Origin of the sequence: Streptomyces ruber (genome assembly GCF_014648075.1) — a bacterium.
In the GTDB taxonomy this organism is placed as follows: domain Bacteria; phylum Actinomycetota; class Actinomycetes; order Streptomycetales; family Streptomycetaceae; genus Streptomyces; species Streptomyces ruber.
Window position 1 is genome coordinate 506,776 of record NZ_BMQK01000001.1, and the last position, 112,234, is coordinate 619,009.

Consider the following 112,234-nt stretch of genomic DNA (forward strand, 5'->3'; position numbering starts at 1 on the left):
CGGCGCCCGGCGGCGGCACTTCCCGGCAGGCCGCGACCCAGGGACGGGCCGCTTGTCCCACCCCGGTGGCCACAGGGGCGTGAGCCGGTGTCCGTGGCAGTCCGACGGGATATGCCGTGGGGGCTTGTCGGCTGTCGTGATCTCGCGTGCTTGACATTCGCGAAAGTGACACCGCGCCCGCCCCGCGCGCAGCACCATGTGTTGGAGGTGTGTGCGGGGTGAGGAGCAAATGTGTTGAGGCGCAACTCGTTCCGGCTTCCCAGGCATCCGGCGTCCGTCGGACTGGCCCGGCGCCGGGTGCAGGACCATCTCGCCGAGTGGGGGCTGGGCACCGAGGACCAGGCGTTGGAGGACGCCGTGCTCCTCGTCTCCGAACTGGCGACCAACGTCGTCCGTCACGGGCCCCTGCTGGAGCGGGAGTTCGAGATAGCGGTGACGGCGCTGGCCGACGGCTCGTGCTTCATCGAGGTCTCGGACGAGGGTACGACGGAACCCCGGCTGCGGGAGGCCGGCGAGTGGGAGGAGACCGGGCGCGGACTGCGCCTGGTGGAGAACATCGCGGCGGCCTGGGGGGTGTGGAGCCGCGGCCGGCACGGCAAGACGGTGTGGGCGCTGGTGGCCACGGTGCCGTGAGGATGCCGCCGACGGTCGGGGTGGCGTCGGCGCCGGTGTCCTGGAGGTGAGTCCTGGGGAGAGGGGACGGCCGGGCGGGGAGGGGCGTTCGGCGGCGCGGCGCAGGCGCGCGCCGTACTGATCATCCGGCCCGCCCGTCGCCCTTCGGCCTGGGCAGCGCCTTGGTCATTCCCGGCAGGAAGTCCCTGAACAGCTCGTGCACCTCGCGCACCAGCGGCCGCAGCACCTTGAAGCGGGCCAGGGACACGCCCCGCGCGGTCAGCCGGGCGCCACGTTCCGCGAGCCGGTAGCTGCGCTCGCGTCCCTCGGTCCGGTCGAAGATCCAGTACAGGACGAGCCCCATCTGCGAGAGCCACATCAGCTCGGGCAGTACGTCCCGGAGCTCGTCCGGCACCTTGGCCTTCGCCCCGGCCAGCACCTCCCGGTGGACGCTGATGGCCTCCACGCGCGCGTGCTCCGACTCCGGGGAGAAGGGGCTGAGCGGGCTGTCCGGGTCGGCGGCGTTCTTGAAGAACTGCACCGCGAACTCGTGGTACGGCGTGGCGATGTCCAGCCAGGTCCGCAGCACGCCCGCGAGCCGCGCCTCCAGCTCCGTCTCCCGGTCCAGGACCTCCCGGACCGCCACCTGGTGCTCGGCGGCGATCCGGTCGTAGAAGCCCTGGATCAGGTGTTCCTTGCCGGCGAAGTAGTAGTACGCGTTGCCGACGGAGACCCCGGCCTCCTTGGCGATGGCCCGCATCGTCGTCCGGTCGTAGCCCCGCTCCTGGAACAGCCGCATCGCCGTCTCCAGGATGAGCGCGCGGGTCGCTTCCGACTTGGCGGTCCTGGCGGGCGCGCCGCCCTCGTCCGGACTCGCGGGGGTCGTACGGCCGTCTTGGGACCTGTCGTTCTTGGCGGGCACGGAGGAGAGCCTAACCAGTGGGGGCGGTGGGACAGGCGCCGCCGGCGCAGGACGGCGGACTGTACGTCCAGCCGTACTGGGGGTCGTACGCCCATCCGTCGCCGGTCCAGTAGGCCCGCCCGCCCCACGCGGCCCCGCTGTGGCCCTCCCGCCACTTGGCCGCGGCGAGGACGACCCCGCGGGCGACCCGGGCCCCGGCCGGGGTGCTCAGCCGGTGGGCGAGCGGCCGGTGCTCGCGCAGCGCCCACAGGCAGACGATCCAGGCGGCCGAGGAGCGGTACACCTGCCCCGCGTCCCCGACGACGGTGATCTCGTCCAGTGTGGCCGAGTGGTCCAGCGCCGGGAACCGCCGCCGGGCCTCCTCCGACCCCGCCGCGACGAAGTCCAGCGGCACCAGTTGCCGCTGCCGCTCCAGCCACCCCCGCAGGAACCGGCAGAGCGAGCACTGCGCGTCGTACAGCACGGTGAGCCCGCGCACCGGGACGCGGGCGGCGCCCCGGTCGCGTACGGCTGTGGTGGCCATCGGCGGGATCACGCCCCGGCCGACGGGGCGACCCAGTCCTGCGGCGCGACGGGCGGCAGCTGCTCCCGCTCCATGACCCCGCGCCGGCGCATCCTGTTCAGCACGAAGACGTTCCCGAGGTGCAGCGCGCCCAGCACGAGCAGCACGACGCCGAGCTTCGTGCTCACGGCCTCGAACACACCGCGCGCGTCGGTGACACCGTCGTCCTGGTTCAGGTACAGCGCCACGAACCCGAGGTTGACGAGGTAGAAGCCGACCACGAGCAGGTGGTTGACGGCGTCGGCGAGCTTCTCGTTCCCGTCCAGCACATCGCTGAGGAAGAGCCGCCCGTTCCGGCTCAGCGTCCGCGCGACCCAGACCGTCAGGCTCACGCTGACCAGCAGATAGATGACGTACGCGACGACCGTGAGGTCCATGTCCCCACCCTTCTTGAACACGTTCAAAACGTTGTGACAGGACCGTACTCCCGTTTTTGAACATGTTCAAGGTGGCGTGTTCGGGGTGGGGTCGGGGCGCGGGACCGCCGGTCGGCCGCCTTCACCCGAAGAGCTGACTCCCTCGCCGTCGACCCTCGGTACGCTGGGGAATCAGGCGAGACTCCGTCCCATGGGAGCAGGCGCCGGACCACCTCGACGTCATGCGCGAGATGACGGTGAGGCCGGATCCGAGGAACAGGCCCGAGCCGGACGTGCTGGTCTTCCCCGTGGACGCCAACGCAGGTCCCGCGCAGACCTGGTACGAGCCCGAGGGCATCCTCCTCGCGGTGGAGGTCGTATCCCCCGACTCCCGGGAACGCGACCGCGAGGTCAAGCCCGCAAGTACGCGGCGGCCGGGGTGCGGCACTTCTGGCGGGTCGAGCAGGACGGCGAACAAGGGCCTCCCCGTCGGCTACGTCCACGAGCTCGACCCGGCCACCAAGTCGTACGCCCTGACCGGCGTCTTCCGCGACCGGTTGAAGGTCTCGGTTCCGTACGACATCGACATCGACATCGACCTGACCGCGATCGGCCGGCGCCCCGGAGCCTGACGGGACGGATGGAACGAGGGCGGAGTGAGGCCGACCGCGCCCAGCGCGGTCGGCCTCACTGCTGCCCTGGGCGGCGACCCGTCTTTTCATACGAGCCGACCGCCACCCTTCCTACGGAACTACTGTCGGCTCAGCATCACTACCGCATTAAATAATCATCCACGAAGTCGTTCACCCATTTGCCGCGCATCCGGGGGAGTGGGGCGACGTTAATTCAGATATGACCAAGGAAAATGGGGAAGGGTTTTCCGGCCCGCTTCCGGGCCAGGAGCACGGGAGCACCCCCGTAGGGCGTCCGGTCACACTTGGGCCTTACACCTACACTCCCGGCCGGGAACACTGCTCATCGCCCACCAATGGCACGCTCACCAAATGCGGGCTCCCCGTGACGCTCCAGGTGACCGAGCCCGTCTTGCAGCGCTTCCTGGGCGTCATGACCGAACTGGAAACCAATCTCGCCCGGCGCTGGATCAGGCCGCAAGGCACTTACAAGAATACGCAAGCGAAGTAAACAGACTTCGGTATGCATCAGGAACAGGGCTCCTATTATCCGCCCTATTACGAGGGGTCGTACAACGAGGCGGGCACCGGCCGGCACCGAGCTCCGGCCGACGCCTTCTCGGAAACTCTGATCCCGCCGCCATCCGGTTGGGACCCGGCTGAAGAGCTGGCGTTCATGCTCCAGGAATCCATGGAGCAGCAGGTCCCCGGCGTGTACGAGGCCGACCTCGGGACTTACGTCGAGACCGAGACCAGGACCAGGACCGACTACGGAACGGCCACCGAGTACGGCACCGCGACCGAGTACGGCACCGCCACCGAATACGGCACCGCCACCGGAATCACCACCGACAACGAGACCGACGACTCGGTCATCTCCCCGGCCCCGGGAACTCCCCTGGGGAACGTCCAGGAGATCACGGCGAAGCTGCCGCCGCTGCGGAGATCTCCCCGGAAGCACAAGCTCCGCAAGGATCTGGGCTTTCTGCGCGTCGCCAGTCTGCTCATCGCCGCCCTGGCCGCGGTCATCGCGTCCTCCGTGAGCCTCTTCGGCGGGATGGCGGCCTACGAGCCGCTGCGCCTCGCGGCCGTGTCACGCACCGAGGGCGGCATCGTGTCCTGGTGGCCCCTGCTGGTCTACGGCCCGTGGCTGGTGGCGTCGCTGTCCGTGCTGCGGGCCGCGCTGCACCGCCGCCGCGCGGTCCACTCCTGGGGGGTGGTCCTCCTCTTCTCGTCCATCGCGATGCTGCTGTGCATCGTCCAGGCGCCCAGGACGGTCAGCGACACGGCGGCGGCCGCCCTGCCGGCGCTGGCGTCCCTGGTCTGCTTCCAGCAGATCGTCCGCCAGATCACGCTCACCCGTCCGCCCCAGCGGACGTCGGCTCGCCACCGCATGCGCCCCTCACCCGCGCAGGCCCCGGCCGGCGACGGCGCCCCCGACGCACCGAAGAAGGACACCTCCCCGCCACCGGGCGGCCGCCGCCCCCGGACGGCGGACGCACCACGCCGACCCGACTCCCCCACCCCCGCCCCCGCCGCCAAGCGCAGGGTCACGACCCCATCGGCCACCCGGACCGCCTCGGACACCCAGGGCTTCCGGCGGCCGATGCGTGGAGGGGGCGGCTGAGCCCCCGGTCAGCCGGCCGTCCGCTGCCCGGCCTCGATGACCTGCCGCACATCGAGGGTGACCTCGGCGCCGATCGAGCCGGGCAGGGTGACGAACTCGCCGGGGGCGTGCACGCGGTGGGTCGCGTACGTGTCCCCGTCCGGCTCGGTGAGGACGTGCAGGCGCTGGTGCTTGCGGTCGACGACGACGTAGACCGGGATGCGGGCCTCGGCGTAGGCGGCGACCTTGGTCTTCAGGTCGTTCTTCCAGTTGGAGGAGGTGACCTCCAGGACGAGACGGAAGCAGACGGGGTCGTAGGCGTTGTTCTCGACCAGGTGGTCGTCGATGTCGGCGTCCACCACCGCGAGGTCGGGGATGGCGTAGTCCTCGAGGTCGGTGGGCAGCCAGAGCCCGACGTTCTGAAGGACCTCGGTCTCTCCGTCGTCCAGACCTCCCGCGATGAAGGTGCGCATGAGGGTGGTCAGGGCGCACGCGTGAAGTGCGTCGGGGAGGGGGGTCACGAGCAGGGCGCCTGCGATGATCTCGGCGCGGTAGCCCGGATGGCGCTCCATGATCTCGTCGGCGATGGACGTGAGTGAGGCTGTTCCGCGGCCGTGGTCGTGAAGGGCCTGCTCGACGGATGCAGCGGACGACATCGCGTGCCTCCTGTGGGCTGGTGTCGAGGGCATCATCGTAGGCAGGTGAGGACCCGAACGCCCGGTGCACGCGCGATCACCCGATAGTGTTCCCCGGCCCGTCGCTCGCCCCCGCCTTCGGCCCTCCTTGACCCTCACACCGTGTCAGGCGGTCGACTCGGAGACACCATGTTCACCATCGGAGACTTCGCCCGGCACGGCCGCGTGTCGGTCCGGATGCTGCGTCACTACGACGCGACCGGACTGTTGCGCCCGGCCCACGTCGACCCGGCCACCGGATACCGCCACTACACGGCAGGACAGCTCGCCCGCCTCAACCGCATCATCGCGCTCAAGGACCTCGGCTTCACCCTCCAGCAGGTCCGGGAGATCCTGGACGAGAAGGTCACCACCGAGGAACTGCGTGCCATGCTCCGGCTGCGGCAGGCCGAGTTGGAGGCGGCCATGGCCGCCGCGGCGGCGCGGCTGGTGCAGGTCGAGGCGAGGCTCCGCTCGATCGAGAGCGAGGGGCGCATGCCCACGAACGATGTCGTACTGAAGCACGTGCCGTCCGTCCGGGTGGCCGAACTGACCGGTGTCACCCCGGACTTCGACCACATCGGTCCGGTCATCGGGCCGCTCTACGAGGAGCTGGGGCGGCGCCTCGACGCGGCCGGCATCACCCCGGGCGACACCGGAGTCTCGTACTACGAGGACGCCCCGGACGGCGGCATCCTCGTCCACGCGGGCATCGAGGTCTCGGTAACGCCGCGCGACGACGGCCTGCGCGTCCTGGACCTCCCGCCCGTCGAGCTGGCGGCCACCATCGTCCACCGCGGCTCGATGGAGACGCTGCTGACCTCGATCCAGGCCCTGGCCCACTGGATCGAGGCCAACGGCTACCGCTCGGCCGGCTACCCCAGGGAGGTCAACCTGGAGTGCCCGCCGAACCGGGACGAGTGGGTGACCGAACTCCAGGAGCCGGTGGTCAGGGCCTGACGGCTGCGGGAGATGTCAGGAACGCGCGCCGGGGCCGGCTATGCCCCGGCGCGTGGCTGTGAGGAGGGAGGTGAGGGCGGGGGGTTCGAGGGTGAGGGTGACTGCGGGGGTGTCGGACTCGCGGAGGTGGAGGGTTCCGTCGGGGGCCGTGGCCAACTCCAGGCAGTTGTTCCCCTCGCTGCTGTACGACGACTTCTGCCAGCGGAGGGTGGGCACTTCGGGGCCTTTCACAGGTCGTTGACGATCTCGCGGATCACGTCTCTGGAGGCGGGCTCCGCGAGCGCGACCGCCTCGAAGCGGGTCATGAACGTGCGGTACTTGTGCAGTTGAGCGTCCGCGTGGAGGAACACGGACCCATGTTCGGCGTCGAGCTGGACGGTGTCCAGGCGGGGGACGGGACCGTCCGCGTACAGCACGGTCTGTCCGGCGCCGGGGAAGATGCCGGCCTCGTAAGGAATCACCCGGACCGTCACGTGGGACAGTTCGCTCATCTCCACGACGTGCTCCAGCTGTTCCCGTGTCACGTGACGGCCGCCGAACCGCATGCGCAGGGCGGCCTCGTGGATGATCGCCGTGTACGGCGTCGGGTCGGCCGCGAAGAGGATGCCCTGCCGCTTGATCCGGTGGGTGACGCGGTACTCCACCTCCGGTGGGGACAGCTTCGGGATGGACTGCCGGAAGATCAGGCGCGCGTAATCGACCGTTTGGAACAGTCCGGGGACATGGGCCACCTGGGCCGTGCGGATCGCGCTCGCGTGGTGTTCCAGCTCGGCCAGGTCGAGCAGGCCCGAGGGCAGCATCTCGCGGTACTCGTCCCACCAGTGGCGCGTCCGGCCCACGGTCATGTCGGTCAGGGCCTTGATGTACGGCTCGTCGGAGCAGCCGTAGCTGTGGGCGAACATGCGGACCCGGTCCGCGCTCACTCCGAAACGCCCGGCCTCGATCGAGCTGATGCGTGCCGCGTTGACGTTCAGCAGCTCACCCGCCTCACGGGACGTCAACCCCGCTAGTTCCCTCAGTTTGCGCAGTTCAGCGCCGAGGCGTTGCTGTCGCACGGTTGCTGCCGGCCTAGGGGGCACGTCGCCGTCCTTTCACTCACAGGGGTAGTGGTTTGACGGTGAAGGTAGTAACCCTACCCCGCACCCGCTACCTACAGTATTGCGCCCATCGCTCAGCGTGGCGCCCGGTTTCCGGAAGTGCACCGCCCTGCCCGGGCGGCAGAGCCACCGTTCCCGGTTCACCTCACCCAACTTCCGTACCTCGGCAAGGAGTCACGGTCATGAGCGAACTCTGGGAGTACGTCCTGCGCATCCCCCACTCCTCCTTCGGCCCCGGCATCGTCCGTGCCCACGTACGCGCCGTGCTCTCCCGCTACCGAGCCGATCCCACCGTCCTCGACAACGCCCAGCTCGTCGCCTCCGAGTTGGTCACCAACTCCCTTGCCGCGAGCCCGGCCGGACCTGTCGGCGTACGGCTCGTACAGGATGAGGGGCGGTTGTGGCTCGGCGTCCGGGACGGCAGTCCGTGTCCGCCCCTGCGGGGTGCGGCCGGGCCCGACTCGGAGAGCGGTCGCGGGCTCTGGCTGCTGCAGGCATGCGCCGACGGCTGGGGGCACCACGTCGCCGGGGAGGGCAAAGAAGTATGGGTGGAGTGGAGGAGCCGGACCGTACGGTGAAAGCGGCGGGCCCCGTTCCGCGAAGGAACGGGGCCCGCACACGTACTCACCGAGAGGATCAGAAGCGGCGCGTGATCAGCGCCCGCTTCACCTCCTGGATCGCCTTCGTGACCTCGATACCGCGAGGGCAGGCGTCCGTGCAGTTGAACGTGGTGCGGCAGCGCCACACGCCGTCCTTGTCGTTGAGGATCTCCAGGCGCTGCTCGCCCGCCTCGTCACGGCTGTCGAAGATGAAGCGGTGCGCGTTCACGATCGCGGCCGGGCCGAAGTACTGGCCGTCGTTCCAGAAGACCGGGCAGGACGAGGTGCACGCGGCGCAGAGGATGCACTTCGTGGTGTCGTCGAAGCGCTCGCGGTCCTCGGCCGACTGCAGGCGCTCGCGCGTCGGCTCGTTGGTGTCCTTCGTGATGAGGAAGGGCATCACGTCGCGGTACGCCTGGAAGAACGGCTCCATGTCGACCACGAGGTCCTTCAGGACCGTGAGGCCCTTGATGGGCTCCACCGTGATCGGCTTCTCGGGGTTGATGTCCTTGATCAGGGTCTTGCACGCGAGGCGGTTCTTGCCGTTGATCCGCATCGCGTCGGAGCCGCAGATGCCGTGGGCGCAGGAACGGCGGAAGGTCAGGCTGCCGTCGTGGTCCCACTTGATCTTGTGCAGCCCGTCGAGGACACGTTCCTTCGGGTCGATCTCCAGCTGGAAGTCTTCCCAGACCACGTCCGCCGAGACCTCGGGGTTGAAGCGGCGGATGCGGAAGGTGACCGTGATGTAGGGGGACGCGGAGTCCGACGCGCTCGCCTCGGGCTTGTCCAGAACAGGTGTTGCCATCAGTACTTACGCTCCATCGGCTGGTAGCGGGTCTGGACGACCGGCTTGTAGTCGAGACGGATGGACTCGGTGCCGTCGGCGCCGACCTCGCGGTACGCCATGGTGTGGCGCATGAAGTTGACGTCGTCGCGGTTCGGGTAGTCCTCGCGGTAGTGACCGCCGCGCGACTCCTTGCGGGCGAGGGCGGAGACGGCCATGACCTCGGCGAGGTCGAGCAGGTTGCCCAGCTCGACGGCTTCGAGGAGGTCGGTGTTGAACCGCCGGCCCTTGTCCTGGATCGCCACGTTCTTGTAGCGCTCGCGCAGCTCGGCGATCTTCTCGACGGCCGTCTTGATCGTCTGCTCGGTGCGGAACACCATGACGTTGGCGTCCATGGTCTCCTGCAGCTCGCGCCGCAGCTCCGCCACCCGCTCGGTGCCCGTGGAGGCGCGCAGCCGCTCGATCTGCTCGACGACCAGGGACTCCGGGTTCTCCGGAAGGTCCACGAAGTCGGCCTTCTGCGCGTACTCCGCGGCGGCGATGCCCGCGCGGCGGCCGAAGACGTTGATGTCCAGCAGCGAGTTGGTGCCCAGGCGGTTGGCGCCGTGGACGGAGACGCAGGCGACCTCGCCGGCCGCGTACAGGCCCGGGACGACCGTCGTGTTGTCGGCGAGGACCTCGCCCTCGACGTTCGTCGGGATGCCGCCCATGGCGTAGTGCGCGGTGGGCTGGATCGGGATCGGGTCGGTGTACGGCTCGATGCCCAGGTAGGTGCGGGCGAACTCCGTGATGTCGGGCAGCTTGGCGTCGAGCTGCTCCGGCGGGAGGTGGGTGAGGTCCAGGTACACGTGGTCGCCCTCGGGACCGCAGCCGCGGCCCTCGCGGATCTCCGTGTAGATGGAGCGGGACACGACGTCACGGGACGCCAGGTCCTTCATGACCGGCGCGTACTTCTCCATGAAGCGCTCGCCGTCCTTGTTGCGGAGGATGCCGCCCTCACCGCGGGCGCCCTCCGTCAGCAGGATGCCCATGCGCCAGATGCCGGTCGGGTGGAACTGGAAGAACTCCATGTCCTCCAGGGGCAGACCGCGGCGGTAGACCGCGGCCTGGCCGTCGCCCGTCAGCGTGTGGGCGTTCGACGTCACCTTGAAGAACTTGCCGGTGCCGCCGGACGCGTAGATCACGGACTTCGCCCGGAAGACGTGGATCTCGCCGGTGGCCAGCTCGTACGCCACGACACCGGCCGACTTCTTGACGCCGTCGACCTCGGTGATGAGCTGGTCCAGGACGTAGAACTCGTTGAAGAACTCCACGCCCTCCTTCACGCAGTTCTGGTACAGCGTCTGGAGGATCATGTGGCCGGTGCGGTCCGCCGCGTAGCAGGACCGGCGGACCGGGGCCTCGCCGTGGTTGCGGCTGTGACCGCCGAAGCGGCGCTGGTCGATGGTGCCGTCCGGGGTGCGGTTGAACGGCAGGCCCATCTTCTCCAGGTCGAGGACGGAGTCGATGGCCTCCTTCGCCAGGATCTCGGCGGCGTCCTGGTCGACCAGGTAGTCACCGCCCTTGACCGTGTCGAAGGTGTGCCACTCCCAGTTGTCCTCCTCCACGTTGGCCAGCGCGGCGGCCATACCGCCCTGCGCGGCGCCCGTGTGGGAGCGGGTGGGGTAGAGCTTGGTGAGCACCGCGGTGCGGCTGCGCTTCGTCGCCTCGATGGCGGCGCGCATACCGGCGCCGCCGGCGCCGACGATGACGGTGTCGTACTTGTGGATCTTCATCAGGATTTACCTCTGTCCCTCGTGACCCGGGGCCTAGCGGATGTTCGGGTCGAAGGTGAAGATCACCAGCGTGCCCAGCAGGATGGTGAACACCGTGGCGGTGTACAGCAGGCCCTTCAGCCACAGGCGGGTGTTCGGGCGCTCCGCGTAGTCGTTGATGACGGTGCGCAGGCCGTTGGCGCCGTGCAGCATCGCCAGCCACAGCATCAGCAGGTCCCAGACCTGCCAGAACGGGGACGCCCAGCGGCCGGCCACGAAGGCGAAGCCGATCTTGGAGACGCCGCCGTCCAGGACGAGCTGGATCAGCAGGTGTCCGATGACGAGGACGACGAGGACGACTCCGGACAGACGCATGAACAGCCATGCGGCCATCTCGAAGTTGCCACGGGTCGACTTCGGGGTCTTCTTGGTGCGCTTGCGCGGCGGCTCGATGACGGGTGCCGGGTTGTCGGGGCTGTAGCCCGACAGTTCACCCGAACCCTCGACGGGGCCGACTCCGGATGCGGTGGTCTCAGCGGTGGACATCAGCCTCAGCTCCCGAAGACTTCACGAGCGGCGTGGCCGAGTACGGGGTACAGCGCCCCGATCATCAGCACGAGCCAGATGCCGACGACGGTCCAGAGCATCTGCTTCTGGTAGCGCGGTCCCTGGGACCAGAAGTCGACGGCGATGACGCGCAGGCCGTTCAGCGCGTGGAAGAGGATGGCGGCCACGAGGCCGTACTCCAGCAGCGCGACGACGGGCGTCTTGTACGTGGCCACGACCGTGTCGTAGGCCTCGGGGGAGACACGGACGAGAGCGGTGTCCAGCACGTGTACGAACAGGAAGAAGAAGATGAGGACGCCGGTGACTCGGTGAGCCACCCAGGACCACATGCCTTCCCGGCCGCGGTACAGCGTTCCAGCCGGCACGGAAAAACCCTCCGGGAGCGGGGATCAGGGCCGGCCGGCTTCGGTGTCGGACGAGCCCGGCCGGGTACGGTCCACCGGCCCCCGACATCGTAGCGACGAGTTGTCGGAACGTTTAAGGCGGGCCTACCGATGTGATCAAACAGGCACGGACGGACTACGCGGCGCGAATGCCCGGGCGGGCGGGTGCGACGGGCCGGGCACGGTGCCCGCGGTGAGGCCGGCCGGACCCGTCGGCGAGCGGTCCGACGAGGCCGTCAGCCGGTACGCCGGGCCGCCGGCGGGAGAGGGAGCTGCCCCGCCAGGTGCCGCAGCCTGCCCCGCGCCAGGCGGCGCAGCTCGTCCGCCGTGAGGAGCAGCTCCTCCTCGGGATCGTTCGCCAACCGTGACCGGATGCCCGTCAGCACCCGGTCGAGGACTTCCCCGGACGGCACGTCGTCCAGGCAGATGACGAACACGTGTCCGAACCGACTCTCGTACGCGGCGTGTGCGGCGCTCAGCGCGGTGTGCGCGACCGAGTACGCGTCGTCCGGGAGCGGCGCGAGCGACTCGCCGGCCAGCGCCTCGGCGAGGTCGGCGGGCGTGAGGTCGTACGCCGCCTCGTCGGCCGCGGCGAGCAGGGACTCCAGGTCCGGGTAGGGCCGGTGGGCGGCGACGCGGTGGGCCCAGCGCAGGCTGCGGCAGCAGGTGAGGAGGGCGCGTTCGACGGCCGGGGCGGGCGCGGCGTTGAACCGCTGGAGGGCGGCGGTGTCCGGTCCGGTGTGCGCCTGCTCCGGTAGGGCGACCCGGCCGGCGAGGGGGTGGAGACGGTGCGTGGGCAGCGTGGGTCCTCGGCGGTACGTAGGGACGGCGCGATACGTCAGGGAGGGCTGGGGAGGTGCGGGCGGCGGGGAAGGCGCGGACGGCTGGGGAGGCTGAGAGAAATGTGCCGTCACGGTATCGAGGGTGGTCACGGGCTGTCCGATCGGTGCCCGGAATTCACCCGGACGGCAGAGTTCGGGGGCCGCCCGTGGACGGACGGACCGCAGGGACGTCGTAGGTTCGAGAGGGAGGTGGCTGTCATGCGTCGTATATCGAGTGGGGGAGCGTCATGAGCCCGGGCAGGCGCCGGGCGCCCCGCAGGAAGACGTCCGGGGCGCCGAGGGGGTTGCTTCTCGGCGCGGGTGTCGTCGTGGCGGGCGGCGCGGTCGCGGTGGCCGTGACCGTGTGGCCGGGCGGCGGCGCGGGCACGACGAACGGGGCCGGGCCCTCGCGCCCGGCGGCGCCGAGCAGCGCCGCGCCGTCGGTCTCCCCGTCGCCGTCCCGGTCGTACCCGCTGTCCGAGGAGCCCCGCACGATCCCGGCCGTCCGTGAGCACACGCCCGCGCGCGGCCCCGGCTGGCGCCCCGCCGACGGCGCCCGCGTGGTGACGGACGACGAGGAGCTGGCCGACGAGGGCCGGCTGACCGCGCAGGAACTGGGCCTGACGTACGCCGGGGACGCCGAGCCGCGCGACGGCGACGTCGAGCTGACCATCGGCGGCCGGGGCGGCTCCGGCTCGGAGGAGTACACCCTGACCGTGGCGGACGGGCGGGTGAGCATATCCGCGCCCGCGGAGGCGGGCGCCTTCTACGGCACGCGGACCCTCAAGCAGATGGTGCACGACGGCGGCACGGCCCCCGAGGGCGTCGTCAGGGACCGGCCCGCCAAGGCCCAGCGCGGGTTCATGCTCGACATCGCGCGCAAGCACTTCACGGCCGACTGGATCGAGGACCGGATACGGGAGCTGGGCGACCTCAAGTACAACCAGCTCGGCCTGCACTTCTCCGACGACCAGGCGTTCCGCATCGAGTCCGACTCGCATCCCGAGGTGGTCGCGGAGCAGCACCTGACCAAGGCGGAGGTACGGCGCATCGTCGACCTCGCCACCGAGCGCCACATCACGGTCGTCCCCGAGATCGACTCGCCCGGCCACCTCGGCGCCGTCATCGCCGCCCACCCGGACCTGCAACTGCGCAACGCCCAGGGCAAGGCGCTCTCCGGCGCCGTCGACATCGCGCAGCCCGCGGCGGCCGGCATCGTCGACGACCTGCTGGACGAGTACGCGGACCTGTTCCCCGGGGGCTACTGGCACGTGGGCGCGGACGAGTACCAGGCGCTGACGGTCAAGGACCCGGAGGCGTCGTACCCGGGGCTGGCGCAGGCCGCGCGGGAACGGTTCGGCTCCGGGGCGACCGTGGCCGACCTGGCGACGGAGTGGCTCAACGACCGGGCGAAGGTGGTGCGCGGGCACGACCGGACACCGCGCGCGTGGAACGACGGCTTCCTCCGGGACAGCGACGTGCAGGCGGACGGTGACATCCAGGTCGCCTACTGGACCGGCAAGGAGATCGGCGCCCGGCAGCCGGACGAGTACCTGAGCGACGGACGCCAAGTGATCAACTACAACGACGAGTTCCTGTACTACGTCCTCGGCGAGCCGAACGACTTCACCTACCCGACCGGCCGGCGCATCTACGAGCAGTGGACCCCGCGCGTGCTGCGCGGCACGGACGCGGTGCCCGAGCGCTACGACGGCCAGATCCTCGGCGGGGTCTTCGCGGTCTGGTGCGACCTCTCCGGCGCCCAGACCCAGGCACAGGTGGCGGACGGCGTCCGGATGCCACTGCGCGCACTGGTGCAGAAGCTCTGGAATCCCGGCGAACCGGACATGTCCTACGCGGAGTTCGAGAAGCTGGCGGACCGGGTGGAGTGAGAACGGTGCGAACGGGGAGGCGTCGGCAACTCGATGGACCTGCGGGGACATCGGCACATATGTTCCGCACATGCTCTGCATACGATGCCGGCACTTCGAGGCGGTACCCGACGGCACCCACTGTGCCCCCTGCACCGCCGCCCTGCCCGTCACCACGCCCCACGGCGACGCCTGGCTGCGGTCGCCGGTGGGGCTGGGGCGGGCCACCGCCGTACTGCTCGGCGTGGTCGTCGCCGCGGACCTGTTCGCGGTCGGCTCGGACGTTCTGTCGTACGGCGTGTGGGACACGATCGCGGACGGCGGGGACGTGCCGGACCGGGCGGCGTGGGTGGACTCGCTCTGGGTCGCGGGCGGTGTCCTCCAGTCGTTCTCCATGCTCGCCGCCGGCATCGTCTTCCTCGTGTGGTTCCACCGGGTGCGGGTCAACGCCGAGGTGTTCGCCCCGGCCGGCCATCGCAAGAAGCGGGGCTGGGCGGTCGGCGGCTGGTTCGTGCCGGTCGTGAACCTCTGGTTCCCGCGCCGGATCGCGCTGGACACCTGGGACGCGAGCGGCTCCTGGAACGCCCCGCGGCCGCACGGACTCGTCGACGCCTGGTGGGCCCTGTGGCTGGTGACCCTGGTCTACGGCCCGTTCGCCTACTCCGCGTACGAGGAGGCCGAGACGGCCCCCGAGATACGCCGGGCCGTGGCGCAGGTACTGGTCGCGGACCTCGTCGACGCGGCGGCCGCCGTGCTCGCCGCCGTCTTCGTGCTCACGCTGACGCGGATGCAGGACGTGAAGGCGCGCAGCGGTCCCGGCGTGCCGCCGATGGCCGCACCCGCCGTCGGCTGACCGCGTCCGCCGCACCCGCCGTCGGCTGACCGCGTCCGCCGCACCCGCCGTCGGCTGACCGCGTCCGTCGTGCCGTCCGTCGGCTGAGCGCGTCCGTCGTGCCGTCCGTCGGCTGAGCGCGTCCGTCGTGCCGTCCGTCGGCTGAGCGCGTCCGTCGTGCCGTCCGTCGGCTGACCGCGTCCGTCGTGCCGTCCGCCGGCCGGTCGCGTCCGCCGTGCCGTCCGCCGGCCGGTTGAGTCCGCCGTGCCGTCCGTCGGCCGGGTCGCGTCCGTCGGCCGGTCGTGGCCGCCGCGCCTGTTCGGCCCCGGACCGTCGCGCACCGGGCGGAATGCCCGATTCCGGGAGCGAACAGGCGTACGCCTGTGGTGTATTCGCCCCGGACGCGCAGACACGCAGGGGAGAGCGGATGGGTTACTGGGGGTACTACGTCGTCGGGAGGAGCGAGCGCCCGCTCGGCGAACTCGACGCGCTGGCCGGGGCCGAGGGCATGCAACTGCTCAGCGCGGCGGACGACGGCTGGCAGGTGTGGGAGTACCCGGACCGCCCAGTCCCGCCGGACCGGGCGGACGCGGCCGGCGCCGGTGACATCGGGAACATGAACGCGCTCGCCCGGGAGACCGGGGCGCCCGCGCTCTTCGGATACGTCATGGACAGCGACTGCGTGGTCGTGGAGGCCGCCGCGCCCGAGAGCGGCGGCTGGACCACGTGTCTCGCGCGCGGGGCCATGGCCGGGCACCTGGGCACCGAGGACGGGCTCACCGTCGAGGACTACTTCCTGGAACCGGACGACGCCGCCCGGCGCGCCGTCGCCTGGGCCGCGGAGGCGGGACGCAGCGCGGCGCCCGAGAAGGTGCGCGAGGTGCTGGCCACGGAGCCCGACCCGGCCGCCCCCCTGGCCGAGAACCTGCTCTTCCGGCTGCTCGACCGGCTGGGTGTGGTGCCCCTGTGAGGTCGCGTGCGTGTCTGTCGGACGAGCCCGAGGGAGGCGAGGGAGGCGTGATGAGCCTGGTGGAGCTGCTCGCACAGGCCGACGAGCGGGGGCTGACCGCTGCCGGACTGGCGTGCCTGGATCGCTGCGTACCACTGCTCGGAGGTGGCGACGAGGTCCTCAGACCGCTGTGGGTGAGCCTCGTGGAGGACGGCGCGGAATGGGGCGAACGGATCGACTGGTTACGGGAGTCACTCGGCGCCGGGGGTCCCGACGACCCACCCGGCGGCGCCCCCGGCTCCGTCGACGGCGCGGACCCGGCGACCGGCGAGGCCGCCGCGCTCGCGCGCCGGATGCTCGCCGCCGTGCCCGCCGAGTGGTCCGCGGACGCGCTGCGGGAGTGGGCCGGCATCTGCTCCGCCGCGGCCCTGCGGATCCACCGGCTGCTCGACTCCGCGGACGGTCCCGCGGACGGTCCCGCGGGCGGCCCCGCGGACGGCACGGGCGGGAACCGGACGGGCGATGACCGGACCGGGGAGGACCGGACGGGAGAGGCGTCCCCGCTCGTCGCGGCCGAGCTGAGGCGTCAGGAGACCGTCCTGGTGCTGCTCGCCGGACACGGCGCCGCCGGGGTGCGACAGGCTCTCGACGTGTCGACCGAGGGGCGGCGCGTGCTGCGGGCCGTGGTGTCCCGGCGCGCCCGGGCCCGGGTGTGAACTGTTTTTGATGTTCCTGTGCCGGTGTCGCGCAACCTCGGGATCTCCCTGTCCCCACGTACCCGGAGCACGCTTCCCTGAAGTGTGAACGCACAGCAGACGGCCACGTACGACGGCACACGACAGCACACGGCGGTCATGCCCTGGAGGTGGGCGGCGGACGCGGTCGCGGCCCTGCGTGAGGGGGCGCGGATCCGCCTCGACTACTCGGCGCACAGCCTCCGGCGCGTCGACCGGGTGATCGAGGACATACGGCGGGACGGCGCGCCGTACGAGGCCGTCGGGACCGTGCTGCGCGGGTTCGGCGCGTACGCGGGCGAGGTGCTCGCCCGCGAGACGGGCGGCGAGTGGCTGCTGTCGGTGGACGGCGGCCTCTGGGTGCGCACCCCGGACGGCCGGCTGTGGGACCCGCTGGAGGAGGCGCGGCGGGCCTACGCGGGCCACGGCTCGCTGTGGCGGCTGAGCCGGGACGCCGTCACCGCGGGCTGACGGCGCGTACGGCGGGGGCCGGCGTGCTCGCGAGACCCCCGTGCTCGCGAGGCGCCCGGCCGGCCCCGCCGATGGCAACGGCCGGGGCCGCCACCCCCCACAGGAGAGGCCCCGACCGTCGCGCGGTACGGGCCGCGCGGCGGCCCGTACTCTCTACAGCGCCGCGGGTGCGTTTCGTGTCACACCCTCTGGATGTTTTCTTCCGATCACCCTCGATCACCTTCGATCACGAGTTAGTTGCATGTTCCACAAACGGGGGCAGAGGAGCATGGACGCGAAGGGTTTCAGGTCGTAACGTGCCTTTCGCGCCGTACCGCGGCAGGCGAACCGCCACCGCAACGACCCGCGGCCCGGGGGCCGCGGCCATCCACGGAGACGACGACGGCGAGGACCCGGTCCGCGAGAGCGGCGCCGGCTTGGGCGCAAAAGGGGCGCGCGGTGCTGGGGGAGGACGCGGAGCTGACCGCCGCGGTGCATGCGGCGCAGGACGGGGACGAAACCGCTTTCCGGACCCTGTACCGCGCGGTGCACCCACGGCTGCTCGCATACGTACGGACGCTGGTCGGCGACCCGGACGCGGAGGACGTCACCTCCGAGGCGTGGCTGCAGATAGCCCGGGACCTGGAGCGCTTCAGCGGCGGCGCGGACCGGTTCCGGGGCTGGGCCGCCACCATCGCCCGCAACCGCGCCCTCGACCACGTACGGATGCGCGGACGGCGCCCCGCGATCGGCGGCGACGAGACCGAACTGACCGGGAGGGCCGCCGAGTCGGACACCGCGGGCGAGGCCATGGAGGCGCTCGCCACCGACCGGACCCTGGCGCTGATCGCCCGGCTTCCGCAGGACCAGGCCGAGGCCGTCGTGCTGCGCGTGGTCGTGGGCCTGGACGCCAAGACCGCCGCGCGTACGCTGGGCAAGCGGCCGGGCGCCGTGCGCACCGCAGCCCACCGCGGACTGAAGCGCCTCGCGGAGCTGCTCGACGCGGATGGTCCGGAGGGCGGCGGCGCCCTTGAGGTCCTGCCTCCGCAGCGAGGGCCGCGTGCACGCGCGGTGACGTCCGCGGGTGTGACGCATATGCGTCCGCGGACGCAGAAGGACATGTGATGGCCGACGAGCAGTACAGGTGGCTGGACCGGAACGCGGCGGAGCGTCTGCTGCGCGGTGAGCCGCCGGAAGCCGTCGACGCCGCCGGACCGGACGCCCGCGACTCGGCCGGCCGGCTGGCGGAGGCCATGGCCGCGCTGACGCCGCAGGCCGCGCGGCCCGGTGACGAACTCCCCGGTGAAGAGGCCGCGTTGACCGCCTTCCGCGCGGCGCGTGCGGCGCGCGGCTCGTCCCCCTCCGGCGAGATCCGCCCCGTGGGGCCGGAGCCGTCCGGGCCGGAGCCGTCCGGGCCGGAGCCGTCGGGGCGGGAGCCGTCCGGGCCGGAGCCGTCGGGGCGGGCCCGGATCCGGGCCCGCTGGGGCCGTCCGTTGCGGCTCGGGCTGGTGGCGGGAGTGGTCGCCGGGATGCTCGGCGGGGTCGCCGTGGCGGTCGGGTCGGGGGCGCTGCCGACTCCGTTCCAGGACGACCGGCCGGGGCCCGCCGCGTCGGTGACGGCCGCGCAGCCGCGGGAACGGCCGCTGGTCTCACCGTCACCCGAGGGGGACGGAGGCGCTTCGGACGACGACGGAACAGGGGCCGGGCCCGGGGCCGGTGACGGGTCTTCCGGCGGACAGCCCGGTGGGGGCGGCCGGGACGGCGACGGGTCCGGCGGCGATGCCGCCACCGGGCGGCCGGACCTCCGGGGCCCCGGTGAGCGGGGGCACTCCCGCGAGTGGTGGAACGCGGTGTTCACCGCCTGCCGCGCCGTGGACGAGGGCAGGGCGCTCGACTCGCGCCGCCGGCGCAGCCTGGAGAGCGCGGCGGGAGGCACCGGCCCGGGCCGGCTGAGGCACTACTGCGACCGTGTGCTGAGTGGCTTCGGCGCCCCTGAAGGGACCGACGACGCGTCCCGGGGGAACGACGCGCGCTCCGGCCGGGACGAGGGCGGCGCGCATACGGGCAAGGGCGGCGGGGACGACCGGGGCGGGAACGGCGGATCCGGTGGATTCGGTGAATCCGGTGGATCCGGTGCATTCGGTGGGTCCGCCGGGAACACCGTGAAGGACGACGCGGGCCGGGACAGGGGCGGCCGGGGCGGCGACGAGGGCCCCGGTGCCCCGGGTGGCGGCAAGGACCGTCCCGGCGACGGCGGCCGTCCCGGCGACGGCGGCCGTCCCGGCAACGGTCACCAGAGCAAGGACGGCCATGGCCACGGCGGCCGGGGCGACGGCGGCCGGGGCGACGGCGACCTGCTGATCTCCCCGCCCACGCCCCGGGAGGCCAAAAGGGGCGTGGCCGACGGGGGTGTGACGTTTTCCGCCGCCGGTACGCAGTAATGAGTGAGCCGACTGGTCATCGGCCGTCGCACGAGCCGGGGTTCCCCCCGTACCCACGGCTCGGTGCACCTGCGCGGGCGGGACACGTTCCCCCGGTCCCGCCCGCGCCTGTCCCGTTCCCGTCCCGCGCGGCGCTCACCAGTACACGACGACCTTGTCCCCGGCCCGCACCTGCGCGAACAGCTCCGCGATCCGTTCCTCGTCGCGCACGTTGACGCAGCCGTGGGAGGCCCCGTAGTAGCCACGGGCCGCGAAGTCCGAGGAGTAGTGGACCGCCTGGCCGCCGCTGAAGAACATCGCGTACGGCATGGGGGTGTCGTACAGCGTGGACACATGGTGGCGGGACTTGAAGGAGACCTCGAAGACTCCCTCCCGCGTCGGTGTGAGCTCCGAGCCGAACCGCACCGCGACCGTCATCACCGTCCTGCCGTCGACCATCCAGCGCAGCGTCCGGCTGGTCTTGCTGATGCACATCACCCGGCCGGTCATGCACCGCGCGTCGGGCGCCGCGGCCGGCTGGCCGCCGAACGCGTACAGCTCCCACTTGGTCGGCTCCCGCGTCATCCCCCGCAGCCGCGCCCAGGTCACGCTGTCGGTGACACCGGTCCGCGGCAGCCCGCGCTTGCCCTGGAAGCCCCGTACGGCCTCGGCGGTCGGTGCGTCGTACTCACCGGTCGGCCCCTCGAAGAGCCAGGCGATCTGCCGCAGCCGGGACTGGAGCTCGCGTACGTCGCGGCCCTCGTCGCCGTGGGACCAGAGGACTCGGGGAGGGGCGGAGGGAGCGGGAGGGGGAGCGGGGATGGGGGTGCGAGTCGGAGTGGGAGTGGGAGTGCGTGTGGGGGTGCGAGTGGGAGTGGGCGTACGAGGGGGCTTCGGCCCGCTCGCGCCCTTCCCGTCGCCGTCCCCGTCGTCCGGGGTGGCGGGGACGTCGATGCGCACCGGCCCGCGTGACGCGCCGGTCCCGTCCGCCGGCTGGACCGTGCACCCGCCGGCCGCCACCACCGCCACGAGCGCCGCCGGCGCGGCCACTGCTCTTCGCATGCTCTTGGTACGCATCCAGACCCCCCTCGTCTCACCACGTCACCCGAGATGCTCCCCGGACATGGCCGCCGCCGAACCCGATGCTCGCTGACCTGGGCGGTTGCCTTGTATGGGTGAGCGAAGGCGGCAGTGCCGCGCCCCCGGTCACGCTCATGGGGGTGAGCCCCTGAAAAGAAGGACGCCGTGGCTGTACTGCAACACGAGCTGACGTTGGGTGAAGCCGCCGACCTGCTCTCCCGTGCACTGCCTGGGCACCGCGTGGAGATTCTCCAGGGGAGGCTCACTGCGACACCGCCGCCGGACGGCCCGCATGCGCTGTCGTTGACTTGGCTGGTCGAGGCGTTCTACGACGCGGAGGTCCAGAACATGGGACTGAGAAGCGTCCAGGGCGTCGGCCTCTGGCTGCCGACCGTGGCCGACGACTACGCGGTCCCCGACTTCTCGGTCGTCGACGAGGACTTTTGTGATGCCCTCGTCCAGCGGAACTGCTACGCCCCGAACGTCTTCCGGACGGTCGTCGAGGTGACGTCCTCGAACTGGTCCGACGACCTCGGCCCCAAGGTGGAGTGCTACGCCGAGGCCGGCGTCCCGGTCCACGTCGTGGTCGACCGCAAGCACGGCGAGGTGCTGCTGCACGAGGATCCCGTCGGCGGGAGGTACGGCGCGCCCCGGCGCTTCCGGCGCGGCGAGAGCGTACCTGTCCCGCAGTCCGTCGGCGTCACCCTCGACCTGCCCGTCGACACCCTCCTCGACGGCGACGCCCGACCGGTCCGTCCCGTCCCCCGAAAGCCGGAACCGGAGTGTCGTACCCCCGTGCGACACTCCTGCCATGTTCGGCGTCATCGATCTCCCCACCTACCTGGCAGGCGTCGCCCTGATCGTCCTGCTGCCCGGTCCCAACTCCCTGTACGTCCTCTCCGTCGCCGCCCGGCGCGGCGTACGGGCCGGGTACACGGCCGCCGCCGGCGTGTTCTGCGGGGACACCGTGCTGATGACGCTCTCGGCGGCCGGGGTCGCCTCCCTGCTGCAGGCCAACGCCGTGCTCTTCGGCATCGTCAAGTACGTCGGCGCCGGCTATCTGACCTGGCTGGCGATCGGGATGCTGCGCGCCGCGTGGGGGATGTGGCGGACGCGCGGGGAGCGGGCCGCCGACGAGGCCGGGGTCCGGGCCGCCGCCGCCCCCGACGAGCGGCCCTTCCGCCGCGCCCTGGTCGTGAGCCTGCTCAACCCGAAGGCGATCCTGTTCTTCATCGCCTTCTTCGTGCAGTTCGTCGACCCGGGGTACGCCTATCCCGCCCTCTCCTTCGCCGTGCTGGGTGCCTTCGCGCAGGCGGCCAGCTTCCTCTACCTCAGTGCCCTGATATTCAGCGGCACCAGGCTGGCCGAGGCCTTCCGCCGCCGGAAGCGGCTGTCGGCGGGGGCGACCTCGGCGGCGGGTGCGCTGTTCCTCGGGTTCGCGGTGAAACTGACGCTGGCGAGCGCGTAGGCGACCGGCGGCAGGGGAGGGGCGGCCGGGAAGGGGCGTCAGCCCTTCCGCCGTACCGTCTGGCGCAGTGCCCGCACGCGCCGCACCACCCGGCGCGCGGTGGCGTTGTGCGGCAGGAACGACAGCCGGTCCGGGATGCCGCCGGGCAGGGCCAGTGAGGTGAGCCGCTTGCGCTTGAAGTAGCGGAGGGTGCGGGGACCGAGGCGGCTGCGCAGGTACTCCTCCGCCGGTGGGCGGAGCCGGGAGTGGATCTGCGGCTGCATCGCGAAGCTCACCGCGGTGACCAGCCCGGTCAGCGTGTCGGCCGGGACGGGCTCCTCCCCCTCCCCGGCCTCCAGGTCGGGCAGCACGGCGTCCGCCAGCACGGCCGGCACCCGGTTGCTGTTCTGGTAGGGGGCGAGCCGGTCCAGGAGCGAGGCGGTGTCGACGCGGGCGGCCGGCAGGCCGTAGAAGGCGGAGGCGGTGAACAGCGCGGTCGAGAAGCAGCCGACGACCAGACCGGGCCGGGCCTTGTCGAACAGCACCTCGGCGGGGACCGGCGCGTCCAGCACGGTGAGGTCGACGCCGAGCTTCTCCGCCTCGGCCTCCAGGGCGCGGCCGTAGCGGGCCGGCGCCGTGGGGTGCGGCTTGAAGACGACGGACCGGTGCCCGCGCCCGACCGCCCCGCGCATCATCCGCACGTGCAGTGCCTCTTCCTCCTCGGGGGAGAGGACGTCCAGCGCGGACAGGTACTGGCCGAGCAGCAGCGCCGCGTCGTCCGGCAGGGCGGGCAGCGCGGGGAGCGCCTCCGCGATCTCGCCCATCACCTTCAGGAACGCGGGCGTGGGCACCTGTCGCGCCGGTACGCCGAACTCGGACAGCAGCATCGGCGTGAGCCCCGGCACCAGGTCCAGGTGGAGCAGGCGCCGCACCCGCGTGCCGATCAGCGGGTGCAGCTTGTTGCGGGTGGGGCCGTAGCTCATCAGACCGTCGGCGTAGACGTCGATCGGGGCGCCGGTGAACAGTTCGGCCACGGTGAGGGCGGGGGCGACCTGGAGCGACTCCAGGACCAGTTCGACCCGGTCGTCGTCCAGGTCCCACAGCTTCCGCAGGTACCGCTCCAGGAGGGGGACGTCCTGGGCGCGCGGTGTCCAGGCCCCGGGGTGGAAGGGGCGGATGACCTCGTTCCAGGACAGGACCTCGTCGAAGTGGCCGCGCAGCGGCCCGAAGCCGGGCAGCGTGTCGAGGGAGGGGGAGGTCTCCGGGACGCCGGCGTTGTTGAAGACCAGCAGCAGCCGCCGGTCCGGCTCCGTGAACAGGTCGGACTCGATGGCGGCCGCCAGGGTGGCGGCCCCGTACAGCGTCGAGGCGCAGAAGATCTGGGTGGTCCGGGGCATCAGACGGCCGCCTTCGCTGTCGAGGTCCGGCGCAGCCGCCGCAGCTTGGAGGAGCGGCGCAGGTCCATGGTGTCCAGTACGTCGGCGAGGATGTCCTGCGGCAGGCGCTGTATCGCGGCCGCGCTCATCGCCCGCATCCGCCTGGCCACGGACGGTTCGAACTTGCCGTCGTTCAACAGGTGGTGGGCGATGATCGCGCAGTAGGTGCGCACCGCCTTGGGCAGCAGCCGGTCGGCGTCCCGGTCCGCGGCCGTCTCCTGGACGACCTGGTCGAAGGCGCGGATGAAGTCCAGCTGGCGCACGTCGCCGATCTGGGTCAGGGAGGAGGCGACGCCGCGCCGGTAGAACACGCCGAGGAGGCTCACCGCGGCGAACGACTCCGCCTCACGGTGCAGCTTCCAGATCCACGGCCGGTCCTCGGCGGTGCGCAGCCCGTCCGTGAAGTGCAGCAGGCCCTTCTCGAGCAGCCGGCGGTGGTAGACGCCGGCCCAGGCGTACGCGTAGTCGACGGACGTGGTGCGGTCGGCGGGCAGGATCGCGTCCCGCGGGTTCGTGACGACGCCCCGCAGGCCGTGCGGCACCCGGTGGAGCGTGCGGCCCCGCGCCTTGCACTGCACGTGGTCGGTGCGCAGGAAGTCGCAGCCCAACTCCTCGATGGCGGCGACGAGTTGCCCGTAGTACCCCGGGGCCACCCAGTCGTCGCCGTCGAGGAAGGCCAGGTACTCGCCGCGGGCGGCGTCGATCCCGGTGTTGCGTGCCGTCGCCAGGCCGCCGTTCTGACCGTGACGGATCAGTACCGAGCCCGGGAGTTCGCGTTCCGCGCGGGCGAGCACCTGCGGCGTTCCGTCCGTCGAACAGTCGTCGACGAGTATGAACTCGAAGTCCTCGCGCGCGTTGGCGCGCAGGCTCCTCAAGGTGTCGGGCGCGTACTGCTGCACGTTGTAGAACGGCACGATGACGGAGAGCTTGGGCACACCCGAACGTTATGCGGTGGCCCGGCACTCCGTCTGGCCGATGGGGGGATACAGGATGAACCAAAGGTGTCGGAACGGTGAATCACGTCTACTTCGAGACTGATCTGTGGCCGGTTCTTTTCCCGTCGGTGTTCTGTTAACCAATTGTTGTGTTCAGGTTGACCCAAGATGCGCAATCGCTTCTTAGCGTCTAGGGGTGCCAGCAAGTACCAGGAAGCCCTTGCGGATCGCCGTCCTCGCGGATTCGGACACCCGGTGGAAGTGGGGTGCGCTCACCGCGCACCGTATCGCTCCGGATGACTCGGACATCCGTCTGGACGGCTATCTCCTGCGCGGTCGTGCCACCCCCACGGCCCGCCAGCTCGACGAGGTCGGCATCCGCGCGGACACGCTCCGCGAGGTCACCGGCGTGGAGTTCCTGCGGACGATGACGAGAGCCACCGGCGACGCGGCGGAGGGGACCGGCGCCGACGAGCCGTACGACATCGTTGTACTCGCCCTCGTCGGCGGCGGCGTCCAGGCCATGCTGCACGGCCTCAGGAGCGCCTGGGGCAGCCGGACCGACCGGCCCGTCGTCGTCACCGGCTACGTCGGCGTCGTCTACGAGAAGCTCGCCGACGGACTGCTGCTGCGGCACGGCGCGGACCTCGTCCTCGCCAACTCCCGGCAGGACGCGGAGCGTTTCCGGGCCGTGTACGAGGGGGTCGGCGCCGACGCGTCCTCGGTGACGGAGGTGGCGCTGCCGTTCCTGGGCGGCGCGGACTACACCGGTGAGCACGACCCGTACACGGTCGTCTTCGCGGCCCAGCCCTCCGTGCCGGAGAACCGCAGGGACCGTACGTACCTGCTGAACCGGCTGATCCAGCACGCCCGGCTGCACCCCGAGCGCGAGGTGCTGCTGAAGCTGCGCTCCAAGCCGGGCGAGCACACCACCCACATCGAGGAACTGCCGTACCAGAAGCTGGCGCAGAAGACCGATCTGCCGGCCAACTTCCGCCTGGTCTACGGCAACATGGGCGAGGTCCTCGACCGCACCGACCTGCTCGTCACGGTCAGCTCCACGGCCGCCCTGGAGTCCCTGCACCGCCGTATCCCCACGGTCGTCCTCACCGACCTGGGCATCCGCGAGGCCCTCGGCAACCACCACTTCGTGGGCTCCGGCTGTCTCGCCTCCTGGAACCAGCTCGACGAGGGGCACCAACCGACGCCCGACCCCGAGTGGGTCGCCCGGCAGGGCGTCGCTGCCGATGGGGCGTACGAGACGGCCTTCGACGCGGCGCGCGAGCGCATCACGAAGCTCCTCGGAGCCGAGGCGCTCCCCCCGCTCGCCCCGTACTACACGCCCGTCACCGCGCCCGGCTACCTGCCCGGCATCCTCGCCCGTCACCACCTCGGCCCGGACGGCGCCCCGCTGCCCGGAGCACCCGCCGCCGACAAGGAGCCCAGCCCCGTGCGCCAGATCGTGCGCCGGGCGGCGCGCGGCGCCTACCGGCACGGCGTGCAGCGGGTGGCACCCGTCATCCGGCGGATGGGGGAGCTGTGAGCACGGCCGGCCCACGATCCGGTGCACGGGCCGGACAGGCCCTCGTCCCTTCGCAAGGAGTACAGTCCATGTCCCACCCCGAGGCGGGCAGCCCGGCGCCGGTGCGCCGCGTACTCGCCGTGATTCCCGCGCGCGGCGGCTCCAAGGGCGTCCCCGCGAAGAACCTCGCCCCGGTCGGCGGCGTCCCGCTCGTGGTCCGCGCGGTCAACGAGTGCCGGGCCGCCCGCCTGGTGACGGACGTGGTGGTCTCCACCGACGACCACACCATCGCCGCCGCCGCCCGCGAGGCCGGGGCCGAGGTGGTGCTGCGCCCGGCCGCCATCGCCGGTGACACCGCCACCTCCGAGGCCGCCGTGCTGCACGCCATGGACGCCCACGAGGCGCTCCACGGCACCCCGGTGGACGTGGTGCTGCTCGTCCAGTGCACCAGCCCGTTCATCGTCCGCGAGGACATCGACGGGGTGGTCGCCGCCATCGTGGAGCGGGGCGCCGACACGGCGCTCACCGTCGCGCCCTTCCACGGCTTCATCTGGCGCGACGCGGCCGACGACCCCGCGGTCGCCGAGCCGGCCCGCACCGAGGCAGTCGGCGGCGGCACCGCGGTCGCCGAGACCACCGGCACGCACAGCGGGTACGGCGTCAACCACGACAAGTCGTTCCGCCCGCGCCGCCAGGACCGCCCCCAGGACCTCCTGGAGACGGGCGCCGCGTACGCCATGGACGCGGCCGGGCTGCGCGAGCACAAGCACCGCTTCTTCGGCCGTACGGAACCGGTGCGCACCGACCCGGCCCGCGTGCTGGAGATCGACGACCCGCACGACCTGGCCCGCGCCCGGGCCCTGGCGCCGCTGTTCGACAACGAAAGGGCGGGCGCCACCACCCTCCCGACCGCCGCCGACATCGACGCGGTCGTCCTCGACTTCGACGGCACCCAGACCGATGACCGGGTGCTCGTCGACTCCGACGGACGGGAGTTCGTCTCCGTGCACCGCGGGGACGGACTCGGCATCGCGGCCCTCCGCAGGAGCGGCCTGAAGATGCTGATCCTGTCCACGGAACAGAACCCGGTCGTCGCCGCCCGCGCACGGAAGCTCGAGCTCCCCGTGCTGCACGGCATCGACCGGAAGGACCTCGCACTGAAGCAGTGGTGCGAGGAGCAGGGCATCGCGCCGGAGCGCGTGCTCTACGTCGGCAACGACGTGAACGACCTCCCGTGCTTCGCCCTCGTGGGCTGGCCCGTGGCGGTCGCGAGCGCCCACGACGTCGTACGCGGCGCCGCCCGCGCGGTCACCACCGTCCCCGGTGGCGACGGCGCGATCCGAGAGATCGCCAGCTGGATCCTCGGCCCTTCTCTCGACTCCCTCGACAGGTAAGGAACTTCTCCGCCATGACCACCAACAACCGTCTGCGCAAGTTCGGTTCCAAGACCGCCGGCCCCGGCCAGCCCGTCTACGTCACCGGCGAGATCGGCATCAACCACAACGGCGACCTCGAGAACGCGTTCAAGCTGATCGACGTGGCCGCGGAAGCCGGCTGCGACGCGGTCAAGTTCCAGAAGCGCACCCCGGAGATCTGCACCCCGCGCGACCAGTGGGACATCGAGCGCGACACCCCCTGGGGCCGGATGACCTACATCGACTACCGTCACCGCGTGGAGTTCGACGAGGACGACTACCGCAAGATCGACGAGTACTGCAAGGAGAAGGGGATCGACTGGTTCGCCTCCCCGTGGGACACCGAGGCCGTCGCCTTCCTGGAGAAGTTCGACGTCCCGGCCCACAAGGTGGCGTCCGCGTCCCTGACCGACGACGAGCTGCTGCGCGCCCTGCGCGCCACCGGCCGTACGGTCATCCTCTCCACCGGCATGTCGACCCCGAAGCAGATCCGCCACGCGGTCGAGGTCCTGGGCAGCGACAACATCCTGCTCTGCCACGCCACGTCGACGTACCCGGCGAAGGCCGAGGAGCTCAACCTCCGCGTGATCAACACCCTCCAGCAGGAGTACCCGAACGTCCCGATCGGCTACTCCGGTCACGAGACGGGCCTGCAGACCACGCTCGCCGCGGTCGCCCTCGGCGCCACCTTCGTCGAGCGCCACATCACCCTGGACCGCGCGATGTGGGGCTCCGACCAGGCCGCCTCGGTCGAGCCGCAGGGTTTGGCGCGCCTCGTCCGTGACATCCGCATCATCGAGGCCTCGCTCGGCGACGGTGTGAAGAAGGTCTACGACTCCGAGCTCGGCCCGATGAAGAAGCTGCGCCGAGTCCAGGGCGTCGTCGCCGAGGCGGAGATCGCCGACGCGGCGGGCGAGCCGGTCTCGGTCTGACCCCCGCCCCCACGGACGAGACGGCCCCATGACGATGAGACCCCGCGCCGGAAACCCCGGTTCCCGCTCCCGCACTCTCGCCTTCGTCGAGAGCCCGGTCCAGCTGCTGAACGTCCTGGAGTGGGCGCACGCCCATGCCTCCGGTGCGACCGGGGACGGGGCCGCGGGCCCCGGGGAAGGCCCCGGCGCGGGGTCCTCCGGGGAGCCCGGGACCGCCGGCACGGGGATCACCCTCGTCGTCCTCTCGCCGAACGACCCCATGACCCGCGGCCAGCTCCGCCGCATGACGGAGCTGGCCCGGGAAGAGGGGCACGAGGTGCGGTGGGAGGAGGCACGGGGCGGCGCCACGGCCCCGTTCCGCACGATCGCCGGCCTCGCCCCCCTGCTGCGCGCCGCGCACCGGGTCGTCATGGGCGACCCGTTCTCCCGCTACGTGCAGCTCCTGCTGACCATCACCCACGCCGGGCAGCTCGTGGTCGTGGACGACGGCACGGCGACCATGGAGTTCGTCTCCCAGCTCGCCAACGGTGAGCGCCTGGTGCGCTGGCACCGCAAGGGCGGCCGGTCCGGCCCCCGCGACCTCGTCTTCGCCCCGGTGGCGTCCGCCGCCCGCAACCGGCTCACCCCCGGCCCGCACCGGCAGGTGGGGATCTTCTCCTCCATGCCGATCGAGCGGGTCCCCGAGGGCGTGACGGTCCGGGCGAACGACTTCGCCTGGACCCGCGCCCGCTTCGGCCCGCCGCGCGTCACCAGGAGCGCCGACCTCGTGGGCACCTCCCTGGTGGAGACGGGCGTGGTGGACGGCGACCGCTACCTGGAGGCGGTCCGGACGCTCGCCCGCACCCACGGCGCGGCCCGCTACTTCGCCCACCGCCGGGAGAGCAACGAGAAGCTCCGCCGCCTGGCCTCGGAGACGGGCCTGGAAGTGGTCCGTCCCGAGCTCCCCCTGGAACTGGTCGCCCGCCGCGGACCCATCGGCCGCACCGTGCTCAGCTTCCCGTCCACGGTCGTCCACACCCTGCCGCTGGCGCTCGCGGGCACGGACGTCAAGGTCGCCGTCTGCGACATAGACCCGGCCTGGCTCACCCGGCACGCCTCACCCGGCGCCCAGGGCTTCCTGGCCGGCGTCACGGGGAAGGCCCGTGACGTGCACCGGCTGTCGGCGGTGAGCACGGCCTGACCGCGGGACGGGCGCCTGCGGGACGAGCGCCGTAAAAAATCTTTTTCCGCGCGGCGGCAACCTCCCCGCCGTCGGTGACCACTTGAGGGCACAGCACGGTTCACCCCCCTCGAGAACCGTCACCGACGCACGAAGAGGCAGAGCACGTTGACCACGACGCACAGCAGCACGACCCGGCGCCCGAAGTCCCACAGGAAGACGAAGCTGCGGCTCCACGCGGCGCTGGCCACGCTGGCCGTCGCGGCCGGAACCGGTGTGTACCTGTCGGTGCCCGGGGAGGCGTCGGCGGCGGTGACCGGAAGCGCCACCGGGTACGCGACCCAGAACGGCGGCACCACCGGCGGCGCGGGCGGCAAGACGGTCCGCGCCACCACGGGCACCCAGATCCACGAGGCCCTGTGCGGCCGTGCCGCGGACGACACCCCGATCACCATCGAGGTCGAGGGCACCATCAACCACGGCAACACCGGCAAGGTGTCCGGGAGCAGCTGCAACACGGCCGCCGGTGTGATCGAGCTCAAGCAGGTCAGCAACGTCTCGATCGTCGGCGTCGGCAAGGGCGCCACGTTCGACCAGCTCGGCATCCACATCCGCGAGGCCAGCAACATCATCGTCCAGAACGTGACCGTCAGGAACGTCAAGAAGTCGGGCTCGCCCCTCTCCAACGGCGGTGACGCCATCAGCATGGAGAACGGCGTCCGCAACGTCTGGGTGGACCACGTCACGCTGGAGGCCTCGGGCGGCGAGTCGGAGGGCTACGACGGCCTCTTCGACATGAAGGACGACACCAAGTACGTGACGCTGTCCTACAGCGTCCTGCGCAACTCCGGCCGCGGCGGCCTCATCGGCTCCAGCGAGAGCGACCGCTCCAACAGCTTCATCACGTTCCACCACAACAAGTACGAGAACATCGACTCCCGGGCGCCCCTGCTGCGCGGCGGCACGGCCCACATGTACAACAACCACTACGTGAGCCTGAACAGCTCCGGCATCAACTCCCGCGCCGGCGCCAAGGCCAAGGTGGAGAACAACTACTTCGAGGACTCCAAGGACGTCCTCGGCACCTTCTACACCTCCGAGGCCGGCTACTGGCAGGTCGGCGGCAACACCTTCGACAACGTGACCTGGTCGAAGGCGAGCGGTGACAACAAGCCCGCCGGACCGGACCCGAAGTCCAACACCACCGTCACCGTCCCCTACACCGCCGAGCTCGACGCGGCGAGCTGTGTGCCGGCCATCGTGAGCGAGACGGCGGGTGCCGACAAGGGCCTGAAGGTGTCGGACGGCGAGTGCTCCACGCAGGCGCCGGCCCCGTCGGACCCGACCACCCCGGCCGACCCCGAGCCCGAGCCCACCGAGGCCGAGCCGGAGCCCACCGAGGCCGGGCCCACGCAGCCGGGCGGCACCAACCTCAGCATCGGGGCCGGCTCCGACGGCTCCGGCAGGGCCTCCGGCACGAGCTACGGGAACGTCCGCGACGGTGACCTGAACACCTACTGGTCGCCGAACGGCACCACCGGGTCCGTCTCGATCAAGTGGAGCTCCGCCACCGAGGTCTCCTCGATCGCCGTCCGCGAGGCGTCGGGCTCCGAGGGCACCATCGGGTCGTACCGGGTGCTCGACGGCGACACCGGCGCCGTCCTGGCCGCCGGCAGCGGTGCGGGCACGGTCTCCTTCGCCGGCACCTCGCTGCGCAAGATCACCTTTGAGATCACCGGCGCGGACGGCACGCCGAAGGTCGCCGAGTTCGAGACCTACGCCTAGCGGCGGCGCGCACGGAACGGGGGCCGCCGGACTCCGTCCGGCGGCCCCCGGCCGCGCTACTTGCCGCTGCCCTCCGCCAGCGTGTGCGCCACCAGGGCGTTCGCGTGCCCGTGGCCCAGGCCGTGCTCGCTCTTGAGCCAGGTCACGAGCTCCATGTGCCGGGTGAGCGGGGAGGAGCGGATCAGCTCCTTCCACTCCGCGACCGGGCGCCCGTACTTCTTCTCGATCGAGGGGAAGTAGCCGGCGGGGCCCTTCGCGGCGGACGTCGTCATCGTGTGCTCCTCGTGGGTCCGTACGGTGCTCGGCACGTGTTCTGTGCCGGATACGACCGCACGGGCCTACGGGACTCACCGCTTCCGATGTGACCGGTGAGGTGATGTGGATCACGCACGAGGGGGCCGTACCGCCGGCGGGACTTCCCGGTTCCGCTGGTCCGATCGGGACGATTCGTCCGCCACCCGTCCGTCGGCGGCGTCACCCGGCTGGCCCTCCGGCACGGGGGTCGCCGTGCGTGGCGGCACGCGATGCGTGGTGTTGCTGCAGGTCGGGGAGGCTGGGGAACCGCATGCGCGCCCCGGAGTGACGGCCCGGGCGCCGCGCCGGAAGGCCCTACGTGCCTGTTTCCGAACCGTCGTCCGGTAGTGGCCGTTCCCGGACGGGGCCGCACGGCGGCCGTGATATCCGTGGAGGACGGAGAACGCCGGGCACCCCCGGCCCATCCCAGCAGTGGACTGCGCGGTCATCCCGGCGGGCTGCGTGTGAGCGACCTCACAGTGGGCACACGCCCCAGTGGTCGACAAGATCCATTCGTCCGGTGAGCCGGGCGAGTTTACCCATCCCGATCGGTACCCATGCACCGCGCGGCCAGAATTATCTTCCCCTGACGGGCTGAAGTTTTGTTGATCGTGGGTTAGTTGGCCGCCCGATCGCCCTACTCTTCAAAGGGTGAACCAGCTGATGTCCCCAGAGTCCGAGGCCGAACACCCCGGGGGTGCCGTGCTCCCCGGCGCGCTGCCGGAAGCGCTGCGCGCCGAACTCGTCGCGTTCCGCCGCGACTTGCACATGCACCCGGAACTCGGCAACCAGGAGTTCCGTACGACCGCCGCGATCAAGGCCCGCCTGGAGCTGGCCGGGCTCGTACCCCGTGTGCTCGACGGCGGAACCGGTCTCGTCTGCGACATCGGCGAGGTGGACGCCGGGCGGCCCGTGGTCGCCTTCCGGGCCGACATCGACGCCCTGCCCATCCCCGACACCAAGACCGAGTGCGCCTACCGTTCCACGGTGCCCGACCGGGCGCACGCCTGCGGGCACGACGTGCACACCACCGTCGTCCTCGGCACCGGCCTGGTCCTGGCCGAGCTGCACCGGCAGGGCCGCCTGCCGCATCCCGTACGGCTGATCTTCCAGCCCGCCGAGGAGGTGCTGCCCGGCGGTGCCGCGGAGGCGATCAAGTCCGGCGTGCTCGACGGGGTGGGACGGATCGTCGCCGTGCACTGCGACCCCAGGGTCGAGGCCGGCCGCGTCGGACTCCGCGTCGGCCCGATCACCTCGGCCTGCGACCGGCTGGAGATCGCCCTCGACGGTCCCGGCGGGCACACCGCGCGCCCGCACCTGACCACCGACCTCGTCACCGCCGTGGCCCGGGTCGCCACCGACGTGCCCGCGATCGTCGCCCGGCGCGTCGACGCCCGCAGCGGGCTCTCCCTGACCTGGGGCCGCATCGAGTCCGGGCACGCCCCCAACGTGATCCCGCAGCACGCCGAGCTCTCCGGCACCGTGCGCTGCCTCGACCTCGCCGCCTGGCGCGAGGCGCCCGACGTGGTGCACGCCGCCATCGACGAGATCGCCAACCTGCACCGCGCCAAGTCCGAGATCACCTACGTCCGGGGCGTGCCGCCGGTCGTCAACGACCCGGACGTCACCGAGCTGCTGCGGAACGCCATGATCTCGCGGCGCGGCGCACAGTCCGTCGAGGGCACCGAGCAGAGCCTGGGCGGCGAGGACTTCTCCTGGTACCTGGAGCACGTCCCGGGCGCCATGGCCCGGCTCGGCGTCCGCAGGCCCGGCGACCGCCTCGTCCGCGACCTGCACCAGGGCGACTTCGACGCCGACGAGCACGCGATCACGGTGGGCGTCGAGCTGTTCACGGCGGCCGCGCTGCTGGACGCGGGCGACCGCCGCCCGTAGCCGGCCGCACCGGGCGCGAGGGGGCACCGGCAGGCCCGTTACGCCGTGTACCACCCCTTTCACGAGGGTGGTTCACCGGGGCGTAACGGGCCACCGGCACGAATGGATAACGGCACGGGAGAAGACCGTTCCCCGGAGTTTCTACGCGCGTTAATGTGCGCCGAACTCAGGCACCCAGAATGGGGAACTTCACGATGCGTCGGATATCCAGACTGACTCGCGCGGCGGTGGGGGCCGCGTCGCTCGCGCTCGCCGCCACGGCCTGCGGCGGCACGAGCAGCGAGGCCGGGAACGGCGGCGAGAGCGAGGGCGACAGGGGTCTCGCCATCGCGTACGACATCGGCGGCCGGGGCGACCAGTCCTTCAACGACGCCGCGTACGCGGGCCTGGAGCGGGCGAAGAAGGAGTTCGGCTACGAGACCGCCGACATCGAGCCCACCGAAGGTGAGATCGACGCGGACAAGGTGCAGCGCCTGACGTCGCTGGCCCGGCAGGGCTACAACCCCGTCATCGGGGTCGGCTACGCCTACGGCCCCGCGATGGAGCAGGTCGCCGCGGAGTACCCGGACACCACCTTCGGCATCGTGGACTCGGTCGTCGAGGGCGAGAACGTGGCCTCCCTGGTCTTCGCCGAGAACGAGGCCTCGTACCTCGCCGGTGTCGCCGCCGCCAAGGCCACCAGGACGAACACGGTGGGCTTCGTGGGCGGTGTGGACGTTCCGCTGATCCACAAGTTCGAGGCGGGCTTCACGCAGGGCGTCGAGGACACCGATCCCGAGGTCGAGGTCGAGTCGCAGTACCTGACCCAGACCGCGGAGGAGGGCGGCTTCGCCAGCCCCGACAAGGGCAAGGCCGCCGCCGAGGCGCAACTGGAGAAGGGCGCCGACGTCATCTACCAGGCCGCCGGTCTCTCCGGCCAGGGCGTGATCGAGGCCGCCGCCACCCGGAAGAAGTGGGCGATCGGAGTCGACTCGGACCAGTACGGGCAGGAGGCCCTCGCCGCGTACAAGGAGTACATCCTGACCTCGGCGCTCAAGGACGTCGGCGGTTCGGTGTACGCGCTCGCCAAGTCGGTGGAGGACGGCAAGCCGCTGACCGGCACGCAGACCTTCGACCTGGAGGCCGACGGCGTGGGCCTGGCCGAGAGCAACCCGGAGTTCGGAAAGGTCCCCGGCCTGAAGGACGCCGTGACCAAGGCCAAGGAGGCGATCATCGCCGGCACGATCGAGGTCCGTACGGAGCGGTAGGGGTGGGACCTGGGACCGGGCGCCGCGCACTCACGGGCGCCCGGTCCCAGGCGCACGCCGGGACCCGCAACCGGGCCGACGCCGGACGCCTCCGTACGGGGACGCGCCGGGCCGTGCCCGCTCCGGCGGGCGGGCGGGCGACGGCGCCGACCGCCTCGAACCCCGTCACGCACACACCCTGCGGAACCGTCCGACCGCCCTCCGCCACGGGCGTATAACAAGGTGGCGACAAGGTGCGCCGCGTATATAACAAGGTGGACAGAAGGGGTTTTCTCGGCGGTCTACGCGCGTTAATGTGCGGCGGAGCCAGAGCCAGCGCCGCAGCCGATCCAGCCGGGCGCTTGTACGACAGGAGCAACACCATGCGCCGGGTTTCCCGCCTCACGGTCGCGGGCGCAGCGACCGCCTCACTCGCCCTCGCCCTCTCCGCCTGTGGCGGCACCTCCACCGAGAGCTCGTCCTCCGGGTCCGACGGCAAGAACAAGGGCCTCGCCATCGCGTACGACATCGGCGGCCGCGGCGACCAGTCCTTCAACGACGCCGCGTACACGGGCCTTGAGCAGGCGAAGAACGAGTTCGGCTACGAGACCGCCGACGTCGAGCCCACCGACGGTGAGACCGACGCCGACAAGACGCAGCGCCTCGTCTCGCTGGCCAAGCAGGGCTACAACCCCATCGTCGGCGTCGGCTACGCCTACGCGCCGGCCATCAAGGAGGCCGCGGCGAAGTACCCGGACACCACGTTCGGCATCGTCGACGACTCCACCATCGAGGCCGACAACGTCGCCGACCTCGTCTTCGCCGAGGAGGAGGCCTCCTACCTCGCCGGTGTCGCCGCCGCGAAGAAGAGCGAGACGAACGTCGTGGGCTTCGTGGGCGGCGTGGACAACCCGCTGATCCACAAGTTCAAGGCCGGCTTCGAGCAGGGTGTCAAGGACACGAACCCGAAGGCCACGGTGCTGTCGCAGTTCCTGACCCAGACGGCCGAGGAGGGCGGCTTCTCCAGCCCCGACAAGGGCAAGGCTGCCGCCGAGGGCCAGATCGAGAAGAAGGCCGACGTGATCTACGCCGCCGCCGGTCTCTCCGGCCAGGGCGTGATCGAGGCGGCCGCGGCCAACGAGATCTGGGCGATCGGCGTCGACTCCGACCAGTACCAGCAGGAAGCCCTCGCCGCGTACAAGGACCACATCCTCACCTCGGCCACGAAGGGTGTCGCCAAGGCGGTGTACAACCTCGCGAAGTCGGTCGAGGACGGCAAGCCCGAGACGGGTATCGTCAGGGGCGATCTGAAGAGCGGTGAGATCGGCCTCGCGGACTCGAACCCCACGTTCAAGGGCGACGCCGAGCTCCAGAAGGCCGTCGAAGAGGCCAAGGAGAAGATCATCAGCGGCGAGATCAAGGTCAAGTCCAGCTGACACGGCAACACAGCAGGAGCACGAGCAGCCAGTGACCGCGGGGTTACGACCGCTCGACGGGGTGTGGGAAGGCCGGCTTCCCGCACCCCGTTTCGCAGCGGTGGGTCGCCCCCTTTTGTATGTCGTAGGGGCGCTACGCGCGTAGACGACCCCCTTTCCCCAGGAGAGTGCGTTATCAACGCGTCCAGCAGCCCTCCCAGCCCTCCGGCCGGCGCGGCGGACGGCGGTCGGGCGACCGCCGTCGAGCTCGCCGGAATCACCAAACGCTTCCCGGGCGTCGTGGCCAACCACGACATCCACCTCACCGTCCGCAAGGGCACCGTCCACGCCCTCGTCGGTGAGAACGGCGCCGGCAAGTCGACGCTGATGAAGATCCTCTACGGCATGCAGAAGCCGGACGAGGGCACCATCGCGATCGACGGCGAGCAGGTCTCCTTCTCGTCCCCCGCCGACGCCATCGCCCGCGGCATCGGCATGGTCCACCAGCACTTCATGCTCGCCGACAACCTCACGGTGCTGGAGAACGTGGTTCTCGGCAGCGAGAAGCTGTACGGCATCGGCGGCAGGGCACGGCGCAAGATCTCGGAGATCTCCGACCGGTACGGCCTCGGAGTGCGCCCCGACCTCCTGGTCGAGGAGCTCGGCGTCGCCGCCCGTCAGCGCGTGGAGATCCTGAAGGTCCTCTACCGCGGCGCCACGACCCTGATCCTCGACGAGCCCACCGCGGTGCTCGTGCCGCAGGAGGTCGACGCCCTCTTCGAGAACCTGCGCGAGCTGAAGGCCGAGGGCCTCTCCGTCATCTTCATCTCTCACAAGCTGGGCGAGGTGCTGTCGGTCGCCGACGAGATCACGGTCATCCGGCGCGGCACGACGGTCGGCACGGCCGTCCCCGCCGAGACCACCCCCCGCCAGCTCGCCGAGCTGATGGTGGGCAGCGAGCTGCCGACGCCCGAGACCACCGAGTCCACGGTCACCGACCGTCCGGTGCTCACCGTGAAGGACCTGCGCCTGGAGACGGCCGGCGGCAAGGCCCTGCTGGACGACATCACCTTCACCATCCACGCGGGCGAGGTCCTGGGACTCGCCGGCGTCGAGGGCAACGGCCAGACCGAGCTGGTCGACGCGCTCATCGGCCTCAAGCACGCCGACTCCGGCACCATCGCGCTGGCCGAGGACGAGATCACCGCCTGGCCCACGCGCAGGCGCCGCGAGCAGGGCGTCGGCTACATCCCCGAGGACCGTCACCGCCACGGTCTGCTCCTGGAGGCGCCCCTCTGGGAGAACCGCATCCTCGGCCACGTCACCGAGAAGCCCAACGCCAAGGGCGTCTGGCTGGACCCGAAGGCGGCCCAGGAGGACACGCGGCGCATCGTCGAGGAGTACGACGTGCGCACCCCCGGCATCGACGTCACCGCCGCCTCCCTCTCCGGCGGCAACCAGCAGAAGCTGATCGTCGGCCGCGAGATGAGCCACAAGCCGCGCTTCCTCATCGCCGCGCACCCCACCCGCGGCGTGGACGTCGGCGCGCAGGCCCAGATCTGGGACCAGATCCGCGAGGCCCGCCGCGAGGGCCTGGCGGTGCTGCTGATCTCCGCCGACCTGGACGAGCTGATCGGCCTCTCCGACACGCTCCGCGTCATCTACAACGGCAGGCTGGTCGCGGACGCCGACCCGGCCACGATCACCCCGGAAGAGCTCGGCTCGGCGATGACCGGTGCGGCCACCGGGCACCTGGAGCACGAGGCGCCTCCGGCGGACGGCCGGAAGTCCGACCCCGCAGCCGTCCGTGAGGACACCGCCCCGGAAGACGAGGCCCGCTGATGAAGAAGTTCGACAAGGAGCGCGTGCTCCTCGCGGTGGCCGGGCCGGTCATCGCGCTCGCCGTGGCCTTCGCCCTGACCTCGATCGTGCTGATCGCGTCGGGCAAGAACCCGGTCGAGCCGTACACGCTGATGTTCGAGCAGGCCACGTACTCCGACATCCAGGTCCTGATCATCAACCAGGCCTCGATGTACTACATCGCGGCCCTCGCGGTGGCCATCGGCTTCCGGATGAACCTGTTCAACATCGGCGTCGACGGCCAGTACCAGCTCGCCGCCATGGCCGCCGCGATCGTCGGCGCCCACGTGGCGCTGCCGGCGCCCCTGCAGATCCCGCTGCTGCTCCTGACCGCGCTGCTCACCGGCGCGTTCTGGTCGGGCATCGCCGGTGTCCTGAAGGTCACCCGCGGGGTCAGCGAGGTCGTCGCGACGATCATGCTCAACTCGATCGCGACCGCCGTCATCGGCTACCTCTGGCTGCCCACCGTCTTCGGCGTCAAGGTCGGCAACAACAACACCACCGGCGAGATGCACGAGTCCGGCTGGCTCCCCGGCATCGACATGGGCGCGGCCGGCGAGATCTACGGCTTCGTGATCATCGCCGTCCTGCTCGGCATCGGCTACTGGGTCGTCCTCAACCGCACCCGCTTCGGCTTCGACCTGCGCGCCTCCGGCGCCTCGGAGAGCGCCGCCGCGGCCAGCGGTGTCGACCCCAAGCGCATGGTGCTCACCGCCATGCTGATCTCCGGCGCGATCTCCGGTCTCGCGGGCCTGCCGATCCTCCTCGGCGACACCCACACGTACAGCCTCAACTTCCCGACCGGCATCGGCTTCCTGGGCATCGGCATCGCCCTGCTCGGCCGCAACAACCCCACCGGTATCGCCTTCGCCGCCCTGCTGTGGGCCTGGCTCGACAAGGCCTCGCCCGAGCTGGACTTCCACGGGTACGACAAGGAGATCGCGGTGATCATGCAGGGGATCATCGTCCTCGCGGTCGTGGTCTCCTACGAGGCCGTCCGCGAGTGGGGCCTGCGCCGCCAGCAGCGCCGGGTCGGCGCGGAGCTCGCGGCCGGACACGTCCTCGGCGCGGCCTCCGCCGCCTCCGCCAACAACTCCGAGAAGCAGGAGGTGGCGGGCCGATGACCACCGCGACCGACCTCAACCAGCCCACACGCGAGTCCGCCGCGCCCACCGGCCGCCGGCTGTCGCTGCCCGTCGTCCTGCTGATCATCGCGGGCGGGCTGGCCCTGACCTCGCTCGTCCGCATCATCACCGGCGCCGACGGCATCACCAACGTCAGCCAGATGTCCACCGCGCTGGAGCTGGCCGTCCCGATCGGCCTGGCCGGCCTCGGCGGCCTGTGGGCCGAACGCGCGGGCGTCGTCAACATCGGCCTCGAGGGCATGCTGATCCTCGGCACCTGGTTCGGCGCCTGGGCCGGCTACCAGTGGGGCCCCTGGACCGGCGTCGTGCTCGGCATCGTCGGCGGCGCCATCGGCGGCCTGCTGCACGCGATCGTCACCGTCACCTTCAACGTGAACCACATCGTCTCCGGTGTGGCGATCAACATCCTCGCCCTCGGCGCCACCCGCTACCTCGCCCCGCTCGCCTTCGAGGGCGTCCCGGGCGGTACGGCCAAGCAGTCCCCGCCGGTGGACTCCCTCGGCGACTTCACGGTGCCGGGACTGTCGTCCGCGCTCAGCGATCTCAACGGCCACGGCTGGTTCCTGATCTCCGACATCGCGGGCCTGCTCGGCGGCCTCGTCACCAACGTCTCCTGGCTGACCCTGATCGCCGTCGCGCTGATCCCGGCCACCTGGTGGATCCTGTGGCGCACCCCGTTCGGCCTGCGTCTGCGGTCCTGCGGCGAGAACCCGGTCGCGGCCGAGTCCCTCGGCGTGAACGTCTACAAGTACAAGTACCTCGCCGTGATCATCTCCGGCGGCCTGGCCGGCCTCGGCGGCGTCTTCCTCTCCATCGTGGCCAACCCCTTCTACCTGGAGGGCCAGACCAGCGGCCGCGGCTACATCGGTCTCGCCGCGATGATCTTCGGCAACTGGATGCCGGGCGGCCTCGCCCTCGGCGCCGGCCTGTTCGGCTACACCGACAGCCTCAACCTGCGCGGCGGCTCCGCGAACGTCCACGCGCTGCTGCTGCTCGCCGCGATCCTGCTGGTCATCGGCGCGATCTGGCTGGCGATCCGGAAGAAGTACGTGCCGGCCGTGATCACCGCCGTCATCGGCGTGCTGTTCTTCGTCTGGTACGCGACCACCAACGAGGTGCCCAACCAGGTCGTCTCCGCCACGCCCTACGCGATCACGCTGGTCGTCCTCGCGCTCTCCGCGCAACGGCTGCGGGCACCGAAGGCCGGCGGCATGCCGTACCGGAAGGGGCAGGGCAAGTGACGGCCGCCGCGTCCGCCGGAGTGGACTGGGAGGCGCTGCGCGCGGTGGCCCGGTCCGCCATGTCCCGGGCCTACGCCCCGTACTCCGGCTATCCGGTCGGCGTCGCCGCCCTGGTCGACGACGGCCGCACCGTCTCCGGCTGCAACGTCGAGAACGCCAGCTACGGGCTCGGCCTGTGCGCCGAGTGCGGACTCGTCTCCGAGCTGCAGAACACCGGCGGCGGCCGGCTGACGCACTTCACCTGCGTCGACGGCGCGGGCGAGATCCTCGTCCCGTGCGGCCGCTGCCGCCAGCTGCTGTACGAGTTCGGCGGGCCGGACCTGCTGCTGGAGACCCCGGCGGGCATCCTGCCGCTGTCGGAGATGCTGCCGCAGGCCTTCGGCCCGGAACATCTCACCCAGTAGGACCCTGTACGTCCCCGTGGCCCCTCCGAGCTGCCCGCACGCCGTTCGGAGGGGCCGCCCCCTTCGCACTCCCGGAAGGAAACCCCTCACCATGGCCATGGACGCCATCTCCGTCATCCGCACCAAGCGGGACCGCGGCGAGCTCAGCGACGCGCAGATCGACTGGGTCATCGACGCGTACACCCGCGGGGAGGTCGCCGACGAGCAGATGTCCGCGCTCGCGATGGCCGTCCTCCTCAACGGCATGAACCGCCGGGAGATCGCCCGCTGGACGGCGGCGATGATCGCCTCCGGCGAGCGCATGGACTTCTCGTCCCTCACCCGCCCGACCGCCGACAAGCACTCCACGGGCGGCGTCGGCGACAAGATCACGCTCCCGCTGGCCCCGCTGGTCGCGGCCTGCGGCGCCGCCGTGCCCCAGCTCTCGGGCCGCGGCCTCGGCCACACCGGCGGCACCCTCGACAAGCTGGAGTCGATCCCCGGCTGGCGGGCGCTCCTGTCCAACGAGGAGATGCTGTCCGTCCTCGACGGCGTCGGCGCGGTGATCTGCGCCGCCGGTGACGGCCTCGCCCCCGCCGACAAGAAGCTGTACGCGCTCCGCGACGTCACCGGCACGGTCGAGGCCATCCCGCTGATCGCCTCCTCGATCATGTCCAAGAAGATCGCGGAGGGCACGGGCTCCCTCGTCCTGGACGTGAAGGTCGGCTCCGGCGCCTTCATGAAGACCCTGGACGACGCCCGCGAACTGGCCTCCACGATGGTCGGCCTCGGCACGGACCACGGCGTGAGGACGGCCGCGCTCCTCACCGACATGTCCACCCCGCTCGGCCTGACCGCGGGCAACGCCCTGGAGGTCCGCGAGTCGGTCGAGGTCCTGGCGGGCGGCGGCCCGGCGGACGTCGTCGAGCTGACGGTCGCCCTCGCCCGCGAGATGCTCGACGCGGCCGGCATCAAGGACGCGGACCCCGCGAAGGCCCTCGCGGACGGCTCGGCGATGGACGTGTGGCGCCGCATGATCGCGGCCCAGGGCGGCGACCCGGACGCGGAACTGCCCACGTCGAAGGAGCAGCACGTCGTGAAGGCGGGCGCCTCCGGCGTCCTCACCCGCCTCGACGCCTACGACATCGGCCTCGCCGCCTGGCGCCTGGGCGCCGGCCGCGCCCGCAAGGAGGACCCGGTGCAGGCGGCGGCGGGCGTGGAGCTGCACGCCAAGCCGGGCGACACGGTCACCGAGGGCCAGCCCCTGCTGACCCTCCACACGGACACCCCCGAGCGCTTCGCGTACGCGCTGGAGGCGGTGGAAGGTTCGTACGACGTCGCGGCGCCCGGCACGGACTTCACGCCGTCGCCGGTGGTGCTGGAGCGAATCGCCTGATCAGCCGCCTGATCAGGGGAACCCTCGTTCGGGTGAACGGGATCGGTGGACCGCCGCCGGTCCCGTTCGGCATGCTGGGATCGGTGATGACCGTTAGGAGACCGCCATGAGCGCACTCACCGTGAGCCACGAACCCGAGCAGAGCTGGGACGACCTCGTCCGGTTCTGGGAGGAGATGGACTGGCCCGAGGGCAGCAAGGTGGAGATCATCGAGGGGATCATCACCGTGTCACCCGCTCCCGCGCCGCGCCACAACTTCATCGCTTCGCGTATCCACCGCCGCCTCTACTCAGTGCTCTCGGAGGACTGGGAGGTCTACCAGACAATGGCGATCGCGGTGCCGTCCCGTCTGGGCATGTTCATCCCGGACGTGGTGGTGGCTCCGGTGGACGTGACCCTGAACTCCGAATCCCACGTCCCCGCCCCCCTCGCCGAACTCGTCGTAGAGGTCACCTCCAAGTCCAACGCCCGCCACGACCGCGTCAGCAAGCCCGCCGCCTACGCCGCCGCGGGCATCCCGCTCTACCTCCTCGTCGACCGCTGGGCCCCCGGAGGCCCCACCGCGACCCTCTACGGCGAACCGAGGGGCGACGTCTACCGCACCCTGAGCGCCGTCAAGTTCGGCGAGAAACTCAGGCTCCCCGCCCCCTTCGACCTCGACCTCGACACCGGCGAGTTCCCCGAGGGCTGAGGCCGGCGGCCCGGCTCACCCGAGCAACGCCGCCACCACCACCAGCACCGGCACGGACACCACCGTCGACAACAGCACCGCGTCCCGCGCCAGCCGCTCCGCCACCCGGTACTGACTGGCGTACGTGTACAGGTTCTGCGCCGCCGGCAGCGCCGACGTCACCACCACGTCCAGCAGGTGCGCGCCGCGCAGGCCGAAGACCCCCGCGGCCAGCGCCCACGCGGCCACCGGCTGGCCCACCGTCTTCAGCGCCACCGAGAGCAGCACCGGGTACCGGTCCGGGCCCCGGGCGGGCATCGTGCTGCCGCACAGGGATATGCCGAACGCCATCAGGACCGCCGGCACGGACATGTTGCCGATGAGGGTCAGCGGGTCCATGACCGGGCCCGGCACGTGCAGGCCGGTCGCCGCGACCACCACGCCCGCGAGCGAGCCGATGGCGATGGGATTGCGCAGGGGGCTCGTCAGCCGCCGCCACAGGGGCTCGTGCGCCTCCCTGCCCGCCAGGTCCAGGATCGTCAGCGCGACGGGCGTGAGCAGCACGAGCTGGAACAGCAGCACCGGCGCCACCAGCGAGGCGTCGCCGAGGACGTACACGGCGATCGGAATGCCGAGGTTGCCGGAGTTGACGTAACTGGAGCACAGCGCGCCGATCGTGGTCCGGCCGATGCCCCAGCCCCGTACGACGCCCACCGCGACGAAGACGCCCGCCGCCACCGCCGTGCTGAGCGCCGTGACCAGGAGGCGGCTGGAGAAGACCACCGACAGGTCGGCCTGGGCGAGCGTGGTGAACAGCAGGGCCGGTGAGGCCACGTGGAAGGCGAGCCGGGTCAGCACCTCGCGTCCGTGCTCGCCGAGGTGGCCGCTCCGGCCGAGCCAGTAGCCGACGCCGATGACGACGGCGATGACCATGAAGCCCGTCAGCACCCCTTGCACGGCACCTCCCGGACGCGGACGGCCGGGGTGGCACCGGGACCGGGGGGTCTCGGCCGGAACAACGCTGCTGGGGCTGTTGCATGGGGCATGCAGCTAACCCTCCGGCCATCATCGGGCCGGGGTCAATGTGATCTCGGATGGCAGTACGGGCGATGAGTTTTCGGCGGGAGCCCGGTCCATACCCGCGTGGAAGCGACGACACCCGCCGTACTCGTGCTGCCGGGCCCCGTCACCAGGGACGAGGTGCCCCGGCTCAGCGCCGGCGTCCGCGCGCGGCTTCAGGCCACCGGAGCCGGCGTCGTCGTGTGCGACGTCACGGGCGTGGGCCCGCCCGGGCTGGCCGCCGTCGACGTGCTCGCCCGGCTCCAGCTCGCCGCCCGCCGGGCCGGGGGCCGCATAGTGCTGCGCGGCCCCGACCCGGCGCTGAGCGCGCTACTCGTCCTCGTCGGCCTTTCCTTCGAGGTCGAGCGGCCCTTCGAGGTCGAGGGGCAGCCCGAAGAGCGGGAACCACCGGGCGGTGTCGAGGAAGCAGTGGAGGCCGACGAGCCGCCCCTGTGAGATCTCCAGGACCTGGATCGCCCACGGGGTGAAGCCGCCCTTGTCCGGGTCGGGCTTGTAGTGGGCGAAGCCCGGCAGGCCGTTCACCGCGACCGGCGTCAGGCGCGAGCCCGCGCAGGACGCGCCGATCGTCGTCATGAAGCCGGTGATGTCGCCGGTGCCGCGCAGCCACAGGTCGAACGGCGGCATCGTCATGATCGCGTCCTCGTGCAGCAGCGCGGTCAGCGCCGCCATGTCGTACCCCTCGAACGCGGCCACGTAGCGGTCGAGGAGCTTGCGCTGCTCCTCGTCCAGCGTGTCGGAGACATCGCCGTCCGTCTCCTGGCCGCGGCTCTCCGCGAGGGTCGTCCGGGCCCGCTGGAGCGCGCTGTTGACCGAGGCGACCGAGGTGCCGAGGAGCTCGGCGACCTCGCTCGCCCGCCAGGCCAGCACCTCGCGCAGGATGAGCACGGCCCGCTGCTTGGGCGGCAGCTTCTGCAGGGCCGCGACGAACGCCAGTCGTACCGATTCCTTCGCCACGGCCGCCTCCGCGGGGTCGCTGACCGAGGGGAGCACGCGTGCGTCCGGCACCGGCTCCAGCCAGGTGTGGTCGGGGCGCGGGGACAGGGCCGCCTGGGCGAGCGGCGTCGCCTCCGTGAGATCCATGGGGCGCGCCCGCTTGTTGCCCGCGGCGAGCATGTCCAAGCAGACGTTGGTCGCGATGCGGTACAGCCAGGAGCGGAGCGAGGAGCGGCCCTCGAACTTCTCGTAACTGCGCCAGGCCCGCACCAGCGTGTCCTGCACCGCGTCCTCGGCCTCGAAGGACGAGCCGAGCATCCGGTAGCAGTAACCGGTCAGCTCGACGCGGTGCTTCTCCAGCCGGATGTCCAGATCTGCCGTCGCCGTGCCGTCGCCCATGGCCCACCCACCCCTAGTGGCTCAATCCCACGCGAGCGCCTTCGCCCGCCGGTCCTCCGGAAGCTACCGCAGCCCACTGACAATGGCCCCCGAAGCGGGGAGATGCCCAGGTCGTGAAGGTGTGCGGAGGTGTGCGGGGGAGCCGGTGAGCGCGTGGTGACGGAGGCGTACGGGGTGGGGGAGGCGTCGGCGCGGGTATCAGGCCGTCGCGATCCGCTGCTGGGCGCGGGCCGCGCGCGACCCCGCCAGCGTGACCGTCACGACGCCCAGCATCGCCAGCAGCCCCATGCCGACCGTCCCGGCCCAGCCGCCCGCGTGGTACGCCACCGCGCCGAGCGTGCTGCCCGCGCTGGAGCCCACGTAGTAGGCGGACTGGTAGAGCGCGGAGGCCTGGGCGCGGCCCTCCGTGGCCGTGTGGCTCACCGAGGACGAGGCGCACGCGTGTCCGGCGAAGAAGCCCGCGGTGATCAGCACCAGGCCGAGCAGGACCGCCGGCAGCGTGTCGGCCAGCGACAGCAGCAGGCCGGCCGCGGTCGTACCGCCCGCCAGGTACAGCGTGCCCCGCCGCCCCAGCCGGTTGACCAGCTTCCCGGCCGTCGAGGCGGAGATCGTGCCCACCAGGTACACCAGGAAGACCGAGCCGATGATGCCCTGCGGGAGCGAGAAGGGCGCGCCGGTGAGGCGGTAGCCGATCACCGTGTACACACCGCCGAACACCACCATGAACAGCGCGCCGATCGCGTACAGCCGGCGCAGCAGCGGGTTCGACAGATGGCCGCGGACCGTACGGGCCAGCACGCGCGGCCGCAGCGAGCCCGGGGCGAAGTGCTTCGGCGCGGGCAGCAGCAGCCGGAAGGCCACCGCGCACGCCACCGCCACCACGCCCATCACCGCGAGCGCGGTCCGCCAGCCCCACTCCTGCGCGACCCAGCCGGTGATGACCCGGCCGCTCATGCCGCCGACGCTGTTGCCGGCGACGAACAGGCCGATCGAGGTGATCAGCGCCCTGGGGCGCACCTCCTCGGCGAGGTACGCGTTCGCCGACGCGGGCAGCCCGGCCAGCGCCGCGCCCTGCACCGCGCGCAGGAACACCAGCACGCCGAGGTTCGGGGCGAAGGGGACCAGCAGGCTCACGCCCACCGCGACCACCAGCGAGGCCGTCATCACCGTACGCCGCCCGAAGCGCTCCGACAGCGCGCTCATCGGCAGGACGAAGACCGCCAGCGCGCCCGTCGCCGCCGACACCGTCCAGCTGGCCGCGCTCGCGGACACCCCGAGGTCGTCGGAGACCATCGGCAGCAGTGCCTGCGTGCAGTAGAGGAGGGCGAAGGTCGCGACGCCCGCGAGGAAGAGGGCGAGGTTCATATGGCGGTAGCCGGGTCCGCCCGGGGCCATGCGCGAGTCGGCGTCGGCGGTGGAGGAGGTGACAGCGGCTGCGTCGGCGCCCACGGTGGTGGGCGCCCCGGTACTGGCGGTAGGCATGTCACGACGGTAGGTACACCGTCCTTCATGCGTCCAATGCACGGAACGGCCATAATCGTTCCCATGGTGCATCAGCAGAGGTCAGGGGGGCAGCTGTCACGAGACGGTGACAGAGAAGACATCGTCGCGTCGCTCGCACCGCGCCTCGCGCACTTCGCCGGGGTCGCCCGCGCCGAGCACGTCACCCGGGCCGCGCAGGAGCTGCGGGTCCCGCAGTCCACGCTGTCCCGTGCCATGGTCCGCCTCGAACGGGACCTGGGCGTCGAGCTGTTCGCGCGCCGGGGCCGCACGGTCTCGCTCACCCCGGCGGGCCGTACCTTCCTCGCCTCCGTGGAGCGCGCGCTCGCCGAGGTGGAGCGCGCGGCCGAGGAGGTGCGCGCCGACGCCGACCCGGCCACCGGCAAGGTCGCCTTCGGCTTCCTGCACACCATGGGCTCCGAGACCGTACCCGGACTCATCCGGGCCTTCCGCGCCGACCACCCCCGCGTCCGTTTCAGCCTCGTGCAGAACTACGGCGAGGCGATGCTGGAGCGGCTGCGCGCCGGGGAACTCGACCTGTGCCTGACCTCACCGGTGCCGGACGCGCCCGACCTGGTGGCCCGCCGCCTCGACGAGCAGAAGCTGCGCCTCGTCGTCCCCGCCGACCACCGCCTCGCCGCCCGTCGGCGGGTGCGGCTCGCCGAGGCCGCCGAGGAGACGTTCGTGACCCTGGAGCCCGGCTACGGCATGCGCCGCATCACCGACGACCTGTGCCGGCAGGCGGGGTTCCGGCCGCGCATCGCCTTCGAGGGCGAGGAGGCGGAGACGCTGCGCGGCCTCGTCGCCGCGGGCCTGGGCGTCGCCCTGCTGCCGCCGCCCGCCGTGCCGCGCCCGGGCGTCGTGGAACTCTCGGTCACCGCCCCGCGCGCGGTGCGCGAGATCGGCGTCGCCTGGCTCGACGGACACCCGGACACGCCTCCGGTCGCCGCCTTCAAGAAGTTCCTGCTGTCCCGCCGGGGTCACCTGCTGCCGGACTGACGGTGCCCGGAGGAGGCCGACGGCCACCTGTGGGCGGTTCGGCGCCGCGGCGCACGGCCCGCGGAGCACCGCGGCCGGCCCCCGGCGCACGGTCCGGCCCCGAGCCGCCCGGACCCGGCCTCTGGCGTCACCGTCGCAGCGACCGGCCGAATCCCGCCGCGAGCGGCATGCGCAGGCCCAGGGGCGGCGGTGCCGCGAAGGCGTCCTCCACCGGGCGGGAGAAGGCGTGGCCGAACAGCGCGCCGAGGACGAAGTCCTGGGCCAGCGCGTGCACTTCGTTCCGGTGCTGGTGCAGCCCGTGCCCGTCGGTGTGGACCTCGAAGCGGCAGATGTCGCGGTTGGCCTTCTTCGCGCGCTGCGCGAGCCGGAAGGACAGCTCCGGGTCGCTGCGCTGGTCGTCGGTGCCGTGCACGATCATCACCCGTCGGCCGGCGAGCTGCTTCACCGGTTCGGGTGCCACGGCGACGTCGTCCTCCGGCAGCCACGGGGCGAGCGCGAGGACGGCGGCGACGGCCTCGTGGCCGGCCGCGTGCAGCGCGGCCCGGCCGCCCATGCCCACGCCCGCCAGACAGACCGGTACGTCCCCGTAGCGCCGTACGACCTCGTCGGCTGCCCAGGAGGCGTCGCGGGCCAGGAGCGCCTCGCTGCCGTTCCAGCCACGGCAGCGGTAGTGCACCACGTGGGCGACCAGACCGTCGTCGCGTCCCGCGCGCGCGAGGCGGCGGCCGAGTGCGCGGACGGAGGCCGTCGCCAGCACCGGGGAGGGCCTGCGGTCCGAGAGCTCGTCGCCGCCCGGGAGGAGCAGCACCACTCCGCTCACGGCCGGCGGCTCCTGACCGATGATCCGCCCAAGTCGCGGGGTCGAAACCGGCGTTGCATGCTGTGCCATGGCAGAACAGTGTCAGAAGCGGCGGTGTACGCCACCTGTCCGCACGGTCACCGTTGGGTATCGGCGCGAATCTCGGACACGAGTTCTACGCGCGTAGGCAATCCGCCGCGCGGGCGTTACAGTGCCGAGATGACGAGCCAGACCGTGAACACCCCGACCGCGGACCAGATCCGCCGGGCGCCCAAGGTCCTGCTGCACGACCACCTCGACGGCGGGCTGCGCCCGGGCACGGTCGTCGACCTCGCCCGGGCCGGCGGGTACACCGCGCTCCCGGAGACCGATCCCGGCCGGCTCGGCGACTGGTTCCGGGCCGCCGCCGACTCGGGCTCGCTGGAGCGGTACCTGGAGACCTTCTCCCACACCGTCGGCGTCATGCAGACCCGCGACGCGCTCGTCCGGGTCGCCGCCGAGTGCGCGGAGGACCTCGCCGCGGACGGTGTCGTCTACGCCGAGGTGCGGTACGCCCCCGAACAGCACCTCGAGGGCGGGCTGAGCCTCGAAGAGGTCGTCGAGGCCGTCAACGAGGGCTTCCGGCTGGGCGAGCGGCGCGCCCGGGAGGACGGCCGGCGGATCCGCGTCGGCGCCCTCCTCACCGCGATGCGGCACGCGGCCCGCGCCCTGGAGATCGCCGAACTCGCCAACCGCCACCGCGATCTCGGCGTCGTCGGTTTCGACATCGCGGGCGCCGAAGCCGGTCACCCGCCCACCCGGCACCTCGACGCCTTCGAATTCCTGAAGCGGGAGAACAACCACTTCACCATTCACGCCGGTGAGGCGTTCGGTCTGCCCTCCATCTGGCAGGCCCTCCAGTGGTGCGGCGCCGACCGGCTCGGCCACGGTGTGCGGATCATCGACGACATCCGGGTCGGCGCCGACGGCTCGGTGGAACTGGGGCGGCTCGCCTCGTACGTCCGTGACAAGCGCGTCCCGCTGGAGCTGTGCCCCAGTTCCAACCTGCAGACGGGCGCCGCCGCGTCATACGCGGAGCATCCCGTCGGGCTGCTGCGCCGGCTGCACTTCCGTGTGACGGTGAACACGGACAACCGCCTGATGTCCGGCACGAGCATGAGCCGTGAATTCGAGCACCTTGTCGAGGCTTTTGGTTACACGCTCGACGACCTGCAATGGTTCTCGGTAAATGCGATGAAATCAGCATTCATTCCTTTCGATGAACGACTGGCGATGATCAATGACGTCATCAAGCCCGGATATGCCGAATTGAAATCCGAATGGCTGTTCCGGCAGGCCGCTCCCACCAGCGATTCTGTGGTGGGTGACGCCTGATTCACGGGCCGTGGTGCGGTCGGGTCGCGCCAAATCCGTCGCTATTCACCATTTGCGTGCGCGGAAATTTGGTGTTTACGTTTCTGGACCGCTCATCCCCGTAACGCATCAAGGACGCATTCACCATGAAGCAGTCTGCTGCCAAAACCCTGGGCGTCACCGCCGTCGGTGCCGCCATTGCCGCCACGGGCGCGGGTGTCGGACACGCCGCCATGCCGGCCCTGCCGGACACCTCCCGGACGCTGGGCGCCGTGACCCAGGCGCTGCCGCTGGAGGAGACCACGCGGACGCTGCCGACGGACGGCGTCTCGGAAGGGCTGCCGGCTGCCGCGAAGAACGTCACCCAGGCGCTGCCCGGTGCCACGGACAATGTCTCGAAGGCGCTGCCGAGCGTCACCGGCGAGGCGTTCGCCACGGGCAAGCAGGTCCTCGGACAGGGGGTGCGCGCCGCGCGGCCCGCGGTCGCCGACATGCTGCGCCAGGGCCCCACCGGGCCGGTCGCCCACCTGCTCGGCGGCCTGCCGGTCGAGGGCCTGCCCATGAACGGCCTGGGGATCAACGGCCTGCCGCTCGGCGGCTGACCCCGACGCCGTGCCCGCACGGCCGCTGACGCGCACATGGGGCGCACCCCCGAGGGGTGCGCCCCATGGCCGTACGGGTCGCCGCGCCGGGCGGCTCACCAGGCCGTGCGGGCCGCCTTCTCCTCCGAGGGCAGCAGGATCCACAGGGCTATGTAGAGCAGGAACTGCGGTCCCGGCAGCAGACAGGACAGTACGAAGATCACGCGCATCGTGGTCGCGGAGGTGCCGAAGCGCCGTGCCAGCGCTGCGCACACTCCGCCGATCCGGCGGCCGTGGGTGGGGCGGGCAAGGCGGCTCATCGTGGCTCCTTCGTCAACCGTGGCGCGGAACCGCCCTGTTGGCGGCCCTGTCGTCCTCGTCGGGTACCCCCAACGCTACGGTGACGAACCGGACGAAGCGTCACTCTACGGAGCTATCCCGACCCTGGGAATCGTCGGGGTCCGACCCTGAGCCGGGTCGTCCCGGTGGAGGGCCGTACGGTGCCTGGTCTCCTCCCTGCGGCGCAGCCTGGCCCGGGCGGCGGGGACGACGGCGAGGTGGGCGACGGCCACACCGGCGGCGTTCAGCAGGATCGAGTCGATGTCGACGACCTGTCCGGGCACCCCGGTCTGCAGCAGCTCGATCCCGAGCGAGAGGAACGCCCCGACGGCGACCGTCCGGGCGAGGGAGGCGAGCGGGGACACGAACAGCCTGCCGTTCGCCATCGGCAGCAGCACGCCCAGGGGCGCCAGCAGGGCCAGACCCCGGCCGATGCGGCAGGCCGCCTCCTCCCAGCCGAGCGTCAGGTCGTGCCGGATGCCGGCGAACGGACGGAGGTTGGCCGCGCTCACCCAGTCGACGTCCAGCGGACGCAGCGTGATCCAGGCGACGAGCGCGAGGTGGGCGACGAGGAGGACACCTCCTGCCGCACGGACGCGGATCGCGGCGCTGCCGCCGCAGTACGAACCTTGACGCTGCACGACGACCTAGACGCGGCTCCCGGCGCGATCGGTTCCGCACGGGTACGTCACGGCGCCGGGAAGGGTGCGGGATGCGCCACACACCGGGGACCGCTCCCGGTCCGGGCACCCGGCTCAGGAGGTCCCGACCTCCGTCGACGGGGGCTGCTCGCTCCCCGGGTCGGCGCGGAGCCCGGGCGTGCACTCGTACCGCCTGAGCGGTTCCGGGGCCGGGCCGCCCAGCACCACCGAGCCGTCGCCCCCCGCCGCCGCCGAGCCGGCGAGGGTACAGACGATCTGGGCGAGGGCGTACCGCGTCAGCCGCTCGGGCGCCGTGGACAGCCGCAGGGCGCCGTCCGGGTCGCCCTCCCGCGGGCCGCTCACCGTCAGGCCGGACGGCACCTCCGTCCCGTACCCGGTCTGGTCCTCGGTGTGCGACGGCCGCTCCGCCAGTTCGTCGAGGAGCTCCTGGGCCACGGACACGCGCCGCTCGCCGTCCGTCGGGCCCTCGGGGACCTGCACGGAGCGGGCGACCGACACGAGCTGCCGCGAGCACAGCAGGAAGACCTGCGCCGGAACGCCGGACGGGCTCTGCGCGGCGGTGTCCGTGGCCGGCAGCGAGCACCGCGCGCGCGAGGGAGCCGGACCGGCGTCCGTGGGCACCTGGGTCGCCCGGATGCCGCAGCCCGTGAGGACGGCCGCCAGCACCCCGGCCGCGAGGAGACCCCGTCCGATCACCCGCACCCGGTGGACCGGCCGCGCACCGCCCGCCGGCGGCGACGTGCGCGGGCGGGCGGTGCCGCGCCGGCCGTGTTCCCTCCGTCGTACGGTCATCCGCCGTTCCCCTCCCTGCCGCTGCCCTCTCCGGCGGCATCCCCGGAGTGGCCGGGATCCTCGGCTATCAGCGGGGACGCGTCCCGGGGCAGCCGCAGAGCGAAGACCGCGCCGCCCTTCGGCGAGTTCGCCGCGATGATCCCGCCGCCGTGGATGTGGGCGTTCTCCAGGGCGATGGACAGGCCGAGTCCGCTGCCCTCGGAGCGGGGGCGGGAGGCGCTCGCCTTGTAGAAGCGGTCGAAGACGTGCGGCAGGACGTCCTCCGCGATGCCCGGGCCGTTGTCCCGCACCTCGATGAGGAGGTCCTCGCCCTCCTCGCGCACCGACACCCGTACCGGGGAGCCGCCGTGCTTGAGCGCGTTGCCGATCAGGTTGGCGAGGATCACGTCCAGGCGGCGCGGGTCGAGACGGGCCATGATGCCGCGCTCGGCGTCCAGCTCCACCGCGTCCAGCCACGCGCGCGCGTCGATGCACGCGGTGATCTGGTCGGCGATGTCCACGTCGTCCAGCACCAGCCGGGCGGTGCCCGCGTCGAACCGGGTCACCTCCATGAGGTTCTCGACGAGGTCGTTCAGCCGGCGGGTCTCGCTCACGACGAGCCGTACGGCGGGCTCGATCATGGGATCGAGGCTGCCCGTCTCGGCGTCCAGCTCCTCCTCCAGCACCTCCGTCACGGCGGTGATCGCCGTCAGGGGCGTACGGAGCTCGTGGGACATGTCGGCGACGAAGCGCCGGGACGCCTCGTCGCGGGCGCTCATGTCGGCGACCTGCTTCTCCAGGGACTCCGCGGCCCGGTTGAACGTCCGCGACAGCTCGGCCAGTTCGTCCGTGCCGGACACGCGCAGCCGGGTGTCGAGCTTGCCCTCGCCCAGGCGGTGGGCCGCGATGCCCAGCCGGTGCACCGGCTTGAGCACGGTCCCCGCGGCGGCCTGTGCGAGCAGCGCCGCGCCGACCAGCGCGAGGCCGGTGGCGATGCCCAGCGACCAGGCCAGGGAGTTGAGGTCCTTGGCCTCCGGCTCCAGCGACTTCAGCATGTAGCCCGTCGGACCGCCGCCGATCACCTTCGCCCCGCCCACCAGGTACGGCCTGTCCTCGTCGACGACCCGCTGCCAGTACAGGTGGTACGCGTGCTTGTTGCCGGACGTGATCGGCTGCTCCTTGTCGACCGCCTTCCGCAGGGGCTCGGGCACGTCCTCAAGGGTGAAGCCGTGCAGCGCGGACGTGTCCGAGGAGCCCCGCACCTGGGTGCCGTCGGCGTCCTCGGCGACCAGCAGCACACTGAACAGGCGGCCGTCCTCGGTCATCTGCCGGGCCGCCACCTCCAGCTGCGCCGCGGTCGGGTGCAGGGGCAGCGTGCTCGCGTGGGCCTGCATCTCCCGCTCGAAGTCGTCCAGTGCCGCGTCCTGGGCGCGCGTCAGCACGGCCTCGCGGTTGAGCCAGTACGCGATGCCGGACGCCGACACCGCCGCCGTGAGTGCCACGAGGCCGAAGACGACCACCAGGCGCAGCCGCAGGCTGGTGAAGCGCAGCCCCGACGACACCGCCCCGCGCGCCGCGGACCAGCCGCGGAGCCCCCCTCGCCGTCCTTCGGTCACTGAGGCGCGTCCAGCCGGTAGCCGACGCCGCGGACGGTGCGGATGAGGGTCGGGGACGACGGGACGTCCTCGACCTTGGCGCGCAGCCGCTGCACGCACGCGTCGACGAGCCGTGAGTCACCGAGGTAGTCGTGCTCCCAGACCAGCCGCAGCAACTGCTGGCGGGAGAGGGCCTGTCCGGGGCGGCGGCTGAGCTCGAGGAGCAGCCGCAGCTCGGTGGGGGTCAGCTGGAGGTCCTCGCCGTTCTTGGTCACCGTCATCGCGGCGCGGTCGATGACCACGTTGCCGAACGTCGCCGAGTCGTTCGCCTCGCGTTCCCCGCGCCGCAGCACGGCCCGGATCCGGGCGTCCAGGACCCGCCCCTGCACGGGCTTGACGACGTAGTCGTCGGCGCCCGACTCCAGGCCCACGACGACGTCGATGTCGTCGCTGCGGGCGGTCAGCAGGATGATCGGCAGCTGGTCGGTGCGCCGGATGCGCCGGCAGACCTCGAAGCCGTCGATACCGGGCAGCATCACATCCAGAACGATCAGATCCGGTCGCTGCTCGCGCAGCAGTTTGAGGCCGTCCTCGCCGGAAGCGGCGGTGGCGACACGGTGCCCCTGGCGCGTCAGTGAGAGCTCCAGGGCCGTGCGGATGGCGTCGTCGTCCTCGATCAGCAACAGGGAAGGCACGGGCTCATTCTGGCCCATGCCGTGGCGCCGCATCGACTGTCGGAGCGCTCCCACCCGTGACTCACCCGGGACCCGCGCTTTCTCGTGCCGTCCGCGTGGCCGGACGGTACTGCTCCGTATCCGTACGGGAACCGGTCCGGCTCCGGTCCGTATGTGCCGCGTCCTGGACCCGGCTCCGGCGCGCTTCCGGTCCGTGTCCGGCCCGGGGCCGGTCGGCGACGGCCCGTTCCCGGCCGGGGAACGGTCCGCTCCCGGCCCGGTCACGGCCCCGGACGATCGCTGTGACAGGTCTGTGACAGTTGGAGAACACGGCCATGAAGTGGACGCGGCAAGCTTTTCGGCACAGGCAAGGAGGCACCGCCCGGACAGACCGCCGGACGGAGCCGCCGAAGCACAGGAACGGAAACTCCACGACGGGGGGCGCGAGATGAGCACACTGCACAGCACCAGTACTGGCGCAGTGGTGACGCGTCTCCATGATGTCGCGCGAGGCAGCGAGAAGTCCGGTGCCGTGGTGGGCAGGCGGGGGTGTGCCCGCGGCACCGGGCGTCAGCACACCGCCTACATGACGGTGGTTGACGCGTTCACGGGGGGAAGCGCCGACGGGGGAGCGCAGGGGGGATCGCACGGGGGGACCGGGGGGACCGCGTACGGGGAGGCCACGGGGGAACGTCGCCCCGGATCGAAGACGGTGGACGCGGAAGCGGCCTTCACCGCCTACGTCCAGGAGCGCCGCGCCTCCCTGTACGCAACCGCCTACCACCTGACCGGCGACCGCTTCGAGGCGGAGGACCTGCTGCAGAGCGCCCTCTTCTCGACGTACCGGGCATGGGACCGGATCAGCGACAAGGCGGCGGTCGGGGGCTACCTCCGCCGCACGATGACCAATCTGCACATCAGCGCGTGGCGCCGCCGCAAGCTGAACGAGTACCCGACCGAGGAGCTGCCGGAGACCGCCGGTGACACGGACGCGATGCGCGGCACCGAGCTGCGCGCCGTCCTGTGGCAGGCTCTCGCCCGGCTGCCCGAACTCCAGCGGACGATGCTGGTCCTGCGTTACTACGAGGGCCGCACCGACCCGGAGATCGCGGACATCCTCGGCATCAGTGTCGGCACGGTGAAGTCCAGCATCTGGCGGTCGCTCCGCCGGCTGCGCGAGGACGAGGTCCTCAGCTTCGGCCGTGACCAGGAGGAGTCCTTCGGCGAACTCGTCGCCTGAGTCGCCTGAGGAACAGGTCGCGGTGGCGCGGGGGAGCGCCGCCGCGACCCGGGGGAAAACGGGGGAAGCACGGGGGAGACACGGGGGAACAGCGCCCGAGGGGAACGGGGTCACGGGGATCGGGGGATCCGGGGGGACAACGGGGACCGGGGGGCAAGGGGAACGGGGGATCGGGGGATCACGGGGGAAACACGAAAGAGCGGGGCTGGAGGGCCGGGGGGCCGACCAGTCCCGCTTTTCCGTGTGCCGGTACGGGGCCCAGGTCCATGTCCGGTGTACGGCGCCCGCGCGGCGCGGACTACGCGGCGGTCCCCGTGCGCACGCCGTCACCGGCGGCGGCCACGGCCAGGCGGGCCAGTGCCTCGTCCCGGTCGCACGCGTGCGCGCCCAGTTCCCTCTGCCGGGCCACGATCGAGCGCTCCAGGCGCATCAGCCGCCAGCCCCGGCGCAGCAGGAAGGGCACCGACTTACGGCCCTCCCGCAGGTCGCGCAGGAAGCGGCGGCGGAAGGTGGTGACCGGGCCGCGGGTCAGGCAGAGCGCGTCGGCGAGCACACCGGCCTGTTCGCAGCGGGCGGCTATCTCCGCGGCGAAGACACCCTCCGCGATGAACGCCGGGGCCCGCCCCACGTCCAGGCTCTCCGCGCCGGTCCGGGCGCTGAGGGAGATGTCGTACGTCGGGACGGTCGTACGGCCCGTGCGGCACAGTTCCACGATCGCCGTGACCGCCGTGTCCGCGTCCCAGGAGAGCGGATGGTCCCAGTCGATGTCCGAACTCCCCGGCACCAGCGGCAGCGTCGGGTCGTCGCCCTCCTTGTAGAAGTCGTCCAGACGCAGCACGGGCAGGCCGGAGAGGGCGGCCAGGAGGGACTTGCCGGAGCCGGAGGGGCCGGACAGCAGGACGACCCGGGTCGGTGTCGGGGATGGTGAACTCACGATGAACCAGTGTGCGGCATGGGGTGACCGGAATCGAGACGCGGGTCGGCGGTGGAGTGCACCTTGCCTTTCGCCTACCCTTCGTATCCGTACGATCACTTTGCGCAGCAGAAGGTGGCAGCAGCGATGGCACGACATTCGGCTCCCCAGAACCTCACCGCCCGGCGCACCGTGCTGGCCGTCGCCACTGCGGGCGTCGCCCTCGGCGCCGGCGCCCATACGGCCGCGGCGGCCTCCGAGCTCACCGCGCCGATGGTGCAGGTCCGGCGCATCGAGGCCGGCAGGATCGATCCACAGGCCGCGCTCCGGGCGCTCGACATGGGCGTGCGCTACGTCCTGGGATCGGTGGGCCGCGTCAAGCCCAACCCGATCGCCGACACACCGGTCGACGTGCTCAACAACGGTGTCGGCACCCGGATCGCGGACCTGCAGCCGGTCAACTCCCAGTCCCTGACGAGGCCGGTGGCCCAGGCCTCGACGATCGGCGACATCCCCGTGCTCTCCGAGCTGCCCGGGATGAAGCAGGGGTGACCGGGGCGGCGGGACGCGGTCCCGGGGGCGTCCGGTGCGCGGCAGGGTGGCGCACCGGACCTCCCCGGGAAGCCCCGAACCCTCAGTACGACGAGCCGGAGGCGCCCAGCGAGCCCGTCGGGTGCCAGACCGTCTTCGTCTCCAGGAAGGCGGTCATGCGCTCGGTGCCCGGGGTCGTGAACCAGTCGTCGTCCACAGGCTGTGGACGGAGGACGCGCTTGAGGTTGTCCGCCGCCGCGATCTCCAGCTCCTTCGCCAGGTTCTCGTCCGCGCCGGCCAGGTCGATCGCGTTCACGTCCTGGTGGGCGGCGAGCGTGGGCGCCATCTCCGCCGTACGGCCCGACAGGACGTTGACCACGCCGCCGGGCACGTCGGAGGTGGCCAGTACCTCGCCGAGGGAGAGGGCGGGGAGCGGGAAGCGCTCGGAGGCGACGACCACGGCCGTGCTGCCGGTCGCGATCACCGGGGCGATCACCGACACCAGGCCCAGGAAGGACGACTCCTGCGGGGCCAGGACGGCGACGACGCCCGTCGGCTCGGGGGTGGAGAGGTTGAAGTACGGGCCCGCGACCGGGTTGCCGCCGCCCACCACCTGGGCGATCTTGTCGGTCCAGCCCGCGTACCAGACCCAGCGGTCGACCGCCGCGTCGACCTGGGCGGCCGCCTCGGCGGCGGAGAGGCCCTCCGCCTCGGCCACCTCGCGGACGAACTGCTCGCGCCGGCCCTCCAGCATCTCCGCGACGCGGTAGAGGACCTGCCCCCGGTTGTACGCGGTCGCGCCGGACCACGGCCCGAACGCCTTGCGGGCGGCCACCACCGCGTCCCGGGCGTCCTTGCGGGACGCGAGGGGCGCGTTGGCCAGCCATGTGCCTTCTCGGTCCGTCACCTCGTACACCCGTCCGCTCTCCGAACGCGGGAACTTCCCGCCGACGTACAGCTTGTAGGTCTTGAAGACGGAAAGTCGTGCGTCAGACATCGAGGTACGCCTCCAGGCCGTGGCGGCCGCCCTCGCGGCCGAAGCCCGACTCCTTGTAGCCGCCGAACGGCGAGGCCGGGTCGAACTTGTTGAACGTGTTGGACCAGACGACCCCCGCGCGCAGCCTGTTCGCGACGGCCAGCATGCGGGAGCCCTTCTCCGTCCAGATGCCGGCGGAGAGGCCGTACGGGGTGTTGTTGGCCTTCGCCACGGCCTCGTCCGGGGTGCGGAAGGTGAGGACCGACAGGACCGGGCCGAAGATCTCGTCGCGGGCGATGGTGTGCGCCTGCGTGACGTTCGTGAAGAGCGTCGGTGCGAACCAGTAGCCGGACGAGGGCAGCTCGCACTCCGGGGACCAGCGCTCGGCGCCCTCGGCCTCGCCCCGGTCGGCGAGCGCGGTGATGCGCGCGAGCTGCTCGGCGGAGTTGATCGCGCCGATGTCCGTGTTCTTGTCGAGCGGGTCGCCGAGGCGGAGGGTCGTGAGCCGCCGCTTCAGCGCGTCCAGCAGCTCGTCGTGGATCGACTCCTGCACCAGCAGACGGCTGCCCGCGCAGCAGACCTGGCCCTGGTTGAAGAAGATGCCGCTGACGACGCCCTCGACGGCCTGGTCGAGCGGGGCGTCGTCGAAGACGATGTTGGCGCCCTTGCCGCCCAGTTCCAGGGTGAGCTTCTTGGCCGTGCCCGCGACGGTGCGCGCGATCTCCTTGCCGACGGCGGTGGAGCCGGTGAAGGCGACCTTGTCCACGTCCGGGTGCGCGACGAGCGCGGCGCCCGCGTCGCCGTATCCGGGGAGGATGTTGACGACCCCCCTGGGGAGACCGGCCTGGCGGCAGATGTCCGCGAAGAAGAGGGCGGACAGCGGGGTCGTCTCGGCGGGCTTCAGGACGACCGTGTTGCCGGTGGCCAGGGCCGGGGCGATCTTCCACGCCAGCATGAGGAGGGGGAAGTTCCAGGGGATGACCTGGCCCGCGACGCCCAGCGGGCGGGGGTTCGCACCGAAGCCCGCGTGGTCCAGCTTGTCGGCCCAGCCCGCGTAGTAGAAGAAGTGCGCGGCGACCAGCGGGAGGTCGGAGTCCCGCGTCTCCCTGATGGGCTTGCCGTTGTCCAGCGTCTCCAGGACGGCGAGCTCGCGGCTGCGCTCCTGGATGATGCGGGCGATGCGGAAGAGGTACTTGGCGCGCTCCGTGCCGGGGAGGGCCGACCAGCCCGTGAACGCCTTGCGCGCGGCCCGTACGGCGCGGTCGACGTCCGCCTCGCCGGCCTGCGCCACCTCGGAGAGGACCTCCTCGGTGGCGGGGGCGACCGTCTTGAAGACCTTGCCGTCCGCCGCGTCGGTGAACTCGCCGTCGACGAAGAGGCCGTAGGCGGGCGCGATGTCGACGGCCGAGCGTGACTCGGGGGCCGGTGCGTACTCGAATACAGAGGCCATGGGGATCAGTCCACCGTCACGTAGTCGGGGCCGGAGTAGCGGCCGGTCGCCAGCTTCTGGCGCTGGAGCAGCAGGTCGTTCAGGAGCGAGGACGCGCCGAAGCGGAACCAGTGGTTGTCCAGCCAGTCCGCGCCCGCGGTCTCGTTGACCAGGACCAGGAACTTGACGGCGTCCTTGCTGGTACGGATGCCGCCCGCGGGCTTCACGCCGACCTGGACCCCGGTCTGGGCGCGGAAGTCGCGGACGGCCTCCAGCATGAGCAGGGTGTTCGAGGGGGTCGCGTTGACGGCGACCTTGCCCGTCGAGGTCTTGATGAAGTCGGCGCCGGCCAGCATGGCGAGCCAGCTCGCGCGCCGGATGTTGTCGTACGTCGACAGCTCGCCCGTCTCGAAGATGACCTTCAGCCGGGCGCTCGTCCCGCAGGCCTCCTTCACGGCGGTGATCTCGTCGTGCACCTTCAGGTAGTCGCCCGCGAGGAACGCCCCGCGGTCGATGACCATGTCGATCTCGTCCGTGCCGGCGGCCACGGCCTCGCGGACGTCGGCCAGCTTCACGGCGAGGGGGGCCCGGCCGGCGGGGAAGGCGGTGGCGACCGAGGCCACCTTCACGTCCGAACCGGCGACGGCCTCCTTGGCGACGGCCACCATGTCGGGGTAGACGCAGACGGCGGCCGTGGCCGGGGTGGCGCGGTCGGTCGGGTCGGGCCGCATCGCCTTGGCGCCGAGCGCCCGGACCTTGCCCGGGGTGTCCGCGCCTTCCAGCGTGGTCAGGTCGACCATCGAGATGGCCAGGTCGATCGCGTACGCCTTGGCGTCCGCCTTGATCGAACGGGTGCCGAGCGATGCCGCACGCGCCTCCAGGCCGACCGCGTCGACGCCGGGCAGCCCGTGCAGGAAGCGGCGCAGCGAGCTGTGCGAGGCGGTCACGTCGGTGAGGGGGGCATTGCTCACGCGTCCGGCGGTGGGGGAGTGGGCCCCGGGGGATACAGAGGTGGGCATGGTCACCAGCCGAGCATATCTACGCGCGTAGCGGCTGTACAGGCCCCGAGGTCGCTCCGGTACCCGCCCGCACCGCGTACGTGCGCGGGCACGACCGTCAGGCAGAATCGGGACCATGACCAGCCCCGACCACCAGTCGAACGAGCCGGATCCCACGGAACCGGCGACCCTTGCGGAACCGGGTTCCGAGGCGGCCTCGGGTTCCGAGGCGGCCGCGGGGCCCGAGGCGGCCGCGGGCTCCGGGACGTCCTCAGCATCCGGACAGGCCCGGTCACAGGAGGGCGGGGGCGAGGTCGGGGAGGCCGTGCCCCGGAAGGGCTCTCGCAGCAAGGCCTCCGCGTCTCCCGTGTCCTCCGCATCCTCCGCGTCCTCGGGGGCCCCGGCGGCCCGGGTGCCCGAAGCGTCGGGTGCGACCGCGCAGCCGGCGGGGGACGGCGGGCCCGCCGACAAGGACCGGGCCTACCGGTCGGGCGGTGGGATCGCCGGTGGGCTCGTGGTGCTCGTCATCGCGGGCTGGCTCGGTGTGGACGCGGTCGTCACGGGGCAGGGCCGTACCCCTTGGCTGGCGCTCGCGGCGCTGTTGCTCGTCGTGCCGCTGGCGACCGCCTTCTCGTTGCGGCCGGCCGTGTTCACGAACGACGAACGGCTGCGCGTCCGGAACCCGTTCCGCGTCATCGTGCTGCCCTGGGCCGCGGTCGCCTCGCTGCGCTCCGGTTACTCGAACGAAGTGATCGACACCGCCGGTACCAAGTACCAGCTCTGGGCCGTACCCGTCTCGCTGCGCGCCCGCAAGCGTGCCCAGCGGCGGCAGTCGCGCGCCGGCGCCAGGCCGTCCGCCCGGGCGGACCTCAGCGGGCGTACGTCGCTCGAGACCGGGCCCGTGCGCGCCCCGTCCGACCAGATCATGCAGGACCTGAACGAGCTGGCCGAGGGGCGGGCCAAGGCGCCGGGCGCGCAGGGCGAACCGAGTGTCCGGTGGGCCTGGGAGGTCATCGGGCCCGCGGTCGCGGGGGCCGTGCTCCTGGCCGTGCTGCTGGTCGTGGGCTGAGCCGCCCGCGCGTACCTCGGGGGAGCGGGGGAGCGGGGCGGCGTCGAGTGACCGTGGTGGTCAGATGCCCGCAGCCGTCGACAGGTCCCGCTTGATCGCCGCGAGCAGTTCCGTCGCCTTCGCGCGGGCGGCCGGCAGGTCGGCGTGCGCGGCCACCGGGACGACGACCTCCAGGTAGCACTTCAGCTTCGGTTCCGTGCCGCTGGGGCGGACGATCACGCGTGCGCCGTCCAGGGTGTAGCGCAGGCCGTCCGTGGGCGGCAGTGTCTCCGTGCCCTTGCTCAGGTCCTCGGACCCCTTGACCGGCAGGCCCGCCAGTTCCGTCGGGGGCCGCTCGCGGAGCCGGCGCATGGCGTCCGCGATGACCGACAGGTCCTGGACGCGGACCGAGAGCTGGTCGGTGGCGTGCAGGCCGTGTTCGACCGCGAGGTCGTCCAGGAGGTCGAGCAGCGTGCGGTTCCGCTCCTTGAGCACGGAGGCGAGTTCGGTGACCAGGAGCGCGGCGGTGATGCCGTCCTTGTCGCGGACGCCCTCCGGGTCCACGGAGTAGCCGAGGGCCTCCTCGTAGCCGTACCGCAGGCCCTCGACGCGGGCGATCCACTTGAAGCCGGTGAGGGTCTCGGCGTGGGGGAGACCCGCCTTGGCGGCGATGCGGCCGAGAAGGGAGGAGGAGACGATCGACTCCGCGAAGGTGCCGTGTGCGCCGCGGTCCACCAGGTGGGCGGCGAGCAGCGCGCCGACCTCGTCGCCGCGGAGCATGCGCCAGTCGCCGCCGTCGCGTACGGCGACCGCGCAGCGGTCGGCGTCCGGGTCGTTGGCGATGACCAGGTCGGGGTCCGTCTCGTGGGCCTTCGCGAAGGCCAGGTCCATGGCGCCGGGCTCTTCGGGGTTGGGGAAGGCGACGGTCGGGAAGTCCGGGTCCGGGTCGGCCTGTTCGGCGACGAGGACGGGCTCGGGGAAGCCGGCGCGGGCGAAGGCGGCGAGGACGACGTCCTTGCCGACGCCGTGCATCGCCGTGTAGACCGTGCGGGCCGTGCGCGGGGAGCCGGGGGCCAGGACGGCGTCCGTACGGGCCAGGTAGGCGTCGAGGACGGTCTCGTCGAGGGTCTCCCAGCCGGAGCCGGGACGCGGGACGTCGTGCAGGGCGGGTACGGCGTCGATCCGGGCGGCGATCTCCGCGTCCGCCGGGGGGACGATCTGGGAGCCGTCGCCGAGGTACACCTTGTAGCCGTTGTCCTGGGGCGGGTTGTGGCTCGCGGTCACCTCGACGCCGGCGACGGCGCCGAGGTGGCGGATGGCGAAGGCGAGGACCGGGGTGGGGAGGGGGCGGGGGAGCACGGCGGCGCGCAGGCCCGCGCCGGTCATCACGGCGGCGGTGTCGCGGGCGAAGTCGGCGGACTTGTGGCGGGCGTCGTAGCCGATGACGACGAGGCCGCCGGTGTGGCCGTTGTCCTTGAGGTACGCGGCGAGGCCCGCGGCGGCGCGGATGACGACCGCGCGGTTCATGCGCATCGGGCCGGCGCCGAGGGGGCCGCGCAGGCCCGCGGTGCCGAACTGGAGGGTGCCGCCGAAGCGGGCCGCGAGTTCCGCCGTGTCGTTCCCGTCGATGAGCTCGGCGAGTTCCTCGCGGGTGTCCGGGTCGGGGTCCTCGGCCAGCCACGCCTTGGCCCGCGCGATGAGTTCTTCCTGCACGTCGGGTCCAGCCTCTCTTGGTCGTACGGGGCGGGGTCGCTCCGCCGCGTTCCTTCAGGGTGCCCGGTCGGAGGGGGGCTCGCCTTGGGGGTTCCTCGCCGTTGTGGCTCGGGGGTGGGGTGGGTGCTTCGCCGTTGTGGTTCGGGGGTGGGGTGGGTGCTTCGCCGTTGTGGTTCGGGCGCCTGTTGTGGGGTGTGGGGCGGGTGCGCGCCGGGGGGTGTCCGTGCTCGGTCCGGCGGGCTGTCCCGCCTTGGGAGGGCGGCCGGTGGTCCGCGCCGGCCGCTGCGCGCGGACACCCCCCGACACGCCCCCTTCCCGCCGTACGCGGCTGCCGGGCCGTCGGGGGGAGGAGGGGCCGAGGGCGGTGACCCTTCCCCGCCGTGCGCGGCCGCCGGGCGGTCGGGGGAGAGGGGCCGGGGCGGTGCCCCCTTCCCCGCCGTACGCGGCTGCCGGGCTCAGATCTTGTTGAGCACCTTCGTCAGCAGCGAGCCCATGCGGGCCGCCGAGTCGCGGCCGGCCTGGAGGACCTCCTCGTGGTTGAGGGGTTCGCCCGTCATGCCGGCGGCGAGGTTGGTGACCAGGGAGATGCCCAGGACCTCGGCGCCCGCCTCACGGGCCGCGATGGCCTCCAGGACCGTGGACATGCCGACCAGGTCCGCGCCGATGGTGCGGGCCATGCGGATCTCGGCCGGGGTCTCGTAGTGCGGGCCCGTGAACTGGGCGTAGACGCCCTCCTCCAGGGTGGCGTCGACCTCCTTGCACAGGGCGCGCAGGCGCGGGGAGTAGAGGTCGGTGAGGTCGACGAAGTTGGCGCCGACGATGGGGGAGGTGGCGGTGAGGTTGATGTGGTCGCTGATCAGCACCGGCTGGCCGGGGCGCATGTCGGCGCGGAGGCCGCCGCAGCCGTTGGTCAGGACGACGGTCTTGGCGCCGGCCGCCACGGCGGTGCGGACGCCGTGGGCGACGGCCGCGACCCCGTGGCCCTCGTAGTAGTGGGTGCGGCCCAGGAAGACGAGTGCGCGCTTGTCACCGATCCGGTAGGAACGGATCTTGCCGCCGTGGCCCTCGACCGCGGGAGGCGGGAAGCCCGGCACTTCGGTGACCTGGAGCTCGGCCTCGGGCGCGCCGAGCGCGTCCACGGCCGGGGCCCAGCCGGAGCCCATCACGAGGGCGACGTCGTGGGTCTCGGCACCCGTGAGCTCGCGCAGGCGCGCGGCGGCGGCGTCGGCGGCGGCGTACGGGTCGCCCTGGATGTCGTCCGGAAGAAGAGATGCGTTCACGCGGATGAGGGTAGCCGGTCCGGTCCTACGCGCGTAGATGCTGATGCGCGAGGGGAGGGATTGTTGCTTTGTTGTTTCCGGTGAGGGTGTGGGGGGAGTGGCACTTCCGTCTCGGAAGGGCCCCCTGGTACCGCAACGCGCGGCGTACGGGACAATGGAGTACGTGACTCGGATCGTGATCATCGGTGGCGGACCCGGCGGATACGAAGCGGCCCTGGTGGCCGCGCAGCTCGGTGCGGAGGTGACCGTCGTCGACTGCGACGGTCTGGGCGGCGCGTCGGTGCTCACCGACTGCGTGCCCTCGAAGACCCTCATCGCGACCGCTGAGGTGATGACGACCTTTGACTCCTCCTATGAGGAGCTCGGCATCATCGTCGCCGACGACACCCCTCACATCGACAGCCCCGCGCGCGTGGTGGGCGTCGACCTCGGCAAGGTCAACCGGCGTGTGAAGCGGCTCGCGCTCGCGCAGTCCCACGACATCACGGCCTCCGTCACCCGCGCGGGCGCGCGGGTGGTGCGCGGGCGCGGCCGGCTGGAGGGGCAGCAGGCGCTCGACGGGTCGCGCAAGGTCGTGGTGCGCGCCGCCGACGGGAGCGAGGAGACGCTCACCGCCGACGCGGTGCTGATCGCCACCGGCGGGCACCCGCGCGAGCTGCCCGACGCGCAGCCGGACGGCGAGCGCATCCTCAACTGGACCCAGGTGTACGACCTCGACGAGCTCCCCGAGGAGCTCATCGTGGTCGGATCCGGTGTGACCGGTGCCGAGTTCGCCGGCGCCTACCAGGCCCTGGGGTCGCGGGTCACGCTCGTCTCCAGCCGGGACCGCGTGCTGCCGGGCGAGGACCCGGACGCCGCCGCCGTGCTGGAGGACGTCTTCCGGCGCCGGGGCATGAACGTGATGTCCCGCACCCGTGCCCAGTCCGCCAAGCGCGTCGGCGACCGGGTCGAGGTGGCCCTCTCGGACGGCCGGACCATCAGCGGCACGCACTGTCTGATGGCCGTGGGCGCCATTCCGAACAGCGCGGGCATGGGCCTGGAGGAGGCCGGGGTCAAGCTCCGTGAGTCCGGGCACATCTGGACCGACAAGGTGTCGCGGACCTCGGCTCCGGGCGTGTACGCCGCCGGTGACGTGACCGGTGTCTTCGCGCTCGCCTCGGTGGCCGCCATGCAGGGCCGCATCGCCATGTACCACTTCCTCGGCGACGCCGTGGCCCCGCTCAACCTGAAGGCGGTCTCGTCCAACGTCTTCACCGACCCCGAGATCGCGACCGTCGGCTACACGCAGGCCGACATCGACGCGGGCAGGATCGACGCGCTCGGGGTGAAGCTGCCGCTGCTGCGCAACCCGCGCGCGAAGATGCAGGGCATCCGGGACGGCTTCGTGAAGATCTTCTGCCGGCCCGGCACCGGGATCGTCGTGGGCGGTGTCGTGGTGGCGCCGCGCGCCTCGGAACTCATCCACCCGATCTCGATCGCGGTCGACAACAACCTGACCGTCGAACAGATCGCGAACGCGTTCACCGTGTACCCCTCCCTTTCGGGGTCGATCGCCGAGGTGGCCCGGCAGCTGCACACCCGCAAGGTGAGCGACGCGGGCTGAGCGGCTGGCCCGACTCCCCGCCCGGTGCGGGGAGTTGGCGGCCCCGCGCAGGTCGCGGACGCAAGGGGCGTACTCATATACCACCTCGCATAGCACCGCGCGAACAACTTCTGTTATTCGGCGCAAACTGCTGAAAGTAGACGGTCGGCCGCGTTACTGTCAGTTTCGTGTTCGCTGCAGAACGTCGCCAATTGATCCTCGAAATGGTGCGAGCGAACGGTGCCGTGTCGCTCCGTGAGCTCGCCCGCGTCGTCCAGACCTCCGAAGTGACCGTACGGCGGGACGTGCGTGCACTGGAGGCAGAAGGACTCCTCGACCGCCGGCACGGCGGTGCGGTACTGCCGGGCGGGTTCACGCGGGAGTCCGGCTTCCCGCAGAAGTCCCATCTCGCGACCGCCGAGAAAACGGCCATCGCCGACCTCGCGGCGGGCTTCGTCGAAGAGGGCGAGGCCATCGTGGTCGGGGCGGGCACCACCACGCAGGAGCTGGCACGCCGGCTCGCGCGGGTGCCCGGGCTGACCGTCGTCACGAACTCCCTGCTGGTGGCGCAGGCGCTGGCCCACGCCAACCGCGTGGAGGTCGTGATGACCGGCGGTACCCTCCGCGGTTCCAACTACGCGCTGGTCGGTTCCGGGGCGGAACAGTCCCTCCAGGGGCTCAGAGTCTCGCGGGCCTTCCTCTCCGGGAGCGGACTCACCGCCGAGCGGGGGCTGTCCACGTCCAACATGCTCTCGGCGTCCGTCGACCGCGCCCTGGTGCAGGCGGCCGCGGAGGTGGTCGTCCTCGCCGACCACACCAAGCTCGGTACGGACACCATGTTCCAGACCGTGCCGACCGACGTGATCACCCGGCTGGTGACCGACGAGCCGCCCGGGCACGACGACCGCGCGGCCACCGAGCTGCAGGCCCTCGCGGACCAGGGGGTCCAGATCGCGGTCGCCGGAGCCGCCGGAGGTGATCCCGTCCCGGCGTCCTCCTCCCGGCGCCGGGACGTCCCTCTTCCGCATCCGCGCCGCGGTCAGGTGCCGGGCGGGAGCCCCGCCCTGCGGACGGCTCCCGTCCTGGGCGATCAGTCCGCCGGTGCCGAGCGCGAGAGGGCGACGCGAGTGGCGGACCTCCGCCGCCGCTGACCCCGCCCGTACGACGCCCGGGCGGTCGGTCACTCTCCGTGACACCGGCCGGGCGTGGATCACCCTGGTCCTCTGCGCGCAAGTGCCGAGTGCGCCTTTTACGGACGCAGTCCGCCGAGGGTCAGGGTGAGGAGCCGGTCGGCCAGCCCGGGGTCGGCCGGTGACTCCTCGGCCGCGAGGGCGATCGCGTGGGTGAGCTGCAGGAGATCGCCGATCTCCACCTCGGCGCGTACGGCACCCGCCTCCTGCGCACGCGCGAGCAGGGCGCCGCCCGCCTCCCGGATCGGGCCGCCGCACCGGGCGAGATCCGAGTCGCGGTCCGGCGCGGTCGAGGACGAGACCGCCATGAGCGCCCGCGCCAGCCCCCGGTACTCGCCCGCATGACTGATCATTTCCCGCAGCCACGCCACGAGCGCCGCGCACGGCTGCGGATCGTCCAGCAACTCGTGCGAGCGGGCGAGGAGTTGCTCCGCCGCGTCGGCGAACACCGCGCTGAGCAGGGCCTGCCGGTTCGGGAAGTGCCGGTACAGCGTGCCGATCCCGACACCGGCGCGCTTCGCCACGTCCTCCAGGGACGCTTCCGTGCCCCGGGCGGCGAAGGCGGCGCGCGCGGCCAGCAGCAGCCGCTCGCGGTTGCGCCGCGCGTCGGCCCGCTTCCGGCGCGGCGGACGCCCGTACGCCTGCGGGGCCGCCCCCGCGGTCTCCTCCGGGGCCGTGCTCGTCATGGTGCCCTCACCAGCTCCCTCCACCGCACTCGGACGGCCTCCAGCATGCCACCGCACGCTGCGGACGGGCCGGGAACCGGAGAGGAAGGGAGGAGACGGACGGGGCGCCCCGCGGACCGGCCGAAGCGGTCCGCCGGGCGCCCCGGCGTGCTCGTGGAAGGCGCTGCCGTACGGGTCAGTCCTTGATCTCGCAGATGGCGGCGCCGGAGGTGAGGGAGGCACCGACCTCGGCGGTCAGGCCCTTGACGGTGCCGGCCTTGTGGGCGTTGAGGGGCTGTTCCATCTTCATGGCCTCCAGGACCACGATCAGGTCGCCCTCCTGGACCTCCTGGCCCTCCTCGACGGCGACCTTGACGATGGTGCCCTGCATCGGCGAGGCCAGGGTGTCGCCGGAGGCGGCCGGGCCGGACTTCTTCGCCGCGCGCCGCTTGGGCTTGGCGCCGGCGGCCAGCCCGGTGCGGGCCAGCGACATGCCCAGCGAGGCGGGCAGGGAGACCTCCAGGCGCTTGCCGCCCACCTCGACCACGACCGTCTCGCGGTTGGTCTCGTCCTCGGTCTCGCCGTCGGCGGGGGCGGCGAACGGCTTGAGGTCGTTGACGAACTCGGTCTCGATCCACCGGGTGTGGACCGTGAACGGCTCGGCGGAGCCGGTGAGCTCGGGGGCGAACGCCGGGTCCTTGACCACCGCGCGGTGGAACGGGATGGCGGTGGCCATGCCCTCGACCCGGAACTCCTCCAGCGCGCGGGCGGCACGCTGGAGGGCCTGCTCACGGGTGGCGCCGGTGACGATCAGCTTGGCCAGCAGCGAGTCCCAGGCCGGGCCGATCACGCTGCCGGACTCCACGCCCGCGTCCAGGCGCACGCCGGGGCCGGACGGCGGGTCGAACCTCGTCACCGTGCCGGGGGCCGGGAGGAAGTTGCGGCCCGGGTCCTCGCCGTTGATGCGGAACTCGAAGGAATGGCCGCGCAGCACCGGGTCGCCGTAGCCGAGCTCCTCGCCGTCGGCGATGCGGAACATCTCGCGGACCAGGTCGATGCCGGCGACCTCCTCGGTCACCGGGTGCTCCACCTGCAGCCGGGTGTTGACCTCCAGGAAGGAGATCGTGCCGTCCGCCCCGACCAGGAACTCCACGGTGCCGGCGCCGACGTAGCCGGCCTCCTTCAGGATCGCCTTGGAGGCCGAGTACAGCTGTTCGACCTGCGCCTCCGAGAGGAACGGCGCGGGCGCCTCCTCGACCAGCTTCTGGTGGCGGCGCTGCAGCGAGCAGTCACGGGTGGAGACGACGACCACGTTGCCGTGGGTGTCGGCCAGGCACTGGGTCTCCACGTGCCGCGGCTTGTCCAGGTAGCGCTCCACGAAGCACTCGCCCCGGCCGAACGCGGCGACCGCCTCGCGGACCGCCGAGTCGTACAGCTCGGGCACCTCCTCCAGGGTGCGGGCCACCTTCAGGCCGCGCCCGCCGCCGCCGAAGGCCGCCTTGATGGCGATCGGCAGGCCGTGCTCCTCGGCGAAGGCCACCACCTCGGCCGCCCCGGACACCGGGTCCGGGGTGCCGGCCACCAGCGGGGCGCCCGCGCGCTGCGCGATGTGCCGGGCCGCGACCTTGTCGCCCAGGTCCCGGATGGCCTGCGGCGGCGGGCCGATCCAGATGAGCCCCGCGTCCAGCACCGCCTGCGCGAACTCGGCGTTCTCGGAGAGGAACCCGTAGCCCGGGTGGACCGCGTCCGCACCCGAGTCCTTCGCCGCCTGCAGCACCTTGGCGATGTCCAGATAACTGGTGGCCGGGGTGTCACCGCCCAGCGCGAACGCCTCGTCCGCCGCGCGGACGTGCAGGGCGTCCCGGTCCGGCTCGGCGTACACGGCCACGCTCGCGATCCCGGCGTCCCGGCACGCCCGGGCGACGCGGACAGCGATTTCGCCACGGTTGGCGATCAACACCTTGCGCACGATGGCTCCCTCTCCTTGAAACAAGCCGAGTTTAGGGACTGCCGACACGGCGTTTCGACCCGTCCTCAATGGTGAGCTTGCCCACACGGAGCGTGACCCGAGGCTCGCTCTACCGGTGAAATCCCTTGTCATGGCGCACTACGCGGGACCCACCGGCAAACCCTAGCCGTCCCCTGTGGCCAAGGTCTCTATGAGGCCGTGCTGCGGGCGCAAGGGTTTCTTTGTGGAATCCCTACTAATGGCCCAACGATTCTTTGCTGCTGCCAGAGCCCTTGTCCCCTTGTTTACCCGCAAGTAGCGTCGCCGATGTGTCAGCCCTCCGTGGGCGTCCACAGGTCCGTGATGCCGACGCCCAGTCTGCTCAGCAGCCGCCGCACCAGCGGGAGGCTGATCCCGATGACGTTGCCGTGGTCGCCCTCGATGCCGTCGATGAAGGGCGCCGAACGGCCGTCGAGCGTGAAGGCCCCGGCGACGTACAGGGGCTCACCGGAGGCGACGTACGCGGCGATCTCCTCGTCGGTGGGCTCGCCGAAGCGGACCACGGTGGACGCGGTGGCGGACACGTACCGGTCCTCCGCGGTGTCCCACACGCAGTGCCCGGTCTGCAGCGTGCCCGCACGGCCGCGCATCGACTTCCAGCGCGCGGTGGCCTCCTCGGCGTCCGCGGGCTTGCCGAGCGCCTGGCCGTCCAGGTCGAGCACCGAGTCGCAGCCGATCACGAGTGCGCCGCTCACCTCCGGCCGCGCCGCCACCACGGAGGCCTTCGCCTCGGCCAGCGCGAGTGCCAGTTCGGCGGGGGTGGGAGCGGTCACGGCGTCCTCGTCGACCCCGCTGACGATCACCTCGGGGGCGAGTCCGGCCTGGCGGAGCAGCCCGAGCCGGGCGGGGGACTGGGAGGCGAGCACGAGTCGGCGGCGTGGCTGAGCGGTCATGCGGTCAGCGTATCGACGCGGCCGGGGCGCTGCCCGGCGGGGAGCGGGGGCGTCCCGGCGCGGGTCACCCCATGCCGATCATCAGCATCGAGAGCACCATGGCCAGTGCCACGAGAACGCCCAGCCGCCGCAGCATGGCCTGCATGTCGCGCAGCTCCTTCGGAGGCTCGTTCTCCGGATCGGACCACAGCATGTCACCGATGCTGCGACCCTCCGTCGGTCCGGCGCCTGAGTACGCGTACTCAACTTGCGCGGCCCGTCCGGGCCGGACCACCGCTCGGCGGTCCGGCCCGGCGGAGCGCTCAGCCGGGCCAGAACGTGCGGCGCCACGCCGTCGGGCCCGGCTGGGGCAGCCGGTCGGCGGCGACGCGGGCCGGGTCGGCCCAGGAGTCCCGCGGCTTCGGCACGCCGGACGGCTCGGCGGCGGCCGCCGCGGCGCGCGCCCTGACCACCGCGAGCGCGGCGGCCAGCTCCTCCGGGGTCGGATTGCCCCGTACGACCTTGATCGTCACAACGGCTCCATGGGGGTCGGGAAGGGTCAGGGGGGTCAGAAGGGTCGGAGGGGGTCGGAGCAGAGGTGTACGGGCTACAGCGGGATGTTGCCGTGCTTCTTCGGCGGCAGGCTCGCCCGCTTCGTCCGCAGCTGGCGCAGACCGCGCACGACGTGGGCGCGGGTGTCGGAGGGCATGATCACCGCGTCGACGTAGCCGCGTCCGGCCGCGGTGTACGGGTTGAGGAGCGCGTCCTCGTACTCCTGGATCAGCCCGGCCCGCACCTCCTCGCGCTGCTCCTCGGGGGCGGCCGCGATGGTGCGCCGGTGCAGGACGTTGACCGCGCCCTGGGCGCCCATGACCGCGATCTGGGCGGTCGGCCAGGCGAGGTTGAGGTCCGCGCCCAGGTGCTTGGAGCCCATCACGTCGTACGCGCCACCGAACGCCTTGCGGGTGATGACCGTGATCAGCGGCACCGTGGCCTCGGCGTACGCGAAGATCAGCTTGGCGCCGCGGCGGATGATGCCCTCGTGCTCCTGGCCGACGCCGGGCAGGAAGCCGGGGACGTCCACGAAGGTGAGGACCGGGACGTTGAAGGCGTCGCAGGTGCGGACGAAGCGGGCGGCCTTCTCGGAGGCGTCGATGTCCAGACAGCCCGCGAACTGGAGGGGCTGGTTGGCGACGACGCCCACCGGGGAACCCTCGACGCGGCCGAAGCCCGTGATCATGTTCGGGGCGAACAGCGGCTGCGTCTCGAAGAACTCGGCGTCGTCGAGCACGTGCTCGATCACCGTGTGCATGTCGTACGGCTGGTTCGCGCTGTCCGGGATCAGCGTGTCCAGCTCGCGGTCCTCGTCGGTGACGGCGAGGTCCGCCTCCTCCGGGAACGCGGGCGGCTCGCTGAGGTTGTTGGACGGCAGGTACGACAGCAGCTGCTTGACGTACTCGATGGCGTCCTTCTCGTCGCCCGCCATGTGGTGGGCCACGCCCGAGGTCGTGTTGTGGGTACGGGCGCCGCCGAGCTCCTCGAAGCCGACGTCCTCTCCCGTCACCGTCTTGATGACGTCGGGTCCGGTGATGAACATGTGCGAGGTCTGGTCGACCATCACCGTGAAGTCGGTGATCGCGGGGGAGTACACCGCGCCGCCCGCGCACGGGCCGACGATCAGGCTGATCTGCGGGACGACACCGGAGGCGTGCACGTTGCGGCGGAAGATCTCGCCGTACGCGCCGAGCGAGGCGACGCCCTCCTGGATGCGGGCGCCGCCGGAGTCGTTGATGCCGATGACCGGGCAGCCCGTCTTCAGCGCGAAGTCCATCACCTTGACGATCTTCTGCCCGTAGACCTCGCCGAGGGCGCCGCCGAAGACCGTGAAGTCCTGCGAGAACACGGCCACCGGGCGGCCGTCCACCGTGCCGTAGCCGGTGACGACCCCGTCGCCGTACGGGCGGTTCCGCTCCAGGCCGAAGTTGGTCGACCGGTGCTGGGCGAACTCGTCGAACTCGACGAACGAGTCCTCGTCCAGCAGCAGTCCGATGCGCTCACGGGCCGTCAGCTTGCCCTTCGCGTGCTGTTTCTCCACGGCGCGCCCGGAGCCGGCGTGCGTCGCTTCGTGGATGCGGCGCCGCAGGTCCGCGAGTTTGCCCGCGGTGGTGTGGATGTCGTTCTCCTCGGCCTCTGCGGGCTCTGCAGCCTCTGCGGTCTGTGCAGCCTCCGCAGCTTCTGCGGCCTCTGGGCGCTCTTCCGGCTCGGACATCGGGATGCGGCTCCCTGCCTGCTCAAGGGGGATGTGAGGGTGTACCTGCCTGGTGCCTGCTCACACGGGGGGACGGTTACTCATACGTAGCGTAGTGGTGTACCCCAGGGTTCAGCAGTGCGGCGTATGCCACACCTAGGGTGGGTCGCATGACGCCGCGAGACGAACCCGACCCGAACGACCGGCCGCCCGGCGGCCGCTGGTCCGACCTGGACCGCCCGCCCCTCGACGCCGCCTCCCTGCGCCGGTCGCTGGTGCGCGAGGGCGGGCTGTGGAGCTCGCTGGACGTGGTACCCGTGACGGGCTCCACCAACACCGACCTGGCGGACCGCGCCGCCGGCCTCGCCGAGGGCGCGGTGCTGGTCGCCGAGGAGCAGCGCGCCGGACGCGGCCGCCTCGACCGCACCTGGACCGCGCCGCCCCGCTCCGGACTGATCGTCTCCGTGCTGCTCCGGCCGGCCGAGGTGCCCCTCGAACGCTGGGGCTGGCTGCCGCTGCTGACCGGGGTCGCGGTGGCGACCGGGCTGTCCCGTACGGCCGGCGTGGACACCGCGCTGAAGTGGCCCAACGACCTGCTGGTCACGGTGGACGGCGAGGAGCGCAAGGCCGGCGGCATCCTCGCCGAGCGCGCCGGTCCCGACGGCGTGGTCATCGGCGTCGGGATCAACGTCTCGCTGCGGGCGGACGAGCTGCCCGTCCCCACCGCCGGGTCGCTCGCGCTCGCGGGCGCCGTGACCACGGACCGCGACCCGCTGCTGCGGGCGGTGCTGCGCTCGCTGGAGCACTGGTACGGCACCTGGCGCGCGGCCGGCGGCGACCCGGCGGTGAGCGGTCTGCACGACACGTACGCGGCCGGCTGCGCGACGCTGGGCCGCACGGTCCGCGCGGAGCTGCCCGGCGACCGCTCGCTCGTGGGGGAGGCCGTCGCGGTCGACGGCGACGGACGCCTGGTGCTGGCCACGGCCGAGGGTGTGCAGCAGCCGGTCGGAGCCGGGGACATCGTGCATCTGCGCCCCGTGTGACGGGAGGGAGCGCGGGGGTACTCGGCCGGGCCGGTGGCACCGGACGACACCGGGCACGCGGCCGTCCCGTACGGCCCCGGGGCCCGCCCGGACCCCCCTCCACCTGGTGCGCGCGGCGGTCCGCGCCGACAGGAGTGAGCCAGCGCACACCTGCCGTACAGTTGAGGCCGGTCGATACCTGACCGTGACAGATCGGAAGGGCAGCAGGCGTGACCGTCGACGACACGGGTTCCGGCGCGGGCGCACACCACGCACCCGACGGCGACCCGGACCGTACCGCCGGGTCCGCCGGTGACGCGTCGGCCGCCCGGGGCGAGCGTGCCGAGCCGCGGCGGACGGACGCGCCGGGCAGGGGAGGCGCGCAGGGCCCCGACCCCGTCGAGGACCCGCTGGCACTCCGCCTCGAACAGCTCATCCTCGGTGCCGAGCGCCGCTACACCCCCTTCCAGGCGGCCCGCAGCGCGGGCGTCTCCATGGAACTGGCGTCCCGCTTCTGGCGGGCCATGGGCTTCCCGGACATAGGGCAGGCCAAGGCGCTCACCGAGGCGGACGTCCTCGCGCTGCGCCGGCTGGCCGGTCTGGTCGAGGCCGGTCTGCTCAGCGAGGCGATGGCGGTGCAGGTGGCACGTTCCACCGGGCAGACCACCGCCCGGCTGGCCGAGTGGCAGATCGACTCCTTCCTGGAGGGCCTCACCGAGCCGCCCGAGCCGGGCATGACGCGCACCGAGGTCACGTATCCGCTGATCGAGCTGCTGCTGCCGGAGCTGGAGGAGTTCCTCGTCTTCGTCTGGCGGCGCCAGCTCGCCGCGGCGACCGGCCGGGTCGTGCAGGCCGCCGACGACGAGGAGATGGTCGACCGCCGGCTCGCCGTCGGCTTCGCGGACCTGGTGGGCTTCACCCGGCTGACGCGCCGCATGGAGGAGGAGGAGCTGGGCGAGCTCGTCGAGGCCTTCGAGACCACGGCGGCGGACCTGGTGGCCGCGCACGGCGGCCGGCTGATCAAGACGCTCGGCGACGAGGTGCTGTACGCGGCGGACGACGCGGGGGTGGCCGCCGAGATCGCGCTCCGGCTGATCGAGACCATGGCCAACGACGAGACGATGCCCGAACTGCGCGTCGGCATCGCCTTCGGCACGGTGACGACACGGATGGGCGACGTCTTCGGCACGACGGTGAACCTGGCCTCGCGGCTCACCTCGATAGCGCCGAAGGACGCCGTGCTGGTCGACACCGCCTTCGCGGAGGAGATCGTCCGCACCGGTGACGCCCCCGTCTCCGAGGCGGAGGCCGCGGAGGCCGCGGCCGCCGCGGAGAAGGAGGGCGAGGAGCCGCCGACGTACCGTTTCGCCCTCCAGCCGATGTGGCAGCGGCCGGTGCGCGGCCTGGGTGTCGTACAGCCGTGGCTGCTCACGCGACGGGCGGACGGGGTCTGAGGTGCTCCCCGGTTCCGGTTCGGGGAGCTGAGGGGCTCCCTCACTGGTGACGGCGCCCGTGGTGGAGCCCGGAGGAGCCGGGAAGCCAGTCCCGGTACGCGGGGTCGCCGCTGACGCACACGCCGATGACCGGCAGGCACAGGACCGGCCGGGTGGTCTCGCGCTCGCGCTCCGGAGCCGTGGGCGTCGCGTCCGGCGGAGTGGGCCGGGGTGCGGCGGGCCGGGTGCGGGCCGGGGCGCGTGTGGTCGGAGGGGGCTTCGGTGGGGCGGTCGGTGCTGTGGCGACATCGGTGATGTCCGTGACATCGGTGGCCGCGGAGGCGGAAGCCCTGGGGGCGGGCCCGCGCGGGGCGCCGCCGGGGGGCGCGGCCGTGGTGCCGGGCACCCGTGCGGATCCCGGAGCGCGCGGCGACGGGGTTCCCGGGCGCGGGCCGGAGACGTCGTCCGTGGCGCGCGCCGGGGGTGAGGTGGTCGGGGACGCCGCCGTCCGAGGCGGGTCGTAGGCGCTTCCGGCCCCGACGGCGCGTGGCTCCGCGGGATCGCCCCCGGCGCTCCCGCCGGACGGCTCGGGCACCAACAGCCTCACCAGTCCCAGCGCCCCCGCCATCAGGGCGAACGCGCCGACCGCGATCCGCAGCCGCCGGGGACGGGGCTTGCGGTGTCGGCCGCTGCCGGGGCGCGCCGCTGCCACGGCTCCTGCTCCCTCTGCGGGCCCCTCGTTCTCCCCGTTCTCCCCGTTGTCTCTGTTTTCCCCGTTCTCTCTGTTCTCCCCGTTCTCTTCGTTCCCCTCGATCGGCGTCTCCGTCATGGCCGTTCCCTCCCCCGAGCGCCTCGCGCCCCCGGTGCGCTGTGCGGTGCGCAGGCTATGCGCCCCGGGAGGGGGCGGGAGGGAGTCGGGACGACTGTCACACGAACGGCTGACGGAGGGGGCAGCCGTCCCTCCCTTCCCCGGCGGGGCCCCGGCTGCCATGATCGGAGACGCCGGGAGTTAACCGACGTTAACCAGGAGGGTCGTCATGACGGATGGGGCGGAGCGAGGGGACGAGCGGCGGTACGGGGAGTTCGTCGGCGTACGGCGGCACGGGTACGTCGCCGAGCTCGTCCTCGACCGCCCGGCGGCCATGAACGCGGTCTCGACGGAGATGGCGCGTTCGATCGCCGGTGCCTGTGAGGCGCTCGCCGCCGACCGGGACGTCCGTGCCGTCGTGCTGACCTCCACGCACGAGCGGGCCTTCTGCGTGGGCGCCGATCTGAAGGAGCGCAACTCCTTCAGTGACGCCGACCTCGTGCGCCAGCGGCCCGTCGCGCGCGCCGCGTACACCGGCGTACTGGAGCTGCCGATGCCGACGGTCGCCGCCGTGCACGGCTTCGCGCTGGGCGGCGGGTTCGAGCTGGCCCTGTCGTGCGACCTGATCGTGGCGGACCGTACGGCGGTGGTCGGGCTCCCGGAGGTGTCCGTGGGGGTGATCCCGGGCGGTGGCGGTACGCAGCTGCTGCCGCGCCGGGTCGGTGCCGCGCGGGCCGCCGAGCTGGTCTTCACGGCCCGGCGCCTGGAGGCGGAGGAGGTCGCGGAGCTGGGGCTCGTCGACCGGCTGGTGGGCGCCGGCGAGGACCGTACGGAGGCGCTGGCGCTGGCCGCCCGGATCGCGGGGAACTCGCCCGTGGGGCTACGGGCCGCCAAGCGGGCGCTGCGGCTCGGGCACGGGCTCGACCTGCGCACCGGTCTGGAGGTCGAGGACGCGGCCTGGCGGGCCGTCGCCTTCTCCGGGGACCGGGCGGAGGGCGTCGCGGCGTTCAACGAGAAGCGGCGGCCGGAGTGGCCCGGGGAGTAGTTCCCCCCGCTGTTCTCTCCGCTGCTTGCCGGGGCTCCCTGGGGCTCTCCGGCGGCCGTCCGGCCGCACACCGACACGCCAAACCGGGATAAACCTCCCTAGTCTGGACGGATGGGTGAGGACGAACGGTTGCGGGCCGTGGTGGCCTTGGCGCAGGGGATGGCGGCCGCGCGCACCCCTGACGAGTCCTGGCGGGCGGCGGCCGAGGGGGCGCGGCACGCACTGGACGGCGGCTTCGCCGCGCTGTCGGTGTGGGAGCGCGAGCTGGGCCGGCTGCGCGTCCTCGTCAACGTCGGGGACAGGGCGCCGGACGAGGAGGAGTTCCCGGACGCGGAGACGTATCCGGTGCACCGCTTCCCGGAGATCACCGAGTTCCTGCACGAGCGCTGGGCGGGCGGGATCGGGCCCAGCGCCTGGGTGGAGACCGCGGAGGCCGCGGAGGACGCCGCCGGGCCGGCCGGATCCGCCGGCCCGGAGGGGCGCTGCCTCCAGCGTGTCGAGGCCCTGCGCAGCCGGGGCCGCGGCTCCTGCGTGGTGGCGCCGGTCGTGCTGCGCGGGCGCGCGTGGGGCGAGCTGTACGTGGCGCGTCCGGCGGGGGCCGAGGTGTTCGGTACGGAGGACGCCGAGTTCGCGACCGTGCTGGCGGCCGTCGCCGCGGCCGGGATCGCGCAGACCGAGCAGGTGGAGGAGGCCCGGCAGTTGGCGTTCACGGACGCGCTGACCGGCCTCGCCAACCGCCGGGCGGTCGATGTGCGGCTCGGCGAGGCGATCGAGCGGCACCGCGCCGACGGCACCGCCGTGAGTCTCGTGGTCTGCGACATGAACGGGCTGAAGTGGGTCAACGACACCCACGGCCACGCCGCGGGGGACCGGCTCCTGGAGCGGTTCGGCTCGGTGCTGTCGCTGTGCGGCGCGATGCTGCCGGGCGCGCTGGCGGCGCGGCTCGGGGGTGACGAGTTCTGCCTGCTGGCGGTGGGGCCGCCGGCGGACGACGTGGTGCGGGTGGCCGGGGAACTCTGCCGCCGCGCCGCCGATTTGGAGCTGGGTGAGGGCGTCGCCTGCGGGGTGGCGTCCACGCAGGACCCGATCGGCGCCGTCCGGTCGGCGCGCCGGCTGTTCCGGCTCGCGGACGCGGCGCAGTACCGGGCGAAGGCGGAACGCTCGCCGAAGCCGGTGGTGGCGGGCCGGCAGGGTCCGGACGACCCGGTGCTGCGCCTCGCCGACCGCCCCGGGCCGGGCGCGCCGGGGACGGGTGACCGGCGGAGCTTCCGGGGGCGGAGCCCGCGGTGACGGCTTCCGTTTTGAGCTCTGGCCGAAGTCCCGCCCGGAGCCCCGCCCGGAGCCCCGCCCGAAGCCCCGCCCGGAGTCCCGCCCGGAGCCCCGCCCGGGAGGGGCGCCCGGGAGGGGTGCGCCGGGTAAGGGCCGAGCCCGTTGATCGGTCGTGACATTCGGCGATTCAGTACCTACGATCCTGAATATGGATATGCACTCTGGGGGCACGGTGGTGCTCGGGACGTCGGGTGCCACCGCGGCCGACGTCGTCGCCGTGGCGCGGGACGGCGCCCGGGTCGAGCTCGCCGAGGAGGCGGTGGCGGCCCTGAAGGCGGCGCGCGAGGTCGTGGACGCGCTGGCGGCCGAGCCGGACCCCGTCTACGGCGTCTCGACCGGCTTCGGCGCCCTCGCCACCCGGCACATCGGCCCGGAGCTGCGTACCCGGCTGCAGCGCAACATCGTGCGCTCGCACGCCGCGGGCATGGGGCCGCGTGTGGAGCGCGAGGTGGTGCGCGCGCTGATGTTCCTGCGCCTGAAGACGGTCTGCTCCGGCCACACGGGGGTACGGCCCGAGGTCGCGCGGACCATGGCCGCCGTGCTGAACGCGGGCATCACCCCGGCCGTCCACGAGTACGGCTCGCTGGGCTGCTCCGGCGACCTCGCGCCGCTGTCCCACTGCGCGCTGACCCTGATGGGCGAGGGCGAGGCGGAGGGCCCCGACGGCGTCGTACGCCCGGCGGGCGACCTGCTCGCCGCACATGGCATCACCCCGGTCGAACTGCGCGAGAAGGAGGGCCTCGCCCTCCTCAACGGCACCGACGGCATGCTCGGCATGCTGTTCCTCGCCCTCGCCGACCTGGAGCTGCTCTACAAGTCGGCCGACGTCACGGCGGCCCTCACCCTGGAGGCCCTGCTCGGCACGGACAAGGTGCTCGCCCCCGAGCTGCACGCGCTCCGCCCGCACCCCGGGCAGGCCGCCTCGGCCGCCAACATGCTGGCGGTGCTGGCGGGTTCGGGGATGACCGGCAGCCATCAGGAGGACGCGCCCCGGGTCCAGGACGCCTACTCGGTGCGCTGCGCCCCGCAGGTCGCGGGCGCGGGCCGGGACACGATCGCCCACGCGCGCGTGGTGGCCGAACGGGAGCTCGCGGCGGCCGTCGACAACCCGGTGGTGCTGCCCGGGGGCACCTCCCAGGCTTTCGGCGCCGGGGGCAGGGTCGAGTCCAACGGCAACTTCCATGGCGCGCCCGTCGCTTACGTCCTCGACTTCCTCGCCGTCGCGGCCGCGGACCTCGCCTCGATCGCGGAGCGCCGTACGGACCGCCTCCTCGACAAGAACCGCAGCCACGGGCTCCCGGCGTTCCTCGCGGACGACCCGGGCGTCGACTCCGGGCTCATGATCGCCCAGTACACCCAGGCGGCCCTGGTGAGCGAGTTGAAGCGGCTCGCGGTCCCCGCGTCGGTGGACTCGATCCCCTCCTCGGCGATGCAGGAGGACCACGTCTCGATGGGCTGGTCCGCCGCGCGCAAGCTGCGTACGGCGGTCGACGGTCTGGCGCGCGTGCTGGCGGTCGAACTGTACGCCGCCACCCGGGCGATCGAACTGCGCGGGGCGCTCACTCCGGCGCCCGCGACGCGTGCGGTCGTGGACGCCGTGCGCGCGGCCGGTGCCGGGGGTCCGGGACCGGACCGGTTCCTGGCCCCCGAGCTTGCCGTGGTGGACGCGTTCGTGCGTGACGGACGGCTGGTCGCGGCGGTGGAGACGGTCACCGGGCCGCTGCGGTAGCGGCGTCGGGCGCCGTCAGAATTCGAAGCGTTCCCTGCGTACCGAGTGCACGACGAACCCGGCGCCGAGGGTCAGGAAGAGCGTGCCGCCGACGATGTACGGGGTGGTGTCGAAGGACCCCGTGTCGGCGAGCCGGGTGTGGGCGCCGGCCGGTACGGCGACGCCCTCGCCGGACTGCGTGAAGACCGCCCGGGCCGGGCCCGCCGGCTCCGCGTTCGCGTCGGTGGACGTGGATGCGGATGTGGACGTGGATGTGGACGTGGATGCGGATGTGGTCGTCCCCGCATGCGTGGTGGTTGTCGTGGTGGTGTTCGTCTCCGGGCTCCCCGGCTGGTTCTGGGTGGCGCCTGCGGACGGGACGAACCACAGGGCCGCGAGGAGGGTCCCGGCGGCGGTGGCGGTCAGCAACGTCCGACGTGCGGTGGACGACGATCGGCGTGCGGCGGACACGGAATATCGATCCCCTTGTGGAGCTGGCGAATTGGCCGTGGGATGCGATGCTAGTGAAAGCCGCGGGTCGCGTAAAAGCCGGGCTGCCGGTCAGTCGTACGCTCCGGGCTATGAACACTTCTGAGACATCACGCTTTGTCCGTGTCCGCGTGGACCTGGTCGTCGAGATCGACTCCGCCGAGGCCGTCGCCGAGGCGGCGCAGCGGCGGATCGAGGACGACCCCGATATGCCGGCGCATGAGCGGGTACACGCCAACAGTGCGGTGATGGAGGACACGGCGGAGGCCCTCGCGTATCTGGTCGATCCGTTCGACCTGGTCAGTGGGGTGCCCGGGGTGGAACTGGCGCAGGCCTCGTGGAGCAGCGAGCAGATCGAGTACGACCCCGATGCGCTGGAGTGGGAACTCGACGGGGAAGATGATGCCGACGACGACGACGGGGAAGCAGCGGAACGCGGGCTCGGCTGAGGCGTGGCGGAAAAAGATTCACGGCCCCGGGCGGCAACCGCGCCCGGGGTTCCGTCGTCTCATCAGGCGCACTGACCACCCCGGAGCCGTGGTCCGGCCTCCGGCCGGGCGTGGTGTGGACCACATATCGGTGTCTTGTGGAACGGGATGAACCGGTCGTGGCGTTGAAGGTCGTACGGGAAGTCTCAGGGGTCTTGGGGAATTGGCAACGATGGAGAAGCGTGTGATGACGAACAGTAGGCGGCGCAGGGGCCTGTCGGTCGCGTCCGCTCTGCTCGGCGGGGTGCTGGTGCTCTCTGCGTGCAGCGGGGGAGACACCGACGACACGTCTGCCGGGGGCGGCGGCGAGTCCCGGGCCGAGGTCGACGAGGCGGCCGCCACGAAGACCTCCGAGGCCGACATCGAGATCACGCCCAAGGACGGCTCGAACAACGCCTCCATCAACAACTCCGCCAAGGTGACCGTGAGCAAGGGCACGCTCACCGAGGTCACCATGGAGACCTCCGACGGGACCGCCGTGGAGGGCGAGATATCCGCGGACAAGACGAGCTGGGAGCCCACCGGACAGCTCGAGCGGTCCACCACCTACAAGGTGAGCGCCACGGCCGAGGACTCCGAGGGGCGCGCCGCCCACGAGAACGCGTCGTTCACGACGGTCTCCCCGGACAACAGCTTCATCGGCAACTTCACGCCGGAGGACGGCTCCACGGTCGGCGTCGGCATGCCGGTCTCGATCAACTTCGACAAGGCGATCGAGAACAAGGCCGAGGTGCAGAAGGGCATCACGGTCACCTCCAGCGCCGGTCAGGAGGTCGTCGGGCACTGGTTCAACGCCAACCGGCTCGACTTCCGGCCCGAGAAGTACTGGACGGAGAACCAGACCGTCACGCTGAAGCTCGCGCTCGACGGTGTCGAGGGCGCCGAGGGCGTCTACGGCGTCCAGCAGAAGACGGTCACCTTCAAGATCGGCCGCAACCAGGTCTCGGTCGTCGACGCCAAGACCAAGCAGATGAAGGTCATGCAGGACGGGAAGGTCGTCCGGACCATCCCGATCTCGGCCGGCTCGCCGGAGAACAAGACGTACGAGGGCCAGATGGTGATCTCCGAGAAGTTCAAGGAGACCCGGATGAACGGCGCGACGGTCGGCTTCACCGACGACGACGGCGAGGGCGAGTACGACATCAAGGACGTGCCGCACGCCATGCGCCTGTCGACCTCCGGCACCTTCATCCACGGCAACTACTGGGGCGCCAAGTCGATCTTCGGCAGCGTGAACACGAGCCACGGCTGCGTCGGCCTGGCGGACACCAAGGGCGCCAACGACCCGAACACCCCCGGCGCCTGGTTCTACAACAACTCGATCATCGGTGACGTCGTGGTCGTGGAGAACACGGGCGACGACACCATCAAGCCCGACAACGGCCTCAACGGCTGGAACATGGACTGGGCCGAGTGGAAGGCGGGCTCGGAGGTCTGATCCAGCCCCCGCTCCCTTCCCCCACAGTGGCGCCGCCCCGCACGGGCGGCGCCACTGGCGTGTCCGGCGAGGGCTTCTCACATGCCTCGGCGTGCCTCGGTGAAGGAGAACGCGCAAGCGGGGTGATCCGGCCATCGTCCATGCGATCCGGACAACTTGAATCATGCATGGAACCCACGTCACATGAACGTCGATCCCTCTGGCCGGATGAAAGAACGCGCGTGTCCGGACTTCGACCACAGGGGGAGACTTGCGCAGACATGTGAAGAGAGCGGGTGCGGCCACGGTCGCCACGGCCGCCGCCGTGGCCCTGGCGGCGGGCCTGACCAGCCCGGTGTCGGCCGCACCATGGTCCACGGGCGGCACCGCGACGGCCGCGGACGCCGCCAAGCACCGCATCACCCTGATCACCGGTGACCGGGTGGTGGTCGACGCGGACGGGCGTCCCGTCGGCTTCGAGCGGGCCGAGGGGCGGGAGGGCATACCCGTCCAGGTCCGCGAGGCCGGCGGCCACACCCTCGTGGTGCCCGCCGACGCGGCCCGCCTGATCGCCACCGGGAAGCTCGACCGACGGCTGTTCGACCTCACCGTCCTGAACCGGGCCGCCACCCGCGACGCCCACAAGAACGGCCTCAAGGTGATCGTCGGCTACCAGGGGGCCGCCGCCCCGGCCGCCCGCGCCGACGTCCGCGACGCGGGCGACACCAAGGTGCGCAGGACCCTCACGTCCCTGAACGCGGACGCGGTCCAGACCCCGGAGGACGACGCGCGCGAGCTGTGGCGGGCGGTGACCGACGACGACGGCACCGCGGCCTCCGGCATCGCGCACATCTGGCTCGACGGCGTCCGCAAGGTGACCCTCGACAAGTCGGTGCCGCAGATCGGCGCGCCGAAGGCGTGGGAGGCCGGCTACGACGGCGAGGGCGTCACCATCGCCGTCCTGGACACCGGCATCGACGCCACCCACGAGGACCTGAAGGGCCAGGTCGTCGGGGAGAAGAACTTCACCGCCGCCACCGGTACGAACGACGCCTACGGGCACGGCACGCACGTCGCCTCCATCGCGGCGGGCACCGGCGCCAAGTCGGGCGGCGCGTACAAGGGCGTCGCCCCGGGCGCGAAGCTGCTCAACGCCAAGGTCCTCGACGACTCGGGCTTCGGCGACGACTCCGGCATCATCGCGGGCATGGACTGGGCCGCGGCCCAGGGCGCCGACGTGGTGAACCTCAGCCTGGGCGGCGGCGACACCGCCGAGATCGACCCGATGGAAGCCCAGATCAACAAGCTCTCCGCGGAGAAGGGCATCCTCTTCGCGGTCGCCGCGGGCAACGAGGGCCCCGGTGACCGGACCATCGGCTCCCCGGGCTCCGCGGCCGCCGCCCTCACGGTCGGCGCCGTCGACGACGGCGACGCGCTCGCGGACTTCTCCAGCCGCGGCCCCGGCATGGACGGCCAGATCAAGCCGGACGTGACCGCGCCGGGCGTGGAGATCACCGCCGCCTCCGCCCCGGGCAGCGTCATCGCGCAGGAGGTCGGCGAGAACCCGGCCGGCTACCTCACCATCGACGGCACCTCGATGGCCACCCCGCACGTGGCGGGCGCCGCGGCGATCCTCAAGCAGCGGCACCCGGAGTGGACGTACACCGAGCTCAAGGGCGCCCTGACGGCCTCTGCCAAGGGCGGCGCGTACTCCGCGTACGAGCAGGGCGCCGGACGCGTCCAGGTGGACCGGGCGCTCACGCAGACGGTGGTCGCCGACCCGGTGTCGGTGAGCTTCCCCACCCAGCAGTGGCCGCACACCGACGACACCCCGGTGACCGAGGCCGTGACGTACCGGAACCTCGGCACCGAGGACGTCACCCTCGACCTGGCCGTCGCGGGCACCGACCCGAAGGGGCAGCCGGCTCCCGCCGGTTTCTTCACGCTCGGCGCCAAGTCCGTGACCGTCCCCGCGGGCGGCACCGCCTCCGTCGACCTGACGGCGGACACCCGGCCGGGCGGCACCCTGGACGGCGCGTACTCCGCGTACCTGACGGCCACCGGCGGCGGCCAGACCGTGCGCACCGCGGCCGGCGTGCAGCGCGAGCCGGAGTCGTACGACGTCACCCTCGAGGTGACCGGCCGGGACGGCAGGCCCGCCGCCGACTACCTGGTCAACCTCGCCGGTGTGTCCGGCGGGGCGGCGGGCGAGTGGTTCAACCCGTACGAGGCCGACGGCAGCGTGACCGTCCGCGTGCCCAAGGGCGGCTACATCCTCGACGCGGCCGTCCTCGGCGGCCCGGAGAATCCGGACGACGGCCCCACCTGGCTCGCCCAGCCCGACCTGTCCGTCACCAGGGACACCACGGTGACGCTGGACGCCCGCAAGGCCGCGCCGGTCGACGTCACGGTGCCCGCCGCCGGGGCCACGTCCGAGTTCGCGTCGGCCGACTTCACCAGGGAGGTGGCGGGCGACAGTTACGGCTTCGGCTGGTTCCTGGACACCTTCGAGGGATTCCGCGCCGCCCACCTCGGCCCGAAGGTCACCGACGGCTCCCTGCGGCAGCAGTGGGACGGGCACTGGACCAAGGGCGCCACGACCGAGTACGCGGCCATCTCCGGCGGCACGGTCCAGCAGCTCGCCACCGGCTACACCAAGCACTGGAAGAAGAGCGAGCTGGCGACGGTGCGGGTTGGCCTGGGCGCCTCCGCCGCCGGCAAGGAGGGGTCGGTCTCCGCCTGGGGCTACCTGCCCGGCAGCGCGGGCGGCTCCGCCATCAGCGTCCCGCAGCAGCTGCCCGGCACCCGCACGCTGTACCTGTCCGCCACGGACGGGGTCAAGTGGGGCCTCGACTTCGAGCAGACCGACGGCGTCGACGAGGACGGCTGGCCGATCGTCGAGGCCTCCTACACCCAGGGAACCGAGCGGGCCTACCAGGCCGGCCGGGTCTACGGGGCGACGTTCAACGTCGGGGTCTTCGGCCCCACCGTCGGCGGTGACCACGGGGTGCGCCGGGACGGCGACGACATCTACGGCTACCTGCCGATGCTCGCCGACGGCAACGCCCACGCCGGGGGGTCGGAGCTCACCTCGGCGCGTTCGACGCTGTACCGCGACGGCAAGAAGATCGCCGAGACGGACGACACCCTGGACGGCTCCGGCGGGTTCACGGTCCCGGCCGCCGAGGCCCCGTACCGGCTGGAGACGTCCGTCGAGCGGTCCGCGGAGGTGGCCGGGGTCTCCACCCGGGTCGACGCGAGCTGGACGTTCAGGTCGGCGAGGACCGCCTCGGACACCGAGCTGCCGGTCTCCACGGCCCGCTTCGGCCCGCTGCTCGACCTGAGCAGCCGCGCGCCGGCCGGACGGACGGTCACCGTGCCGGTCACCGTCCAGGGCGCGGCCGCGGGGGACAACCTGAAGTCGCTGGCGGTGTACGTGTCGTACGACCACGGCAAGAAGTGGACCAAGCTCACCGTCACCGACGGCAAGGTCACCCACACCAACCCGGCGAAGGGCGGAAGCGTCTCCTTCCGCGCCGAGATCACCGACAAGAAGGGCAACGGGTCGACGGTCACGATCCACGACGCGTACCACGCCAAGTGAGGCGCGGGCGTACGCACCGTTGACGGCGGCCCGCCGGGGGATCTTCCTCCGGCGGGCCGTCCCGTGTTCGTATGGGCGTATGACAGTGCGCACCGTGGAGTACATCCGCTACCGGATCCCGGAGGAGCGGTCGGCGGAGTTCCTGGCCGCCTGGACCAAGGCCGCGGCCTTCCTGGCGGCGTCGCCGGCCTGCGTCGACTACGAGCTGGCCCGCTGCGAGGAGGACTTCGAGCACTTCGTCCTGCGCGTCACCTGGACGTCGACCGAGGACCACCTGGAGGGGTTCCGGACGTCGGAGCTGTTCGACGACTACCTCGCCGTGGTGCAGCCCTTCGCGGGCGACATCCAGGAGATGCGGCACTACAAGCCCACGGTGGTACGGGGAGCGGGCGCCGGGGCGCCGGGAGTACCCGAGGGGTGACCCCTCAGACCTCCTCGGCCTCCTGCCGCAGGCGGTGGGCGTCCGTGCCCCAGCTCGCCAGCAGGCGCAGCGCCTCCGCCGACGGGGTGCCGGGCTCCGCGTGGTACGTGATGAGCATCTGCTCGGGGTCGCCCGGCGGCTGGAACGACTCGAAGTTCAGCGTCAGCTCGCCCACCAGCGGATGGCGCAGCGCCTTCACCCCGTGGCACTTCTCCCGCACGTCGTGCCGGGCCCACAGCTGCCGGAACTCCGCGCTCTTCACCGACAGCTCGCCCACCAGCGCCGACAGGTGCGGGTCGTCCGGGTGCCGGCCCGCGTCCATCCGCAGCATGCCGACGATGTCCGTGGCCTTGGACTCCCAGTCGGCGAACAGCACGCGGTACTCGGGCCGCAGGAACACCAGCCGCGCCCAGTTCCGCTCCTGCGCCGGCAGCTCGCCCCAGTCGCCGAACACGGCGGCCGCCATCCGGTTCCAGGCCAGGATCTGCGAGCGCCGCCCGGTGACGTACGCGGGCGTGCCCTCGAAGGTGTCGAGGAGCTGCCGCAGGGACGGCCGCACCTGCTGCGCCCGCCACGCGTGCTTCCGCTTCAGCGGCCGCGGCCTCGCCAGGTGGGTCAGGTGCGCGTGCTCGGCGTCGTTCAGGCGCAGCGCGCGGGCGATGGCGTCGAGCACCTCGGCCGAGACGTTGCGGCCGTTGCCCTGCTCCAGCCGCGTGTAGTACGCGACGGACACCCCGGCGAGCTGCGCCAGCTCCTCGCGCCGCAGCCCCGGCACCCGGCGGTGCCGCCCGAAGACCGGCAGCCCCACGTCCTCCGGCTTCAGCCGCGCCCGGCGGCTGCGCAGGAACTCGCTCAGCTCCGCGCGCCGGTCCAGCGCCCGGCCGACCTCGTCGGCGGGGTGCGTCGCGGCGGAGGTCTCCGCACCGGTGGGGGGCGACTTGTCCATGTTTCCAGTATCCCCGGTCGTACGCACACGATCCTGACCCCGCCAGTAGTAGGACCACTGGGCGTACGCAAAGCCGTGATCTGGGCGGATGCCATGGACAGAGGCACAGTTGCAGGAGCGCCGGACGGGACGTCCGGCCGGCGCGCGACTTCCCGCTAGGAGTGACACCAAGCATGACCACTGTCGCCGCGTACGCCGCCCCCGCGGCCAAGGCTCCCCTGGAGCGCACCACCATCGAGCGCCGCGCGGTCGGTGAGAACGACGTCCTGATCGAGATCAAGTTCGCCGGCATCTGCCACTCGGACATCCACATGGCCACCGCCGGCTGGGGCGAGGCCATCTTCCCGATGGTCCCGGGCCACGAGATCGCCGGTGTCGTCACCGAGGTCGGCTCCGCCGTCACCAAGTTCCAGGTCGGCGACCACGCGGGCGTCGGCTGCATGGTCGACTCCTGCCGCGAGTGCGAGTACTGCAAGGCCGGCAAGGAGCAGTACTGCGTCAAGGGCAACGTGCAGACGTACGGTGCCGTCGGCAAGGACGGCGAGGTGACCTACGGCGGCTACTCGACGCACATCGTCGTCGACCAGGACTTCGCCCTCCGAATCCCGGACGGGCTGTCCCTCGACGTCGCCGCGCCGCTGCTGTGCGCCGGCATCACCACGTACTCCCCGCTGAAGCACTGGAACGCGGGCCCCGGCAAGAAGGTCGCTGTCCTCGGCATGGGCGGCCTCGGCCACATGGGCGTCAAGCTCGCGCACGCGCTCGGTGCCGAGGTGACGGTGCTGTCGCAGTCGCTGCGCAAGAAGGACGACGGCCTGAAGCTGGGCGCCGACCACTACTACGCCACCAGCGACCCGGAGACCTTCGAGAAGCTGCGCGGCTCCTTCGACCTCATCCTGTCGACGGTGTCGGCGCCGCTGGACTTCGCGGCCTACCTGTCCCTGCTGAAGACGGACGGCGCGCTGGTGAACGTGGGCGCCCCCGAGGAGCCCGTCTCGCTCAACCTCTTCGCGCTGCTCGGCGGCCGCAAGACCCTCGCCGGGTCCATGATCGGCGGCATCCGGGAGACCCAGGAGATGCTGGACTTCTGCGCGGCGCACGGCATCGGCGCCGAGATCGAGCTGATCGCCGCCTCCGAGATCAACGAGGCGTACGAGCGGGTGCTGAAGAGCGACGTGCGCTACCGGTTCGTGATCGACGCGGCGACGATCTGAGCCCACGCGACGTGACGGCGGGGCCGGGACCGGAGGACGGTCCCGGCCCCGCCGTCACGTTCTCACGCGGCGCCCCGCCCGCCGCCCGACTCGCGGGCGGGTGCCGGTCCGCGCGGTCGGAGGTCGCAGGTCGCAGGACGCACGTCGCGGGACCGAGCGGTGACGGCCGAAGGGCCGATGGTGCGGGCGGGCGGTGCTGCCTAGCGTGGGCCGTGCACCCGGCGCCGTACGGGGGTCGGCGCCGGGTCGAGCGGTGCGGAGAGCCGCGCGCACGGAGTGCCGTGTGCGAAGAGCCGTGTGCGAAGAGTCGTGCGACGAGAGGACCCGACATGACCATCGAGCTGAACCACACGATCGTCTACGCCCGCGACAAGGAGGCGTCGGCGCGGTTCCTCGCCGACATCCTGGGGCTGGACGTGAGCCCGCAGTACGGCCCGTTCGTCCCGGTCGTGATCCCCAACGGGGTGACCCTCGACTACGCGGACACCTCCGGGACCATCACGCCCCAGCACTACGCCTTCCTGGTCTCGGAACAGGACTTCGACGAGATCTTCGGGCGCATCCGGGCGGCGGGCCTGACCTACTGGGCCGACCCGTACCACCGGAAGGAGATGGAGATCAACACGAACGACGGCGGCCGCGGCACCTACTTCGAGGACCCGAACGGCCACAACCTGGAGATTCTGACGCGCCCGTACGGCAGCGGATCGTAAGGGGCGCGGGGCGCGGGGCGCGGGCCCTCTCAGCGCACGCCGGGCAGGGAGATCCCCGTACCGCCGGACCCGCAGTACCCGGCGGGATTCCGGTACAGGTACTGCTGGTGCGAGGCGCCCGCCGGATAGAAGGGGTACCGCCCGGCGTCGAGGATCCCGGTCGTGATCTCCCCGTACCCGGCAGCGGACAGCGCCTCCTGGTACCGCTCCCGCGTCCGCTCGGCGGCGGCCCGCCGGGCGGGGGAGCGGGTGAACACGAGCGACCGGACATGGGTGCCGACGTCGTTGCCCTGCCGGAAGCCCTGCGTGGGGTCGTGCCCCTCCCAGAACACCTGGAGCAGCCGCTCGTACGACACGACCGCCGGGTCGAAGACGACGCGCACGGCCTCGGCGTGCCCGGTCAGCCCCGTCCGTACCTCGTCGTCGACGGGATACGGGGTGAAGCCGCCCTGGAAACCGGTCAGCGTCGTCCACACCCCGATCGTCTGCCAGAACCGCCGCTCGGCGCCCCAGAAACACCCGAGCGCGAACTCCGCGACCCCGTACCCCTCCGGATAGGGCCCCAGCAGGGCGGTCCCCAGCGCGGCGTGCCGCTCGGGCACCTCGTACGCGGGGGCGTCCCTGCCGGGAGGCGCTTCCCGGGCCGTCGGCATCCGCGGCTCCGCGCTCCGTCCGAACACCACCGCGCCCCCCTTGTCAGCCGTGGCCGACCCTTGTCAGCCGTGGCCGACCCTTGTCAGCCGTCGTCGGCCGGCCGGACGTCCGGCGCTCAGCCCTCGGCGCGCGCCAGACCGATGGGGCAGGACACCCCGGTGCCGCCGATGCCGCAGTACCCCGCCGGGTTCTTGTCCAGGTACTGCTGGTGGTAGTCCTCCGCCGGGTAGAACTCGCGGCCCTCCGCCGGCAGGATCTCCGTGGTGATCGTGCCGTAGCCGGACGACGTCAGGACCTTCTGGTAGGCCTCGCGGGAGGCCTCGGCCGCGGCGGCCTGGGCGGGGGAGTGGGTGTAGATCGCGGAGCGGTACTGCGTACCGACGTCGTTGCCCTGACGGAAGCCCTGCGTGGGGTCGTGGGACTCCCAGAACACCTGGAGCAGCCGCTCGTAGGAGATCACCTCGGGGTCGTACACGACGCGGACCGCCTCCGTGTGGCCCGTCAGCCCGGAGCAGACCTCCTCGTACGTGGGGTTCTCGGTGAAGCCGCCCTGGTAACCGACCAGGGTCGTGTGCACACCGGCCGGGAGCTGCCAGAACTTGCGCTCGGCGCCCCAGAAACAACCCAGGCCGAAGTCGGCGACCGCCGAACCCTCGGGGTAGGGACCGAGCAGCCGGGTGCCGAGGACCGTGTGGGTCTCGGGGACCGTGTAGAGGGGCTCGGGGCGGCCCTTGAGCGCCTGCTCGGGGGTGGGCAGGACAGGCGTACGGCCGAACAGCATGACGCGGGCTCCTTCGTGGTCTCGACGCCGTCCCGTGGGGTCGCGGGACGACATCCGGAGAACGCCCGGGGGGCTCGCCGCATTCCGGCCGTACGGGCCGTTCGGCCCGAACGGCCCGGTACTGGGCATTACGCCTGGCGGGCGTCACGTCCGTCAGGCTCGCGTCGCGCATCCGGCGGAACTCCGCCGCCGGGTCGCCCTCGGGTGCCAGGGGGCAGCGCGGGTGTTCCTCGCGGGACCAGCAGCCGGGTGCCGGCGTCGGCGGCCACGTCAGTGCAGCAGCGTCGCGGGGCTTCCGCCGTTCGCCTCGTAGCCCGCGACCGCGAGCGCCCGGTATATCGCGTAGTCCTCGGCCGGGTCGGGGTTGAGGGTCCACGGCAGCGCGCCCACGTGGCCGTCGACGTGCACCAGCTGGCTCATGGCCTCGGCCCAGCGCTCGCCGCGGACCAGGAAGAACACCAGGAGGTGGCGGACGTGGGCCAGCATGGGGTCGTCGGGACGGGCCGCGTGCACCGCGAAGAGCGCGCCGTGCACCGCCTTCGTCACGACCTCGCTCTGGTAGAAGCCCGTGACCAGGTTGACCTCGGGCAGGTGCTCGAAGACGGCGAACAGCGGCATGGCCGCGAGGAGGGAGCCCCGCGGCGCGCGGGCGGCGGCCGCCTCCGCGAACGCGTACGCCTGCTCCCGCGAGCCGTGCCACTTCTCGCACCAGTAGTGCAGCGCGGCCAGGTGCGCGCCCATGTGCGCGGGGGCGCGGTCCAGGATCCTCAGCCAGATCTGCTCGAACTCCTGCTGGGAGTAGCCGAGTCCACGGGCCACCGACAGCTCGATGATGTACGGGACCGGGTCGCCCGGGGCCAGCAGCGCGGCATCGCCGCAGGCCGCCCTGGCCTCCTCCATGATGATGCGGAACTCGTCCGTGCCCGGTGTCGCCGTCCGCCACGCCTGCTGCACCAGGAACTCGGCGTGCACCGCCGCACCGCCCGCGTCCTTGGGTGCCTCGGCCCGCCAGACGCGCAGCCACTGCCCGCCCGGGCTGTCGCTCACCCCGCCGGGGCGCTGCTGCAGCTCCAGCGACGCGGCGCCGGCGAAGGCCTGCACCCGCTGCCAGCGGCGCTCGCCCTCCGCCTCGGTGCCCTGCAACAGCTGCGCCGCGGCGCGGTAGTCCTGGGTGCGCTGCACCAGGTCCAGCACGTCGAGCAGGTCCTGATCCGGGCCGGGCATGCGGATGTCCAGCAGCTCCTGCCGCACGAAGCCGTAGTCCGCCGGGTCCGCGGCGTCCGGGTGCCCCGGCGTCACCTGCTGGATTCCGGCACGCCTGCGCGACACGATCAGATTGACCGCGAAGCCGATCATGACGAGCGCCATCAGGACCCAGAGAATCTCCATGTCCCAAGCGAACCAGACGGGTCCGACAATTGGCCAACCCGCCCACGTCACGACTTGGCACCCACCCGCCCCGGGCGCCCGGCCGGCGGCCTCCCGCGTCCGGCCGGCGCCGGGAACCGGCCGACCCGCCGTACCCGGCCCGTTCCCGTCCCCCGGCGGAGCCCCGGGCGCACTACGCTCGGTGCGCATGAGCGACAGGCACATCAGTCAGCACTTCGAGACCCTGGCGATCCACGCGGGCAACACCGCGGATCCCCTCACCGGCGCGGTCGTCCCGCCGATCTACCAGGTCTCGACCTACAAGCAGGACGGCGTCGGCGGCCTGCGCGGCGGTTACGAGTACAGCCGGAGCGCCAACCCCACCAGGACCGCCCTGGAGGAGAACCTCGCCGCCCTGGAGGGCGGCCGCCGCGGGCTCGCGTTCGCGTCGGGGCTGGCGGCCGAGGACTGCCTGTTGCGTACGCTGCTCGCCCCCGGCGACCACGTGGTCATCCCGAACGACGCGTACGGCGGCACCTTCCGCCTCTTCGCGAAGGTCGTCTCGCGGTGGGGCGTCGAGTGGTCCGTCGCCGACTCGGGCGACCCGGCCGCCGTACGGGCCGCCCTCACTCCGAAGACAAAGGTCATCTGGGTGGAGACCCCCTCCAACCCGCTCCTCGGCGTCACCGACATCGCCGCCGTCGCCCAGGTCGCCCGCGAGGCCGGGGTGCGGCTGGTCGTCGACAACACCTTCGCCACGCCCTACCTCCAGCAGCCGCTCTCCCTCGGCGCGGACGTCGTCGTGCACTCGCTGACCAAGTACATGGGGGGCCACTCGGACGTCGTGGGCGGTGCCCTCGTCGTGGCCGACGAGGCGCTGGGCGAGGAGCTCGCGTTCCACCAGAACGCGATGGGCGCGGTCGCCGGGCCCTTCGACTCCTGGCTGGTGCTGCGCGGCACCAAGACCCTCGCCGTGCGCATGGACCGGCACAGCGAGAACGCCACGAAGGTCGCCGACATGCTCACCCGGCACGCACGCGTGACGAGCGTCCTCTACCCGGGCCTGCCCGAGCACCCGGGGCACGAGGCCGCGGCCAAGCAGATGAAGGCGTTCGGCGGCATGGTCTCCTTCCGCGTCGAGGGCGGCGAGGAGGCGGCCGTCGAGGTCTGCAACCGCGCCAAGGTGTTCACGCTCGGCGAGTCCCTCGGCGGTGTGGAGTCCCTGATCGAGCACCCGGGCCGCATGACGCACGCGTCCGCGGCCGGCTCGGCGCTCGAGGTGCCCGCCGACCTGGTCCGCCTCTCCGTGGGCATCGAGAACGTCGACGACCTCCTGGCCGACCTCCAGCAGGCCCTCGGCCGCTGACCACCGGCGGCCGCCGGCCGGCCGGTGCTCACCAGCCGGTCAGCGGCGGCGTCGTGTCCGACGGCGGCTGCACCCAGGGGCGCGCCGCCGACGCCCACAGGACGAACGCGACGACCGCCGCCAGCAGCACCAGCCACAGCAGACGGCGGACCGCGGCCCGGCGGCGCAGCATGCGCCCGCCGAGCCGCACCGCGTCCCCGTACAGCTCGGGCGGCACGGGCGGCGGCGTCCGCTCCAGGAGCCGCCGTGCGACGGTCTCCCGCTCACGTCTGTTCATGACCGCGCCGCCCCGACGGCCGCGGGCGCCCGCCCGCGCGGCGGACGGAGCAGGTCCGCGGTGGCCCGCGCACAGAGCGCCCGTACGCGGTCCGCGGGCAGCCCCAGCAGCGCCGCCGTCTGCTCCTCGGCGACGCCCTCGAACAGCCTGAGGACGACGACCAGCCGCTGCCGCGGCGTGAGCGCCGAGAGCGCCGCGGGCGCCGCGGGTGCGTCCGGCGGGCGGAACCGGACGGAGCGCCGGCCGGGCCGGCGGCGGCCGTACCAGGGCCACGCCCCGTCCGCGAAGCGGAGGACCAGGTGCCTGCGCGTCCGGTCGTACGGGTCCTCGCCGTGCAGACGGTCCCAGGAGGCGTACGTCGAGGCGAGGGAGAGCGTCAGCAGGCGTCGCGCGCGCGGGTTGTCGTCCGGGGGTTCCGCCGTGAGCAGTGTGGCGGCGTGCAGGAGCCGCCCGGCCGCGCCCGCGACGAACGCCTCGAACTCCCGGGCCCGGCGTGCCTCCGCCGCTTCGGACGCCTGCCGTTCGCGCACCGTGCCTCCCGTCCGGGGGCACTCCGACGGCTCGACGGGCCCCGGTCTCATATCAGGCCGGGAGCCGCCCCACGGTCAAGAGCCGTGCACGCGCGTGGGAGGACGGGCGCCGCCGTACACCGGCCGTGATCAAGCACCACACGAGTGGGGGACATCGCCGACGGGCCCACGGACCCCGTAAGTGAACGGCGCGACCGGACGCGGCCGGATCCGTGCGCTTCGGCCCGGGACGCTCAGGAGGCCGGTTCCGAGTCCGCCGACGAGGCGCCCGGAACGGTCATACGGGCGGACAGCGCGCCGTTGAAGCGGGTCAGGAGCGCGCAGAACGTCTCGCGCTCCTCCGGCTCCCAGTCCTGCGTGAGCTCCGCCATCAGCTGCCGTCGCGAGGACCGCACCTCGTCCAGGCGGGCCAGTCCGCGCGGGGAGAGCTGGAGCACCACCGCGCGCCCGTCCTCCGGGTGGGAGGTGCGCTTGACCAGCCCGGTGTCGACGAGCGGCGCCACCTGCCGGGTGACCGTGGACGAGTCGATGCCCATGCTGGCGGCGAGGGCCTTGACGCCCATCGGGCCCTCTTTGTCGAGCCGGTTGAGCAGCAGGTACGCGGCGCGGTCCATGGAGTTGCGCACCTGCCCGACGCCGCCGAGCCGGGTCTGTTCGGCACGGCGTGCGAACACCGCGACCTCGTGCTGCAGCGCGTCCAGAAGACCGGTGTCACCGACGGTCGTCATGTCCATCGACATGTCAGGTGGTGTGGGCATGGCCGGGGGCTCACTTCATGCGTGGGTGCTGGGTTGGGGGACAGAGTACGCGGCGGACAGCCGGGCCGTACCGACGCTGCGCAAACCGGTCGCGGCCGGTGGTACCGCCACGGGGGTGCGCTGTGAACTGCGAGACTGGTGGTCATGAGCTACAACACGGCTGACTCCTTGCCGCGCGTGACGATCGACGACGTCCGCGGCGCCCGGAAGATGCTCGAGGGCATCGCACGGGTCACCGCCATGGAGGGCAGCAGGCACCTGTCGCAGCTGGTCGGCGCGCCGGTGCACCTCAAGTGCGAGAACCTGCAGCGGACCGGTTCGTTCAAGCTCCGCGGCGCGTACGTGCGCATCGCGGGGCTGCTGCCCGAGGAGCGCGCCGCCGGGGTCGTCGCCGCGAGCGCCGGCAACCACGCGCAGGGCGTCGCCCTGGCGTCCTCGCTGCTCGGGGTGCGCGCCACGGTCTTCATGCCGAGGGGCGCCCCGCTGCCCAAGATCAGCGCGACCCGCGAGTACGGTGCCGAGGTGCGCCTGCACGGCATGGTCATCGACGAGACGCTGGCCGCCGCCCAGGCGTACGCGGCCGAGACGGGCGCGGTGTTCATCCACCCCTTCGACCACCCCGACGTCATCGCGGGCCAGGGCACGGTCGGCCTGGAGATCCTGGAGCAGTGCCCCGAGGCCCGCACGCTGGTCGTGGGGATCGGCGGCGGCGGGCTGGCCGCGGGCGTCGCGGTCGCCGTGAAGGCGCTGCGCCCGGACATACGCGTCGTCGGGGTGCAGGCGGAGGGCGCGGCCGCGTACCCGCCGTCGCTGGCGGCCGGGCGTCCGGTGTCCATCGACGCCCCGGCGACGATGGCGGACGGCATCAAGGTCGGCCGGCCCGGGGACGTCCCGTTCGGGATCATCGGCGAGCTGGTGGACGAGGTGCGCACGGTCTCGGAGGACGCGCTGTCCGCCGCGCTGCTGCTGTGCCTGGAGCGGGCCAAGCTGGTGGTCGAGCCGGCCGGGGCGAGTCCGGTCGCGGCCCTGCTGAGCGCGCCGGAGACGTTCGAGGGGCCGGTGGTCGCGCTGCTGTCCGGCGGCAACGTCGACCCGGTGCTGATGGAGCGCGTCCTGCGGCACGGCATGGCGGCCCAGGGCCGCTACCTGGCCGTCCGGCTGCGCCTGACGGACCGCCCGGGGGCTCTCGCCACGCTGCTCGGGGTGCTGTCGACGGTCGACGCCAACGTCCTCGACGTCAGCCACGTACGCACCGACCCCCGGCTCGGCCTGACCGAGGCCGAGGTCGAACTGCACCTGGAGACGAAGGGCCCGGAGCACTGCACCGAGGTCGGTCACGCCCTCCGCGAGGCCGGCTACACGGTCATGGACTGACGTCCGGACACATCCGGAACCGCACCGCGCCGCGAGTGACTGCGCCGCGAGCGACTGCGCCGCCGCGGCCGTGATCACGACGACGCGGCCGGGGGCATGGCCCGGCCCGCCGGCCCGTGGACCGTCTGCCCCGGCTCGGTACGGCCGCGGCCTGATCACCCGGCCCGGTCCGCCAGGCCGGGACTGCGGGCCTGGTTCGCCGGGTTGGGTTCGGCCGGCTCGGTTCGCCGGGTTTGGTTTGCGCGGTTCGGTCCGCCTGCCTCGGTTCGGCCAGCCCGGTTCGCTCGGCTCGGTTCGCCGGGTTCGGTTCGCCGGGTTCGGTTCGCGCGACTCGGTCCGCCTGCCTCGATTCGCCCGGCTCGGTCCGCCCGGACCGGTCCGGCCACCTCGGTCCGCCTGCCTCGATGCGCCCGGTTCGGTCCGCCCGGACCGGTCCGGCCACCTCGGTCCGCCCGGCTCGGTCCGCCCGATTCGGTCCGGCTCGGTCCGGCTCGGTCCGGACCGCCCGGACCGGTCCCCCCGGCCGTAACTCCGTCCCCTGTGCAACGGTGCCCCCGGCGCCGAAAGGGCGGCCGGGGGCACCGGGTGGGTGGTCGGGTCGGCGGGCCGGAGCCCGTGGCATCCGTGGGCGGCCGGTTCCGGGGCGGCACCCGGGGCCTTCGGGGCGGGGCCGGTGTGCCGGGTGCGGCCGGACGGTGCTCAGCCCTGGTAGGGCTCCGCCTTGAGGACCTTCACCGAAGCGGTCTTGCCGTTCGGCAGCTCGTACTGGGCGACCTCGCCGGCCTGCTTGCCGATCACGCCCCGGCCGAGCGGCGACTGCGGCGAGTACGTCTCGACGTCGGAGCTCGCGTACTCGCGGGAGGCGAGCAGGAAGGTCAGCGTGTCGTCCTCGTCACCGTCGAACGCGATGGTCACGACCATGCCGGGCGCCACCGCGCCGTCGGAGGCCGGGGCCTCGCCGACCTTCGCGGTCTCCAGGAGCTGGGTGAGCTGGCGCACGCGGAGCTCCTGCTTGCCCTGCTCCTCCTTGGCCGCGTGGTACCCGCCGTTCTCGCGCAGGTCCCCCTCCTCGCGCGCGGCGGCGATCTTCGCGGAGATCTCCGTGCGTGCGGGACCAGTAAGGTACTCAAGCTCGTCCTTGAGCTTGTTGTACGCCTCCTGGGTCAGCCAGGTGACGTTCTCGCTGGTCTGGGTCACAGGTGCTCCTCGTAGGTACTTGGAATACAAAGCATCGCCCTACCCAGAACAATGTTCCTTCATGAGTGGGCGAAACCACGAGCCTAACAATTCAGTGGCCGAAGGGGGAGGACATAAGCGGCGAGAACCACGTCGCCGCAGGTCAGCAGGGAGACACGCCGACCGGCGCGCGGGGCCGGATCAGCCGGCGCGGCAGCCCACCAGCTCCGCCGTGGTGCCGGGAGACGTCGTACGGAGCGTGACGACCTCGTCGATACGGGTGGCGTCCCCGTCGAAGCGGAAGTCGGCCCGGCCGACCTCGGCCCCGTCCGCGGACTGCGAGCGCAGGGTGCAGTAACCGCTCGCGCCGGCGTCCTTGTGGACCTCCAGGTGCACCGCGACCGAGTCGTCCGACAGCTCGAACTTGATCACCTCGGCGCTGATCTCGCTGCCGGCGACGTAGTGGAAGCCGAACCAGCCGACGAGGAGGACCAGGCAGGCACCGAGCACCGAGCCGACGATCCTGAGAGTACGGTCGGTGCGCGCGTCGGCGGAGCGGCCGTACCGCCCCTCGGGCAGCCGTGTGCTCGGCGTACTCATGATCGTCCTCCCGGATGGGCTCCGGCGAATGTCCCGAAAGGGACCTCAGGTACCCCTCCCGGAATTTTTCCACCCGCCGATTCGGTCACTATAGAAGCCGCCCGACACCCCGGTTCACACCGGGCCGAGTGACCGAGTTCCGGCCGGGCGCCGACTTAACCGAGGATGGAGTCTTGACAGACCAGCTGCGACTGATGGCCGTGCACGCACACCCCGACGACGAGTCGAGCAAGGGCGCGGCCACCATGGCGAAGTACGTGTCCGAGGGGGTGGACGTGCTGGTGGTGACCTGCACGGGCGGGGAGCGCGGCTCCATCCTCAACCCCAAGCTGCAGGGCGACAAGTACATCGAGGAGCACATTCACGAAGTACGCAAGAAGGAGATGGACGAGGCGCGCGAGATCCTCGGGATCAAGCAGGAGTGGCTCGGTTTCGTCGACTCCGGGCTGCCCGAGGGCGACCCGCTGCCGCCGCTCCCCGAGGGCTGCTTCGCCCTGGAGGACGTCGACAAGGCGGCCGGGGAGCTGGTGAGAAAGATCCGGTCGTTCCGTCCGCAGGTGATCACCACCTACGACGAGAACGGCGGCTACCCGCACCCCGACCACATCATGACCCACAAGATCTCCATGGTGGCGTTCGAGTACGCGGCGGACACCGACAAGTACCCGGAGGCCGAGTACGGCCCCGCATACCAGCCGAAGAAGCTCTACTACAACCAGGGCTTCAACCGTCCGCGCACCGAGGCGCTGCACCAGGCGATGCTGGACCGCGGCCTGGAGTCGCCGTACGGGGACTGGCTCAAGCGCTGGGAGGAGACGGGGCACAAGGACCGCACCCTGACCACGCACGTCCCCTGCGCCGACTTCTACGAGATCCGCGACAAGGCGCTGATCGCGCACGCCACGCAGATCGACCCCGACGGCGGCTGGTTCCGAGTGCCGCTGGAGCTGCAGCGGGAGGTCTGGCCGACGGAGGAGTACGAACTGGCGAAGTCGCTCGTCGACACCTCCCTCCCCGAGGACGACCTCTTCGCGGGCATCCGGGACAATGCCTGACATGAGCGCAAGCGCAAGCCTGGCAATGACGCACCTCGTCCCGCTCGCGGCGGAGGTCGACGAGGACAAGGTGACCCCCGGCGTCCTCGGCTTCATCGTGTTCGCGGTGATGGCCCTGGCGGTGTGGGGGCTGATGAAGTCCCTGAACAAGCACATGGGCAGGGTGGACTTCAAGGAGACGGGCGACACGGGCGGCGATGCGTCGGCGTCGGTGTCCTCGGCGTCCTCCGCGTCCGGGACCGGCGGGAAGGCGTCCCCGGCCAAGGGCTGAGCGCCGCCCGCGACGGCGGCGGGCCGTCGCTCCACGCGGCGACGGGCCGCCGGCACGGCCTCGTGGCGCCCCCGGGCGCCGCGGGGCCATGCCGTGCTTTCCGCGCCTCCCACGCTTCTCGTGCTTTCCTCAGGACGCTCCCGGCACCGGCACCCCCATCACCTCCCGTGCATGGCGGTCCGGGACCATGCCGAGGGACCAGGCCCGCCAGCCCGCCTCCAGGTCGACCCCCCGCTCCAGGAGCAGCTGGTACGCCTCCAGGTACTCGTCCAGCTTCGTGTCGCGCAGGGGATGCGCGGCGCGGGCCAGCTGGGCCAGTTCCTCCTGCGCGACGGCCGTGCCGATCTCGACGCCGCCGGGGGCCGCGTACGGCAGCAGGGTGCAGCGCAGGAAGCGGGCCCAGTCCTCGCCGCGGCGGTCGCCGTACGACATGAAGAGGGCCACCGCCTCGTCGCACAGCGCGAGGGCCTGCCCGGTGCGGGCGTTGCCCGCGTCCACCACCGCCAGTTCCAGACAGGTCCATGCCTCGCCGTGGGCGACGCCGACGCGCTGGAAGTCCGCGCGGCCCTCGACGAGCAGCTGGCGGGCGAAGCCGGAGTTGCGCAGCGAACCCGTCTGGACCGCGCGCTGGTCGCGGGTGACCCGGCCCGAGTGGTGCCGGGCACAGGCCAGCCCGTACACGTCCCGCATCCGGGAGAACATCGTGCGGGCGCGCTCCAGCTCGCGCACCGCGCGGTCGAGGTCGCCCGTCTCCTCCAGGGCCTGGCCGAGGTAGTACAGCGTCCAGGCCACCCCGCGGGCGTCCTCGCTCTCCTGGTGGCGCGAGGAGGCCCGGCGCAGGCCGTCGACCGCGGCGGACGCGTCCCCGGCGACCAGCCGGGCGCGGGCGAGCTGGGTCAGCGCCCACGCCTCGCCGCGGGCGTCGCGGGTCCGCCCGTACAGGTCCAGGGCGCTGCGCAGCTGCTCCTCCGCCTCCGGTACGTCGCCCATCCGCAGGCAGAGCTGGCCGAGCTGGTAGTGGGCCCAGGCCTCGCCGTGCACCGACTGGCCCTCGCGGTGCAGCCGCAGGGAACGGGTGAGCAGGTCGTACGCCTCCGCCAGGCGGGCCCGGTCGCGCTCCACCGCCGCCAGCGCGTGCATGGTCCACGCGCGGTCCACGGACAGCTCCTGCGTCTGCTGGAGGTCCAGCGCCTCCCGGAGCCTGGCCGCCGCCTCGGGGAGGTTGCCCTGGTGGTGCAGGGTGATGCCCAGCGAGGTGAGGGCCCGGGCGGCGCCCGCGTCGTGGCGGGCCTCCATGTACAGGTCGACCACGGAGGACAGCGTCGTGCGCGCCTTGTCCAGCTCGCCCAGCTGGCGGGCGGCGATGCCGGTGCGCCACTGCACCGAGCGGATCAGCAGGCCCTGGTCGACGGCGCGCGCCAGCTCGCTGATCTCGCCGAGGCGGTAGAGGTCGCCGCGCAGCAGGCAGTAGTCGCAGAGGGCGCCCAGCAGATTGAGCACGGCCGCCTGGTCCACGCCCTCGGTGTGCCGCAGCGTGGAGGTGATGAAGCTCGACTCGTCGTCCAGCCAGCGCAGCGCCTCGTCGAGCGAGGTGAAGCCGTGCGGGCCGAACCGGTCCGAGCGCGTGGACATCTTGCCGTCGACCAGCCGCAGCACCGAGTCGGCGAGCTCCGCGTAGTTGACGATCAGGCGCTCCTGGGCCGCCGTGCGCTCGGCGGGTTCCTCCTCGTCCAGCAGCCGGGCCTGCGCGAAGACCCGGACGAGGTCGTGCAGCCGGTACCGGTCGCCGCGGACGTGGTCGAGCAGTCCGGCACGGGCCAGCGCGGCCAGGTGGCGCTTCGCCTCCGTCTCGTCCGTGGCGAGCAGGGAGGCCGCGGCGGCGGCGCCCAGGGACGCCCGGCCCGCCAGCGCGAGGCGCCGCAGCAGCCGGCGCGCGGACTCGGACTGGTCGGTGTAGCGCAGCCACAGGGCGCGTTCGACGGGCTCGACCGGGCCGTACGCGCCCAGGTCCGCGGCGAGCGCGCGGAGCGTGCGCGGCCCCAGGGCGGAGCCCGCGACGCGCAGCGCGAGGGGCAGCCCGCCGCACAGCTCCCGCACGCGCCCGGCGGACTCGGCGTCGTACGGGTCCGGCCTCTCCTGCGCGGTCGCGGCGAGCAGTTCCTCCGCGCCCGCCTCGTCCAGGGGTTCGACGGGGAGCTGGTGCACCCGGGCGGAGAGGCCGGCGGGCAGGGGGAGGGGTCTGCGGGCGGTGACGAGGACGAGGCTGTCGGAGCGCTCGGGAACGAGGGCACGGACCTGCTCCGGGGTCCGGGCGTCGTCCAGGACGATGGTCACCGGCAGCCCGGTCAGTTGCTGGTGGTACAGCTCGGTGAGCCGTTTGACCTGCTGTTCCGGGGAGGAGCGCTCACGGAACAGCAGTTGCTCGCGGGGCGCGCCGAGCCGGTTCAGCAGGTTCAGCAGGGCGTGCCGGGTGGACAGCGGCGGCTCCTCCGGGCTGTCGCCGCGCAGGTCCACGACGCACGCCCCGCGGAACTGGTCCTTCAGGTCGCGGGCCGCGCGCACCGCCAGCGTCGTCCGGCCGGAGCCCGGCGCGCCGTGCAGCACGACGACGGTCGGGCGGGTCTCGGTGCCGGCGCGGCCCGCGTGCACCCACTGCCGGATCCGGGCCAGCTCCGTCCGCCGGCCCGCGAACGGGCCCGCCGCCTCCGGGAGCTGCTGGAAGGACTGCTCCAGCACGCTGCGCCGACGGGCCGCCGCGCTCTTGTCCGCGCCCCGCAGCCGGGGCGCGCCCTTCTTCGCGCCCGCGCCCGCGCCGGTGCTCGCACTGAGCACGCGCTGCTGGTCCAGGAACGGTCTGATGCCGCGCACCTCCAGCGCGGTCAGCCACTGGAGCCGGAGCTGCTCGGGGCCGCCGGGCTGGCCGAGCGCGCCGGCGCGGTGGTGGGCGGCCGGGAGGTGCGCGGCGGTCACCTTCACGACGGTGGCCGCGGCGGCGACGACGCCCACGGTGGCCCCGGCGGTCAGCGCCGTGCCGGTACCGGTGCCGAGGGCCAGGTCGGCCACGGCCGCGGCGATGGCGGCGACGGCCGCGACCAGCAGGGGGGTGCCCGCCCCCTCCCTGGCGTAGCGCTGGGCGAAGGTGAGCCGGCCCTCCTCTGACTCGTCGAGCGCGCGTGTGTACGCCTCGTACTCCTCGACGGCCGCCCCGGCCATGGAGTCGAGGGCCGCACGTGCCCGCGACAGCAGCACGGCACCGTCGGTGCGTCCGCCCGAGCGGCGCACCTCCTCCTCCACGGCTCTGGCCAACAGCCGCTCGGCCTCGGCCCGGTGGCTGTCCCGCATGTCACGTCCCCCTCCGACGACAACGGCCTCCGTCGGACCAGTGTCCTGCGGACGGAGCACGAGCGCGAGAGAGCCGTGCACCCCCAAGTGCCCCGCCGACGTGGCGGTTTCGGGTGTGTCCGGTGAAGGCGGTGGCCCGCCGGGAGCGCGGCCGGAACCGACGCGCGGGGGTGTGCCGGCCGGCCGGGTACGCACCTCGCCGCCACTCGTCGTGCACCGGCCCGGCCCGGCCACGGTGCGCGGGCCGGCGGCGCCGGACGGCACCCGGCGCCCCCGTTGCCCCGCGCCGGGGTCGATCCGGGCGGACCACTCCGTGGGACGAGTCCGATGCTCGTCGCCCACGGCCGTCGCCCGTCGCTCGCCGTCCGCCGGGAGACCGGCCGTCGCTCGCCGTCCGCCGGGAGACCGGCCGTCGCTCGCCGTCCGTCGGGAGACCGGCCGTCGGTCGCTGTCCGCCGGCCACCGGCCCGGCCACGGTGCGCGGGCCGGAGGCACCGGCGGCACCGAAGGCACCGGGTGGCGCCCAGCGGCACCGGGCGGCACCCGGCGCCCCCGTTGCCCCGCGCCGGGGTGGATCCGGGCGGACCACCCCGTGGGACGAGTCCGATGCTCGTCGCCCACGGCCGTCGCCCGTCGCTCGCCGTCCGCGGGGAGACCGGCCGTCGGTCGCTGTCCGCCGGCCACCGGCCCGGCCACGGTGCGCGGGCCGGAGGCACCGGCGGCACCGAAGGCACCGGGTGGCGCCCAGCGGCACCGGGCGGCACCCGGCGCCCCCGTTGCCCCGCCCCGGGGTCGACCCGGGCGGACCACCCCGTGGTACATGGCCCGATGCGGGTACTGCGGCAGGATGGACACCATGCCGAACCGACTGGCCCAAGAGACCTCGCCCTACCTCCTCCAGCACGCCGAGAACCCCGTGGACTGGTGGCCCTGGTCGCCGGAGGCCTTCGAGGAGGCGCGCAGGCGGGACGTGCCCGTGCTGCTCAGCGTGGGGTACAGCTCCTGTCACTGGTGCCACGTCATGGCGCACGAGTCCTTCGAGGACGCCGAGACCGCCGCGTACCTGAACGCGCACTTCGTCAGCGTGAAGGTCGACCGGGAGGAGCGGCCCGACGTCGACGCGGTGTACATGGAGGCCGTGCAGGCGGCCACCGGGCACGGCGGCTGGCCCATGACCGTGTTCCTCACCGCGGACGCCGCGCCGTTCTACTTCGGCACCTACTTCCCGCCCGAGCCCCGGCACGGCATGGCGTCCTTCCGGCAGGTCCTCCAGGGCGTGCGGGCCGCCTGGACCGACCGCCGGGACGAGGTCGCCGAGGTCGCCGGGAAGATCGTCCAGGACCTGGCCGGGCGGGAGCTGAAGTACGGGGGCGTGGACGTCCCCGGTGAGCAGGAGCTGGCGCAGGCCCTGCTCGGGCTCACCCGGGAGTACGACGCCGCGCACGGCGGGTTCGGCGGGGCGCCCAAGTTCCCGCCGTCCATGGCCGTCGAGTTCCTGTTGCGGCACCATGCGCGGACCGGCGCCGAAGGCGCTCTGCAGATGGCTCGGGACACCTGCGAGCGCATGGCCCGCGGCGGCATCTACGACCAGCTCGGCGGCGGGTTCGCGCGGTACTCCGTGGACCGGGAGTGGGTGGTGCCCCACTTCGAGAAGATGCTGTACGACAACGCGCTGCTCTGCCGTGTCTACGCCCATCTGTGGCGCTCCACCGGGTCAGAGCTGGCCCGTCGCGTCGCCCTGGAGACCGCCGACTTCATGGTGCGCGAGCTGCGCACCGCCGAGGGCGGGTTCGCCTCCGCGCTCGACGCCGACAGCGAAGAGCAGGTGCCGGGCGAAGCCCGTCCTCAGAAGGGCGGTGGTGGGCGTCGGGAGGGCGGCAGCGGCAAGCATGTGGAGGGCGCGTACTACGTGTGGACGCCCGGGCAGCTCGCCGAGGTGCTCGGGGAGGACGACGCCCGGCTCGCCGCCCAGTACTTCGGGGTGACCGAGGAGGGCACGTTCGAGCACGGGCAGTCGGTGCTGCAACTGCCGCAGCACGAGGGCGTGTTCGACGCCGGGCGCGTCGAGTCCGTCAAGCGCCGGCTGCTGGACGCGCGTGCCCTGCGGCCCGCACCCGGCCGCGACGACAAGGTGGTCGCCGCCTGGAACGGGCTCGCCGTCGCCGCCCTCGCCGAGACCGGCGCCTACTTCGAGCGGCCGGACCTCGTCGAGGCCGCGCTCGCCGCCGCCGACCTCCTCGTCCGGCTGCACCTGGACGAGCACGGGCGGCTCACCCGTACCAGCAGGGACGGCCACGCCGGCGGCAACGCGGGCGTCCTGGAGGACTACGCCGACGTCGCCGAGGGCTTCCTCGCGCTCGCCTCCGTCACCGGGGAGGGCGTCTGGCTGGAGTTCGCCGGGCTCCTCCTCGACCAGGTGCTCGACCGGTTCACCGACCCCGAGTCCGGCTCCCTGTACGACACGGCCGCCGACGCCGAGCAGCTCATCCGCCGCCCGCAGGACCCGACCGACAACGCCACCCCGTCCGGCTGGTCCGCCGCCGCGGGCGCCCTGCTCGGCTACGCCGCCCACACCGGCTCCGAACGCCACCGCACCGCCGCCGAGCGGGCGCTGGGTGTCGTCAAGGTGCTCGGGCCGCGAGCGCCGCGCTTCACCGGCTGGGGGCTCGCCACCGCCGAGGCGCTCCTCGACGGGCCGCGCGAGATCGCGGTCGTGGGCCCGGACGGTCATCCGGGCACGAGGGCCCTGCACCGTACGGCCCTGCTCGGCACCGCGCCCGGCGCCGTGGTCGCCGCGGGCGCGCCGGGGAGCGACGAGCTGCCGCTGCTGGCCGACCGGCCGCTCGTCGGCGGCGAACCGGCCGCGTACGTCTGCCGCAACTTCACCTGCGACGCCCCGACGACGGACGCGGACCGCCTCCGCACGGTGCTGAACGGCTAGGGCCGCGCGGCGGTGGTCAGGCGCCGCCGCTCACGAGCAGCAGGGTCAGCGCCGACAGGGCGGCCCACTGCAGCAGTGCGGCCCCGAATCTGGCGTACGTCCACCGGGTCCGGGGCCACACCGTCGCCGTCAGTCCGAGGGCCGCCGTCGTGCAGAACAGGCCCCACAGCACGCCGCCGGGGGCGGGCGAGAGGACCTCGCCGTAGGTGAGTGCGGTGTCCATGCCGTCCAGCGAACCGCGGGGACGGCCGCCGGTGACCGGCTCGCCTACTCAACCGCGTACTCAACCTGTCCGACATGTACTCAACGGTGTGACGTGTACGCAACTGCGCGGCGTGTACTCAGCCCGCCCGGGTGCGCATGCTCAACGCCTGTCGCACGATCGCGTCGAGCTGCTCGTGGTGGGCGCCCCGCCAGTACGCGCGACCGCAGTCACGGCACTGCGCGAACACGTCGTACGTCCGCCGGGTGCCGCCCTCCAGCCGGTCCGCGACCTCCTCCTTGGTGGCCTCCTTCAGCAGGCCGTTGCAGGCGGTGCACCGGGTCCACGGGCGCAGCTCGGGCGCGAACCGGTCCAGCACGTCCCGCAGCTGCTCGTCGGGCTTCGTGCTGTACACGAACGCGCCCGCCCACAGCTCGCGGCGGCGCAGCAGGCCCCGGTCGCGGCTGAGCATGACCCGGCGTTCGGCGGCCGAGCGGGTGGCGAGGGCGGGGTCGCCGATGTCGGTGGACTCGTAGGCGGCGTCCACACCGAGCAGGCGCAGCCGGCGGGCGAGGGTGCCGAGGTGGACGTCGAGGAGGAAGCGGAGCGGGGCGCCGGGGACGGCCTGCGGACGGGTCACCGGGCGCACCTCGACGTGCTCTCCGGCGGCGGGGACGTGGGACGTCGGCACCTGGCGGCCGTCCACCAGGAGGACGCCGACCTCCGTGAGGGGCACGCCGAGCGACTCGACGACATGGCCGAGCGTCGAGACGCCGTCGGTCGCGACCGCGGTGGCGCCCGCGCGCCGCCCGTGCGGCACGAACAGGCCCAGCTCGGGGGCGAACTCCACGTGGATCTCCGGTCCGTTCACCGGGTCAGGATGTCATGGGGCGCGTCGTACGGCGGATTCTTTTCCCGGCCGGGACCGCGGGCCGGGACCACCGGCCGGGACCGCGGGCCGGGACCACCGGCCGGGACCACGGACCCCGGGCGGTGTCCACCGGCCGGGACCACGGACCCCGGGCGGTGTCCACCTGCGGGCACCTGCCGGGCCCGCCGTTCCCGCGGGCCGGTCGCGCTGCCGAGGGCGCGGTCGGCCAGCTCCGGCAGGCCGTCGCCTCGTACCCCTGCTGCCCGGTCAGCTCCCAGGTGGCGTCCCTGATCGCGGTGCGCGTCCGGAGCTTCTTCGCTTCCGCAGGCTCTGCCGCGGGCCGGCCTCGGGAGCAGGGGTACGTGCCGTGGTCATGCGGGTCGGTGTCCCGCGCGGGCGCGGGGCGCGTGATGGGCCGGACGGGGTACGGAACGCGGGCCGCCCGGCGCCGGATCCGGGTGCCGGATCAGTGGTGCTGGTACGCCACCAGCGAGATGCCGACGTAGTGCACGACGAACGCGGCGAGGGTGAAGGAGTGGAAGACCTCGTGGAAGCCGAACCAGCGCGGTGACGGGTTGGGGCGCTTGAGGCCGTAGATCACGCCGCCCGCGCTGTAGAGGATGCCGCCGACGACGACCAGGACGAGCACGGCGATGCCGCCCGTGCGCAGGAAGTCCGGCAGGAAGAAGACGGCCGCCCAGCCCATCGCGATGTAGCAGGGGGTGTAGAGCCAGCGCGGGGCGCCGATCCAGAACACGCGGAAGACTATGCCCGCCGCGGCGGCGGCCCAGATCCCCCACAGCAGCCACCGGCCCTTGGCGTCGGGCAGCAGCAGGAGCGTCAGCGGGGTGTACGTGCCCGCGATGATCAGGAAGATGTTGGCGTGGTCGAGCCGGCGCAGCACGGCGTCCGCGCGCGGGCTCCAGTTGCCCCGGTGGTAGAGGGCGCTGACGCCGAAGAGCAGACAGGCGGTCAGGACGTAGATGCCGCACGCTATGCGCCCGCGGGTCGAGGGCGCGAGGGCGGTGAGCACCAGGCCCGCGACGACGACGGCCGGGAACATGCCGGCGTGCAGCCAGCCGCGGAGCTTGGGCTTGACCGGATGCGGCAGGGAGAGCGCCTGGGGACCACGGCCGGCGGCCTGCGTGTCCGTGGGCGCGTCGGGGACGGACGCAGTCATGCACCGCATCGTACCTACGGAACCGTAAGTTACGTGTCAGTCCTGGGCTTTGGGTGGCCAGGAGTGGCCATGGTCTCACGGCATCCGGCGCTTCCCGGGGGTGCGAAGTCAACGTTAGGTGTCATACGGGGATCGACCGGGCGAAATGCTCCGAGTGGCGCGGCTCACGCCGCTCAATTGTGAGGCCCTCTGGACATCTGCGCAGACAGGTCGGATGATCAAATGAGTGCGGTCGGCACCGGATGAGCGCCAGAACGCCCCACCGTGAAGCATCCGGGTCGCAGCCCCCACGGGGCCTTCAACGACAAAACCCTCACTCAGCCTCACTTAGGAGCAATCGTGGCGCGCGACATCGCGGCTCCCTCCACCGTCCCCACCGATCACCAGGGACTGATCTCGTGGGTGAACGAGATCGCCGAACTGACCCAGCCGGACGACGTGGTCTGGTGTGACGGATCCGAAGCCGAGTACGAGCGGCTCTGTGAGGAACTGGTCGAGAAGGGCACCTTCCGCAAACTCGACCCGATCAAGCGCCCGAACTCCTACTACGCGGCCTCCGACCCGACCGATGTCGCCCGGGTCGAGGACCGCACCTTCATCTGCTCGGAGGCGGAGGAGGACGCCGGCCCGACCAACCACTGGAAGGCGCCCGCCGAGATGCGGGAGATCTTCCAGGGGGAGAGGGGCCTGTTCCGCGGCTCCATGCGCGGCCGGACCATGTACGTCGTCCCCTTCTGCATGGGCCCGCTCGGCTCGCCGCTGTCCGCGATCGGCGTCGAGATCACCGATTCGGCGTACGTCGCCGTCTCCATGCGCACCATGACGCGGATGGGCCGGCCGGTCCTGGACGAGCTGGGCTCCGAGGGCTTCTTCGTGAGGGCCGTGCACACCCTCGGCGCCCCGCTGGAGCCGGGCGAGCAGGACGTCCCCTGGCCCTGCAACACCACCAAGTACATCTCCCACTTCCCCGAGACCCGCGAGATCTGGTCGTACGGCTCCGGTTACGGCGGCAACGCGCTGCTCGGCAAGAAGTGCTACGCCCTGCGCATCGCCTCCGTGATGGCGCGCGACGAGGGCTGGCTGGCCGAGCACATGCTCATCCTCAAGCTCACCCCGCCGACCGGCGAGTCCAAGTACGTCGCCGCCGCCTTCCCGTCCGCCTGCGGCAAGACCAACCTCGCCATGCTGGAGCCCACGATCTCCGGCTGGACGGTCGAGACGATCGGCGACGACATCGCGTGGATGCGGTTCGGCGAGGACGGCCGGCTGTACGCGATCAACCCCGAGGCCGGGTTCTTCGGTGTCGCGCCCGGCACCGGCGAGCACACCAACGCCAACGCGATGAAGACGCTGTGGGGCAACTCCGTCTTCACCAACGTCGCCCTCACCGACGACGGCGACATCTGGTGGGAGGGCATGACGGAGGAGACCCCGGCCCACCTCACCGACTGGAAGGGCAACGACTGGACGCCCGAGTCCGGCACCCCGGCCGCCCACCCCAACGCCCGCTTCACCGTCCCCGCCGCCCAGTGCCCGATCATCGCGCCCGAGTGGGAGGACCCCAGGGGCGTGCCGATCTCGGCGATCCTCTTCGGCGGCCGACGCGCCACCGCCGTCCCCCTGGTGACGGAGTCCTTCGACTGGAACCACGGCGTCTTCCTCGGCGCGAACGTGGCCTCCGAGAAGACCGCCGCCGCCGAGGGCAAGGTCGGTGAGCTGCGCCGCGACCCGTTCGCGATGCTGCCGTTCTGCGGCTACAACATGGGCGACTACATGGCCCACTGGATCGACGTGGCCAAGGACAGGGACCAGTCGAAGCTGCCGAAGATCTACTACGTCAACTGGTTCCGCAAGGACGACGAGGGGAGGTTCGTCTGGCCCGGCTTCGGCGAGAACAGCCGCGTCCTGAAGTGGATCGTGGAGCGGCTGGAGGGCACGGCGGAGGGCGTCGAGACCCCGATCGGCGTGCTGCCGGCCAAGGGTTCCCTGGACACGGACGGCCTGGCCCTGCCGGACGCCGACCTGGACTTCCTGCTCACCGTCGACAAGGACGTGTGGCGCGAGGAGGCGGCCCTCGTCCCCGAGCACCTGAACACCTTCGGCGAGCATGCGCCGCGGGAGCTGTGGGACGAGTACCACGCGCTGGTACGGCGCCTGGGCTGACGTCCGCACCTCGCACGGAGGTGACTCGAAGACTCCGCGGCCGGTCTACCGACAGTGCCCTGACCAGCAACATCGTCACGGCCGGCCGCGGTGCGCACCACCTGGGGAGGCCGGGGTCCGCACAACGGGGTGCGGGCCCCGGCCGGCGTGCCGCGGTGCCGGTGCCGCGACCGAAGTGTGGCGCCCGGTCCGCGCGTCTCAGGAGGTTGCACGCGGACCGGGGCCGCTCGTGGGGGCCCGGGAGCGGGCGGGCCCGGACTCGTCGTCCGGGATCGGGCGGGACCGGACTCGTTGTCCGGGGCCGGGCGGGACCGGACTCGTTGTCCGGGGCCGGGCGGACCTGGACTCGTCGTCCGGGCCGGACAGTCGCGAACCCGTCAGGTCAGCCGGCGGCGACCGGCTCGCGCCGTTCGGCCTGCGCCGCCGCGTGTGCGTCCATGCGCTGGGCGGCGAGGATGGCGGCCGCCGTGTCGGCCCGGGACGCGGCGACCACCAGGGCGCGCCCGGCGAGGGCGTGCGCCCGCTGGTGCAGCGCCAGGGTGTGCGGCTCGTGGATGGCGGCGGCCACCGACGACCGCGCGGGCGGCCGTCCTCCCCGCAGCCGGGCCACCTGCTCGGCGAGCCGGGACGCGGCGGCGTCCAGGTCGGCGGAGGGGGCCAGGGCGCGCAGCTCGTCCGTCACGGCGAGCAGCGCGGCGAGGTGACCCGCGAGCTGGATGTCCAGCTCCTCCTCGCGCGAGCGGTGGGGGAAGTCGGGGGTCGTGGTGCCGGCCATCGTGTGGACCGACTTGGTGCGGATCGGTTCGTACATGGGATGGCCTCCAAAGCCTCTGAGGCAGCCATCCTACATTGGAATCCGTCTAAAGTTGAGCCTGGTCCTGAATTCGTGACGGGCCGATCCTGGAATGGGGAGGCTGGAGGGTCAGGGCTGGCTGTACCCGTCCAGGAAGCGGCCGATCCGTGTGATCGCGGACGTCAGGTCGCCCACCGTCGGCAGCGTCACCACCCGGAAGTGGTCGGGCTCGGTCCAGTTGAAGCCCGTACCCTGCACGACCATGATCTTCTCGCTGCGGAGCAGGTCGAGGACCATCTGCCGGTCGTCCTTGATCTTGTAGACCTGCGGGTCGAGGCGCGGGAAGAGGTACAGGGCACCCTTCGGCTTGACGCAGGTCACGCCCGGGATCTGGGTCAGCAGCTCGTACGCGGTGTCCCGCTGTTCCTTCAGCCGCCCGCCCGGCAGCACCAGGTCGTTGATCGTCTGGCGGCCGCTCAGCGCGGCTACCACACCGTGCTGCCCCGGCATGTTCGCACACAGCCGCATGTTCGCCAGGATCGTCAGACCCTCGAGGTAGGAGCTGGCGTGCGCCCGCGGACCGGAGATCGACATCCAGCCGACCCGGTAACCCGCCACCCGGTACGCCTTCGACATGCCGTTGAAGGTGAGGGTGAGCAGGTCGGGCGCGATCGCCGCGGTCGGTGTGTGCGTGGCGC

General features: G+C 72.4%; 103 protein-coding genes and 4 pseudogenes (1 of these 107 cut by a window edge). 54 read left to right on the forward strand and 53 right to left on the reverse strand.

What is annotated here, in order from left to right; all coding sequences use genetic code 11:
• The first annotated feature begins 231 nt into the window (after nt 1–231).
• Nucleotides 232–633, forward strand: coding sequence for an ATP-binding protein (locus IEZ04_RS02355; RefSeq protein WP_189214891.1), 402 nt, complete (start codon nt 232–234; stop codon nt 631–633).
• Between the two features lie 121 nt (nt 634–754).
• Here the strand turns inward: IEZ04_RS02355 and IEZ04_RS02360 are convergent, their stop codons facing one another.
• From IEZ04_RS02360 to IEZ04_RS02370, 3 genes are read right to left on the reverse strand one after another with little or no spacing between them, the layout of a single operon-like run.
• Complete coding sequence (locus IEZ04_RS02360; RefSeq protein WP_189214892.1) at nt 755–1,534, reverse strand: TetR/AcrR family transcriptional regulator; 780 nt, start codon at nt 1,532–1,534, stop codon at nt 755–757.
• Between the two features lie 10 nt (nt 1,535–1,544).
• Nucleotides 1,545–2,057, reverse strand: a complete 513-nt coding sequence (locus tag IEZ04_RS02365) for a thiol-disulfide oxidoreductase DCC family protein (RefSeq protein ID WP_189214893.1) — start codon at nt 2,055–2,057, stop codon at nt 1,545–1,547.
• An 8-nt stretch (nt 2,058–2,065) separates the two neighbouring features.
• Nucleotides 2,066–2,473 (reverse strand): hypothetical protein, encoded by a 408-nt coding sequence (locus IEZ04_RS02370; protein ID WP_189215366.1) that lies wholly within the window; start codon nt 2,471–2,473, stop codon nt 2,066–2,068.
• Between the two features lie 194 nt (nt 2,474–2,667).
• On the opposite strand from IEZ04_RS02370, the pseudogene IEZ04_RS02375 reads away from it, so the two are divergent.
• A pseudogene (locus tag IEZ04_RS02375) lies at nt 2,668–3,084 on the forward strand (Uma2 family endonuclease); the annotation flags it as partial.
• A gap of 523 nt (nt 3,085–3,607) precedes the next feature.
• A complete protein-coding gene (locus IEZ04_RS02380; RefSeq protein WP_229820789.1) occupies nt 3,608–4,711 on the forward strand; it encodes a hypothetical protein in 1,104 nt (367 codons plus the stop codon).
• 8 nt (nt 4,712–4,719) lie between these two features.
• Here the strand turns inward: IEZ04_RS02380 and IEZ04_RS02385 are convergent, their stop codons facing one another.
• A complete protein-coding gene (locus IEZ04_RS02385) occupies nt 4,720–5,346 on the reverse strand; it encodes a Uma2 family endonuclease (RefSeq protein ID WP_189214894.1) in 627 nt (208 codons plus the stop codon).
• A 168-nt stretch (nt 5,347–5,514) separates the two neighbouring features.
• Between IEZ04_RS02385 and IEZ04_RS02390 the strand changes: the two genes are divergently transcribed.
• Nucleotides 5,515–6,324, forward strand: coding sequence for a MerR family transcriptional regulator (locus tag IEZ04_RS02390; RefSeq protein ID WP_189214895.1), 810 nt, complete (start codon nt 5,515–5,517; stop codon nt 6,322–6,324).
• Nucleotides 6,325–6,339: 15 nt separating this feature from the next.
• On the opposite strand, the gene IEZ04_RS02395 is transcribed toward IEZ04_RS02390, so the two are convergent.
• Nucleotides 6,340–6,555, reverse strand: a complete 216-nt coding sequence (locus IEZ04_RS02395; protein WP_373296239.1) for a DUF397 domain-containing protein — start codon at nt 6,553–6,555, stop codon at nt 6,340–6,342.
• Nucleotides 6,552–7,403, reverse strand: coding sequence for a helix-turn-helix domain-containing protein (locus IEZ04_RS02400; protein ID WP_189214896.1), 852 nt, complete (start codon nt 7,401–7,403; stop codon nt 6,552–6,554). The genes IEZ04_RS02395 and IEZ04_RS02400 overlap by 4 nt, the downstream gene beginning before the upstream one ends.
• 200 nt (nt 7,404–7,603) lie before the next feature.
• On the opposite strand from IEZ04_RS02400, the gene IEZ04_RS02405 reads away from it, so the two are divergent.
• Nucleotides 7,604–7,999: an ATP-binding protein gene (locus IEZ04_RS02405; protein ID WP_189214897.1), complete on the forward strand. Its 396-nt coding sequence runs from the start codon at nt 7,604–7,606 to the stop codon at nt 7,997–7,999.
• 58 nt (nt 8,000–8,057) lie between these two features.
• Here the strand turns inward: IEZ04_RS02405 and IEZ04_RS02410 are convergent, their stop codons facing one another.
• The 5 genes from IEZ04_RS02410 to IEZ04_RS02430 form a co-directional block, all read right to left on the reverse strand.
• A complete protein-coding gene (locus IEZ04_RS02410) occupies nt 8,058–8,825 on the reverse strand; it encodes a succinate dehydrogenase iron-sulfur subunit (protein ID WP_189214898.1) in 768 nt (255 codons plus the stop codon).
• Nucleotides 8,825–10,579 (reverse strand): succinate dehydrogenase flavoprotein subunit, encoded by a 1,755-nt coding sequence (gene sdhA / locus IEZ04_RS02415; RefSeq protein ID WP_189214899.1) that lies wholly within the window; start codon nt 10,577–10,579, stop codon nt 8,825–8,827. Before sdhA ends, IEZ04_RS02410 begins: the two co-directional genes overlap by 1 nt.
• A 33-nt stretch (nt 10,580–10,612) precedes the next feature.
• On the reverse strand, nt 10,613–11,104 hold the full coding sequence (locus IEZ04_RS02420; RefSeq protein ID WP_189214900.1) for a succinate dehydrogenase hydrophobic membrane anchor subunit: 492 nt from the start codon (nt 11,102–11,104) through the stop codon (nt 10,613–10,615).
• A gap of 5 nt (nt 11,105–11,109) precedes the next feature.
• Nucleotides 11,110–11,490 (reverse strand): succinate dehydrogenase, cytochrome b556 subunit, encoded by a 381-nt coding sequence (gene sdhC / locus IEZ04_RS02425; RefSeq protein WP_189214901.1) that lies wholly within the window; start codon nt 11,488–11,490, stop codon nt 11,110–11,112.
• Nucleotides 11,491–11,744: 254 nt separating this feature from the next.
• Nucleotides 11,745–12,422 (reverse strand): 2-oxo-4-hydroxy-4-carboxy-5-ureidoimidazoline decarboxylase, encoded by a 678-nt coding sequence (locus IEZ04_RS02430; protein ID WP_373296240.1) that lies wholly within the window; start codon nt 12,420–12,422, stop codon nt 11,745–11,747.
• 155 nt (nt 12,423–12,577) lie between these two features.
• On the opposite strand from IEZ04_RS02430, the gene IEZ04_RS02435 reads away from it, so the two are divergent.
• The 7 genes from IEZ04_RS02435 to IEZ04_RS35550 all read left to right on the forward strand — a co-directional run bounded on the left by IEZ04_RS02435 (nt 12,578) and on the right by IEZ04_RS35550 (nt 19,606).
• Entirely contained in the window at nt 12,578–14,221 is a 1,644-nt protein-coding gene (locus tag IEZ04_RS02435) for a beta-N-acetylhexosaminidase (RefSeq protein WP_189214902.1), read from the forward strand.
• Between the two features lie 70 nt (nt 14,222–14,291).
• On the forward strand, nt 14,292–15,053 hold the full coding sequence (locus IEZ04_RS02440; protein WP_189214903.1) for a DUF4328 domain-containing protein: 762 nt from the start codon (nt 14,292–14,294) through the stop codon (nt 15,051–15,053).
• Between the two features lie 406 nt (nt 15,054–15,459).
• Complete coding sequence (locus IEZ04_RS02445; protein ID WP_189214904.1) at nt 15,460–16,002, forward strand: hypothetical protein; 543 nt, start codon at nt 15,460–15,462, stop codon at nt 16,000–16,002.
• Nucleotides 16,003–16,052: 50 nt separating this feature from the next.
• A complete protein-coding gene (locus tag IEZ04_RS02450; protein WP_189214905.1) occupies nt 16,053–16,697 on the forward strand; it encodes a hypothetical protein in 645 nt (214 codons plus the stop codon).
• Between the two features lie 138 nt (nt 16,698–16,835).
• Nucleotides 16,836–17,186, forward strand: coding sequence for a hypothetical protein (locus tag IEZ04_RS02455; RefSeq protein ID WP_189215369.1), 351 nt, complete (start codon nt 16,836–16,838; stop codon nt 17,184–17,186).
• Between the two features lie 438 nt (nt 17,187–17,624).
• On the forward strand, nt 17,625–18,290 hold the full coding sequence (locus tag IEZ04_RS02460) for an RNA polymerase sigma factor (protein ID WP_189214906.1): 666 nt from the start codon (nt 17,625–17,627) through the stop codon (nt 18,288–18,290).
• Nucleotides 18,290–19,606: a hypothetical protein gene (locus tag IEZ04_RS35550; RefSeq protein ID WP_189214907.1), complete on the forward strand. Its 1,317-nt coding sequence runs from the start codon at nt 18,290–18,292 to the stop codon at nt 19,604–19,606. Before IEZ04_RS02460 ends, IEZ04_RS35550 begins: the two co-directional genes overlap by 1 nt.
• Before the next feature lie 135 nt (nt 19,607–19,741).
• On the opposite strand, the gene IEZ04_RS02470 is transcribed toward IEZ04_RS35550, so the two are convergent.
• The gene (locus IEZ04_RS02470; protein WP_189214908.1) at nt 19,742–20,662 is read right to left on the reverse strand and encodes a L,D-transpeptidase family protein; all 921 of its coding nucleotides are present in this window, start codon (nt 20,660–20,662) and stop codon (nt 19,742–19,744) included.
• Nucleotides 20,663–20,905: 243 nt separating this feature from the next.
• On the opposite strand from IEZ04_RS02470, the pseudogene IEZ04_RS02475 reads away from it, so the two are divergent.
• Nucleotides 20,906–21,316 (forward strand): annotated as a pseudogene (locus tag IEZ04_RS02475) (Uma2 family endonuclease); the annotation flags it as partial.
• A 160-nt stretch (nt 21,317–21,476) separates the two neighbouring features.
• Nucleotides 21,477–22,133 carry a leucine efflux protein LeuE gene (gene leuE / locus IEZ04_RS02480; RefSeq protein ID WP_189214909.1) on the forward strand — a complete coding sequence of 219 codons (657 nt, stop codon included), beginning with the start codon at nt 21,477–21,479 and terminating at the stop codon, nt 22,131–22,133.
• 38 nt (nt 22,134–22,171) lie between these two features.
• Here the strand turns inward: leuE and IEZ04_RS02485 are convergent, their stop codons facing one another.
• The gene (locus IEZ04_RS02485) at nt 22,172–23,509 is read right to left on the reverse strand and encodes an alpha-2,8-polysialyltransferase family protein (RefSeq protein WP_189214910.1); all 1,338 of its coding nucleotides are present in this window, start codon (nt 23,507–23,509) and stop codon (nt 22,172–22,174) included.
• Complete coding sequence (locus IEZ04_RS02490; protein WP_189214911.1) at nt 23,509–24,483, reverse strand: glycosyltransferase family 2 protein; 975 nt, start codon at nt 24,481–24,483, stop codon at nt 23,509–23,511. The genes IEZ04_RS02485 and IEZ04_RS02490 overlap by 1 nt, the downstream gene beginning before the upstream one ends.
• Nucleotides 24,484–24,679: 196 nt before the next feature.
• Here IEZ04_RS02490 and IEZ04_RS02495 point away from each other — a divergent pair, with 196 nt between their 5' ends.
• The 5 genes from IEZ04_RS02495 (at nt 24,680) to IEZ04_RS02515 (ending at nt 31,296) form a co-directional block, all read left to right on the forward strand.
• The gene (locus IEZ04_RS02495; RefSeq protein ID WP_189214912.1) at nt 24,680–26,026 is read left to right on the forward strand and encodes a DUF6716 putative glycosyltransferase; all 1,347 of its coding nucleotides are present in this window, start codon (nt 24,680–24,682) and stop codon (nt 26,024–26,026) included.
• A 68-nt stretch (nt 26,027–26,094) separates the two neighbouring features.
• Nucleotides 26,095–27,399 carry an N-acylneuraminate cytidylyltransferase gene (locus IEZ04_RS02500; protein ID WP_189214913.1) on the forward strand — a complete coding sequence of 435 codons (1,305 nt, stop codon included), beginning with the start codon at nt 26,095–26,097 and terminating at the stop codon, nt 27,397–27,399.
• Between the two features lie 14 nt (nt 27,400–27,413).
• A complete protein-coding gene (locus tag IEZ04_RS02505; protein WP_189214914.1) occupies nt 27,414–28,352 on the forward strand; it encodes an N-acetylneuraminate synthase family protein in 939 nt (312 codons plus the stop codon).
• Nucleotides 28,353–28,386: 34 nt separating this feature from the next.
• A complete protein-coding gene (locus tag IEZ04_RS02510) occupies nt 28,387–29,532 on the forward strand; it encodes a hypothetical protein (RefSeq protein ID WP_189215370.1) in 1,146 nt (381 codons plus the stop codon).
• A gap of 147 nt (nt 29,533–29,679) precedes the next feature.
• On the forward strand, nt 29,680–31,296 hold the full coding sequence (locus tag IEZ04_RS02515; RefSeq protein WP_229820791.1) for a pectate lyase family protein: 1,617 nt from the start codon (nt 29,680–29,682) through the stop codon (nt 31,294–31,296).
• Between the two features lie 56 nt (nt 31,297–31,352).
• Here IEZ04_RS02515 and IEZ04_RS02520 read toward each other — a convergent pair whose 3' ends face one another.
• On the reverse strand, nt 31,353–31,568 hold the full coding sequence (locus IEZ04_RS02520) for a DUF4287 domain-containing protein (protein ID WP_189214915.1): 216 nt from the start codon (nt 31,566–31,568) through the stop codon (nt 31,353–31,355).
• A 685-nt stretch (nt 31,569–32,253) separates the two neighbouring features.
• Between IEZ04_RS02520 and IEZ04_RS02525 the strand changes: the two genes are divergently transcribed.
• The 9 genes from IEZ04_RS02525 (at nt 32,254) to IEZ04_RS02565 (ending at nt 42,840) form a co-directional block, all read left to right on the forward strand.
• Nucleotides 32,254–33,483 (forward strand): amidohydrolase, encoded by a 1,230-nt coding sequence (locus IEZ04_RS02525; RefSeq protein ID WP_189215372.1) that lies wholly within the window; start codon nt 32,254–32,256, stop codon nt 33,481–33,483.
• A 194-nt stretch (nt 33,484–33,677) separates the two neighbouring features.
• Nucleotides 33,678–34,730, forward strand: a complete 1,053-nt coding sequence (locus tag IEZ04_RS02530; protein WP_189214916.1) for a BMP family lipoprotein — start codon at nt 33,678–33,680, stop codon at nt 34,728–34,730.
• Nucleotides 34,731–35,092: 362 nt separating this feature from the next.
• Nucleotides 35,093–36,145: a BMP family lipoprotein gene (locus IEZ04_RS02535; RefSeq protein WP_189214917.1), complete on the forward strand. Its 1,053-nt coding sequence runs from the start codon at nt 35,093–35,095 to the stop codon at nt 36,143–36,145.
• A gap of 174 nt (nt 36,146–36,319) precedes the next feature.
• Nucleotides 36,320–37,966: an ABC transporter ATP-binding protein gene (locus IEZ04_RS02540; protein ID WP_189215373.1), complete on the forward strand. Its 1,647-nt coding sequence runs from the start codon at nt 36,320–36,322 to the stop codon at nt 37,964–37,966.
• On the forward strand, nt 37,966–39,108 hold the full coding sequence (locus IEZ04_RS02545; protein WP_189214918.1) for an ABC transporter permease: 1,143 nt from the start codon (nt 37,966–37,968) through the stop codon (nt 39,106–39,108). The genes IEZ04_RS02540 and IEZ04_RS02545 overlap by 1 nt, the downstream gene beginning before the upstream one ends.
• Nucleotides 39,105–40,370 carry an ABC transporter permease gene (locus IEZ04_RS02550; RefSeq protein WP_189214919.1) on the forward strand — a complete coding sequence of 422 codons (1,266 nt, stop codon included), beginning with the start codon at nt 39,105–39,107 and terminating at the stop codon, nt 40,368–40,370. The genes IEZ04_RS02545 and IEZ04_RS02550 overlap by 4 nt, the downstream gene beginning before the upstream one ends.
• Nucleotides 40,367–40,774: a cytidine deaminase gene (locus IEZ04_RS02555; RefSeq protein WP_189214920.1), complete on the forward strand. Its 408-nt coding sequence runs from the start codon at nt 40,367–40,369 to the stop codon at nt 40,772–40,774. The genes IEZ04_RS02550 and IEZ04_RS02555 overlap by 4 nt, the downstream gene beginning before the upstream one ends.
• Before the next feature lie 91 nt (nt 40,775–40,865).
• Complete coding sequence (locus IEZ04_RS02560; RefSeq protein ID WP_189214921.1) at nt 40,866–42,149, forward strand: thymidine phosphorylase; 1,284 nt, start codon at nt 40,866–40,868, stop codon at nt 42,147–42,149.
• 106 nt (nt 42,150–42,255) lie between these two features.
• Nucleotides 42,256–42,840, forward strand: coding sequence for a Uma2 family endonuclease (locus tag IEZ04_RS02565; protein ID WP_189214922.1), 585 nt, complete (start codon nt 42,256–42,258; stop codon nt 42,838–42,840).
• A gap of 15 nt (nt 42,841–42,855) precedes the next feature.
• Here IEZ04_RS02565 and IEZ04_RS02570 read toward each other — a convergent pair whose 3' ends face one another.
• Nucleotides 42,856–43,776 carry an AEC family transporter gene (locus IEZ04_RS02570; RefSeq protein WP_189214923.1) on the reverse strand — a complete coding sequence of 307 codons (921 nt, stop codon included), beginning with the start codon at nt 43,774–43,776 and terminating at the stop codon, nt 42,856–42,858.
• Nucleotides 43,777–43,962: 186 nt separating this feature from the next.
• Here IEZ04_RS02570 and IEZ04_RS35915 point away from each other — a divergent pair.
• Nucleotides 43,963–44,325: pseudogene (locus tag IEZ04_RS35915) on the forward strand (STAS domain-containing protein); the annotation flags it as partial.
• On the opposite strand, the gene IEZ04_RS02580 reads toward IEZ04_RS35915, so the two are convergent.
• Together IEZ04_RS02580 and IEZ04_RS02585 are read right to left on the reverse strand one after the other, a co-directional pair.
• On the reverse strand, nt 44,209–45,231 hold the full coding sequence (locus IEZ04_RS02580) for a sigma-70 family RNA polymerase sigma factor (protein ID WP_189214924.1): 1,023 nt from the start codon (nt 45,229–45,231) through the stop codon (nt 44,209–44,211). The pseudogene IEZ04_RS35915 and the gene IEZ04_RS02580 sit on opposite strands and share 117 nt — an antisense overlap.
• Before the next feature lie 198 nt (nt 45,232–45,429).
• Nucleotides 45,430–46,713 carry an MFS transporter gene (locus IEZ04_RS02585; RefSeq protein ID WP_189214925.1) on the reverse strand — a complete coding sequence of 428 codons (1,284 nt, stop codon included), beginning with the start codon at nt 46,711–46,713 and terminating at the stop codon, nt 45,430–45,432.
• A gap of 63 nt (nt 46,714–46,776) precedes the next feature.
• Between IEZ04_RS02585 and IEZ04_RS02590 the strand changes: the two genes are divergently transcribed.
• Complete coding sequence (locus IEZ04_RS02590) at nt 46,777–47,730, forward strand: LysR family transcriptional regulator (protein WP_189214926.1); 954 nt, start codon at nt 46,777–46,779, stop codon at nt 47,728–47,730.
• 127 nt (nt 47,731–47,857) lie between these two features.
• On the opposite strand, the gene IEZ04_RS02595 is transcribed toward IEZ04_RS02590, so the two are convergent.
• A complete protein-coding gene (locus IEZ04_RS02595; protein WP_189214927.1) occupies nt 47,858–48,619 on the reverse strand; it encodes a prolyl oligopeptidase family serine peptidase in 762 nt (253 codons plus the stop codon).
• A gap of 129 nt (nt 48,620–48,748) precedes the next feature.
• Between IEZ04_RS02595 and IEZ04_RS02600 the strand changes: the two genes are divergently transcribed.
• Both IEZ04_RS02600 and IEZ04_RS02605 read left to right on the forward strand, forming a co-directional pair.
• Nucleotides 48,749–49,903 (forward strand): adenosine deaminase, encoded by a 1,155-nt coding sequence (locus tag IEZ04_RS02600; protein ID WP_189214928.1) that lies wholly within the window; start codon nt 48,749–48,751, stop codon nt 49,901–49,903.
• Nucleotides 49,904–50,028: 125 nt separating this feature from the next.
• The gene (locus IEZ04_RS02605; RefSeq protein WP_189214929.1) at nt 50,029–50,484 is read left to right on the forward strand and encodes an ATP-binding protein; all 456 of its coding nucleotides are present in this window, start codon (nt 50,029–50,031) and stop codon (nt 50,482–50,484) included.
• A gap of 95 nt (nt 50,485–50,579) precedes the next feature.
• Here the strand turns inward: IEZ04_RS02605 and IEZ04_RS02610 are convergent, their stop codons facing one another.
• The 5 genes from IEZ04_RS02610 to afsQ1 all read right to left on the reverse strand — a co-directional run bounded on the left by IEZ04_RS02610 (nt 50,580) and on the right by afsQ1 (nt 54,525).
• Nucleotides 50,580–50,783, reverse strand: coding sequence for a PspC domain-containing protein (locus IEZ04_RS02610; protein ID WP_189214930.1), 204 nt, complete (start codon nt 50,781–50,783; stop codon nt 50,580–50,582).
• Nucleotides 50,784–50,888: 105 nt separating this feature from the next.
• Nucleotides 50,889–51,443 (reverse strand): VanZ family protein, encoded by a 555-nt coding sequence (locus IEZ04_RS02615; protein WP_189214931.1) that lies wholly within the window; start codon nt 51,441–51,443, stop codon nt 50,889–50,891.
• Between the two features lie 114 nt (nt 51,444–51,557).
• On the reverse strand, nt 51,558–52,256 hold the full coding sequence (locus tag IEZ04_RS02620; protein ID WP_229820792.1) for a hypothetical protein: 699 nt from the start codon (nt 52,254–52,256) through the stop codon (nt 51,558–51,560).
• The gene (locus IEZ04_RS02625; protein ID WP_189214932.1) at nt 52,253–53,851 is read right to left on the reverse strand and encodes an ATP-binding protein; all 1,599 of its coding nucleotides are present in this window, start codon (nt 53,849–53,851) and stop codon (nt 52,253–52,255) included. Before IEZ04_RS02625 ends, IEZ04_RS02620 begins: the two co-directional genes overlap by 4 nt.
• Nucleotides 53,848–54,525: a two-component system response regulator AfsQ1 gene (afsQ1, locus tag IEZ04_RS02630; RefSeq protein ID WP_189214933.1), complete on the reverse strand. Its 678-nt coding sequence runs from the start codon at nt 54,523–54,525 to the stop codon at nt 53,848–53,850. Before afsQ1 ends, IEZ04_RS02625 begins: the two co-directional genes overlap by 4 nt.
• Nucleotides 54,526–54,952: 427 nt before the next feature.
• Here afsQ1 and IEZ04_RS02635 point away from each other — a divergent pair, with 427 nt between their 5' ends.
• Nucleotides 54,953–55,744: a SigE family RNA polymerase sigma factor gene (locus IEZ04_RS02635; protein WP_189214934.1), complete on the forward strand. Its 792-nt coding sequence runs from the start codon at nt 54,953–54,955 to the stop codon at nt 55,742–55,744.
• A 298-nt stretch (nt 55,745–56,042) separates the two neighbouring features.
• Here the strand turns inward: IEZ04_RS02635 and IEZ04_RS02640 are convergent, their stop codons facing one another.
• Nucleotides 56,043–56,678, reverse strand: a complete 636-nt coding sequence (locus IEZ04_RS02640; RefSeq protein WP_189214935.1) for a nucleoside/nucleotide kinase family protein — start codon at nt 56,676–56,678, stop codon at nt 56,043–56,045.
• A gap of 126 nt (nt 56,679–56,804) precedes the next feature.
• On the opposite strand from IEZ04_RS02640, the gene IEZ04_RS02645 reads away from it, so the two are divergent.
• The gene (locus IEZ04_RS02645; protein WP_189214936.1) at nt 56,805–57,209 is read left to right on the forward strand and encodes a hypothetical protein; all 405 of its coding nucleotides are present in this window, start codon (nt 56,805–56,807) and stop codon (nt 57,207–57,209) included.
• Between the two features lie 82 nt (nt 57,210–57,291).
• Here the strand turns inward: IEZ04_RS02645 and IEZ04_RS02650 are convergent, their stop codons facing one another.
• The 3 genes from IEZ04_RS02650 to deoC are packed head-to-tail and all read right to left on the reverse strand — an operon-like array spanning nt 57,292 to nt 60,612.
• A complete protein-coding gene (locus tag IEZ04_RS02650; protein ID WP_189214937.1) occupies nt 57,292–58,185 on the reverse strand; it encodes an aldehyde dehydrogenase family protein in 894 nt (297 codons plus the stop codon).
• Nucleotides 58,178–59,614 (reverse strand): aldehyde dehydrogenase family protein, encoded by a 1,437-nt coding sequence (locus IEZ04_RS02655; RefSeq protein ID WP_189214938.1) that lies wholly within the window; start codon nt 59,612–59,614, stop codon nt 58,178–58,180. The genes IEZ04_RS02650 and IEZ04_RS02655 overlap by 8 nt, the downstream gene beginning before the upstream one ends.
• Nucleotides 59,615–59,619: 5 nt before the next feature.
• On the reverse strand, nt 59,620–60,612 hold the full coding sequence (gene deoC, locus IEZ04_RS02660) for a deoxyribose-phosphate aldolase (RefSeq protein ID WP_189214939.1): 993 nt from the start codon (nt 60,610–60,612) through the stop codon (nt 59,620–59,622).
• A gap of 391 nt (nt 60,613–61,003) precedes the next feature.
• Between deoC and IEZ04_RS02665 the strand changes: the two genes are divergently transcribed.
• Nucleotides 61,004–61,660 carry a PH domain-containing protein gene (locus tag IEZ04_RS02665; RefSeq protein ID WP_229820841.1) on the forward strand — a complete coding sequence of 219 codons (657 nt, stop codon included), beginning with the start codon at nt 61,004–61,006 and terminating at the stop codon, nt 61,658–61,660.
• Nucleotides 61,661–61,720: 60 nt separating this feature from the next.
• Here the strand turns inward: IEZ04_RS02665 and IEZ04_RS02670 are convergent, their stop codons facing one another.
• Together IEZ04_RS02670 and IEZ04_RS02675 are read right to left on the reverse strand one after the other, a co-directional pair.
• Nucleotides 61,721–63,352 (reverse strand): phospho-sugar mutase, encoded by a 1,632-nt coding sequence (locus IEZ04_RS02670; protein ID WP_189214941.1) that lies wholly within the window; start codon nt 63,350–63,352, stop codon nt 61,721–61,723.
• A gap of 455 nt (nt 63,353–63,807) precedes the next feature.
• Entirely contained in the window at nt 63,808–64,632 is an 825-nt protein-coding gene (locus IEZ04_RS02675; protein WP_189214942.1) for a purine-nucleoside phosphorylase, read from the reverse strand.
• Between the two features lie 154 nt (nt 64,633–64,786).
• Between IEZ04_RS02675 and IEZ04_RS02680 the strand changes: the two genes are divergently transcribed.
• Nucleotides 64,787–66,235, forward strand: a complete 1,449-nt coding sequence (locus tag IEZ04_RS02680; RefSeq protein ID WP_189214943.1) for an NAD(P)H-quinone dehydrogenase — start codon at nt 64,787–64,789, stop codon at nt 66,233–66,235.
• Between the two features lie 167 nt (nt 66,236–66,402).
• On the forward strand, nt 66,403–67,365 hold the full coding sequence (locus IEZ04_RS02685) for a DeoR/GlpR family DNA-binding transcription regulator (RefSeq protein WP_189214944.1): 963 nt from the start codon (nt 66,403–66,405) through the stop codon (nt 67,363–67,365).
• 98 nt (nt 67,366–67,463) lie between these two features.
• Here IEZ04_RS02685 and IEZ04_RS02690 read toward each other — a convergent pair whose 3' ends face one another.
• The 6 genes from IEZ04_RS02690 to IEZ04_RS02710 all read right to left on the reverse strand — a co-directional run bounded on the left by IEZ04_RS02690 (nt 67,464) and on the right by IEZ04_RS02710 (nt 73,218).
• Nucleotides 67,464–68,090, reverse strand: coding sequence for a TetR/AcrR family transcriptional regulator (locus tag IEZ04_RS02690; protein WP_189214945.1), 627 nt, complete (start codon nt 68,088–68,090; stop codon nt 67,464–67,466).
• Between the two features lie 175 nt (nt 68,091–68,265).
• Nucleotides 68,266–70,038, reverse strand: a complete 1,773-nt coding sequence (locus tag IEZ04_RS02695; RefSeq protein ID WP_189214946.1) for an acetyl/propionyl/methylcrotonyl-CoA carboxylase subunit alpha — start codon at nt 70,036–70,038, stop codon at nt 68,266–68,268.
• 311 nt (nt 70,039–70,349) lie between these two features.
• Nucleotides 70,350–70,970, reverse strand: coding sequence for a Maf family protein (locus IEZ04_RS02700; RefSeq protein WP_189214947.1), 621 nt, complete (start codon nt 70,968–70,970; stop codon nt 70,350–70,352).
• 64 nt (nt 70,971–71,034) lie between these two features.
• Nucleotides 71,035–71,163, reverse strand: coding sequence for a morphogenic membrane protein MmpB (gene mmpB, locus IEZ04_RS35555; RefSeq protein WP_268245652.1), 129 nt, complete (start codon nt 71,161–71,163; stop codon nt 71,035–71,037).
• Between the two features lie 109 nt (nt 71,164–71,272).
• Nucleotides 71,273–71,482: an acyl-CoA carboxylase epsilon subunit gene (locus tag IEZ04_RS02705; protein WP_189214948.1), complete on the reverse strand. Its 210-nt coding sequence runs from the start codon at nt 71,480–71,482 to the stop codon at nt 71,273–71,275.
• 74 nt (nt 71,483–71,556) lie between these two features.
• Complete coding sequence (locus tag IEZ04_RS02710; protein WP_229820794.1) at nt 71,557–73,218, reverse strand: acyl-CoA carboxylase subunit beta; 1,662 nt, start codon at nt 73,216–73,218, stop codon at nt 71,557–71,559.
• A 149-nt stretch (nt 73,219–73,367) separates the two neighbouring features.
• Here IEZ04_RS02710 and IEZ04_RS02715 point away from each other — a divergent pair, with 149 nt between their 5' ends.
• Together IEZ04_RS02715 and IEZ04_RS02720 are read left to right on the forward strand one after the other, a co-directional pair.
• Nucleotides 73,368–74,240: a biotin--[acetyl-CoA-carboxylase] ligase gene (locus IEZ04_RS02715; protein ID WP_189214949.1), complete on the forward strand. Its 873-nt coding sequence runs from the start codon at nt 73,368–73,370 to the stop codon at nt 74,238–74,240.
• 209 nt (nt 74,241–74,449) lie between these two features.
• Nucleotides 74,450–75,673 carry an adenylate/guanylate cyclase domain-containing protein gene (locus IEZ04_RS02720; protein ID WP_189214950.1) on the forward strand — a complete coding sequence of 408 codons (1,224 nt, stop codon included), beginning with the start codon at nt 74,450–74,452 and terminating at the stop codon, nt 75,671–75,673.
• Between the two features lie 40 nt (nt 75,674–75,713).
• On the opposite strand, the gene IEZ04_RS02725 is transcribed toward IEZ04_RS02720, so the two are convergent.
• Nucleotides 75,714–76,481, reverse strand: a complete 768-nt coding sequence (locus IEZ04_RS02725; RefSeq protein ID WP_229820795.1) for a hypothetical protein — start codon at nt 76,479–76,481, stop codon at nt 75,714–75,716.
• Nucleotides 76,482–76,689: 208 nt separating this feature from the next.
• Here IEZ04_RS02725 and IEZ04_RS02730 point away from each other — a divergent pair, with 208 nt between their 5' ends.
• The 3 genes from IEZ04_RS02730 to hutH all read left to right on the forward strand — a co-directional run bounded on the left by IEZ04_RS02730 (nt 76,690) and on the right by hutH (nt 80,563).
• The gene (locus IEZ04_RS02730) at nt 76,690–77,505 is read left to right on the forward strand and encodes an enoyl-CoA hydratase/isomerase family protein (protein WP_189214952.1); all 816 of its coding nucleotides are present in this window, start codon (nt 76,690–76,692) and stop codon (nt 77,503–77,505) included.
• A 111-nt stretch (nt 77,506–77,616) separates the two neighbouring features.
• Nucleotides 77,617–78,795 (forward strand): GGDEF domain-containing protein, encoded by a 1,179-nt coding sequence (locus IEZ04_RS02735; protein ID WP_189214953.1) that lies wholly within the window; start codon nt 77,617–77,619, stop codon nt 78,793–78,795.
• A gap of 187 nt (nt 78,796–78,982) precedes the next feature.
• On the forward strand, nt 78,983–80,563 hold the full coding sequence (hutH, locus tag IEZ04_RS02740; protein WP_373296241.1) for a histidine ammonia-lyase: 1,581 nt from the start codon (nt 78,983–78,985) through the stop codon (nt 80,561–80,563).
• A gap of 15 nt (nt 80,564–80,578) precedes the next feature.
• On the opposite strand, the gene IEZ04_RS02745 is transcribed toward hutH, so the two are convergent.
• The gene (locus IEZ04_RS02745) at nt 80,579–81,013 is read right to left on the reverse strand and encodes a hypothetical protein (protein ID WP_189214954.1); all 435 of its coding nucleotides are present in this window, start codon (nt 81,011–81,013) and stop codon (nt 80,579–80,581) included.
• Nucleotides 81,014–81,162: 149 nt separating this feature from the next.
• Here IEZ04_RS02745 and IEZ04_RS02750 point away from each other — a divergent pair, with 149 nt between their 5' ends.
• From IEZ04_RS02750 to IEZ04_RS02765, 4 genes and pseudogenes are all read left to right on the forward strand, one after another.
• Nucleotides 81,163–81,480 carry a hypothetical protein gene (locus IEZ04_RS02750; protein ID WP_308429762.1) on the forward strand — a complete coding sequence of 106 codons (318 nt, stop codon included), beginning with the start codon at nt 81,163–81,165 and terminating at the stop codon, nt 81,478–81,480.
• A gap of 211 nt (nt 81,481–81,691) precedes the next feature.
• The gene (locus IEZ04_RS02755; protein ID WP_189214956.1) at nt 81,692–82,957 is read left to right on the forward strand and encodes a L,D-transpeptidase; all 1,266 of its coding nucleotides are present in this window, start codon (nt 81,692–81,694) and stop codon (nt 82,955–82,957) included.
• Between the two features lie 262 nt (nt 82,958–83,219).
• Complete coding sequence (locus tag IEZ04_RS02760) at nt 83,220–86,540, forward strand: S8 family peptidase (protein WP_229820796.1); 3,321 nt, start codon at nt 83,220–83,222, stop codon at nt 86,538–86,540.
• A gap of 79 nt (nt 86,541–86,619) precedes the next feature.
• Nucleotides 86,620–86,943 (forward strand): annotated as a pseudogene (locus IEZ04_RS02765) (putative quinol monooxygenase); the annotation flags it as partial.
• A 22-nt stretch (nt 86,944–86,965) separates the two neighbouring features.
• Here the strand turns inward: IEZ04_RS02765 and IEZ04_RS02770 are convergent.
• Nucleotides 86,966–87,907 (reverse strand): MmyB family transcriptional regulator, encoded by a 942-nt coding sequence (locus IEZ04_RS02770; RefSeq protein WP_189214959.1) that lies wholly within the window; start codon nt 87,905–87,907, stop codon nt 86,966–86,968.
• A 173-nt stretch (nt 87,908–88,080) separates the two neighbouring features.
• On the opposite strand from IEZ04_RS02770, the gene IEZ04_RS02775 reads away from it, so the two are divergent.
• Nucleotides 88,081–89,121, forward strand: coding sequence for an NAD(P)-dependent alcohol dehydrogenase (locus tag IEZ04_RS02775; RefSeq protein ID WP_189214960.1), 1,041 nt, complete (start codon nt 88,081–88,083; stop codon nt 89,119–89,121).
• A gap of 329 nt (nt 89,122–89,450) precedes the next feature.
• A complete protein-coding gene (locus IEZ04_RS02780) occupies nt 89,451–89,834 on the forward strand; it encodes a VOC family protein (protein ID WP_189214961.1) in 384 nt (127 codons plus the stop codon).
• Nucleotides 89,835–89,863: 29 nt separating this feature from the next.
• Here IEZ04_RS02780 and msrA (IEZ04_RS02785) read toward each other — a convergent pair whose 3' ends face one another.
• The 3 genes from msrA (IEZ04_RS02785) to IEZ04_RS02795 form a co-directional block, all read right to left on the reverse strand.
• Nucleotides 89,864–90,514 (reverse strand): peptide-methionine (S)-S-oxide reductase MsrA, encoded by a 651-nt coding sequence (gene msrA, locus IEZ04_RS02785; RefSeq protein ID WP_373296250.1) that lies wholly within the window; start codon nt 90,512–90,514, stop codon nt 89,864–89,866.
• An 89-nt stretch (nt 90,515–90,603) separates the two neighbouring features.
• On the reverse strand, nt 90,604–91,269 hold the full coding sequence (gene msrA / locus IEZ04_RS02790) for a peptide-methionine (S)-S-oxide reductase MsrA (RefSeq protein WP_189214962.1): 666 nt from the start codon (nt 91,267–91,269) through the stop codon (nt 90,604–90,606).
• A 270-nt stretch (nt 91,270–91,539) separates the two neighbouring features.
• Nucleotides 91,540–92,658, reverse strand: coding sequence for a hypothetical protein (locus IEZ04_RS02795; RefSeq protein ID WP_189214963.1), 1,119 nt, complete (start codon nt 92,656–92,658; stop codon nt 91,540–91,542).
• Between the two features lie 187 nt (nt 92,659–92,845).
• Here IEZ04_RS02795 and IEZ04_RS02800 point away from each other — a divergent pair, with 187 nt between their 5' ends.
• Nucleotides 92,846–94,003 carry a cystathionine gamma-synthase gene (locus tag IEZ04_RS02800; RefSeq protein ID WP_189214964.1) on the forward strand — a complete coding sequence of 386 codons (1,158 nt, stop codon included), beginning with the start codon at nt 92,846–92,848 and terminating at the stop codon, nt 94,001–94,003.
• A 28-nt stretch (nt 94,004–94,031) separates the two neighbouring features.
• Here IEZ04_RS02800 and IEZ04_RS02805 read toward each other — a convergent pair whose 3' ends face one another.
• The 3 genes from IEZ04_RS02805 to IEZ04_RS02815 form a co-directional block, all read right to left on the reverse strand.
• Entirely contained in the window at nt 94,032–94,280 is a 249-nt protein-coding gene (locus IEZ04_RS02805) for a hypothetical protein (RefSeq protein ID WP_189214965.1), read from the reverse strand.
• Entirely contained in the window at nt 94,277–94,810 is a 534-nt protein-coding gene (locus tag IEZ04_RS02810; protein WP_189214966.1) for a sigma factor-like helix-turn-helix DNA-binding protein, read from the reverse strand. The genes IEZ04_RS02805 and IEZ04_RS02810 overlap by 4 nt, the downstream gene beginning before the upstream one ends.
• A gap of 233 nt (nt 94,811–95,043) precedes the next feature.
• Nucleotides 95,044–95,544 (reverse strand): MarR family winged helix-turn-helix transcriptional regulator, encoded by a 501-nt coding sequence (locus IEZ04_RS02815; RefSeq protein WP_444545448.1) that lies wholly within the window; start codon nt 95,542–95,544, stop codon nt 95,044–95,046.
• A gap of 168 nt (nt 95,545–95,712) precedes the next feature.
• On the opposite strand from IEZ04_RS02815, the gene ilvA reads away from it, so the two are divergent.
• Nucleotides 95,713–96,942, forward strand: coding sequence for a threonine ammonia-lyase (gene ilvA, locus IEZ04_RS02820; protein ID WP_189214967.1), 1,230 nt, complete (start codon nt 95,713–95,715; stop codon nt 96,940–96,942).
• Nucleotides 96,943–97,641: 699 nt separating this feature from the next.
• Here the strand turns inward: ilvA and greA are convergent.
• Nucleotides 97,642–98,139 (reverse strand): transcription elongation factor GreA, encoded by a 498-nt coding sequence (gene greA, locus IEZ04_RS02825; protein ID WP_189214968.1) that lies wholly within the window; start codon nt 98,137–98,139, stop codon nt 97,642–97,644.
• Nucleotides 98,140–98,319: 180 nt separating this feature from the next.
• Entirely contained in the window at nt 98,320–98,718 is a 399-nt protein-coding gene (locus IEZ04_RS02830; protein WP_189214969.1) for a DUF4307 domain-containing protein, read from the reverse strand.
• A 194-nt stretch (nt 98,719–98,912) separates the two neighbouring features.
• Between IEZ04_RS02830 and mca the strand changes: the two genes are divergently transcribed.
• Both mca and IEZ04_RS02840 read left to right on the forward strand, forming a co-directional pair.
• Nucleotides 98,913–99,773 (forward strand): mycothiol conjugate amidase Mca, encoded by an 861-nt coding sequence (gene mca, locus IEZ04_RS02835; protein ID WP_189215379.1) that lies wholly within the window; start codon nt 98,913–98,915, stop codon nt 99,771–99,773.
• The gene (locus IEZ04_RS02840) at nt 99,766–100,044 is read left to right on the forward strand and encodes a hypothetical protein (RefSeq protein WP_189214970.1); all 279 of its coding nucleotides are present in this window, start codon (nt 99,766–99,768) and stop codon (nt 100,042–100,044) included. Before mca ends, IEZ04_RS02840 begins: the two co-directional genes overlap by 8 nt.
• Before the next feature lie 129 nt (nt 100,045–100,173).
• Here the strand turns inward: IEZ04_RS02840 and IEZ04_RS02845 are convergent, their stop codons facing one another.
• Nucleotides 100,174–103,386 (reverse strand): tetratricopeptide repeat protein, encoded by a 3,213-nt coding sequence (locus tag IEZ04_RS02845; protein ID WP_189214971.1) that lies wholly within the window; start codon nt 103,384–103,386, stop codon nt 100,174–100,176.
• A gap of 856 nt (nt 103,387–104,242) precedes the next feature.
• On the opposite strand from IEZ04_RS02845, the gene IEZ04_RS02850 reads away from it, so the two are divergent.
• Entirely contained in the window at nt 104,243–106,327 is a 2,085-nt protein-coding gene (locus IEZ04_RS02850; protein WP_189214972.1) for a thioredoxin domain-containing protein, read from the forward strand.
• Between the two features lie 16 nt (nt 106,328–106,343).
• On the opposite strand, the gene IEZ04_RS02855 is transcribed toward IEZ04_RS02850, so the two are convergent.
• From IEZ04_RS02855 to trhA, 3 genes are all read right to left on the reverse strand, one after another.
• Nucleotides 106,344–106,550, reverse strand: coding sequence for a hypothetical protein (locus IEZ04_RS02855; protein WP_189214973.1), 207 nt, complete (start codon nt 106,548–106,550; stop codon nt 106,344–106,346).
• A 118-nt stretch (nt 106,551–106,668) separates the two neighbouring features.
• Nucleotides 106,669–107,400, reverse strand: coding sequence for a Mut7-C RNAse domain-containing protein (locus IEZ04_RS02860; RefSeq protein WP_189214974.1), 732 nt, complete (start codon nt 107,398–107,400; stop codon nt 106,669–106,671).
• A 466-nt stretch (nt 107,401–107,866) separates the two neighbouring features.
• The gene (gene trhA, locus IEZ04_RS02865; RefSeq protein ID WP_189214975.1) at nt 107,867–108,580 is read right to left on the reverse strand and encodes a PAQR family membrane homeostasis protein TrhA; all 714 of its coding nucleotides are present in this window, start codon (nt 108,578–108,580) and stop codon (nt 107,867–107,869) included.
• 339 nt (nt 108,581–108,919) lie between these two features.
• Here trhA and IEZ04_RS02870 point away from each other — a divergent pair, with 339 nt between their 5' ends.
• A complete protein-coding gene (locus IEZ04_RS02870) occupies nt 108,920–110,743 on the forward strand; it encodes a phosphoenolpyruvate carboxykinase (GTP) (RefSeq protein WP_189214976.1) in 1,824 nt (607 codons plus the stop codon).
• Nucleotides 110,744–111,125: 382 nt separating this feature from the next.
• Here IEZ04_RS02870 and IEZ04_RS02875 read toward each other — a convergent pair whose 3' ends face one another.
• Both IEZ04_RS02875 and IEZ04_RS02880 read right to left on the reverse strand, forming a co-directional pair.
• Nucleotides 111,126–111,554: an SCO4983 family protein gene (locus IEZ04_RS02875; protein ID WP_189214977.1), complete on the reverse strand. Its 429-nt coding sequence runs from the start codon at nt 111,552–111,554 to the stop codon at nt 111,126–111,128.
• Between the two features lie 111 nt (nt 111,555–111,665).
• Nucleotides 111,666–112,234 carry the final stretch of a pyridoxal phosphate-dependent aminotransferase gene (locus IEZ04_RS02880; RefSeq protein WP_189214978.1) on the reverse strand. Its footprint extends 643 nt past the window's final position, so only the last 569 of its 1,212 coding nucleotides appear in the window; its start codon lies off the right edge, out of view; it ends in the stop codon at nt 111,666–111,668.

Excerpts from the sequence above, each read along its gene's own strand:
- IEZ04_RS02800 (WP_189214964.1), top strand. The coding sequence starts at position 92,846 with ATGAGCGACAGGCACATCAGTCAGCACTTCGAGACCCTGGCGATCCAC.
- deoC (WP_189214939.1), bottom strand. The coding sequence starts at position 60,612 with ATGCCCACCTCTGTATCCCCCGGGGCCCACTCCCCCACCGCCGGACGC.
- IEZ04_RS02370 (WP_189215366.1), bottom strand. The coding sequence starts at position 2,473 with ATGGACCTCACGGTCGTCGCGTACGTCATCTATCTGCTGGTCAGCGTG.
- IEZ04_RS02755 (WP_189214956.1), top strand. The coding sequence starts at position 81,692 with ATGGAGAAGCGTGTGATGACGAACAGTAGGCGGCGCAGGGGCCTGTCG.
- IEZ04_RS02380 (WP_229820789.1), top strand. The coding sequence starts at position 3,608 with ATGCATCAGGAACAGGGCTCCTATTATCCGCCCTATTACGAGGGGTCG.
- leuE (WP_189214909.1), top strand. The coding sequence starts at position 21,477 with ATGTTCGGCGTCATCGATCTCCCCACCTACCTGGCAGGCGTCGCCCTG.
- IEZ04_RS02655 (WP_189214938.1), bottom strand. The coding sequence starts at position 59,614 with ATGGCCTCTGTATTCGAGTACGCACCGGCCCCCGAGTCACGCTCGGCC.
- IEZ04_RS02830 (WP_189214969.1), bottom strand. The coding sequence starts at position 98,718 with ATGAGTACGCCGAGCACACGGCTGCCCGAGGGGCGGTACGGCCGCTCC.
- msrA (WP_189214962.1), bottom strand. The coding sequence starts at position 91,269 with ATGCTGTTCGGCCGTACGCCTGTCCTGCCCACCCCCGAGCAGGCGCTC.
- IEZ04_RS02645 (WP_189214936.1), top strand. The coding sequence starts at position 56,805 with ATGGCACGACATTCGGCTCCCCAGAACCTCACCGCCCGGCGCACCGTG.
- mca (WP_189215379.1), top strand. The coding sequence starts at position 98,913 with ATGGCCGTGCACGCACACCCCGACGACGAGTCGAGCAAGGGCGCGGCC.
- IEZ04_RS02560 (WP_189214921.1), top strand. The coding sequence starts at position 40,866 with ATGGCCATGGACGCCATCTCCGTCATCCGCACCAAGCGGGACCGCGGC.
- IEZ04_RS02365 (WP_189214893.1), bottom strand. The coding sequence starts at position 2,057 with ATGGCCACCACAGCCGTACGCGACCGGGGCGCCGCCCGCGTCCCGGTG.
- IEZ04_RS02390 (WP_189214895.1), top strand. The coding sequence starts at position 5,515 with ATGTTCACCATCGGAGACTTCGCCCGGCACGGCCGCGTGTCGGTCCGG.
- IEZ04_RS02580 (WP_189214924.1), bottom strand. The coding sequence starts at position 45,231 with ATGGGCGACGGCACGGCGACGGCAGATCTGGACATCCGGCTGGAGAAG.
- IEZ04_RS02610 (WP_189214930.1), bottom strand. The coding sequence starts at position 50,783 with ATGAGCCGCCTTGCCCGCCCCACCCACGGCCGCCGGATCGGCGGAGTG.
- IEZ04_RS02520 (WP_189214915.1), bottom strand. The coding sequence starts at position 31,568 with ATGACGACGTCCGCCGCGAAGGGCCCCGCCGGCTACTTCCCCTCGATC.
- IEZ04_RS02440 (WP_189214903.1), top strand. The coding sequence starts at position 14,292 with ATGCTCTGCATACGATGCCGGCACTTCGAGGCGGTACCCGACGGCACC.
- IEZ04_RS02715 (WP_189214949.1), top strand. The coding sequence starts at position 73,368 with ATGACGCCGCGAGACGAACCCGACCCGAACGACCGGCCGCCCGGCGGC.
- IEZ04_RS02680 (WP_189214943.1), top strand. The coding sequence starts at position 64,787 with ATGGAGTACGTGACTCGGATCGTGATCATCGGTGGCGGACCCGGCGGA.
- IEZ04_RS02565 (WP_189214922.1), top strand. The coding sequence starts at position 42,256 with ATGAGCGCACTCACCGTGAGCCACGAACCCGAGCAGAGCTGGGACGAC.
- IEZ04_RS02530 (WP_189214916.1), top strand. The coding sequence starts at position 33,678 with ATGCGTCGGATATCCAGACTGACTCGCGCGGCGGTGGGGGCCGCGTCG.
- IEZ04_RS02605 (WP_189214929.1), top strand. The coding sequence starts at position 50,029 with ATGAAGCAGTCTGCTGCCAAAACCCTGGGCGTCACCGCCGTCGGTGCC.
- IEZ04_RS02585 (WP_189214925.1), bottom strand. The coding sequence starts at position 46,713 with ATGCCTACCGCCAGTACCGGGGCGCCCACCACCGTGGGCGCCGACGCA.
- IEZ04_RS02505 (WP_189214914.1), top strand. The coding sequence starts at position 27,414 with ATGACCACCAACAACCGTCTGCGCAAGTTCGGTTCCAAGACCGCCGGC.
- IEZ04_RS02470 (WP_189214908.1), bottom strand. The coding sequence starts at position 20,662 with ATGCGTACCAAGAGCATGCGAAGAGCAGTGGCCGCGCCGGCGGCGCTC.
- IEZ04_RS02410 (WP_189214898.1), bottom strand. The coding sequence starts at position 8,825 with ATGGCAACACCTGTTCTGGACAAGCCCGAGGCGAGCGCGTCGGACTCC.
- IEZ04_RS02510 (WP_189215370.1), top strand. The coding sequence starts at position 28,387 with ATGAGACCCCGCGCCGGAAACCCCGGTTCCCGCTCCCGCACTCTCGCC.
- IEZ04_RS02730 (WP_189214952.1), top strand. The coding sequence starts at position 76,690 with ATGACGGATGGGGCGGAGCGAGGGGACGAGCGGCGGTACGGGGAGTTC.
- IEZ04_RS02385 (WP_189214894.1), bottom strand. The coding sequence starts at position 5,346 with ATGTCGTCCGCTGCATCCGTCGAGCAGGCCCTTCACGACCACGGCCGC.
- IEZ04_RS02805 (WP_189214965.1), bottom strand. The coding sequence starts at position 94,280 with ATGAACAGACGTGAGCGGGAGACCGTCGCACGGCGGCTCCTGGAGCGG.
- IEZ04_RS02775 (WP_189214960.1), top strand. The coding sequence starts at position 88,081 with ATGACCACTGTCGCCGCGTACGCCGCCCCCGCGGCCAAGGCTCCCCTG.
- IEZ04_RS02420 (WP_189214900.1), bottom strand. The coding sequence starts at position 11,104 with ATGTCCACCGCTGAGACCACCGCATCCGGAGTCGGCCCCGTCGAGGGT.
- IEZ04_RS02600 (WP_189214928.1), top strand. The coding sequence starts at position 48,749 with ATGACGAGCCAGACCGTGAACACCCCGACCGCGGACCAGATCCGCCGG.
- hutH (WP_373296241.1), top strand. The coding sequence starts at position 78,983 with ATGGATATGCACTCTGGGGGCACGGTGGTGCTCGGGACGTCGGGTGCC.
- IEZ04_RS02725 (WP_229820795.1), bottom strand. The coding sequence starts at position 76,481 with ATGACGGAGACGCCGATCGAGGGGAACGAAGAGAACGGGGAGAACAGA.
- IEZ04_RS35550 (WP_189214907.1), top strand. The coding sequence starts at position 18,290 with ATGGCCGACGAGCAGTACAGGTGGCTGGACCGGAACGCGGCGGAGCGT.
- IEZ04_RS02445 (WP_189214904.1), top strand. The coding sequence starts at position 15,460 with ATGGGTTACTGGGGGTACTACGTCGTCGGGAGGAGCGAGCGCCCGCTC.
- IEZ04_RS02710 (WP_229820794.1), bottom strand. The coding sequence starts at position 73,218 with ATGTCCGAGCCGGAAGAGCGCCCAGAGGCCGCAGAAGCTGCGGAGGCT.
- IEZ04_RS02855 (WP_189214973.1), bottom strand. The coding sequence starts at position 106,550 with ATGGACACCGCACTCACCTACGGCGAGGTCCTCTCGCCCGCCCCCGGC.
- IEZ04_RS02450 (WP_189214905.1), top strand. The coding sequence starts at position 16,053 with ATGAGCCTGGTGGAGCTGCTCGCACAGGCCGACGAGCGGGGGCTGACC.
- IEZ04_RS02700 (WP_189214947.1), bottom strand. The coding sequence starts at position 70,970 with ATGACCGCTCAGCCACGCCGCCGACTCGTGCTCGCCTCCCAGTCCCCC.
- IEZ04_RS02595 (WP_189214927.1), bottom strand. The coding sequence starts at position 48,619 with ATGGCACAGCATGCAACGCCGGTTTCGACCCCGCGACTTGGGCGGATC.
- IEZ04_RS02485 (WP_189214910.1), bottom strand. The coding sequence starts at position 23,509 with ATGCCCCGGACCACCCAGATCTTCTGCGCCTCGACGCTGTACGGGGCC.
- IEZ04_RS02500 (WP_189214913.1), top strand. The coding sequence starts at position 26,095 with ATGTCCCACCCCGAGGCGGGCAGCCCGGCGCCGGTGCGCCGCGTACTC.
- IEZ04_RS02845 (WP_189214971.1), bottom strand. The coding sequence starts at position 103,386 with ATGCGGGACAGCCACCGGGCCGAGGCCGAGCGGCTGTTGGCCAGAGCC.
- IEZ04_RS02875 (WP_189214977.1), bottom strand. The coding sequence starts at position 111,554 with ATGTACGAACCGATCCGCACCAAGTCGGTCCACACGATGGCCGGCACC.
- IEZ04_RS02550 (WP_189214919.1), top strand. The coding sequence starts at position 39,105 with ATGACCACCGCGACCGACCTCAACCAGCCCACACGCGAGTCCGCCGCG.
- IEZ04_RS02780 (WP_189214961.1), top strand. The coding sequence starts at position 89,451 with ATGACCATCGAGCTGAACCACACGATCGTCTACGCCCGCGACAAGGAG.
- IEZ04_RS02590 (WP_189214926.1), top strand. The coding sequence starts at position 46,777 with ATGGTGCATCAGCAGAGGTCAGGGGGGCAGCTGTCACGAGACGGTGAC.
- sdhA (WP_189214899.1), bottom strand. The coding sequence starts at position 10,579 with ATGAAGATCCACAAGTACGACACCGTCATCGTCGGCGCCGGCGGCGCC.
- IEZ04_RS02435 (WP_189214902.1), top strand. The coding sequence starts at position 12,578 with ATGAGCCCGGGCAGGCGCCGGGCGCCCCGCAGGAAGACGTCCGGGGCG.
- IEZ04_RS02535 (WP_189214917.1), top strand. The coding sequence starts at position 35,093 with ATGCGCCGGGTTTCCCGCCTCACGGTCGCGGGCGCAGCGACCGCCTCA.
- IEZ04_RS02815 (WP_444545448.1), bottom strand. The coding sequence starts at position 95,544 with ATGGACATGACGACCGTCGGTGACACCGGTCTTCTGGACGCGCTGCAG.
- IEZ04_RS02545 (WP_189214918.1), top strand. The coding sequence starts at position 37,966 with ATGAAGAAGTTCGACAAGGAGCGCGTGCTCCTCGCGGTGGCCGGGCCG.
- IEZ04_RS02635 (WP_189214934.1), top strand. The coding sequence starts at position 54,953 with ATGAGCACACTGCACAGCACCAGTACTGGCGCAGTGGTGACGCGTCTC.
- IEZ04_RS02525 (WP_189215372.1), top strand. The coding sequence starts at position 32,254 with ATGTCCCCAGAGTCCGAGGCCGAACACCCCGGGGGTGCCGTGCTCCCC.
- IEZ04_RS02850 (WP_189214972.1), top strand. The coding sequence starts at position 104,243 with ATGCCGAACCGACTGGCCCAAGAGACCTCGCCCTACCTCCTCCAGCAC.
- IEZ04_RS02405 (WP_189214897.1), top strand. The coding sequence starts at position 7,604 with ATGAGCGAACTCTGGGAGTACGTCCTGCGCATCCCCCACTCCTCCTTC.
- ilvA (WP_189214967.1), top strand. The coding sequence starts at position 95,713 with ATGAGCTACAACACGGCTGACTCCTTGCCGCGCGTGACGATCGACGAC.
- IEZ04_RS02840 (WP_189214970.1), top strand. The coding sequence starts at position 99,766 with ATGCCTGACATGAGCGCAAGCGCAAGCCTGGCAATGACGCACCTCGTC.
- IEZ04_RS02735 (WP_189214953.1), top strand. The coding sequence starts at position 77,617 with ATGGGTGAGGACGAACGGTTGCGGGCCGTGGTGGCCTTGGCGCAGGGG.
- IEZ04_RS02795 (WP_189214963.1), bottom strand. The coding sequence starts at position 92,658 with ATGGAGATTCTCTGGGTCCTGATGGCGCTCGTCATGATCGGCTTCGCG.
- IEZ04_RS02770 (WP_189214959.1), bottom strand. The coding sequence starts at position 87,907 with ATGGACAAGTCGCCCCCCACCGGTGCGGAGACCTCCGCCGCGACGCAC.
- IEZ04_RS02650 (WP_189214937.1), bottom strand. The coding sequence starts at position 58,185 with ATGTCTGACGCACGACTTTCCGTCTTCAAGACCTACAAGCTGTACGTC.
- mmpB (WP_268245652.1), bottom strand. The coding sequence starts at position 71,163 with ATGCTGTGGTCCGATCCGGAGAACGAGCCTCCGAAGGAGCTGCGCGAC.
- IEZ04_RS02620 (WP_229820792.1), bottom strand. The coding sequence starts at position 52,256 with ATGACCGTACGACGGAGGGAACACGGCCGGCGCGGCACCGCCCGCCCG.
- IEZ04_RS02690 (WP_189214945.1), bottom strand. The coding sequence starts at position 68,090 with ATGACGAGCACGGCCCCGGAGGAGACCGCGGGGGCGGCCCCGCAGGCG.
- trhA (WP_189214975.1), bottom strand. The coding sequence starts at position 108,580 with ATGACTGCGTCCGTCCCCGACGCGCCCACGGACACGCAGGCCGCCGGC.
- IEZ04_RS02455 (WP_189215369.1), top strand. The coding sequence starts at position 16,836 with ATGCCCTGGAGGTGGGCGGCGGACGCGGTCGCGGCCCTGCGTGAGGGG.